At 68.6% G+C, this 112,402-nt stretch carries 113 protein-coding genes and 1 pseudogene (1 of these 114 cut by a window edge); 47 read left to right on the top strand and 67 right to left on the bottom strand.

What is annotated here, in order from left to right; genetic code table 11:
• The first annotated feature begins 514 nt into the window (after positions 1-514).
• The gene (locus tag G6N50_RS01700) at positions 515-1,843 is read left to right on the top strand and encodes a DUF349 domain-containing protein (RefSeq protein ID WP_083096409.1); all 1,329 of its coding nucleotides are present in this window, start codon (positions 515-517) and stop codon (positions 1,841-1,843) included.
• Here G6N50_RS01700 and G6N50_RS01695 read toward each other — a convergent pair.
• The 4 genes from G6N50_RS01695 to recA all read right to left on the bottom strand — a co-directional run bounded on the left by G6N50_RS01695 (position 1,840) and on the right by recA (position 5,590).
• A complete protein-coding gene (locus tag G6N50_RS01695) occupies positions 1,840-2,475 on the bottom strand; it encodes an Rv2732c family membrane protein (protein ID WP_083096411.1) in 636 nt (211 codons plus the stop codon). The two genes, G6N50_RS01700 and G6N50_RS01695, sit on opposite strands and share 4 nt — an antisense overlap.
• Positions 2,463-3,983, bottom strand: a complete 1,521-nt coding sequence (gene miaB, locus G6N50_RS01690) for a tRNA (N6-isopentenyl adenosine(37)-C2)-methylthiotransferase MiaB (protein WP_083096413.1) — start codon at positions 3,981-3,983, stop codon at positions 2,463-2,465. Before miaB ends, G6N50_RS01695 begins: the two co-directional genes overlap by 13 nt.
• Positions 3,984-4,062: 79 nt before the next feature.
• Complete coding sequence (recX, locus tag G6N50_RS01685) at positions 4,063-4,584, bottom strand: recombination regulator RecX (protein ID WP_163650802.1); 522 nt, start codon at positions 4,582-4,584, stop codon at positions 4,063-4,065.
• Positions 4,550-5,590: a recombinase RecA gene (recA, locus tag G6N50_RS01680; RefSeq protein WP_065026859.1), complete on the bottom strand. Its 1,041-nt coding sequence runs from the start codon at positions 5,588-5,590 to the stop codon at positions 4,550-4,552. Before recA ends, recX begins: the two co-directional genes overlap by 35 nt.
• A 178-nt stretch (positions 5,591-5,768) precedes the next feature.
• Between recA and G6N50_RS01675 the strand changes: the two genes are divergently transcribed.
• Positions 5,769-6,419, top strand: a complete 651-nt coding sequence (locus tag G6N50_RS01675) for a (2Fe-2S)-binding protein (RefSeq protein ID WP_083096419.1) — start codon at positions 5,769-5,771, stop codon at positions 6,417-6,419.
• A gap of 13 nt (positions 6,420-6,432) precedes the next feature.
• Here the strand turns inward: G6N50_RS01675 and G6N50_RS01670 are convergent, their stop codons facing one another.
• Genes G6N50_RS01670 through G6N50_RS01660 form a run of 3 tightly spaced genes read right to left on the bottom strand, consistent with a single transcriptional unit; the run spans position 6,433 to position 8,160 of the window.
• Entirely contained in the window at positions 6,433-6,627 is a 195-nt protein-coding gene (locus G6N50_RS01670; RefSeq protein ID WP_408632525.1) for a DUF3046 domain-containing protein, read from the bottom strand.
• A 53-nt stretch (positions 6,628-6,680) separates the two neighbouring features.
• On the bottom strand, positions 6,681-6,953 hold the full coding sequence (locus tag G6N50_RS01665; protein ID WP_083096423.1) for a hypothetical protein: 273 nt from the start codon (positions 6,951-6,953) through the stop codon (positions 6,681-6,683).
• A gap of 40 nt (positions 6,954-6,993) precedes the next feature.
• Positions 6,994-8,160: a glycosyltransferase gene (locus tag G6N50_RS01660; RefSeq protein ID WP_083096425.1), complete on the bottom strand. Its 1,167-nt coding sequence runs from the start codon at positions 8,158-8,160 to the stop codon at positions 6,994-6,996.
• Between the two features lie 50 nt (positions 8,161-8,210).
• Between G6N50_RS01660 and G6N50_RS01655 the strand changes: the two genes are divergently transcribed.
• The gene (locus G6N50_RS01655; protein WP_083096427.1) at positions 8,211-8,642 is read left to right on the top strand and encodes a limonene-1,2-epoxide hydrolase family protein; all 432 of its coding nucleotides are present in this window, start codon (positions 8,211-8,213) and stop codon (positions 8,640-8,642) included.
• A gap of 41 nt (positions 8,643-8,683) precedes the next feature.
• Here the strand turns inward: G6N50_RS01655 and pspM are convergent, their stop codons facing one another.
• From pspM to pgsA, 4 genes are all read right to left on the bottom strand, one after another.
• On the bottom strand, positions 8,684-9,493 hold the full coding sequence (gene pspM, locus G6N50_RS01650; RefSeq protein WP_083096429.1) for a phage shock envelope stress response protein PspM: 810 nt from the start codon (positions 9,491-9,493) through the stop codon (positions 8,684-8,686).
• A 10-nt stretch (positions 9,494-9,503) separates the two neighbouring features.
• The gene (gene pspA, locus G6N50_RS01645) at positions 9,504-10,331 is read right to left on the bottom strand and encodes a phage shock protein PspA (RefSeq protein ID WP_083096431.1); all 828 of its coding nucleotides are present in this window, start codon (positions 10,329-10,331) and stop codon (positions 9,504-9,506) included.
• A gap of 134 nt (positions 10,332-10,465) precedes the next feature.
• Positions 10,466-10,792: a transcriptional regulator ClgR gene (gene clgR / locus G6N50_RS01640; protein ID WP_083096433.1), complete on the bottom strand. Its 327-nt coding sequence runs from the start codon at positions 10,790-10,792 to the stop codon at positions 10,466-10,468.
• A gap of 116 nt (positions 10,793-10,908) precedes the next feature.
• Positions 10,909-11,499, bottom strand: coding sequence for a CDP-diacylglycerol--glycerol-3-phosphate 3-phosphatidyltransferase (gene pgsA / locus G6N50_RS01635; RefSeq protein ID WP_083096435.1), 591 nt, complete (start codon positions 11,497-11,499; stop codon positions 10,909-10,911).
• Positions 11,500-11,537: 38 nt separating this feature from the next.
• Between pgsA and G6N50_RS01630 the strand changes: the two genes are divergently transcribed.
• Positions 11,538-12,071, top strand: coding sequence for an amino-acid N-acetyltransferase (locus G6N50_RS01630; RefSeq protein WP_083096437.1), 534 nt, complete (start codon positions 11,538-11,540; stop codon positions 12,069-12,071).
• Between the two features lie 128 nt (positions 12,072-12,199).
• Here G6N50_RS01630 and G6N50_RS01625 read toward each other — a convergent pair whose 3' ends face one another.
• Entirely contained in the window at positions 12,200-14,704 is a 2,505-nt protein-coding gene (locus G6N50_RS01625; protein ID WP_197748051.1) for an FtsK/SpoIIIE family DNA translocase, read from the bottom strand.
• Between the two features lie 169 nt (positions 14,705-14,873).
• On the opposite strand from G6N50_RS01625, the gene G6N50_RS01620 reads away from it, so the two are divergent.
• The 3 genes from G6N50_RS01620 to G6N50_RS01610 are packed head-to-tail and all read left to right on the top strand — an operon-like array spanning position 14,874 to position 16,896.
• Positions 14,874-15,188, top strand: coding sequence for a putative quinol monooxygenase (locus G6N50_RS01620; protein WP_067839777.1), 315 nt, complete (start codon positions 14,874-14,876; stop codon positions 15,186-15,188).
• Positions 15,188-16,018 (top strand): mycofactocin-coupled SDR family oxidoreductase, encoded by an 831-nt coding sequence (locus tag G6N50_RS01615; protein ID WP_083096438.1) that lies wholly within the window; start codon positions 15,188-15,190, stop codon positions 16,016-16,018. The genes G6N50_RS01620 and G6N50_RS01615 overlap by 1 nt, the downstream gene beginning before the upstream one ends.
• Positions 16,019-16,023: 5 nt before the next feature.
• On the top strand, positions 16,024-16,896 hold the full coding sequence (locus tag G6N50_RS01610) for an SAM-dependent methyltransferase (RefSeq protein ID WP_083096440.1): 873 nt from the start codon (positions 16,024-16,026) through the stop codon (positions 16,894-16,896).
• Positions 16,897-16,963: 67 nt separating this feature from the next.
• Here the strand turns inward: G6N50_RS01610 and G6N50_RS01605 are convergent, their stop codons facing one another.
• From G6N50_RS01605 to G6N50_RS01565, 9 genes are all read right to left on the bottom strand, one after another.
• Positions 16,964-18,640: a ribonuclease J gene (locus tag G6N50_RS01605; protein ID WP_083096441.1), complete on the bottom strand. Its 1,677-nt coding sequence runs from the start codon at positions 18,638-18,640 to the stop codon at positions 16,964-16,966.
• 19 nt (positions 18,641-18,659) lie between these two features.
• Complete coding sequence (gene dapA, locus G6N50_RS01600; protein WP_083096443.1) at positions 18,660-19,562, bottom strand: 4-hydroxy-tetrahydrodipicolinate synthase; 903 nt, start codon at positions 19,560-19,562, stop codon at positions 18,660-18,662.
• Positions 19,563-19,632: 70 nt separating this feature from the next.
• Complete coding sequence (thyX, locus tag G6N50_RS01595; RefSeq protein WP_083096476.1) at positions 19,633-20,385, bottom strand: FAD-dependent thymidylate synthase; 753 nt, start codon at positions 20,383-20,385, stop codon at positions 19,633-19,635.
• Positions 20,386-20,395: 10 nt separating this feature from the next.
• Positions 20,396-21,463, bottom strand: coding sequence for a restriction endonuclease subunit S (locus G6N50_RS01590; protein WP_083096444.1), 1,068 nt, complete (start codon positions 21,461-21,463; stop codon positions 20,396-20,398).
• Positions 21,460-22,866 carry a class I SAM-dependent DNA methyltransferase gene (locus G6N50_RS01585; RefSeq protein WP_083096446.1) on the bottom strand — a complete coding sequence of 469 codons (1,407 nt, stop codon included), beginning with the start codon at positions 22,864-22,866 and terminating at the stop codon, positions 21,460-21,462. The genes G6N50_RS01590 and G6N50_RS01585 overlap by 4 nt, the downstream gene beginning before the upstream one ends.
• Positions 22,866-24,089 carry a winged helix-turn-helix domain-containing protein gene (locus G6N50_RS01580; protein WP_083096447.1) on the bottom strand — a complete coding sequence of 408 codons (1,224 nt, stop codon included), beginning with the start codon at positions 24,087-24,089 and terminating at the stop codon, positions 22,866-22,868. The genes G6N50_RS01585 and G6N50_RS01580 overlap by 1 nt, the downstream gene beginning before the upstream one ends.
• A 36-nt stretch (positions 24,090-24,125) precedes the next feature.
• Entirely contained in the window at positions 24,126-24,815 is a 690-nt protein-coding gene (locus G6N50_RS01575; protein WP_276053177.1) for a cell division protein DivIVA, read from the bottom strand.
• A 111-nt stretch (positions 24,816-24,926) separates the two neighbouring features.
• Positions 24,927-25,460, bottom strand: coding sequence for a dihydrofolate reductase (locus G6N50_RS01570; RefSeq protein ID WP_083096450.1), 534 nt, complete (start codon positions 25,458-25,460; stop codon positions 24,927-24,929).
• A complete protein-coding gene (locus tag G6N50_RS01565; protein ID WP_083096452.1) occupies positions 25,457-26,257 on the bottom strand; it encodes a thymidylate synthase in 801 nt (266 codons plus the stop codon). The genes G6N50_RS01570 and G6N50_RS01565 overlap by 4 nt, the downstream gene beginning before the upstream one ends.
• Before the next feature lie 98 nt (positions 26,258-26,355).
• Between G6N50_RS01565 and G6N50_RS01560 the strand changes: the two genes are divergently transcribed.
• Positions 26,356-27,105 carry a dienelactone hydrolase family protein gene (locus G6N50_RS01560; RefSeq protein ID WP_083096453.1) on the top strand — a complete coding sequence of 250 codons (750 nt, stop codon included), beginning with the start codon at positions 26,356-26,358 and terminating at the stop codon, positions 27,103-27,105.
• On the opposite strand, the gene G6N50_RS01555 is transcribed toward G6N50_RS01560, so the two are convergent.
• From G6N50_RS01555 to G6N50_RS01540, 4 genes are all read right to left on the bottom strand, one after another.
• Entirely contained in the window at positions 27,094-28,308 is a 1,215-nt protein-coding gene (locus G6N50_RS01555) for a glycosyltransferase (protein ID WP_083096455.1), read from the bottom strand. The genes G6N50_RS01560 and G6N50_RS01555 overlap by 12 nt on opposite strands.
• 159 nt (positions 28,309-28,467) lie before the next feature.
• Positions 28,468-29,571 (bottom strand): acyl-CoA dehydrogenase family protein, encoded by a 1,104-nt coding sequence (locus G6N50_RS01550; protein ID WP_083096456.1) that lies wholly within the window; start codon positions 29,569-29,571, stop codon positions 28,468-28,470.
• Positions 29,568-30,758, bottom strand: coding sequence for an acyl-CoA dehydrogenase family protein (locus G6N50_RS01545; protein WP_083096458.1), 1,191 nt, complete (start codon positions 30,756-30,758; stop codon positions 29,568-29,570). The genes G6N50_RS01550 and G6N50_RS01545 overlap by 4 nt, the downstream gene beginning before the upstream one ends.
• Positions 30,755-31,537 (bottom strand): SDR family oxidoreductase, encoded by a 783-nt coding sequence (locus G6N50_RS01540; RefSeq protein ID WP_083096459.1) that lies wholly within the window; start codon positions 31,535-31,537, stop codon positions 30,755-30,757. Before G6N50_RS01540 ends, G6N50_RS01545 begins: the two co-directional genes overlap by 4 nt.
• Before the next feature lie 133 nt (positions 31,538-31,670).
• Between G6N50_RS01540 and G6N50_RS01535 the strand changes: the two genes are divergently transcribed.
• Positions 31,671-32,000, top strand: a complete 330-nt coding sequence (locus tag G6N50_RS01535) for a PE-PGRS family protein (protein ID WP_163650800.1) — start codon at positions 31,671-31,673, stop codon at positions 31,998-32,000.
• 12 nt (positions 32,001-32,012) lie between these two features.
• Here G6N50_RS01535 and G6N50_RS01530 read toward each other — a convergent pair whose 3' ends face one another.
• Both G6N50_RS01530 and G6N50_RS01525 read right to left on the bottom strand, forming a co-directional pair.
• Positions 32,013-35,237: a carboxyl transferase domain-containing protein gene (locus G6N50_RS01530; protein ID WP_083099304.1), complete on the bottom strand. Its 3,225-nt coding sequence runs from the start codon at positions 35,235-35,237 to the stop codon at positions 32,013-32,015.
• Entirely contained in the window at positions 35,234-36,769 is a 1,536-nt protein-coding gene (locus G6N50_RS01525; RefSeq protein WP_179970084.1) for a class I adenylate-forming enzyme family protein, read from the bottom strand. Before G6N50_RS01525 ends, G6N50_RS01530 begins: the two co-directional genes overlap by 4 nt.
• Positions 36,770-36,807: 38 nt before the next feature.
• On the opposite strand from G6N50_RS01525, the gene G6N50_RS01520 reads away from it, so the two are divergent.
• Positions 36,808-37,641: an acyl-CoA thioesterase domain-containing protein gene (locus G6N50_RS01520; protein WP_083099308.1), complete on the top strand. Its 834-nt coding sequence runs from the start codon at positions 36,808-36,810 to the stop codon at positions 37,639-37,641.
• Positions 37,642-37,648: 7 nt separating this feature from the next.
• Here the strand turns inward: G6N50_RS01520 and G6N50_RS01515 are convergent, their stop codons facing one another.
• The 4 genes from G6N50_RS01515 to G6N50_RS01500 form a co-directional block, all read right to left on the bottom strand.
• The gene (locus G6N50_RS01515) at positions 37,649-38,104 is read right to left on the bottom strand and encodes a flavodoxin family protein (RefSeq protein ID WP_083099310.1); all 456 of its coding nucleotides are present in this window, start codon (positions 38,102-38,104) and stop codon (positions 37,649-37,651) included.
• The gene (locus G6N50_RS01510) at positions 38,101-38,568 is read right to left on the bottom strand and encodes a tetratricopeptide repeat protein (RefSeq protein WP_083099313.1); all 468 of its coding nucleotides are present in this window, start codon (positions 38,566-38,568) and stop codon (positions 38,101-38,103) included. The genes G6N50_RS01515 and G6N50_RS01510 overlap by 4 nt, the downstream gene beginning before the upstream one ends.
• A 29-nt stretch (positions 38,569-38,597) precedes the next feature.
• On the bottom strand, positions 38,598-39,335 hold the full coding sequence (gene dapB / locus G6N50_RS01505) for a 4-hydroxy-tetrahydrodipicolinate reductase (RefSeq protein WP_083099393.1): 738 nt from the start codon (positions 39,333-39,335) through the stop codon (positions 38,598-38,600).
• Positions 39,336-39,535: 200 nt separating this feature from the next.
• Positions 39,536-39,745 (bottom strand): dodecin family protein, encoded by a 210-nt coding sequence (locus G6N50_RS01500; protein ID WP_083099316.1) that lies wholly within the window; start codon positions 39,743-39,745, stop codon positions 39,536-39,538.
• 150 nt (positions 39,746-39,895) lie between these two features.
• Between G6N50_RS01500 and G6N50_RS01495 the strand changes: the two genes are divergently transcribed.
• The 3 genes from G6N50_RS01495 to G6N50_RS01485 all read left to right on the top strand — a co-directional run bounded on the left by G6N50_RS01495 (position 39,896) and on the right by G6N50_RS01485 (position 41,209).
• Positions 39,896-40,105 (top strand): hypothetical protein, encoded by a 210-nt coding sequence (locus G6N50_RS01495; protein WP_083099319.1) that lies wholly within the window; start codon positions 39,896-39,898, stop codon positions 40,103-40,105.
• 292 nt (positions 40,106-40,397) lie between these two features.
• Complete coding sequence (locus G6N50_RS01490; protein ID WP_083099322.1) at positions 40,398-40,793, top strand: hypothetical protein; 396 nt, start codon at positions 40,398-40,400, stop codon at positions 40,791-40,793.
• Positions 40,794-40,969: 176 nt separating this feature from the next.
• Positions 40,970-41,209: a hypothetical protein gene (locus G6N50_RS01485; RefSeq protein WP_142275774.1), complete on the top strand. Its 240-nt coding sequence runs from the start codon at positions 40,970-40,972 to the stop codon at positions 41,207-41,209.
• A 422-nt stretch (positions 41,210-41,631) separates the two neighbouring features.
• On the opposite strand, the gene G6N50_RS01480 is transcribed toward G6N50_RS01485, so the two are convergent.
• Together G6N50_RS01480 and G6N50_RS01475 are read right to left on the bottom strand one after the other, a co-directional pair.
• A complete protein-coding gene (locus G6N50_RS01480; protein WP_083099325.1) occupies positions 41,632-42,714 on the bottom strand; it encodes an NAD(P)H-dependent amine dehydrogenase family protein in 1,083 nt (360 codons plus the stop codon).
• A gap of 6 nt (positions 42,715-42,720) precedes the next feature.
• On the bottom strand, positions 42,721-43,731 hold the full coding sequence (locus tag G6N50_RS01475; protein WP_083099328.1) for a Rieske 2Fe-2S domain-containing protein: 1,011 nt from the start codon (positions 43,729-43,731) through the stop codon (positions 42,721-42,723).
• A 192-nt stretch (positions 43,732-43,923) separates the two neighbouring features.
• Between G6N50_RS01475 and G6N50_RS01470 the strand changes: the two genes are divergently transcribed.
• Together G6N50_RS01470 and G6N50_RS01465 are read left to right on the top strand one after the other, a co-directional pair.
• Positions 43,924-44,499, top strand: a complete 576-nt coding sequence (locus G6N50_RS01470; RefSeq protein ID WP_142275775.1) for a TetR/AcrR family transcriptional regulator — start codon at positions 43,924-43,926, stop codon at positions 44,497-44,499.
• Positions 44,499-45,005, top strand: coding sequence for a GNAT family N-acetyltransferase (locus G6N50_RS01465; RefSeq protein ID WP_083099334.1), 507 nt, complete (start codon positions 44,499-44,501; stop codon positions 45,003-45,005). Before G6N50_RS01470 ends, G6N50_RS01465 begins: the two co-directional genes overlap by 1 nt.
• Here the strand turns inward: G6N50_RS01465 and G6N50_RS01460 are convergent.
• The 5 genes from G6N50_RS01460 to G6N50_RS01440 form a co-directional block, all read right to left on the bottom strand.
• Positions 44,992-46,068 (bottom strand): PDR/VanB family oxidoreductase, encoded by a 1,077-nt coding sequence (locus G6N50_RS01460; RefSeq protein ID WP_197748068.1) that lies wholly within the window; start codon positions 46,066-46,068, stop codon positions 44,992-44,994. The two genes, G6N50_RS01465 and G6N50_RS01460, sit on opposite strands and share 14 nt — an antisense overlap.
• 21 nt (positions 46,069-46,089) lie before the next feature.
• On the bottom strand, positions 46,090-47,874 hold the full coding sequence (locus tag G6N50_RS01455) for an SDR family oxidoreductase (RefSeq protein ID WP_179970083.1): 1,785 nt from the start codon (positions 47,872-47,874) through the stop codon (positions 46,090-46,092).
• 4 nt (positions 47,875-47,878) lie between these two features.
• A complete protein-coding gene (locus G6N50_RS01450; RefSeq protein ID WP_083099336.1) occupies positions 47,879-48,787 on the bottom strand; it encodes a metal-dependent hydrolase in 909 nt (302 codons plus the stop codon).
• A gap of 162 nt (positions 48,788-48,949) precedes the next feature.
• On the bottom strand, positions 48,950-50,413 hold the full coding sequence (locus G6N50_RS01445) for a flavin-containing monooxygenase (protein WP_083099339.1): 1,464 nt from the start codon (positions 50,411-50,413) through the stop codon (positions 48,950-48,952).
• Between the two features lie 24 nt (positions 50,414-50,437).
• Positions 50,438-50,899, bottom strand: coding sequence for an SRPBCC family protein (locus tag G6N50_RS01440; RefSeq protein ID WP_083099342.1), 462 nt, complete (start codon positions 50,897-50,899; stop codon positions 50,438-50,440).
• 90 nt (positions 50,900-50,989) lie between these two features.
• Between G6N50_RS01440 and ald the strand changes: the two genes are divergently transcribed.
• The gene (ald, locus tag G6N50_RS01435; RefSeq protein ID WP_083099344.1) at positions 50,990-52,105 is read left to right on the top strand and encodes an alanine dehydrogenase; all 1,116 of its coding nucleotides are present in this window, start codon (positions 50,990-50,992) and stop codon (positions 52,103-52,105) included.
• A gap of 15 nt (positions 52,106-52,120) precedes the next feature.
• Here ald and G6N50_RS01430 read toward each other — a convergent pair whose 3' ends face one another.
• From G6N50_RS01430 to G6N50_RS01410, 5 genes are all read right to left on the bottom strand, one after another.
• A complete protein-coding gene (locus G6N50_RS01430) occupies positions 52,121-53,146 on the bottom strand; it encodes a nitronate monooxygenase (RefSeq protein WP_083099347.1) in 1,026 nt (341 codons plus the stop codon).
• Positions 53,147-53,150: 4 nt separating this feature from the next.
• Positions 53,151-54,533, bottom strand: a complete 1,383-nt coding sequence (locus G6N50_RS01425; RefSeq protein WP_083099400.1) for a M16 family metallopeptidase — start codon at positions 54,531-54,533, stop codon at positions 53,151-53,153.
• Positions 54,511-56,775: a polyribonucleotide nucleotidyltransferase gene (locus G6N50_RS01420; RefSeq protein ID WP_083099349.1), complete on the bottom strand. Its 2,265-nt coding sequence runs from the start codon at positions 56,773-56,775 to the stop codon at positions 54,511-54,513. The genes G6N50_RS01425 and G6N50_RS01420 overlap by 23 nt, the downstream gene beginning before the upstream one ends.
• Before the next feature lie 366 nt (positions 56,776-57,141).
• On the bottom strand, positions 57,142-57,411 hold the full coding sequence (gene rpsO / locus G6N50_RS01415) for a 30S ribosomal protein S15 (RefSeq protein WP_067269087.1): 270 nt from the start codon (positions 57,409-57,411) through the stop codon (positions 57,142-57,144).
• 197 nt (positions 57,412-57,608) lie between these two features.
• Complete coding sequence (locus G6N50_RS01410) at positions 57,609-58,580, bottom strand: bifunctional riboflavin kinase/FAD synthetase (RefSeq protein WP_083099352.1); 972 nt, start codon at positions 58,578-58,580, stop codon at positions 57,609-57,611.
• Between the two features lie 101 nt (positions 58,581-58,681).
• Between G6N50_RS01410 and mntR the strand changes: the two genes are divergently transcribed.
• Complete coding sequence (gene mntR, locus G6N50_RS01405) at positions 58,682-59,374, top strand: manganese-binding transcriptional regulator MntR (protein ID WP_083099355.1); 693 nt, start codon at positions 58,682-58,684, stop codon at positions 59,372-59,374.
• Here mntR and G6N50_RS01400 read toward each other — a convergent pair.
• The 5 genes from G6N50_RS01400 to G6N50_RS01380 all read right to left on the bottom strand — a co-directional run bounded on the left by G6N50_RS01400 (position 59,371) and on the right by G6N50_RS01380 (position 64,497).
• Complete coding sequence (locus G6N50_RS01400) at positions 59,371-60,639, bottom strand: acyl-CoA dehydrogenase family protein (RefSeq protein WP_083099358.1); 1,269 nt, start codon at positions 60,637-60,639, stop codon at positions 59,371-59,373. The genes mntR and G6N50_RS01400 overlap by 4 nt on opposite strands.
• A gap of 7 nt (positions 60,640-60,646) precedes the next feature.
• Positions 60,647-61,849, bottom strand: a complete 1,203-nt coding sequence (locus G6N50_RS01395; RefSeq protein ID WP_083099361.1) for a lipid-transfer protein — start codon at positions 61,847-61,849, stop codon at positions 60,647-60,649.
• Positions 61,850-61,931: 82 nt separating this feature from the next.
• The gene (gene truB, locus G6N50_RS01390; protein WP_083099364.1) at positions 61,932-62,846 is read right to left on the bottom strand and encodes a tRNA pseudouridine(55) synthase TruB; all 915 of its coding nucleotides are present in this window, start codon (positions 62,844-62,846) and stop codon (positions 61,932-61,934) included.
• Entirely contained in the window at positions 62,843-63,523 is a 681-nt protein-coding gene (pptT, locus tag G6N50_RS01385) for a 4'-phosphopantetheinyl transferase PptT (RefSeq protein ID WP_083099367.1), read from the bottom strand. Before pptT ends, truB begins: the two co-directional genes overlap by 4 nt.
• Positions 63,520-64,497: a metallophosphoesterase family protein gene (locus tag G6N50_RS01380; RefSeq protein ID WP_083099370.1), complete on the bottom strand. Its 978-nt coding sequence runs from the start codon at positions 64,495-64,497 to the stop codon at positions 63,520-63,522. The genes pptT and G6N50_RS01380 overlap by 4 nt, the downstream gene beginning before the upstream one ends.
• Before the next feature lie 159 nt (positions 64,498-64,656).
• Here G6N50_RS01380 and G6N50_RS01375 point away from each other — a divergent pair, with 159 nt between their 5' ends.
• Together G6N50_RS01375 and G6N50_RS01370 are read left to right on the top strand one after the other, a co-directional pair.
• Positions 64,657-65,244, top strand: coding sequence for a DUF3558 domain-containing protein (locus tag G6N50_RS01375; RefSeq protein WP_083099373.1), 588 nt, complete (start codon positions 64,657-64,659; stop codon positions 65,242-65,244).
• A 51-nt stretch (positions 65,245-65,295) separates the two neighbouring features.
• Positions 65,296-67,014: a CocE/NonD family hydrolase gene (locus tag G6N50_RS01370; protein ID WP_083099375.1), complete on the top strand. Its 1,719-nt coding sequence runs from the start codon at positions 65,296-65,298 to the stop codon at positions 67,012-67,014.
• Here the strand turns inward: G6N50_RS01370 and G6N50_RS01365 are convergent.
• Together G6N50_RS01365 and G6N50_RS01360 are read right to left on the bottom strand one after the other, a co-directional pair.
• Positions 66,973-67,533 (bottom strand): DUF1802 family protein, encoded by a 561-nt coding sequence (locus G6N50_RS01365; RefSeq protein WP_083099378.1) that lies wholly within the window; start codon positions 67,531-67,533, stop codon positions 66,973-66,975. The genes G6N50_RS01370 and G6N50_RS01365 overlap by 42 nt on opposite strands.
• Complete coding sequence (locus tag G6N50_RS01360) at positions 67,530-67,799, bottom strand: DUF2277 family protein (RefSeq protein ID WP_083099381.1); 270 nt, start codon at positions 67,797-67,799, stop codon at positions 67,530-67,532. Before G6N50_RS01360 ends, G6N50_RS01365 begins: the two co-directional genes overlap by 4 nt.
• Before the next feature lie 102 nt (positions 67,800-67,901).
• Between G6N50_RS01360 and G6N50_RS01355 the strand changes: the two genes are divergently transcribed.
• Both G6N50_RS01355 and G6N50_RS01350 read left to right on the top strand, forming a co-directional pair.
• Complete coding sequence (locus G6N50_RS01355) at positions 67,902-68,651, top strand: enoyl-CoA hydratase (protein WP_067839641.1); 750 nt, start codon at positions 67,902-67,904, stop codon at positions 68,649-68,651.
• A 58-nt stretch (positions 68,652-68,709) separates the two neighbouring features.
• On the top strand, positions 68,710-69,291 hold the full coding sequence (locus G6N50_RS01350; protein ID WP_083099384.1) for a hypothetical protein: 582 nt from the start codon (positions 68,710-68,712) through the stop codon (positions 69,289-69,291).
• 55 nt (positions 69,292-69,346) lie between these two features.
• On the opposite strand, the gene G6N50_RS01345 is transcribed toward G6N50_RS01350, so the two are convergent.
• From G6N50_RS01345 to rimP, 6 genes are all read right to left on the bottom strand, one after another.
• Positions 69,347-70,312, bottom strand: a complete 966-nt coding sequence (locus G6N50_RS01345) for a DHH family phosphoesterase (protein WP_083099387.1) — start codon at positions 70,310-70,312, stop codon at positions 69,347-69,349.
• Positions 70,313-70,328: 16 nt separating this feature from the next.
• A complete protein-coding gene (gene rbfA / locus G6N50_RS01340; protein WP_083099390.1) occupies positions 70,329-70,817 on the bottom strand; it encodes a 30S ribosome-binding factor RbfA in 489 nt (162 codons plus the stop codon).
• A gap of 195 nt (positions 70,818-71,012) precedes the next feature.
• Positions 71,013-73,793 (bottom strand): translation initiation factor IF-2, encoded by a 2,781-nt coding sequence (gene infB, locus G6N50_RS01335; RefSeq protein WP_163650798.1) that lies wholly within the window; start codon positions 73,791-73,793, stop codon positions 71,013-71,015.
• Between the two features lie 75 nt (positions 73,794-73,868).
• A complete protein-coding gene (locus G6N50_RS01330) occupies positions 73,869-74,144 on the bottom strand; it encodes a YlxR family protein (protein ID WP_372509892.1) in 276 nt (91 codons plus the stop codon).
• A 156-nt stretch (positions 74,145-74,300) separates the two neighbouring features.
• Positions 74,301-75,353 carry a transcription termination factor NusA gene (gene nusA, locus G6N50_RS01325; protein ID WP_083098361.1) on the bottom strand — a complete coding sequence of 351 codons (1,053 nt, stop codon included), beginning with the start codon at positions 75,351-75,353 and terminating at the stop codon, positions 74,301-74,303.
• Positions 75,353-75,886 carry a ribosome maturation factor RimP gene (gene rimP / locus G6N50_RS01320; protein WP_083098357.1) on the bottom strand — a complete coding sequence of 178 codons (534 nt, stop codon included), beginning with the start codon at positions 75,884-75,886 and terminating at the stop codon, positions 75,353-75,355. Before rimP ends, nusA begins: the two co-directional genes overlap by 1 nt.
• Before the next feature lie 224 nt (positions 75,887-76,110).
• On the opposite strand from rimP, the gene G6N50_RS01315 reads away from it, so the two are divergent.
• Positions 76,111-76,641 carry a hypothetical protein gene (locus G6N50_RS01315; protein WP_083098354.1) on the top strand — a complete coding sequence of 177 codons (531 nt, stop codon included), beginning with the start codon at positions 76,111-76,113 and terminating at the stop codon, positions 76,639-76,641.
• Complete coding sequence (locus tag G6N50_RS01310; RefSeq protein ID WP_083098351.1) at positions 76,638-77,084, top strand: ferritin-like domain-containing protein; 447 nt, start codon at positions 76,638-76,640, stop codon at positions 77,082-77,084. The genes G6N50_RS01315 and G6N50_RS01310 overlap by 4 nt, the downstream gene beginning before the upstream one ends.
• On the opposite strand, the gene G6N50_RS01305 is transcribed toward G6N50_RS01310, so the two are convergent.
• The 8 genes from G6N50_RS01305 to mqo form a co-directional block, all read right to left on the bottom strand.
• Positions 77,081-78,838, bottom strand: coding sequence for a proline--tRNA ligase (locus G6N50_RS01305; RefSeq protein WP_083098348.1), 1,758 nt, complete (start codon positions 78,836-78,838; stop codon positions 77,081-77,083). The genes G6N50_RS01310 and G6N50_RS01305 overlap by 4 nt on opposite strands.
• A 189-nt stretch (positions 78,839-79,027) precedes the next feature.
• Positions 79,028-80,620, bottom strand: a complete 1,593-nt coding sequence (locus G6N50_RS01300) for an MFS transporter (RefSeq protein WP_083098346.1) — start codon at positions 80,618-80,620, stop codon at positions 79,028-79,030.
• A 33-nt stretch (positions 80,621-80,653) separates the two neighbouring features.
• A complete protein-coding gene (gene cobA, locus G6N50_RS01295) occupies positions 80,654-81,859 on the bottom strand; it encodes a uroporphyrinogen-III C-methyltransferase (protein ID WP_083098343.1) in 1,206 nt (401 codons plus the stop codon).
• Between the two features lie 9 nt (positions 81,860-81,868).
• Positions 81,869-83,266, bottom strand: coding sequence for a cobyrinate a,c-diamide synthase (locus G6N50_RS01290; RefSeq protein WP_163650937.1), 1,398 nt, complete (start codon positions 83,264-83,266; stop codon positions 81,869-81,871).
• A complete protein-coding gene (gene cobO / locus G6N50_RS01285) occupies positions 83,263-83,877 on the bottom strand; it encodes a cob(I)yrinic acid a,c-diamide adenosyltransferase (protein ID WP_083098374.1) in 615 nt (204 codons plus the stop codon). The genes G6N50_RS01290 and cobO overlap by 4 nt, the downstream gene beginning before the upstream one ends.
• 19 nt (positions 83,878-83,896) lie before the next feature.
• Positions 83,897-85,744 (bottom strand): magnesium chelatase subunit D family protein, encoded by a 1,848-nt coding sequence (locus tag G6N50_RS01280; RefSeq protein WP_083098338.1) that lies wholly within the window; start codon positions 85,742-85,744, stop codon positions 83,897-83,899.
• Positions 85,741-86,211 (bottom strand): GNAT family N-acetyltransferase, encoded by a 471-nt coding sequence (locus tag G6N50_RS01275; RefSeq protein WP_067838548.1) that lies wholly within the window; start codon positions 86,209-86,211, stop codon positions 85,741-85,743. The genes G6N50_RS01280 and G6N50_RS01275 overlap by 4 nt, the downstream gene beginning before the upstream one ends.
• Before the next feature lie 127 nt (positions 86,212-86,338).
• Positions 86,339-87,769: a malate dehydrogenase (quinone) gene (mqo, locus tag G6N50_RS01270; RefSeq protein ID WP_232069032.1), complete on the bottom strand. Its 1,431-nt coding sequence runs from the start codon at positions 87,767-87,769 to the stop codon at positions 86,339-86,341.
• Between the two features lie 204 nt (positions 87,770-87,973).
• Between mqo and G6N50_RS01265 the strand changes: the two genes are divergently transcribed.
• The gene (locus G6N50_RS01265; protein ID WP_083098371.1) at positions 87,974-89,014 is read left to right on the top strand and encodes an alpha/beta hydrolase; all 1,041 of its coding nucleotides are present in this window, start codon (positions 87,974-87,976) and stop codon (positions 89,012-89,014) included.
• A 4-nt stretch (positions 89,015-89,018) separates the two neighbouring features.
• Positions 89,019-90,398, top strand: coding sequence for a mycothione reductase (gene mtr / locus G6N50_RS01260; RefSeq protein WP_083098334.1), 1,380 nt, complete (start codon positions 89,019-89,021; stop codon positions 90,396-90,398).
• A 2-nt stretch (positions 90,399-90,400) separates the two neighbouring features.
• Here the strand turns inward: mtr and G6N50_RS01255 are convergent, their stop codons facing one another.
• Complete coding sequence (locus G6N50_RS01255) at positions 90,401-90,892, bottom strand: Fur family transcriptional regulator (RefSeq protein ID WP_232068861.1); 492 nt, start codon at positions 90,890-90,892, stop codon at positions 90,401-90,403.
• A gap of 156 nt (positions 90,893-91,048) precedes the next feature.
• Between G6N50_RS01255 and nicT the strand changes: the two genes are divergently transcribed.
• From nicT to G6N50_RS01150, 22 genes and pseudogenes are all read left to right on the top strand, one after another.
• Positions 91,049-92,161, top strand: coding sequence for a Nickel transporter NicT (gene nicT, locus G6N50_RS01250; RefSeq protein WP_083098330.1), 1,113 nt, complete (start codon positions 91,049-91,051; stop codon positions 92,159-92,161).
• A 102-nt stretch (positions 92,162-92,263) separates the two neighbouring features.
• On the top strand, positions 92,264-92,599 hold the full coding sequence (locus tag G6N50_RS01245) for a hydrogenase maturation nickel metallochaperone HypA (protein ID WP_083098327.1): 336 nt from the start codon (positions 92,264-92,266) through the stop codon (positions 92,597-92,599).
• A gap of 28 nt (positions 92,600-92,627) precedes the next feature.
• The gene (gene hypB, locus G6N50_RS01240; protein ID WP_083098324.1) at positions 92,628-93,419 is read left to right on the top strand and encodes a hydrogenase nickel incorporation protein HypB; all 792 of its coding nucleotides are present in this window, start codon (positions 92,628-92,630) and stop codon (positions 93,417-93,419) included.
• A gap of 259 nt (positions 93,420-93,678) precedes the next feature.
• On the top strand, positions 93,679-94,734 hold the full coding sequence (locus tag G6N50_RS01235; RefSeq protein WP_083098322.1) for an NADH-quinone oxidoreductase subunit B family protein: 1,056 nt from the start codon (positions 93,679-93,681) through the stop codon (positions 94,732-94,734).
• 102 nt (positions 94,735-94,836) lie between these two features.
• On the top strand, positions 94,837-96,636 hold the full coding sequence (locus G6N50_RS01230; protein WP_083098319.1) for a nickel-dependent hydrogenase large subunit: 1,800 nt from the start codon (positions 94,837-94,839) through the stop codon (positions 96,634-96,636).
• A gap of 3 nt (positions 96,637-96,639) precedes the next feature.
• Positions 96,640-97,578 carry a NifU family protein gene (locus G6N50_RS01225; RefSeq protein ID WP_083098316.1) on the top strand — a complete coding sequence of 313 codons (939 nt, stop codon included), beginning with the start codon at positions 96,640-96,642 and terminating at the stop codon, positions 97,576-97,578.
• The gene (locus tag G6N50_RS01220) at positions 97,575-98,219 is read left to right on the top strand and encodes a DUF5947 family protein (RefSeq protein WP_083098313.1); all 645 of its coding nucleotides are present in this window, start codon (positions 97,575-97,577) and stop codon (positions 98,217-98,219) included. Before G6N50_RS01225 ends, G6N50_RS01220 begins: the two co-directional genes overlap by 4 nt.
• On the top strand, positions 98,216-98,878 hold the full coding sequence (locus tag G6N50_RS01215) for a DUF6084 family protein (protein WP_083098310.1): 663 nt from the start codon (positions 98,216-98,218) through the stop codon (positions 98,876-98,878). Before G6N50_RS01220 ends, G6N50_RS01215 begins: the two co-directional genes overlap by 4 nt.
• Positions 98,875-100,231: pseudogene (locus tag G6N50_RS01210) on the top strand (hypothetical protein). Before G6N50_RS01215 ends, G6N50_RS01210 begins: the two are co-directional and overlap by 4 nt.
• Complete coding sequence (locus tag G6N50_RS29985; protein ID WP_372509891.1) at positions 100,219-100,338, top strand: DUF6893 family small protein; 120 nt, start codon at positions 100,219-100,221, stop codon at positions 100,336-100,338. The pseudogene G6N50_RS01210 and the gene G6N50_RS29985 overlap by 13 nt, the downstream one beginning before the upstream one ends.
• Positions 100,339-100,353: 15 nt before the next feature.
• Positions 100,354-100,851 carry a hydrogenase maturation protease gene (locus G6N50_RS01205; RefSeq protein ID WP_083098304.1) on the top strand — a complete coding sequence of 166 codons (498 nt, stop codon included), beginning with the start codon at positions 100,354-100,356 and terminating at the stop codon, positions 100,849-100,851.
• Positions 100,852-100,854: 3 nt separating this feature from the next.
• A complete protein-coding gene (locus G6N50_RS01200) occupies positions 100,855-101,118 on the top strand; it encodes a HypC/HybG/HupF family hydrogenase formation chaperone (protein ID WP_083098301.1) in 264 nt (87 codons plus the stop codon).
• A 1-nt stretch (position 101,119) separates the two neighbouring features.
• Entirely contained in the window at positions 101,120-103,504 is a 2,385-nt protein-coding gene (hypF, locus tag G6N50_RS01195; protein WP_083098298.1) for a carbamoyltransferase HypF, read from the top strand.
• The gene (locus G6N50_RS01190; protein WP_083098295.1) at positions 103,501-104,289 is read left to right on the top strand and encodes a HypC/HybG/HupF family hydrogenase formation chaperone; all 789 of its coding nucleotides are present in this window, start codon (positions 103,501-103,503) and stop codon (positions 104,287-104,289) included. The genes hypF and G6N50_RS01190 overlap by 4 nt, the downstream gene beginning before the upstream one ends.
• The gene (locus G6N50_RS01185; RefSeq protein ID WP_083098292.1) at positions 104,286-104,957 is read left to right on the top strand and encodes a D-sedoheptulose-7-phosphate isomerase; all 672 of its coding nucleotides are present in this window, start codon (positions 104,286-104,288) and stop codon (positions 104,955-104,957) included. Before G6N50_RS01190 ends, G6N50_RS01185 begins: the two co-directional genes overlap by 4 nt.
• Entirely contained in the window at positions 104,954-106,054 is a 1,101-nt protein-coding gene (hypE, locus tag G6N50_RS01180; RefSeq protein WP_083098289.1) for a hydrogenase expression/formation protein HypE, read from the top strand. Before G6N50_RS01185 ends, hypE begins: the two co-directional genes overlap by 4 nt.
• Positions 106,055-106,125: 71 nt before the next feature.
• Complete coding sequence (locus tag G6N50_RS01175; RefSeq protein ID WP_083098286.1) at positions 106,126-106,398, top strand: HypC/HybG/HupF family hydrogenase formation chaperone; 273 nt, start codon at positions 106,126-106,128, stop codon at positions 106,396-106,398.
• Between the two features lie 11 nt (positions 106,399-106,409).
• Complete coding sequence (gene hypD / locus G6N50_RS01170) at positions 106,410-107,561, top strand: hydrogenase formation protein HypD (protein WP_083098283.1); 1,152 nt, start codon at positions 106,410-106,412, stop codon at positions 107,559-107,561.
• Positions 107,562-107,564: 3 nt separating this feature from the next.
• On the top strand, positions 107,565-108,305 hold the full coding sequence (locus tag G6N50_RS01165) for a DUF6390 family protein (RefSeq protein ID WP_264028590.1): 741 nt from the start codon (positions 107,565-107,567) through the stop codon (positions 108,303-108,305).
• 21 nt (positions 108,306-108,326) lie between these two features.
• Positions 108,327-109,460, top strand: a complete 1,134-nt coding sequence (locus G6N50_RS01160; RefSeq protein WP_083098278.1) for an alkaline phosphatase family protein — start codon at positions 108,327-108,329, stop codon at positions 109,458-109,460.
• A gap of 85 nt (positions 109,461-109,545) precedes the next feature.
• Positions 109,546-110,010, top strand: coding sequence for a hypothetical protein (locus tag G6N50_RS01155; RefSeq protein WP_142275712.1), 465 nt, complete (start codon positions 109,546-109,548; stop codon positions 110,008-110,010).
• Between the two features lie 149 nt (positions 110,011-110,159).
• Positions 110,160-111,125 carry a PPE family protein gene (locus G6N50_RS01150; protein WP_083098275.1) on the top strand — a complete coding sequence of 322 codons (966 nt, stop codon included), beginning with the start codon at positions 110,160-110,162 and terminating at the stop codon, positions 111,123-111,125.
• Here the strand turns inward: G6N50_RS01150 and G6N50_RS01145 are convergent.
• Together G6N50_RS01145 and G6N50_RS01140 are read right to left on the bottom strand one after the other, a co-directional pair.
• Positions 111,122-111,901: a 3-oxoacyl-ACP reductase gene (locus G6N50_RS01145; RefSeq protein ID WP_083098271.1), complete on the bottom strand. Its 780-nt coding sequence runs from the start codon at positions 111,899-111,901 to the stop codon at positions 111,122-111,124. The two genes, G6N50_RS01150 and G6N50_RS01145, sit on opposite strands and share 4 nt — an antisense overlap.
• Positions 111,902-111,904: 3 nt before the next feature.
• A protein-coding gene (locus tag G6N50_RS01140; RefSeq protein ID WP_083098268.1) for an aldehyde dehydrogenase family protein crosses the window boundary here: on the bottom strand, positions 111,905-112,402 show its end. It continues 867 nt past the right edge of the window; 498 of the gene's 1,365 nt are visible here — the last part of the coding sequence; its start codon lies beyond the right edge, outside the window; the stop codon is at positions 111,905-111,907.

The following is a 112,402-nucleotide window of genomic DNA, read 5'->3' as shown; positions in this document are numbered from 1 at the left end:
TCAACTACAAATCTATGACGTTGCACACGTTGCCAATAGCGCCGCAGGTAACCGTTCAAGTACTACGGCAGCAACCTATGTAACGCGTGGGATAACTCTAAGAGAAGTACGTAGGTTAGGTGAGGCCGCCGGCTGAGCTCTCGTCGCTGCCAGCCCTTTCAAGCTTCACCCAGCACGCTCGATGGGATCAGCGTCACAAACCCGTCCCGATCGACCGCCGAGCCGTCGGCCGCGTCGACCGATACGGGCCCACCGCGGGCCGGCCGACTCCGACGCGGCGACGCGCCAGCACGCCGGTGCACGTCCGCGCGGACACCGCGACGGCGCCGCCCGGCCGCCGGGCCGGTTGGGAATAGCAAGGTGGCGGAGCAAGCTGCTTGAATACTGTTAAAGCAGCTGTTGGCAGAACCCGGCCCCGGGGCGTCCGGCAGCGGCAGGAGACGGTGCCGCTTCGCGCGGCAGGGGCGCGGGACACGGACCGCGCGGAAGGGCTGGAAAGGGTAGTGACGAGCGCATGACGGCTGACGAGCCTCGCGACGATTCAGCTCGGCCCGCGCCGCGTCCGGGACCGCGTCCCGGTCCCCGGCCGACACCGCGGCCCACCACCGCTCACCCGCTGGTGATGCCGCCGCCCAGCGATCCGCACCAATTCGGGCGCGTGGACGACGACGGCACCGTGTGGCTGGTCAGCGCGGCCGGCGAGCGCATCATCGGCTCCTGGCAGGCCGGCGATCGTGAAGCCGCGTTCGCCCATTTCGGCCGCCGCTTCGATGACCTGGCCACCGAGGTCACGCTCATGGAGGAGCGCCTGACGTCCGGGACCGGTGACGCGCGCAAGATCAAGGCGCACGCGGCCGAACTGGCCGAAACGCTGCCGACGGCCGCCGTGCTGGGCGACGTCGACGCGCTCGCGGGCCGGCTGACCAGCATCGCCGAACACGCCGAGGCGGCCGTCGCCGCGGAGCGCTCCCGGCGCGACGAGCATCGGGCCACCCAGACCGCGCGCAAGGAGGCGCTGGCCGCGGAGGCCGAGGACTTGGCCGCCAACTCGACGCAATGGAAGGCCGCCGGCGACCGCTTCCGCGCGATCCTCGATGAGTGGAAAACGATCAGCGGTGTGGACCGCAAGGTCGACGACGCGTTGTGGAAGCGCTACTCCGCGGCCCGGGAGGCGTTCAACCGGCGGCGGGGAGCCCATTTCGCCGAGTTGGACCGGGAGCGTTCGGGGATCCGCCAAGCCAAGGAAAGCCTGTGCGAGCGGGCAGAAGCGTTGTCCGACTCGACCGACTGGGCCGCGACCAGCGCCGAATTCCGCAAGCTGCTCACCGAGTGGAAGGCGGCCGGGCGGGCGACCAGGGAGGTCGATGACGCCCTGTGGCGGCGTTTCAAGGCGGCCCAGGATGTGTTCTTCACCGCCCGCAACGCGGTGACGGCGGACAAGGACGCGGAGTTCCACTCCAACGCGACCGCCAAGGAGGCGCTGCTCGCCGAGGCGGAGAAGCTGGACACCAGCAACCACGATGCCGCCCGCGCGGCGCTGCGCTCGATCACCGAGAAGTGGGATGCGATCGGCAAGGTCCCGCGCGAGCGGTCCGCCGAGTTGGAGCGCCGGCTGCGCGCGGTCGAGAAGAAGGTGCGCGACGCCGGCGACGCGGGCTGGTCGGACCCGCAGGCGCAGGCCCGGGCCGAGCAGTTTCAGGCCCGCGCTGAGCAATACGAACAGCAGGCTCAGAAGGCCGCGGCGGCGGGCCGGACCAAGGAAGCCGAGGATGCCAGGGCCAACGCCGAGCAGTGGCGGCAGTGGGCGCAGGCGGCTGTCGAGGCCCTGACCCGCAAGCCCTAGCCGGATCCCTTGGCGGCGCCCGGCTCGTCGGGGGTGTCCGGCGCGGGCGGGCCGTCCAGGGCGTCCAGCAGCGTGACCGACTGCTGGGCCGCCGCGACGCGGCGCCGCTGCTCCTCGGCGGCGAGTTGCACGATGGTGCGTGACCAGACCACGCGGGCCCAGTGGTAGGTGAGTGCGAGCACGGTCAGCCAGGCGACGATCAGGCCCCAACCCGGCCCCGGGTGCCCGGCCGAGACGGTCTGGCGCGACCAGATCGCCAGCATGCCCGCGGCGCCCGCAATGGCTGTCCCCGCCAACGCAATCCAGGCCAGCGCCCAGCGCCGCGTCACCAACGCCAGCATCGAGAACCCCACGCCGAACACCAGCGCGAGCCAGGCGAACACCCGCGACGGCAGGGCGACGGCGGCCGCGCCGGCGCCGTGGCTGCCGAACAACACGTCCCAGCCGCGGACCTCGCCGGTGTGCGGCAGGATGAACGACGCCAGCAGCACGAACACCAGGATCGACACGAAGAAGGCCCGTGGGCCGGGATCGATGCCGCGTGCCACCCGGCGTTCGGCGGCCTCAATCTCGGTGCGAAGGGCGCCGAGCTGTACGTCGTCGTTGTTGATCTCTTTTTTCACAGCGCACATCCAAGGGGTTCGGCCGGGCCGGCGGGCGGCCCGACGGCGGGCATGCCAAGACCGATGCCACGCGGGCGCTGCCCGGCGGCCTGGGCATCACCCGCCCGGGTGCGGCGATGCGTGACGATGCCCGCGTCGGCGATGAGGTGGTGGGGTGCGGCCCCGGTGAGCACCGTGGTGACGATGTCCCCGGGCCTGATGTCGCCGGGCCGCACCGCGGCACCGGCGGGCGTGTCGGCGGCGAAGTGCACCAGCCGGCCGTCGCGGGCCCGCCCGGTCATCCGCGCGGTGCGGTTGTCCTTGCGGCCTTCACCCGTGGCCACCAGCAGTTCGACCGTCTGTCCGATCAGGGCCTGATTGCCTTCCAGCGAGATCGACTCCTGCAGTTCGACGAGCCGTTCATAGCGTTCCTGCACAACGGCTTTCGGTATCTGCTCGTCGAGCTCGGCGGCCGGGGTGCCGGGCCGCTTGGAGTACTGGAAGGTGAACGCGGCCGAGAACCGGGCCTGGCGCACCACGTCCAGCGTGGCGGCGAAGTCCTCTTCGGTCTCACCGGGGAATCCGACGATCAGATCGGTGGTGATGGCGGCGTGCGGCATGGCGGCCCGGACCCGGTCGATGATGCCGAGGTAACGCTCGGCGCGGTACGACCGCCGCATCGCGCGCAGCACGCGGTCGGATCCGGATTGCAGCGGCATGTGCAGGGCGGGGCAGACATTGGGCGTCTGCGCCATGGCCTCGATGACGTCGTCGGTGAATTCGGCCGGATGCGGTGAGGTGAACCGCACCCGTTCCAGCCCGTCGATGTCGCCGCAGGCCCGCAGCAGCCGGGCGAAGGCGCCGCGGTCGCGGGGCAGCGCCGGGTCGGCGAAGGACACCCCGTAGGCGTTGACATTCTGGCCCAGCAGCGTGACCTCGAGCACGCCGTCGTCCACCAGCGACCGGACCTCGGCCAGGATGTCGTCCGGACTGCGGTCAACCTCTTTCCCCCGCAGCGACGGAACGATGCAGAACGTACAACTGTTGTTGCACCCGACCGAGATGGAAACCCAAGCGGCATAGGCGGATTCGCGTGCGCTGGGCAGCGACGACGGGAACTCCTGCAGCGCCTCGGCGATTTCCACCTGGGCGACCTTGTTGTGCCTGGCGCGCTCCAGCAGCGCGGGCAGCGACCCGATGTTGTGGGTGCCGAAGATGACGTCGACCCAGGGCGCCTTGCGCAGCAACGCGTCCCGGTCTTTTTGGGCCAGGCAGCCACCGACGGCGATCTGCATCTCGGGATTACCGCGCTTGCGTGGAGCCAGGTGGCTGAGGTTGCCGTACAGCTTGTTGTCGGCGTTCTCCCGGACGGCGCAGGTGTTGAACACCACCACGTCGGCGTCGGTACCCTCGATTGCCCGCTGGTAGCCAGCCGCTTCCAGCAGGCCCGCCAACCGCTCGGAATCGTGCACGTTCATCTGGCAGCCGTAGGTGCGCACCTGGTAGGTACGCACCCCCGAAACGTCTCGGGCCACCATCGAAGTCACGGGGCCATGGTACGGCGACCGGGACCCACCGGATTAACCCGCAGCTAGCAGGCGGTGGCCGCCGGGCGGACTAGACCCGGCGGCGCTCCCGCTCGGCGGCCAACTCGGCGAAAACGACCTCGCACGCCATGTTCTGGCTGTAACCCCGGCGCGCCAGCATCCCCACCAGCCTGCGGGTCACCCGCGCGTCGTCGTCGTTGAGCGTCTCCCGACGCAGCTTGGACCGGACCAACTGCTCCGCCCGGTCCCGCTCGGCGCCGGCGTCGATCCCGGCGAGCGTCGCGGTGATCACGTCGTTGTCGACGCCCCTGGTGTGCAGCTCGGCGGCCAACGCACGCTTGCTTTTCCCGGCGTGCGCCCGGCGGGACTGCACCCACTGCTGGGCGAAGTCGGCGTCGTCGATCAAGCCGACGGCGGCCAGCCGGTCGAGCACCCGCTCACTGACATCGTCCGGATAGCCGCGTTTGGCCAGCCGGCCGTGCAGCTCGGCCCGGGTGCGCGCTCTCGCGGTGAGCAAACGCAGGCACAGCGCGCGCGCCTGCTCCTCGCGGGAGGGCTCAGAAGTCGACGGGGGCGGGCAGGACGTCGTCATCGGTCACGACCGCGCCAATGCCGAGCTTTTCCTTGATCTTCTTCTCGATCTCGTTGGCGACTTCGTCGTTTTCCTTCAGGAAGGTGCGGGCGTTCTCCTTGCCCTGGCCGAGCTGCTCGCCCTCATAGGTGAACCAGGAGCCGGACTTGCGGATGAAGCCCTGCTCCACACCCATGTCGATCAGCGAGCCTTCCCGGCTGACCCCCTGGCCATAGAGGATGTCGAACTCGGCCTGCTTGAAGGGCGGCGCCACCTTGTTCTTGACGATCTTGACCCGGGTGCGGTTACCGACCGCGTTGGTGCCGTCCTTGAGCGTCTCGATCCGGCGCACGTCCATGCGCACCGACGCGTAGAACTTCAGAGCCTTTCCACCCGTGGTGGTTTCGGGACTGCCGAACATCACCCCGATCTTCTCGCGCAGCTGGTTGATGAAGATTGCGGTGGTGCCCGAATTGTTCAGCGCGCCAGTCATTTTCCGCAGGGCCTGGCTCATCAGCCGGGCCTGCAGCCCGACGTGGCTGTCGCCCATCTCGCCTTCGAGCTCGGCGCGCGGCACCAGCGCGGCCACCGAGTCGATGACCAGGATGTCCAGGGCGCCGGAGCGGATCAGCATGTCGGCGATCTCGAGGGCCTGCTCCCCCGTGTCGGGCTGGCTGACCAGCAGGGAATCGGTGTCCACGCCGAGCTTCTTGGCGTACTCCGGGTCCAGGGCGTGCTCGGCGTCGATGAAGGCGGCGACGCCGCCGGCGGCCTGGGCGTTGGCCACCGCGTGCAGGGCGACGGTGGTCTTACCCGAGGATTCCGGGCCGTAGATCTCTACGACCCGGCCGCGGGGCAGCCCGCCGATGCCCAAGGCAACGTCCAGTGCGATGGATCCGGTCGGGATGATCGAGATCGGCTGCCGCGTCTCGTCGCCGAGACGCATCACTGAGCCTTTGCCGTAGCTCTTTTCAATCTGGGCCATCGCCAGTTCGAGAGCCTTCTCGCGGTCGGGGGCTTGCGCCATGGTGTCTCTCCTATAGTCGGTGTTCGTCTGACCGGTATCGGTCGGTTGGCGGTGACACTAGAGAAGGCCACCGACAAGCTGACTGGCCGAACGCCCACCACAGTAGCCGAACAGGTGTTCGATTCAAGTTCGACACGCCGCGAAACGCCAACATCGCGAAAGGCCGGCCCCGAAACAGATGGACATCTCCGCGGAGCTGTCGGAAATATCGTCCTACGGCGGATTCTTCGCGGTGACCGTCGGCGGCGACGCCGCCGGATGGCATCCGGTCGGCCGGTCCTACGACACCGGCTACACCGATCTGATCGACGCCACCCTCGCGCGCTATCGCACGTCGGAGCGCCGGATCGGGGCGTCCCTGGTTCAGCTCGGCCACGCCGCCCGGCTGTGGTCCCCCGTCCTGGCCTGCGTCTTGGGCCACGGCGTCGTCCCGGATCTGACGCACCTGCAGCGGGCCGACGACGGGGCGCGGCTACGGCTGCCCGAGCCCGTCGGAGACCCGGTCGAGCGCGACTCGTCGTTGCCGGAGGCGCTGTACCGGGTCGTCGTGCGGCAGCACATGGAACCGTTCGCGGCCGGATTGCGGGTCAAGGTGGCGCCCGACCTGCTGGCGGGCAACATCGCGTCCGCCCTCGCCGGAACCGCGCGGGCGTTGCTCGCGGTGCGGCCCGACCTACGCGAGCCGATCGTCGCACTCACCGGTTCGCTGCTGAACACTGGCTCGCTCGCCGGCACGATGACCGGCAACGGTCTCGGATTCCGGCGCCGCAGCTGTTGCCTGCTCTACCGAACACCCGCCGGAGCCAGGTGCGGGGACTGCGGGCTGTGACCCGACAACGGGCTCACCACTGATCCCGAGGCACGTCGAAGTCCACACACAACGCCCGCCAGACGTCGCGGGGCTCGATGCCCGCCTCGATAGCTTGGGCGGCCGTGCGTCCGTCGAAGCAGGTCAGCACGTGGTCCACCAGGACCGAGGACCCGTAGGTGGTGCCGAAGCGCAGGACCACCCGTTCGTGAAACTCCGTTAGCCGCACGCCAGCCAACATACCCAGCCCGCATGGATCGGACACCTGAGCGGGCCGCCCGCCTACCGCCAGCTGGCCGGCAGATCGATGATGTGATTGGGGCAGTCCTCTTGAACCGCAATGGACATCACGTCGCGCGCGCGTTGGGCCGACATGGTGGCGCGCAACTGCATGAAGGTGTATTCGGCCGGCGCGAGTCCCTGTTGGGCGGCGGCCGGATCGTCCATCAACTGGCATGCCTGCTGTTCCTCGGGGCTGTCGGCGTGCGCGACGGCCGCACCGGCCAGCGAGCCCGCCAGCACGGCGCCGGCGGCGATTGTCGTCCTGATCCTCATCGGGTGCCTCCCGCCGAAGCATGAGGGCGCGCGCAGCGGATCATCCGGCCACCGCCAGCGCGTCGCGGCACACCCGGACCGGATCGGCGACGTCGGCGATGCCGGCGGCCGCCGCCTGCGCCGCCGCGCGGTAGCCGGGCGACGACAGCACCTCGTTGACCGCGGCCACCAGCGCGTCGCGGGTCAGCGGTCGGATCAGCCGCGCGCTGCCCTGGCGCAGCACCCGGTTGGCGATCTCCCATTGGTCACCGCCGCCGGGCACCACCACCAACGGCACCCCGGCCAGCAGCGTCTTGGCCACCATGCCGTGGCCGCCGCCGCAGATCACCACATCGGCGTGCGCCAACAGCTCGTCCTGACGTCCCAGCCCGACCGCCGCCCACGGCGGCACCGTCAGTTCCGGTCCGTCCAACCGCGACACCAGCAGCCGCGACCCCGCCGGCAGGGTCTCCTGCGGTGTCAAACACCCCAGCGCGACTTCGGCCAGACCTTCGGTCCCGATCAGCGCGGTCGACGGCGCGATGACAACCACCGGCCCGGAACCGGCCGGGACCTCGAGGATCCGATCGGTCGGTTCGAAGTGCAACGGCCCGACCACGACGGCCTCGGCGGGCCAGTCCGGGCGGGGCACTTCCAGCGCGGGCAGCGTCGCGATCAGCCGCCGCAGCGGCCCGGGATCCCGCGCGGACAGGCCGATCTCGACGCGGGAGTTCGCCCGCTGTTGTAAGCCCGCGCGCCAGGACCGCGCCGTCAGCGCGCGCATCGTGGCATCGCGCAGCCGGCCCCGGATGCCGGTGCCCGGCGCCAGGCCACTGCCTATCGGCGGCAATCCTTTCGACGGCAGGTACAGCGGATGCGGGTTGAGTTCGATCCACGGGATGCCCAACAGCTCGGCGGCCATGCCACCGCCGGCGGTGATGACGTCGGACACCACCAGGTCGGGCGCCAGTTCGTGCAGCGCCGGCACGTTGAGCACGGCCATCCGCGCGGCGCGGCGGTGGATCCTGGCCCCTGCGTCGACGTCGTCGTCGGTGGCCGCCAGCCCGTCCAGGGCGACCGCGTCGATGCCGGCGCCGCGGGCGGTCTCGAGCCATTCGGCTCCGGTGAAAAGCGTGGGCTCATCGCCGGCTTCGGCGAAGCGCCGGCACAGCGCGATCGCCGGGAACGAATGCCCGGGATCCGGCCCGGCGACCACGGCGACACGCATCGTGCTTACCCTGCCATAGCGCCCGGTTGCCACGCGCCTACGCTGGCAAGATGACCGAGCTGACTGGGACAACCGTTGCGAACACCCGCACGGTCGAAGGATTCCTGAACGCGCTGCAAGACGCGGATTACGAGGCCGCGGACGCCGCGCTGGCCGACGATCTCGTCTACGAAAACGTCGGCCTGCCCACTATCCATGGCCGGGCCAGGGCCATGAAGCTGTTTCGCCGGATGGAGGGCCGCGCCGCCTTCGAGGTGAAGATCCATCGCATCGCGTCCGACGGCGGCGCGGTGCTCACCGAACGCACCGACGCGCTGATCTTCGGCCCGCTGCGGCTGCAGTTCTGGGTGTGCGGCGTGTTCGAAGTCCACAATGGGCGAATCACGTTGTGGCGGGACTACTTCGACTTCTTCGACATGCTCAAGGCCACCGCACGGGGTCTGGCGGCGCTGGTGGTGCCGTCGCTGAAAGCGACGTTCTAGAGCCACGTTCCAGGGCCGGGGCCGGCGCGGAAACCCTGCAGCTAGCCGGTCCCGCGCAGTCTGCCGAGTTCGTCGAACGCCTGCGCCCAACCGACCAGGCGATCCGTCGCCCCGGCCAGCTCGGCGCGGTAGTGCTGCGACGCGGCCGATCCGTCGCCGTTCGCCGAGGACACCAATTGCGCTGCCGCGGTGACCATCTCGTTGTATTGGCGAACGCCGGCGCTGAGCTGCGCGGTGAACGCGTTGATGGTGGGCACCAGATACGACCGCGATTCCTCGCTCGCCTGCGCCGCCCGCTCCATCGACACCACCTGCGCGGCGGTGGACGCCATGGCCGCCGACGTCCTGGTGGCGGCCGCGGTGACATCGCGGATCTCGGCGGTCGGCAACATCGCACCCCGCTCGATTACGGCCACCAAGGAAGAAAATCCGTCCTCGGAGGCGCCCAGCGCGTACATCGCGGGGCGCGCCGCCGAGCCCGGCGGCGGCAGCCGGCGCACGTTGGTGGTTCGGGGCGCCGGCAGCGGCTCGGACCGCAGCCAGCGATAGCGAAGCAGCAACAACGTCGCCGGGATGGCCATGAAAACCGCTACGCCCCCGGTGATTTCCAGCAACAGCGCGAACCACCCCCAGGCCGCGAGCAGCATCGTCACCGCGGCCCAGAACACACACCCGGCGCTGAAAATCAGGCCCCAGCGCAGTGCGCGGCGACGGCGGCGCAGCTGACGTGCGCGGGGATCCGCGGCCGCGCTGATCCTGCGGGCCACCAGATCGGAAAGGTCGGCTGCTGTCGCCAGTCCCCGGTGCAACAATGCGCGCCACGGACCGGGCTGCGTCGCTTTCACCGACATGACACTCCGGCTACTGACCAAGTGGCTTCTCGCTGACCGGGCCGCCGGCGCCCTTGGCGGGCGCGGGAGTGGCCGGGGTGGTCCCGGCGGCCGGCGTCGCTCCAGTCGGCAGGGCCTCGCCGCGCATCGAGGCGCGGATCTGTTCCAGCCGGGAGTGTCCGGCCATCTGCACCCCGGCCTGCTCGACCTCGAGCATCCTGCCCTGCACCGAACCCTGCGCGAGCTCGGCGGCGCCGATCGCGTTGGCGTAACGTCGCTCGATCTTGTCGCGCACCTCGTCGAGGCTGGGCACGTTGCCCGGGGCGGCGAGATCGCTCATCGACCGCAGCGAGGCGCTCACCTGCTCCTGCATCTTGGCCTGCTCGAGCTGGCTGAGCAGCTTGGTGCGCTCGGCGATCTTCTGCTGCAACACCATGGCGTTCTGTTCGACGGCCTTCTTGGCCTGCCCGGCCGCGCTGAGCGCCTGGTCGTGCAGGGTTTTCAGGTCTTCGACGCTCTGCTCGGCGGTCACCAGCTGGGCGGCGAACGCCTCGGCGGCGTTGTTGTATTCGGTGGCCTTGGCGGCGTCGCCCGACGCGGTGGCCTGGTCGGCCAGCGTCACCGCCTGACGCACGTTGACCTGCAGCTTTTCGATATCGGCGAGCTGACGGTTAAGCCGCATCTCCAGTTGGCGCTGGTTCCCGATGACCTGCGCGGCCTGTTGGGTCAGCGCCTGATGCGTGCGTTGCGCTTCCTCGATGGCCTGCTGGATCTGCACTTTGGGGTCGGCGTGCTCGTCGATCTTGGCGTTGAACAGCGCCGCAAGGTACTTCCACGCCTTGACGAACGGATTGGCCATGAGTTAGCTCCACCTTCGCTTCTTGAGAATCCGGATGGTCCCCGGACGGGCCTGAACGGGCTGTGCGCCTGTGGCTCAATTTAGTGGGTCGGCGCCGATCGCCCTACCCCTTACGCGGGATCGGTCCCCGATGCTCAGGCCAGCGCCAACGACGCCACCGGCGGGATGACGACCTTGATGCTGGTGCCGCTCGCCGCGTCCGCGGGCGCGCCGACGGCGGCCCGCTCCTCGCTGGCCATCCGCTCGCCGGCGTAAGTGAGAACCGACGATAACGGGACGTCCAGCGCATCGCAGATCGCGTTCAGCAGCTCGCTGGAGGGCTCCTTGCGCCCGCGCTCCACCTCGGACAGGTATCCCAGGCTGACCCGCGCCGAATCCGACACTTCGCGCAGCGTCCGGCCTTGTGTCGTGCGGGCCTCGCGCAGCACGTCGCCGATGACCTCGCGCACCAATGGCGGCATCCCGCCCTCCTTCGTCCAGTCGGCCCTGCGCGGCACGAACTCAGCTTGCCTCCGGCAGGTGCTCACTAGGTGAACGCCGCCGGCGGTGGTCTGGTTCCCATTCGGTCTCGGCGGAATCAGCCGGGCGTGCGGCGTACTTCCCGGACGGTCGACACCACGTAGTCGATACCGGTGATCACCGTCAGCACGACCGCGGCGCCCATCACGACGGCGGCGAACACCCGGAACGGCCCGGCCAGCGGCAGCACGAACAATCCGATGGCCAGCACCTGCACGACGGTCTTGAGTTTGCCGCCCCAGCTGGCCGGAATGACGCCACGGCGGATGACGGCCAACCGCAGCACGGTGACCCCGACTTCGCGGGCCAGGATCAGCACGGTGACCCACCACGGCAGCTCACCGAGCATCGAGAGGCCGATCAGCGCCGACCCCACCAGCGTCTTGTCCGCGATCGGGTCGACGAACGCGCCGAATTCGGTCGCCATGCCGTAGTTGCGGGCCAGCAGGCCGTCCAGCCGATCGGTGATGCAGGCGGCCGCGAAGATGACGAAAGCCACCACGCGGAAGCCGGTTTCGTGGCCGTCGCCGGCGAACAGGGCGAGCAGGAAGATCGGCACCAGCACCAGCCGGAGCAGAGTCAGCGTATTGGCGAGATTGGCGATGTTTGCGCGGCCTGCCACCGGACCCGTCTGCGGCTGCCCCGACACCGCAACAGAATAACGGTTGACCAGCGCAGCCGTCCGGGATGTCGATACTGTTACCCGTGACCCAAAGTCCGCAGCGCTATCGGCCGCTGGTTCGGCGCGCGCGAACGTCCGACGTTCCGGCCATCAAGCACCTGGTCGACACCTACGCGGGGAAGATCCTGCTGGAGAAGAACCTCGTGACGCTTTACGAGGCCGTCCAGGAGTTCTGGGTGGCCGAGCACGAGGGTCAGGTGATCGGTTGCGGGGCGCTGCACGTGATGTGGTCCGACCTCGGCGAGGTTCGTACCGTCGCGGTCAACCCGGCGATGACCGGCCACGGCATCGGCCACGCGATCGTGGATCGGCTGCTCGAGGTCGCCCGCGAACTGCAGTTGAAGCGGCTGTTCGTGCTGACGTTCGAAACCGAGTTCTTCGCCCGGCACGGGTTCACCGAGATCGAGGGCACGCCGGTCACCGCCGAGGTGTTCGAGGAGATGTGCCGGTCCTACGACATCGGTGTGGCCGAATTCCTAGACCTCAGCTACGTCAAGCCGAACATTCTGGGCAACTCGCGGATGCTGCTCAGGTTGTAGCGGCGATCGCAAGCGCGGCGCAGCCGGGCGCGGCGGGTCGCCGCCATCGGTTGTAGCGGCTGTGGCGCGCCGAGCGTGAACTCGTGGAGGGATTCGGGCCGTTTTTCGCCCTGAGTTCACGCTCGGCGCTAGTCCTCGGGGTCCCCCCCGTCGGCGTCGCTACCACCACGGATCAACGCTAGCGTGCCGGCCAGCTCGTCGGGCTTGATTAGCACCTCGCGCGCCTTGGACCCCTCCGACGGCCCGACGATGCCGCGAGTCTCCATCAGGTCCATCAGCCGGCCGGCCTTGGCGAATCCGACGCGCAGCTTGCGCTGCAGCATCGACGTGGAGCCGAACTGGCTGGACACCACGAGCTCGACGGCCTGCAGGAACACGTCCATGTCGTCGCCGATGTCCGGGTCGACGTCAGTGCGCTCGCCGGTGGGCTTGGCGGTGGTCACGCCCTCGGTGTACTCGGGTTCGGCCTGGCCCTTGCAGGCGCTGACGACGGCGTGGATCTCCTCGTCGGTGATGAAGGCGCCCTGCAGCCGGATCGGCTTGCCCGCACCCATCGGCAGGAACAGGCCGTCGCCCATGCCGATCAGCTTCTCGGCGCCGGCCTGGTCCAGGATGACGCGGCTGTCGGTCAACGAGGACGTCGCGAACGCCAGCCGGGAGGGCACGTTGGTCTTGATCAGACCGGTGACCACGTCCACCGACGGGCGCTGGGTGGCCAGCACCAGGTGGATGCCGGCGGCGCGGGCCTTCTGGGTGATCCGCACGATGGCGTCCTCGACGTCGCGCGGGGCGGTCATCATCAGGTCGGCCAGCTCGTCGACGATCGCCACGACGTACGGGTAGGGCCGGTATTCGCGCTGGCTGCCCAGCGGCGCGGTGATGGCACCGGATCGGACCTTCTCGTTGAAGTCGTCGATGTGGCGCACCCGGGACGCCTGCATGTCCTGGTAGCGCTGTTCCATCTCCTCGACCAGCCACGCCAGCGCGGCCGCCGCCTTCTTGGGCTGGGTGATGATCGGGGTGATCAGATGCGGAATGCCTTCGTAGGGCGTCAGTTCCACCATCTTCGGGTCGATCAGGATCATCCTGACCTCTTCCGGGGTGGCGCGCGCCAGCAGCGATATCAGCATCGAGTTGACGAAGCTGGACTTACCGGATCCGGTGGAGCCGGCCACCAGCAGGTGCGGCATCTTGGCCAGGTTGGCCGAGATGAAGTCGCCCTCGATGTCCTTGCCGAGCCCGATCACCAGCGGGTGGTGATCGCGCCGGGTGGACGGCGCGGTGAGCACGTCGGCCAGCCGCACCATTTCCCGGTCGGTGTTGGGCACCTCGATGCCCACCGCCGACTTGCCCGGGATCGGGGCCAGCATGCGCACGCTCTCGGTGGCCACCGCGTAGGCGATGTTCTTCTGCAGCGCGGTGATCTTCTCGACCTTGACGCCCGGTCCCAGCTCGACCTCGTACCGGGTGACGGTCGGTCCGCGGGTGCATCCGGTGACGGCGGCGTCCACCTTGAACTGGGTCAGCACCTCGGTGATCGCGTCGGCCATGACGTTGTTGGCGGCGCTGCGCTTCTTGGGCGGATCCCCCGGCACCAGCAGGTTCAGCGAGGGCAGCGTGTAGGGGCCCTCGACGACGCGATCGAGCTGCACGGTGTCGTGCTTGTCCGCCGACCGTCCGCGCTTGCGGCCCCGCGAGGGCTGCACGGCGGGTTCGGGCACGGTGGGAATGTCGTCCTGCAGCGCGGCCTGGGCATCGTCGTCCGGCGACCACGCCGGCGGCTCGTCGTCGGGCACGGAAGGCGCGTCGTCGTAGCGGCTGTCGCGGTCCGCCCCGGCGTCGTCGTCGAATTCGTCGGCGTAGTCGTAGGGCTCATCGTCGTAAACCTCGTCGACGAACCGGGTGTGAAACAGGTTGCGCATCACCAGGGGCACCTCGCGGATGGTGGTGCCGGTCAGCAGCAGCAGCCCGAACATGAAGCCGATGAACAACAGGGGCGCCGCGATCCAGGGGGTGAGCCCGTCCGAGAGCGGCCCGCCGATCGCGAAGCCGATGAAACCGGCCGCGCGGCGGCGCGCTTCGGGGTCTCCCGGCGAACCGGACCACAGGTGACGCAAACCGAGCACCGACAGCGAGATCAGGCTGGCGCCCAGGATCAGCCGGGGGCGCACATCGGGGTTGGGCTCGGTGCGCATCAGCGTCACCGCAACGGCGGCGGTGACGACCGGCAGCGCCAGCACACCCGCGCCGATGAAGGTCCTCAGCAGAGTGTCGACCCACGTGCCGACCGGCCCTGCGGCGTGGAACCACGAGCTCGCCGCGACCACCACGGAAAAGCCCAGCAACAGCAGCGCGATTCCGTCACGGCGATGTCCGGGATCGATGTCGTGGGCCCGCCCGATCGACCGGGCCGCACCGCCGGTCCCGCGGGCGGCCATCATCCAGATGGCGCGCATGGCGCGACCGCAGGTCAGCCCGGCTCCGACCAACGGCGCGTGATCACGCCGCCTGGCGGGCTTGCTGACCTTCTTGCGGGGCGCCGCCGGGCGCGCGCGCCGGGATCCGCTGGCGCGTGACGGGGCCTTTGACCTGCTCGTTCGGCTTCCGGAGCGGGCGACGGTCTTACTGGGCATGACGGCAAGGGTAGTCGCAACGACATCATCTACACCACCCGCCACACTGGTAACGGCCCGGCTTGTCGGGCATGTGCCGAATCGGGGCCCCAAATCGCGTGAGTAGGGTGAGATTCGGTTGCGAGAAGTCGTGCTCGTCCCCATCCGCAGAGCGCCCAGGAGGCCATCAATGCCCGTTGTCGTCGTCGCCACCATGACCGTCAAACCCGAGTCGGTCGACACCGTTCGCGACATCCTCACGCGGGCGGTCGAGGAAGTGCACGACGAGCCGGGCTGCCAGGTGTACTCGCTGCACCAGTCGGGCGAGACCTTCGTCTTCGTCGAGCAGTGGGCCGACGCCGAGGCGCTCAAGGCGCACAGCACGGCGCCGGCGGTCACCAACATGTTCGCCGCGGCCGGCGAGCACCTGGCCGGGGCGCCGGACATCAAGATGCTGCAGCCGGTACCCGCGGGCGACCCGGCCAAAGGGCAGCTGCGGCCCTGATGGCCCGCTCGTCGGAAGGCCCCCTCAAGGGCAAGGTCGCCTTCATCACCGGAGCCGCGCGCGGCCAGGGCCGCGCGCACGCGGTGCGGTTGGCCGCCGACGGCGCGGACATCATCGCCGTCGACCTGTGCGACCAGATCGCCAGCGTCCCCTACTCGCTGGCCACGGCCGACGACCTGGCGGCCACGGTGAAGCTGGTGGAAGACACCGGCGCACGCATCGTGGCCACCCGTGGCGACGTCCGCGACCGCGCATCGCTGTCCGCGGCGTTGCAGGCGGGCCTGGACGAGTTCGGCCGGCTGGACATTGTGGTGGCCAACGCCGGCATCGCTCCCATGCAATCCGGTGACGACGGCTGGCGCGACGTCATCGACGTCAACCTCACCGGCGTCTACCACACCATCAAGGTCGCGATACCCACCATGGTCAAGCAGGGCACCGGCGGCTCGATCGTGTTGATCAGTTCGAGCGCGGGGCTGGCCGGTGTCGGCAGCCCGGACGCCGGGTCGGTGGGCTACGCCGCCGCCAAGCATGGGGTGGTCGGTTTGATGCGGGTATACGCGAATCTGCTTGCCGGGCAGATGATTCGGGTCAATTCGATCCATCCGTCTGGCGTCGAGACGCCGATGATCAACAACGAGTTCACCCGGGAGTGGCTGGCCAAGATGGCCGCCGGGACCGACACGCCGGGGGCCATGGGCAACGCGATGCCGGTGGAGGTGCTGGACGTCGAGGACATCGCCAACGCCGTGGCGTGGCTGGTGTCCGACCAGGCCCGCTACATCACCGGGGTGACCCTGCCGGTCGACGCGGGATTCTTGAACAAGTAGCCGTCATGGCACGAAACCCGGCTGCGCAGACGGTATTTGGCCCGATGGTGCTGGCCGCTGTCGAGCAGAACGAGCCGCCGGGACGCCGCCTGGTCGACGACGACTTCGCCGAGCTCTTCTTGCCCGCCCCGCTGCGGTGGCTCGTCGGCGCGACGCGGTTCGCGCCGGCGCGCCGGCTGATGATCCGGGGCTCGGAGTTCACCGGTCCGGGATTGTGGGCGAATCTGGCCTGCCGCAAGCGTTTCATCGCCGACAAACTCGCCGAGTCGCTCGACGACATCAACGCCGTCGTCATCCTGGGAGCCGGGCTGGACACCCGCGCCTACCAGCTGACCCGGCGGGTCCGCATCCCGGTGTTCGAGGTCGACCTGCCGGTGAACGTCGCGAGGAAGTTCAAGACGGTCCGGCGGGTGCTCGGCGAGCTGCCGCTGTCGGTTCGGTTGGTGGCGTTGAACCTCGAGCACGACGACCTGCTCACCTCGCTCGCCGAACACGGCTATCGCACCGACTACCGGGTGTTCTTCATCTGCGAAGGCGTCACCCAGTACCTCACCGAGGCGACCGTCCGGCGAACACTGGACGGCCTGCGCGCGGCGGCGTCCGGCAGCCGTTTGGTATTCACCTACGTCCGTAGGGATTTCATCGACGGTACGAATCGGTACGGCACCCGCACGCTGTATCGCACCGTGCGCCAGCGGCGGCAACTGTGGCGTTTCGGCCTGCAGCCCGAGGAGGTCGCCGCGTTCCTCGACGAGTACGGCTGGCGGCTGGTGGAGCAGGCCGGTCCCGACGAGCTCGTCCATCGCTACGTCGAGCCCACCGGCCGCAAACTCAAGGCCTCGCAACTGGAGTGGTCGGCCTACGCCGAGAAGATCTAGCGGGGTCAGACCTGATGATGGCGACCCGCTTCGCCCGGCTGGACCGCGCTCGCGATCGCGATCGCCACTACACCTCGATGACGGTCGGCACGATCATCGGCTGCCGGCGGTAGGTTTCGCCCACCCACTTGCCGATGGTGCGCCGCACGCCCTGGGCGATGCGGCCCGGATCGGTGATGTTCTCGGCCAGCAGCGCTTCTAGTTCCGCCTCGACCCTGCGCACCGCGGGCTCGAGCGCCTTGGGATCTTCGGAGAAGCCGCGTGAATGCAGCTGCGGCGGGGCGACCGGACGTCCGGTGCCTCGCGCGACCACCACGGTCACCGCCACGAAACCCGACGACAGAATCAGCCGTTCGCCCAGGGTGATGTCGCCGACGTCGCCGTCGATCAGGCCGTCGACGAACATCTTGCCGACCGGCACCGCGCCGGCGATGGCGGCCTTGCCCGCAACCAGGTCGACGCTCACCCCGTTCTCGGCCAGCAGGATCGACTCCTCCGGCACGCCGGTGCTGGCCGCCAGTTTTGAGTTGGCGCGCAGCATGCGCCACGTCCCGTGCACGGGCATGACGTGGCGCGGCCGAATCCCGTTGTACAGGAACAACAGTTCGCCGGCGTAGGCGTGACCCGAAACATGCACGCGTGCTTGGGCATTGGTGACGACGCGGGCCCCGATCTTGGCGAGCTCGTCGATGACGCCGTAGACCGCCTCCTCGTTGCCCGGGATCAGCGACGACGCCAACACCACCAGGTCACCGGAGGTCAGCGTGATGCTGCGATGCTCCCCGCGCGACATCCGCGACAGCGCCGACATCGGCTCGCCCTGGGTGCCGGTGGTGATCAGCACCACCCGGTCGGCCGGCATCATCTCGGCGGCGCCGATGTCGATCACGTCCGAATCGGCCACCCGCAGGAACCCGAGCTCGCGGGCGATCCCCATGTTGCGCACCATGGATCGGCCGACGAACGAGACGCGCCGGCCCAAAGCGACTGCGGCGTCGATGATTTGCTGCACCCGGTCCACGTTGGAGGCGAAGCACGCAATGATGACGCGGCCGTCGGCGCCGCGGATCAGACGGTGCAGCGTCGGACCGACCTCGCTTTCCGACGGCCCCACGCCGGGGTGCTCGGAATTGGTTGAGTCGCATAGGAACAGGTCCACTCCCGTGTCCCCGAGCCGCGACATGCCGGGCAGGTCGGTGGGGCGGCCGTCCAAGGGAAGCTGGTCGAGCTTGATGTCACCGGTGTGCAAGACCGTTCCCGCACCGGTGTGCACGGCAATGGCCAGCGCGTCGGGGATGGAGTGGTTGACGGCGAAGTATTGGCACTCGAACACGCCGTGGCTGCTCTTCTGGCCCTCGGCCACCTCGACGAACACCGGCTTGAGACGGTGCTCGCGACACTTCGCGGCGACCAGCGCCAAGGTGAACTTCGAACCGACGACCGGGATGTCGGGACGCAGCTTGAGCAGGAACGGGATGCCGCCGATGTGGTCCTCGTGGGCGTGCGTGAGCACCAACGCCTCGATGTCGTCGAGCCGGTCGGAGATGTGGCGCAGATCCGGCAGGATCAGGTCGACCCCGGGCTCGTCGTGGGTGGGGAACATCACCCCGCAGTCGATGATCAACAGCCGGCCCAGGTGCTCGAAAACCGTCATGTTGCGGCCGATTTCACTGATGCCGCCAAGAGCGGTGACCCGCAACCCTCCCGTGGCCAAAGGGCCTGGCGGGGCGAGGTCTACATCCACTTCTCGGAAACTCCTCGGGTCACCGCAGCACCGAGGCCGCACGCATGTCCGCGGCCAACGCGTCGAGTTGCTCTGGCGTTGCGGGCATTTGCGGCAACCGCGGGTCGCCGACGTCGATGCCCTGCAGGCGCAGGCCGGCCTTGGACATCGTCACCCCGCCCAGGCGGGCCATCGCGTCGCACAGAGGGGCGACGGTGGCGTTGATCTTGCGGGCCGTGGCGATGTCCCCGGAGCTGAAGGCGGACAACATTTCCCGCAGCTGTCCCGCCGCCACGTGGGAGATCACGCTGATGAAGCCGATCGCGCCCATCGCCAGCCAGGGCAGGTTCAGCGCGTCGTCGCCGGAGTAGTAGGCGAGGCCGGTCTCGGCGATGATCTGGCCACCGCTGTGCAGGTCGGCCTTCGCGTCCTTGATTCCGACGATGTTGGGGTGGGCGGCCAGCGCACGGATGGTCTCGGGCTGGATCGGTATCACCGAACGGGGCGGGATGTCGTAGAGCAGCACCGGCAACTCGGTCGCGTCGGCAACGGCGGTGAAGTGGGCGATCAGCCCGCTCTGGGGAGGCTTCGAGTAGTACGGCGTGACCACCAGCAGCCCGTGGGCGCCCTCGGCCGCGCAGGCCTTGGCCAGCCGGACGCTGTGGGCGGTGTCATAGGTGCCGGCTCCGGCGATGACGCGGACCCGGTCGCCCACCGCCTCCAGAACCACGCGTAGCAGCTCTCGTTTCTCGTCGTCGGTGGTGGTCGGGGACTCGCCGGTGGTTCCGGAGACCACCAGCCCGTCGCAGCCGGCGTCGACCAGGTGATTGGCCAGTTGTGCGGCCGCGACGGTGTCGACGGAGCCGTCGGCGCCAAACGGTGTGACCATCGCGGTCAGCACGGTTCCCAACCGCGCTGGGGCGTCGAATCCGACCGTGCTCACGGTGTTCAGGTTACCTGGCGGCGGCAAGGTATTTAGCACCCATGTAAGCGCGCGCCGTTGCCACGACGGGTCAGGCTTCGGTCGCCAGCGGGCTGGTCGCGACCTCGGTGCCGTCGGCCAGGGTGGAGATCTCGAAGTCGGCGAATATTGCGGGGGCCACGCCCGCCAGCTGGCGCAGGCATTCGATGGCGAGCCGCCGGATCTCCACGTCGGCGTGCTCGCTGGCGCGCACCGCGATGAAGTGCCGCCACGCCCGGTAGTTGCCGGTCACGACAATGCGGGTCTCGGTCGCGTTGGGCAGCACGGCGCGGGCGGCCTGGCGGGCCTGCTTGCGCCGCAGCAGAGCGCTGGGCTGGTCGGCAAACCTGGCTTCCAGCTTGGTCAGCAGCTCGGTGTAGGTGCCGCGACTGGCGTCGGCGGCCTCGGTGAGGATCTGCTGCAGCTCCGGGTCGTCCTCCATGCCCGGCGGCACGACGACGCGCGAGTCCCGCTCGGGGACGTAGCGCTGCGACAGCTGCGAGTAGGAGAAGTGCCGATGCCGAATCAGCTCGTGGGTGCACGATCGCGAGATGCCGGTGATGTAGAACGACACGCTGGCGTGTTCGAGCACCGAAAAGTGGCCGACGTCGATGATGTGCTTGATGTAGCCGGCGTTGGTCGCGGTCTTGGGATTGGGTTTCGACCAGCTTTGATAACAGGCCCGGCCGGCGAACTCGACCAGCGCGGGGCCGCCGTCGGCGTCGGTGTTCCACGGCACGTCCGGGGGCGCCAAGAACTCGGTCTTGGCGATCAGTTGCACGCGCAGCGGCGCGATCTCGGCCACGGCGCTCACCTTAGCCGGGCGGACCGGAGTCGCCGACCCGCACCTTGCCGGCGACCAGCAACGGCAGCAGCCCGTCCCGGAATCCCGACAGCCGCGCGCTTTCGGTGCGGCGCGCATGACACAGCGCACCCAGACCGCTGAGCGTCCGCGACACCGCCGGGCTCAGCCGGCGGACGTCGGGCACCGCCACATCCAGCAGGTCGCGGGGTTGAATCCGCTGATGGCTGCCCGAGGTTCCCGCGGCCCGCTGCTGCAGGCGCAGCGAGATATCCGGCTGCCGCAGCGCCGACCACAGGGCCGAGGAATCGATGCCGACCGGCCTCAGCACGACGAACTCGGTGCTGGCCACGGCCATGTCCGACGGCAGGCTCGCCACGTTCCAGATCCGTGGGATCCGCGGGTTCAGCTTGGCGAAGAGAACGCACGGCTCGGTCAGCAGCAGCTTGGCGCTGCGCACCGCCGCGGCGTCGACCAGGCGGGGTTTGGCCCCGTCGTCGAACGCCGGAAGGCTGAAGTGGGCGACGCGATCGTCGAACTCGGTCACGTTGCGGGTCACGGTCGACCGGGTCGCCAGGCTCGACAGCCGCACGCGATCCGGCACCGATGCGGCGAGGGCGACCATCAGGCGTTCGGCGGTCTCGATGAGCCGGTCGTTGGCGGCTATCTTGTCGTCGAGGGCGCCCAGCAGTTCGGCGACCCGCCGGCGTTCGTCGGCCGCGACGGTGCACACCGGCACGTCGTTCAGGATCTTCTGGTTGAGCAGGGGCTGGCCCGACCCGGATCGGTGGTCGGCCAGCCGGCAGGTCTGCAGGGCGTAGTACCAATACCGGGTCTCCCGCGGGTCTTTGGCCCGGCACACCAGCGCGTTCTCGGTGACCCAGACATCGGAGTCGCAGTAGCGCAGGCTGCCGCAGTAGGAGCCGACGCGGCCGAGCACGACCAAGGGTCCGCTGGCGTTGTGTTCGGCGGCATAACCGATCGCGCCGTTGGCACCGTAGACGGGAAAGCGCCCGTCGGATGCCCGCGGCGCGCGGCTACCGGTGCTGAAGTCGAGGTGCTCGCCCAGGACGGTCTTCACCGCAGCCGCTCCAGCTGCTCGCGCACCGATTTCTCCGCGCGCGTCGATTCGTCGAGCGCGGCCAGCAGGTCGTCGGTCAATCGCGCGATCTTGTCGCCGACCGGCTCGTCGTCGTCCCGCTCGGTCGGTGCGTCCACATAGCGTCCCGGCGTCAGCGGGTAGCCCGCCGCCCTGATGTCGTCCAGCGGCACGGACCGGCAAAATCCCGGAACGTCTTGGTAAGTAGCGCCTTTGGCGAGGGCCGACGCCGCTCCCGACCACGCGTGATAGGTGTCGCCGATGCGGACGATCTCCTCGCTGGTCAGTGCGCGCTCGGCGCGGTCCACCAGGTGGCCCAGGCCACGCGCGTCGACGAACAGCACCTGGCCCGACCGGTGCCCCTTGTCCATGGCGAAGAACCACACGCACACCGGTATTCCGGTGCTCCGAAAGAGCTGAGCGGGCAATGCGACCATGCACGACACCAGATCCGCATCGACGATCCGGGCCCGGATGTCGCCCTCGCCCATCGCGTTGGACGACATCGAACCGTTGGCCATCACCACACCGGCCTGACCGCCGGGCGCCAGCTTGCACAGGATGTGTTGAATCCAAGCGTAATTCGCGTTGGTTGCGGGGGGAACACCGAAGCGCCAGCGCGGATCGTTCGGGTCACGCGCCCAATCCTTGATGTTGAAGGGCGGGTTGGCCATCACGTAGTCCATCTGCACACCGGCGTGCTGGTCGACGACCAGGGTGTCGGCGCACCGCGCGCCCAGGCCCGCGTCGTCGATGCCGTGCACGGCGAGGTTCATCTTCGCCATTCGCCAGGTCTGCTCCACGCTTTCCTGGCCGTAGACGGTGACTTTCGCGGGATCGCCCTGGTGTTCCGCGATGAACTGCTCGGTCTGCACGAACATCCCGCCCGAGCCGCAGCACGGGTCATACACGCGCCCGCCGGTCGGTTCGAGCACCTCGACGAGAAGCCGCACGACGCTGGGCGGGGTGAAGAATTCGCCGCCCCGCCGCCCTTCCGCGCGAGCGAAATTACCCAGAAAGTACTCGTACACCTCGCCCATCAGGTCCCCGCCCCGGCGGCCGCGATCGCCAAGGCGCGCGCCGTCGAGCACGGTCACCAGCTGGGCAAGGCGGCGCCGATCGAGGTTTTCGTACAGCCGGGGCAGCATCCCGACCAGCGCCGGGTTCGCCGTCATCACGGCATCCATCGCCTCATCTGCCAGCCGACCGAGGTGATCGGAATTCACGTTGTCCGTCAAAGCTTTCCAGTGCGGTTCGGAAACATGCTCGAGGAACACCAAGCCCAGGATCACGTCCTTGTACTGACTGGCCGACAGAGTGCCGCGCAGCTTCTCGGCCGCCTTCCACAGCGTGGCCTTGAGCTCCTTGGACGTCGACGCCGGCATCAGCTGACCCGCTTGGCCGCCGCGCGTAACTCGCCGGACAGATCACCGCGCCCGGCGACGCTGAATCCACCCAGTCCCAGCCAGGACGCCATGGATGCCAGTTCGCCGGCCAGCGCCGCGGCGACGCGGGCCTTGGGCACATCGGGCTCGCCGAACGCACCGAGGACCCGCAGCGAGTTGACGGCCCGGTCGGCCTTGAGGTCGACCCGCGCCACCAGCCGCCCGTCCATGAGCAGCGGCCACACGTAGTAGCCGTAGCGGCGCTGGGCGGCCGGGGTGTAAATCTCTATGCGGTAATGGAATTCGAATAGGCGCTCGACGCGCGGCCGGAAGAAGATCAGCGGGTCGAACGGACACAGCAGCGCGGTGCCGCGGTCCGCGCGGGGGACCGTGCGGCCCGCCCGCAGATAGGCCGGTGCCGACCAGCCGTCGACGTCGACTGGCTCAATGTCACCGGCGGCGACCAGCGCGGCGATCGCGGGCTTGGCCTGCTGGGCCGACAGCCGGAAGTAGTCGCGGAGGTCGGCCTCGGTGCCCACGCCCAGCGCGGTGGCGGCCCGCAGCACCAGTTCGCGGATCGCCTCGTCGTCGTCGACCTCGCGGGCCAGCACGCCGGCCGGCAGTACCCGCTCCACCAGGTCGTAGTGACGAGCGAAGCCGACCCGGGTGGCCGTGGTGAAGACCCCTGACGAGAACAGCGCCTCGGCCACCCACTTGGTGTCGCTGCGGGTGCCCCACCAGCTCCCTCGGGGCCCGCGCGGTTCGGCCTCGAGATGGGCCTCGATCTGTCCGGCGGTGCTGGGCCCGAGCTCGGCGACGGCGGCGACGATCTTGTCGGCAAGTTCCGGGTTTGCCTTGACGATGTGGGTGCCCCATCGGCCGTGCCGGTACTGGCGCATCCGCCAGCGCAATAGCGGCCAGTCCTCGACGGCCATCAGCGCGGCCTCGTGCGCCCAGTATTCGGCCAGCAGCCGCGACGAGCGCGGGCCCCAGGCGGCGCGGTCGAGCACGTCACGCTCATACGGGCCGAGCCGGCTGAATACCGGAGCGTAGTGCGCGCGCACCGCCACCGAGACCGAATCCAGTTGCAGCACTTGGATCCTGGAGATCAGTCGCTTCAGGTGGGCCCGGGTGATCTGGCCACCGGGCCGGGCCTCGCTAAAACCTTGGGCCGCAACGGCTATCCGCCGGGCTTGGGCGGCCGATAGCCTGCGGGTCGACACGGCGCTGAGAATACCGGCCGGGTCCGACGTGCTGCGCTACGACGCTGAACCGGCGCTGACTTTCTCGTCCAGCCGCGCTTTCTCGTCCAACCGCGCCACGGAATCGGTCTCGGGCGCATTCGTTTGTTCCTCGTAGGCCGCCTCGAGAGCTTTCGGAACGTCGCCGAGGTCGCGGTACACGCCCATCAATTGCTCGAGAATCCGGATCCGTTGCCGACTCGCCTCGTCCACGGCCCTTCGGGCCTCGTCACGATCCCGGTCGGCCCGCTCCTTCGCCTCGGCGAGCAGCCGCTCACGCGCCTGCTGGGCGTCTTCGCGCAGGCTGACCAGCTCGGCCTCGAGCTTTTCCTTGGTCTCCTGATACTCGGCTTCCATGGCTTCCCGCTGCGCGGCCATGTCTGACAGCATCTGCTCGCGCTTCCGCTGGGTTTCCTCGGCCTCGGCCTCGGCCGCCGCGATCAGCGCATCCGCTTCGGCCCGCGCCTCGGCCTGCATCTCGGCCACCTCGTCGACCGCGCGGCTGAGCATCTTCGCCATCCGCTGCTGCACGGCGTGCGGCGACGGCGAGGTGTCGGTGAGCGCGGCCACCTCCTTGCGCAGCGCGGCCGTCTGATCGCCGGATTCCTGCAACCGGGCCCGCAGGCTCGACACGTCGTCAAGCAGCAACTGCTGCTTGGTGGCCAGCATCTCGATGTGGGCGTCAACTGCGGCCGCATCGTAGCCCATGAACTTTCGAGAGAACGTCTTCACGGGTTCGGTATTCACTGCCAATTCCCCCTATCTCTCCGAACGCCTGGTTGCCCTGTGCGACCGACCCCCGTGTCCGAGTATGTCAGGTCAGGCGGAGGGCGCGAACGGGAGCGCGGACGCCCGGCGATAGCTGTGGAAGCGATACCGGAAGCCCGAGCGGCTGGCCAGCCACTCCCCCGTTTCACCCACCCACGTGTCGTCCAGCGTCGGCGCCAGCGCGTCGTCGTCATCGCGGCGCAAATCGATTTCGATCTCGGTGACCTCGCAGCGGGTGGCGTACGGCAGCGCCAGCAAATAGACCTGCTCGCCCCCGATGACCCAGACCTCGGGCCCGCCCGCGCCATCGGCGAGGGCGTCCTCCAGGGACCCGACCACCCGCGCCCCCTCGGCGACGAAGCCGGCGTCGCGGGACAGGACGAGGTTGCGGCGGCCCGGCAAGGGCCGCACCTTCGCCGGTAACGAATCCCACGTCCGCCGGCCCATGATCACCGGGTGGCCCATGGTCACCTCTTTGAACCGGGACAGATCTTCCGGCACCTTCCAGGGGATGTCGCCACCGCGCCCGATGACGCCTGAGGTCGACTGGGCCCACACCAGGCCCACGCCCGCCGTACGCGTCATACCGCGACGGGGGCTTTGATCGCCGGGTGCGGGTCGTAATTCTTTACGACAACGTCGTCGTAAGTGTAATGGAAAATCGAATCCCTAGCTCCCAGAACGAGTTCCGGATACGGCCGGGGCTCGCGGCTCAGCTGCAGCCGCACCTGTTCGACATGGTTGTCGTAGATGTGGCAGTCCCCGCCGGTCCACACGAAATCACCGACCGAGAGGCCGGACTGGGCGGCCATCATGTGTGTCAGAAGCGCGTAGCTGGCGATGTTGAACGGCACGCCCAGGAACAGGTCGGCGCTGCGCTGGTAGAGCTGGCAACTCAGCCGCCCGTCGGCCACGTAGAACTGGAAGAACGCGTGACAGGGCGGCAGCGCCATCTGCGGGATTTCGCCGACGTTCCAGGCCGAGACGATGATGCGCCGCGAGTTCGGATCGGTGCGCAGCAGGTCCAGGGCCGCGCTGATCTGATCGACGTGCTCACCCGACGGCGTGGGCCAGGACCGCCACTGCACACCGTAGATTGGCCCGAGATCGCCTGTGCTGCTTGCCCATTCATCCCAGATGGTGACGCCGTGCTCGCGCAGCCAGGCGACGTTGGAATCGCCGCGCAGGAACCAGAGCAATTCGTAGACCACCGACTTCAGGTGCACCTTCTTGGTGGTGAGCAGCGGGAAACCGGCCGACAGGTCATAGCGCAGCTGCTGACCGAACAGGCTGCGGGTCCCGGTGCCGGTGCGGTCGGATTTCGCCGTTCCCCGATCGAGCACCAGGCGGAGCAAGTCCTCGTAGGGCGTCGAGATCGGCACGCGGTCAGCTTAGCGTCGATAGCAAGCGCGGCGTAGCCGGGCGCGGCGGGTCGGCGCCGGTGAATTCGGGGCTCCGCGCGCGGAGTAGAACGGGTGCCATGCCGAACATCATCGACGTCGTCACCACCCCCGATGGCACCTGCACGGTGCACCTGTTCACCCCCGACGGCCCGGAATCCCAAGTCCCGTGGCCCGGTGTGGTCATGTACCCCGACGCCGGCGGCGTGCGCGACACGTTCCAGCAGATGGCGGCCAAGCTGGCCGGTTACGGCTATGCCGTGCTGCTGCCGGATGTCTACTACCGCACCGCCGACTGGGCGCCCTTCGACATGGCGACCGTCTTCGGCGACAAAAAGGAGCGCGGCCGGCTGTTCTCGATGATCGGCAGCGTCACCCCGGACCGCATGGCCGCCGACGCGAGCGCGTTCTTCGACTATCTGGCCGCCCGCCCCGAGGTGGTCGGCGAGCGATTCGGGGTGTGCGGCTACTGCATGGGCGGCCGGACGGCGCTCATCGTGGCCGGCCGGGTGCCCGACCGGGTGGCGGCCGCGGCGTCGTTCCACGGCGGCGGCCTGGTGACCGACACCGAAGACAGCCCGCACCTGCTGGCCGACCGGATCCGCGCCACGGTGTACATCGGCGGCGCCCAGAACGACGCGTCGTTCACCGCCGATCACGCAGAACAGCTCGAGAAGGCGCTGACGGCGGCCGGCGTGCAGCACACCATCGAGTGGTATTCGGCCGGCCACGGATTCGCGGTTCCGGACAACGCGCCCTACGACGCCGCCGCGGCCGAGCGGCATTGGGACGCGATGACGGCGGTGTTCGCCGCAGCGCTACCGCGATAGCGCGTTCACCAGCAGCTTCGCCGCCACCGCGGCGCCGTCGGCGCGGATGGTGGCGGCCACCGCGCTCGCACGCGCGCGGGCCGGTTCGGTCAGCGCCGCCTTGAGCGCCGCCGAGAGCGACTCGGTGCTCGGGGCGGGACCGTCGTGGGCGGCGCCGATGCCCAGGTCTCTCACCCGGCCCGCCCAGTACGGCTGGTCGGCGCCCTGGGGCACCACCACCTGCGGCGCGCCGGCCCGGGCGGCGGCCGTCGTGGTGCCCGCCCCACCGTGGTGCACGACGGCGGCGACCCGCCCGAACAGCGCCTGGTGGTTGACGTCGCCGACGGCGAAGCAGTCGTCCCGGTCGTCGATCGGGGCCAGCCCTGCCCAGCCGCGCGACACCAGGACGCGGCGGCCCTGGGCGCGGACCGCCTCGATGGCCGTCCGGGCGACGTCCGCTGAGGCGCGCATGGGCATGCTGCCGAAACCCACGTAGACCGGCGGTGCGCCGGCCTCGAGGAATGTCACCAACTCGGCCGGCAGCGGGCGTTCGTCGCGCCGCAGCCAGGCGCCCGTCTGGACCACGTCGAGGTCGCCGGGCCGCCACGGGTCCAGGATCGGATCCGTCGCCAGCCACGGGCAGTCGGTCAGCGCGTAGTCGCGCAGGTTGTCCAACGGCGGCAGGCCGAGGGACGCCCGGTGACCGTTGAGCGTCTCGCCGAACAGCTCCTGCATGTGGCGGCCATCGAGTTGCCACAGCACCCGGTTGTCGACCGTGCCCAAAGCGAACGGCCCGTTCGCGTACGCCGGCGGCGGGTGGTGCGGCGACGGCAGGATGGTGGGCTGGTAACTCGCGTAGACGTACGGGATCCCCAGGCTTTCCGATGCCGACCGGGCGGCGGCCGCGGCCGGCGGAAAGCCGGCCACCACCAACGCATCGCAGCCCTGTGCCGCGGCGGCCACGGTGTCGAATTGGGCCGCGATCAACCCGTCCAGGTGCCGGCGCAAGACCTCCTCCGAGGGCGTCGCCCCGGTCTTCATCGCGCGCAGTGAGTCGCCGAAAGGCAGCATCTGCACGCCGACACCGGCCAGCAGCTCAACGAATTCGGCATCCGGCGGCGCGCTCACCCGTGCGTCGATGCCGAGTGTCCGCAACTGCACCGCGAGCGCCGCCAGCGGCTCGACGCCTCCGCGCGAGTCGTACGCCGACAGCAACACTCGCATTCGCCGCTCCCCACCTGCCCGGTCGGCAAACCTTATCGCCGGCGGAGCGCCTTGCAGCGAAGCTCGCGGCGAGATTCGGGCGCCCCGGCCGACTTTCGCCAGCGCACGCGTAAAAAATCACCGCGAGCGAAAGGATGTGATCGCGCGCGCCGCCGAGCGTCAAAACGCCGGCAGGTCCACCAATTCGGCCAGGCGGGCGCGGTGCCGGTAGGCGGTGCCGAATGCCAACTGGTCGCTCTTGGCCCGCTTGAGGTACAGGTGCGCGGGATATTCCCAGGTCATGCCGATGCCGCCGTGCAGCTGTACGCACTCCTCGGCGGCATGCACGGCGACATCGCTGCAGTAGGCCTGGGCGATGGCCGCCGCGGCGTCCGCGTCTTCCCCGCCCCGGGCGCAGGTGTCGGCGGCATAACGGGCCGCGGCCGTCGCGGCACCGACCTCGAACCACAGATCCGCCAACCGGTGCTTGATCGCCTGGTAGGAGCCGATGGTGCGGCCGAACTGCCTGCGTTCCCTGGTGTACTGCAGCGTGGTCTCGAAGCACCATTGGGCGACCCCGAGTTGCTCGGCGGCGAGCAGGGCCGCCCCGGTCCGGATGGCTTCGGTGACCGACTGGTCGCCCGCCCCGGCTCGCGATGACGGCGTTCCCGAAAACGACACGGCAGCAAGGGTTCTGGTCATATCGAGCGCGAGCAACGGTGAAATCCGCACGCCCGCCGCATCGCGGGCTACGGTATGCAACTCGAGCCCGTCCGGGCCGGCGACCGGGACCACCAGCACGTCGGCAACGTCGGCACCGGCCACGCTGGTGACGGTCCCGCTCAGTCCGTCGGCGTCGCCGCCGACGACTGTGATCGGATCGCCCGGCGCGCTCGACAGCGGCACCACCAACGCCGCCGTCAGTTCGCCCTGGGCCAGCGCCGACACGGTCTCGGTGTCCCCGGCCCGCGACAGTGCGATCGTGGCGAGGACCGCGCTGGACAAAAACGGCACCGGTGCCACGGCCCGGCCGATCTCCTCCATGACCACGGCGGCCTCGCGCGCGCTCGCGCCGGCGCCGCCGAGCGACTCCGGAACCAGCAGGCCGGCGACGCCCAGCTCGGCGGCCAGTGTGCGCCACACACCCGAAAAGTTCTGTGGTTCAGGGTCATAGACGCGGGCCACCGATTCGGGCGGGCACCGCTCGGCGAACAGCTGACGGACGCCGGCCCGCAGTGCCTCTTCGGTGTCGGAGTACAGCAGGTCGGCGGTGTGCGCGCTCATCGGGGCAGGTCCTTCCAGGCGACGTCCTTGTCGACGCGATGTTCGCCGGGCAGGCCGAGGATCCGCTCGGCGATGGTGTTGCGCAGGATCTCCGACGTGCCGCCCTCGATCGAGTTGCCGCGCGCCCGCAGGTAGCGGTAGCCCGGCTCGCGACCGACCAGGTCGACCGTCTCGGGCCTGCGCATGGTCCAGTCGTCGTAGAGCAGCCCCGCTTCGCCGTGCAGCTCGATCTCGAAGCCCGAAATCGCTTGTGCCAGCTTGGCGAACGCCACCTTCATGCCGGCACCCTCGGGGCCGGGCTGACCGGTGGCGGCCTGTTGCCGCAGCCGTTCGCCGGCGAGCCGAAGGACCTCCGCCTCCACCCACAGCCGCATCAGCTGGTCGTGCATCGCAGGGTTGCGCAGCGCCGGGTCGTCGCGCCAGGCGTCGGCGACCTTGCCGATGTGACCACCTTCCCGCGGCGCACCCGCGCGGGAACCGATCGCGACCCGCTCGTTGTTGAGGGTGGTGGTCGCGACGCGCCAGCCGCCACCCTCCGGGCCGAGCCGATTCGCATCGGGCACCCAGACGTCGGTGAGGAACACCTCGTTGAATTCCGCCTCGCCGGTGATCTGGCGCAACGGCCGGATCTCGACACCGGGTTGCGTCATGTCGCACAGAAAATAAGTCAGACCATAGTGTTTGGGCACCGTCGGATCGGTCCGCGCGACCAGGATGGCCATCTGCGCGTGCTGCGCCTGCGACGTCCACACCTTTTGCCCGTTGACGATCCAATCGTCGCCGTCGCGGACCGCCCGCGTGGCCACCCCGGCCAGGTCCGATCCCGCGCCGGGTTCGCTGAACAGCTGACAGTAGATCTGCTCGCCGGTGAACAACGGGCGCAGGAACTTTCGCTTCTGCTCGTCGGTGCCGAACGCCGCGATCGTCGGCGCCGCCATGCCCATGCCGATGTAGTTCTTCGGCGTGCCTCCCACCGGCGCACCGGCGGCGGCCAGCTTTGCGTCGACGCGCTCCTGCGCGGTGCGCGGCAGATCCAGTCCGCCGAAACCGCGCGGCAGATGCACCCAGGCCAGGCCCGCATCGTATTGCGCGCCAAGGAAATCCCGCGGGCTGCTGGTCGCCGGATCGTGCTCGTCGAGCAGTGCCTGCACCCGCGCGTCCAGGTCGGCGGTGTCAACGGCGGTCATTGCCCGCCGCCCGGCGCGGACTGGAATCCCTGTGCGGCGCCGAGCAGCAATCCACCGTCGATCACCATGGTCTCGCCAGTGATCCAGCTGGCCGCGTCGGACACCAAAAAGGCGACCGCCGCGGCCACGTCGATCGGCTCCCCGATGCGCCCGAGCGCGATCGACGACGCGAGTGAGTCCTCGTGGTCCTTCCATAGCGCCTCGGCCAGCCGGGTGCGTACTACACCCGGGCATATCGCGTTGACCCTGACGCGGGGCGAAAGTTCCAGTGCCAGTTGCTTGGTGACGTGGATCAGCGCGGCCTTGGTGGCGTTGTACATGCCCATCGCCGGCGATTGGTGAATGCCGCCGATCGAAGCCGTGTTGACGATCGTCCCGCCGTGTTCACCCATCCAGGACTTGACGACGAGCGAGGTCCACAGCAGCGGAGCCCACAGGTTGACGTCGAAGATCTTGGTGAACCGCGCGTGATCCTGGTCGATCAGCTGTCCGTAGGCCGGGTTGGTTCCGGCATTGTTGACCAGGATGTCGATGCCGCCGAATCGCTCCAGCGTGAGCTCGATGCAGCGCCGCGCCGCGTCCTCGTCGACCGCGTGGGCACCGACACCGAGGGCCTGCTTTCCCACCTGGGCGGCGGCCTCGTCGGCTGCCTCCTGCTTACGCGCGGTGAGCACCACATTGGCCCCGGCGGCCGCCAGCTGCTGGGCGATCGCAAGCCCGATTCCACGCGATGCACCGATGATGATCGCGGTGCGGCCGGTCAGATCTTGTGAGGTCATGGATGCGGGCCTTCCGTCGCGGTGAGAGCCACCGCGGGCAGCGGAGACTTCGTTTGCTGTCGAATTTTATTCGCGATGTTTTGGACACATGTGGAGGTGGTATGCCACGCGCATGTTATCGAAATTGACACTCATGAAACCGCTGGTTGTTGCCGGTGCTGTCGCTGCGGCCATCGCCGCCGCCCCCGCCGCCGCCGCTGACATGTATGTCGCCGGACCAGCCGCCAACTCCCCCGCCCCCACCCACATCACCTTCAAAGACGACCCGGGCGGCGGCGGCTGCGACGCCAACGGAAACTGCGGCTCGGGCGGCCAGTTCAACGGTCCCGGCGGCGGCCCGGGCGGCCAGGGCTGCGTCCCGGGCGTCGGCTGCGGCTCCGGCGGACAGAACGCGGGACCGGGTGGCATCCCCGGCGGTACCGGATGTCTGCCCGGCGTCGGTTGCGGTTCCGGCCACGCCTGATCGTCCGACCCGTCAGCCTCCCGAGAGCCTGGTGATCCAGGCCCGGGAGGCTGCCGGGTCGATGACGTCGTCCAGTTCGAACGTGGTGGCGGCACGTAGCGCCTTGCCGTGCTCGTAGGCTTTGGCCACCAAGCGATCAAACAGGCGTTGCCGTTCGGCGGGATCGTCGACGGCGGCCAGCTCCTTGCTGTACCCCAGGCGCACAGCGCCTTCCAGACCCATGCCGCCGATCTCTCCAGTCGGCCAGGCCACGGTGAAGTGGGGCGCGTGGAACGAACCGCCGGCCATCGCCATCGCGCCGAGCCCATAACCCTTGCGCAGGATGATCATTCCCAGCGGCACCGTCAGCCGCGCGCCGAGCACGAACATCCGGCCGAAGCGGCGGACCGCCGCTTCCTTCTCCGCGTCCGGCCCGACCATGAAGCCCGGGGTGTCACACAGCGAGATCACCGGCAGCCCAAACGATTCGCACAGGGCGAGGAAGTCGCCGGTCTTGTCCGCCGCCTCGGCATCGATGGCGCCACCGAGGTGGTGAGTGCTGTTGGCGATCAGCCCGTATGGCACTCCCTCGACGCGCACCAGCGCGGTGACGATCCCCACGCCGTAGTCTCCCCGCAGCTCCAGCACCGAGCCGACGTCGACGATCGCCTCGATCGCACGGTGCACATCGTAGGCGCGTAACCTGTTCTGCGGCACCACATGCCGGGCCAGCCGCGGGTCGGGCGCCGTCCAGTCGCTCAGGGCGCCCTGGAAGTACGACAGGTATTGCTTAGCTAGTGCGACCGCGTGCGCCTCGTCCCGGGCGATAAGGCTGACCACGCCGTTGCGCCGCTGCACCCCGATCGGCCCGATCGCCTCCGGCGGGTAGGCGCCCAGCCCGCCGCCCTCGATCATCGCCGGCCCGCCCATCCCGATGTTGGCGTCCGGTGTCGCGATGATGACGTCGCACACGCCGGCCAGCGCGGCGTTGCCGGCGAAGCAACGCCCCGAGACCACCGACACCAGCGGCACTTCCCCGCTCAGTCCGGCCAGCATCCGGAAGGTCGGGACGTCCAGCCCGGCGGCGCCGCCGACGTCGGTGTCCCCCGGCCGGCCCCCGCCGCCCTCGGCGAACAGCACCACGGGCAACCGTTTTCGCGCGGCCAGATCGAACACCCGGTCGGTCTTGGCGTGGTTGCGCATGCCCTGCGTACCCGCCAGCACGGTGTAGTCGTAGGACACCACGACGGCCTGCGCCGCGGCCCGGCCGAACCGGTCCGCGCCGATGGCGGCCAGGCCGGCGACCAGTCCATCGGCGGGCGTGTTGGCGATCAAGTCCTCTTCCGAGCGACGGCTGCGCTGCGCCGCGATCGCCAGCGCGCCGTATTCGACGAAGCTGCCGGGATCGACGAGATCGTCGATATTCTCCCGCGCGGTGCGGCGATTTTGCTTGTGCCGCTTGGCAACCGCGGCCTCGCGGCCCTCGTCGAGGGTCAGGGAATGCCGGTGCATCACCTCGTCGAGATCGGCCCGCGGTCGGTCGAGATCCGTTGCGGCCAGAACGGACTCGCCGTCACCGGCCGCCGCCGTGCGAACGAAGACCAGCAACGGATCCCCGGTCCCGACCACCTGCCCGGGCGTCACCAGAATCCGGACGGTCCGCAGCGCGTCCGGCGCGACGAGCACGTGCTGCATCTTCATCGCTTCCAGGACCACCAGTTGGCCGCCCGCTGCGTACTCGGCGCCCTCGGGCGCGACCTCGACCACGGTGCCAGCCAGCTGCGCGCGCAGCGCATCCTCGCCCGGATAGAGCTCGACCGCCGCCGTCCGTGGCTCTTGCTGGTGAGACAGCGCCGCCCGGGCCAACTCGGGAAGCCGCTCATCGAGGAAACCGGTGCTCACCCAACCGGACTCGACCCGGTCGTCGGACAACAGCTCGCGCAGGAATTCGATGTTCGTCGAGACGCCCTTGATGCTGAACTCGGCCAAAGCGGTGCGCGCCTTGCGCACCGCCGCCTGCCACGACGACCCGTGCACATGCGCGATGACCTTCGCCAGCAGCGAGTCGTACTGGGGGCTGATCACCAGTCCCGCCCGGCCATAGGTGTCGACGCGCACGCCGGGGCCGCTGGGCGGGGAGAACACCGTGAGCGTGCCCGCGGAGGGCACGACGGCGAAGTCGGGCCCAAAGGTCTCCATGTTGACCCTGAGCTGAATCGCGATGCCGCGGCGCGCGGCCGGCTCGCCGATGACTTCCATGCCGTCGGAGGCGATTCCGGATGCCAGCCCCAGCTGGTAAATGGATGCGCCGCCGGCGATGGCCAGCTGGACGGCCACCAGGTCGAGCCCGGTGGTTTCCTCGGTGACGGTGTGCTCGACCTGGATTCGCGGGTTGACCTCGAGGAAGACGAATTCCTCTCCGGTAACCAGGAATTCGACGGTGGCCAGCCCGCGCAGTCCCACCCGGGCGCACAACCGCACCGCCGCCTGGTGCAGGGCCCGGCGCAGGCCATCCGAAATCCCTTGGGCGGGGCTGATTTCGACCAGCTTCTGATACCGTCGCTGGATGCTGCAGTCGCGGTCGCCGACCGCGTGCGCGTGTGTTTGGTGCCCGGCCGGTGCGGCCACGACCTGGACCTCGATGTGGCGGGCGTCAGTGAGCAGCGCCTCGGCGAACAGCGCGGAATCACCGAAGCCCAGCCGCGCTTCGGCGGCACAGCGCTGGTAGGCCTCGTCGATCTGATCGGCGCTGTGCACCTTGCGCATTCCTCGCCCGCCGCCGCCGGCCAGGGCCTTGATCATGATGGCGCCGTGTGCCGCAAAGAACTCCTTGACGTCCTCGATGCTGCTCGGTCCATCGGTGGCGGGCAGCACCGCAACCCCGGCGGTGATCGCGGCGCCGCGGGCCGCCGTCTTATTGCCGAGCAACTCGATCACCCCGGGGTCGGGACCCACGAAGCTGTGGCCGCCAGCCGCGCAGGCGCGAGCGAATTCGGCGTTCTCGCTGAGGAAGCCGTAACCGGGGTGAACCAGATCGGCGCCGGAGCTTTTGGCCGTTGCCAGCACGGAGGCCTGGTCGAGGTAGGCCCGCGGGCCGGTGCCCGGCAGCCCGATAGCCTCGTCGGCCGCGTGCACATGCGGGCTGTCCGCATCGTCTTCGGCGTAGACCGCGATCGTTCGTATGCCCAATTCGGTTGCGGTGCGGATGATTCGAAGGGCGATCTCGCCGCGGTTGGCGACCAGCAGGCTCGCGCTCATCGCAGCGGCTCGCCCCACCGGACCTGCTCGCGCAGCCTGGCCTTGAGCAGCTTGCCGCCGGCGTTGCGCGGCAGTGCGTCAGCGACCACCGTGACATATTGCGGCACTTTGAAGTCGGCCAGCTGGCTGCGGCAGTGGTCGAGCACCGCCGGCACGTTGATCTCGTCGTCACTGCCGAACAACACCGCACCCACCTTCTCACCCATGACGTCGTCGGGAACGGCCAGCACGCAGGCGTCCGCGACGTGAGGCGCCGCCAGCAGCACGGCCTCCACCTCGACGCTGGAGACGTTCTCGCCACCGCGGTTGATGATGTCCTTGAGCCGATCGACGATGTGCACCCGGCCCGCGTCGTCGACGCGCACCACGTCACCGGTGTGCAGCCAGCCGTCCACGATGGTGGCCGCGGTCACCTCCGGCCGGTTCCAGTACCCGGCGGTCACGTTGGCGCCGCGCACCACCAACTCACCGACGCCTTGCTCGTCGCTACCGAACGGGATCAGACCCAGGTCGACCGACGGCACCGCGTAACCGACGGAGTCGGCGTGCTCGACGGCCTCGCGGTCGGGAAGCACGGTCATCAGCGACGCCGTCTCGGTCATGCCGTAGCCGTTGAACACCGTGGCGTGCGGGAACGCGTCCTTCACCGACCGCACCAGCGATGGGGCGATCGGCGCCCCGCCGTAGCCCACCCAGCGCACGTTCGACACATCGACCGCGGCAAACCCGCTGTACCGCAACAACAGCGAGTAGATCGCCGGGACCGTGACCATGACCGAGATCCGCTCGGCGGTGAGCGCGGCGAGCAACGTGTCCAGGTTGAGTGCGGGCATGATCACCGATGCTCCCCCGAGCCGGGACGCGGCCAGAAGCTGTGTGTTGCAACCGGTCACGTGGAACAGCGGAACCGAGATGAGGGTGCGCATCGCCTCTCCGAGATCCCGCGGCTGCTGCAGACAGCGGATCGCGTTCTCGGTGTTGGTCAGGAATGCCTCGTGCGTGGTGGGCACGCCCTTGGGGTGGCCGGTGGTGCCCGAGGTGTAGAACAGGGCGGCCGTGTCGGCGGCGCCGAGTTGCTCGGTGACGTACGGCCGCCCGTCGGGCAGCGGCGAATCCGGCGCCAGGTCGACCCGCGCGCCGGAGTCGGACAGAACGAATTCGACCTCCGGTTGCGCCGATCGCGTATTGACCGCCACCGCAACGCCACCGGCCATCACGGTGCCCCAGAACGCCAGCGCCCAGTCGATCCCCGCGTGCTTGCGCACCGCCACCCGGTCACCGGGTTGCAGGCCGGCGTCGCGCAGCCCGCCGGCCACCCGTGCGGCGCGGTCCCACAGCTGCCGGTAGGTGAGCCGGCCGGCTCCCAGCTCAACCAGAGCTTCCGCGTCCGGACGGGCGTCGACCTGTTCGGCGAGCATGTCCAGCAGGGTGGCGGGCAGCTCGTCATAGCGCGGGATGCCGTCGCGGCCCTGGGACACGCCGGTCACCGGGAACGGGTTGTGGCCGCGCGGAATTCTAATCACTGGAGGCATGCCCGGTCCTTACTATCCGGTGTCCTATCGTGATAGCGGTGACGATCGAGGATCCCGCCATCATGCCCGAGGCGTTTTTCACTGTAGACGGCGACTCCTATGTTCCGGGCAAGATCACGCAGGGGCCGTGGGGCGCGGCGATGGGCGGCCAGATCGTCGGGGGCCTGTTGGGTTGGGGCATAGAGCAATCCGGCATCGATCCGGACCTGCAGCCCGCCCGCTTCACGGTGGACCTGTTGCGCCCGGCCCTGATGGAGCCGGTGCAGATCCAGACCTCGGTGCAGCGCGAGGGCCGGCGCATCAAGCTGGTCGACGGCAACCTGGTCCAGAACGGCACGGTCGTCGCGCGGGCCAGCGCGCTGTTCCTGCGCCGCGGTGATCATCCCGACGGGCAGGTATGGTCGTCCCCCGCGCAGATGCCGCCGCTCCCGACGTCCTCGGACGGCTTTACGGCGGAGATGCCGTTTCTCATCTGGGGGTACGGCGCCACGTCGGAAGGCAGTCCCGGCATTGCCGCCGGCGAATGGGAACAGACCCACTCCCAGAAGTTCGCCTGGGCCCGGCTGTTTCGCCCGATGGTGCACGGCCACCCGCTCACGCCGTTCACCCGCCTGGCGTTCGTCGGTGACATCACCAGTTCGCTCACCCATTGGGGCACCCGCGGATTGCGCTACATCAACGCCGACTACACCGTCACCGCGACCCGGCTGCCCGACGGCGAATTCCTTGGACTCGCCGCCCAGAGCCACTACGCCACGGCCGGGGTCGCCACCGGCGCCGCGACCCTGTTCGATCGGCACGGACCGCTCGGCACCAGCTCGGCGCTGGCGCTGGCCCAACCGGCCGACGCCTTCAGGCTGACCCACACCTAGGCGGGCGTCACTCCATCAGCTGGGCGGCGACGGTCGCCCCGAGCTCCCAGCACGCTTGTAACTCGTCCTTACCGGGTTTGCCCGAAACCACCACGGTCGCTGCGGCTTTCGTCCACCCCAGCCCGGTGGTGATGGTGTCGACGGCACGCTCGGCACCCTCGGTGCCCTCGTTGCCGTGCAGGTAAAGCCCGAACGGTCGCCCGCGAGTGGAGTCGAGCAGTTGGTAGTAGGCGCAGTCGAACGCGTGCTTGAGCGCGCCCGAGATGTAGCCGAGGTTCGCGGTGCTGCCCAGCAGGTACCCGTCGGCGGCCAGCATCTCCGCCGGCGAGACCGTCAGCGCCGGGCGTCGCAGCACCTCCACGCCCTCGATGTCGGGATCGGTGGCGCCGGAGACCACCGCCTCGAACATCTCGTGGGTGTGCGGCGACGGCGTGTGGTGCACGATCAGCAGCGTCTTGCTCATGGGCGCCTCTGCAGGTCTCGGTGTAAGTCCAAGGCGGTCTTCATGGCCTCGCGGGCGCGGCGGCGATCCCCCGCGTAGTCGTAGGCACGGGCCAGTCGGTACCAGCGCCGCCAATCGTCGGGGTGGTCCTGCACTTCGGTGCGCACCGTGGCGAACAGTTCGTCGGCCGCGTCGCGCTGGATGCGGCCCGACGGCCGGCGCGGCAGCGCGCTGGTGTCCAGTTCCATCCCGTCGGCAGCGATCAGCCGGGCCAGCTTCTGGTGCGCGAATCCGGCGCGCAAGGTGGCGATCATCGCCCACAGCCCGATCACGGGCAGGACCAACACCGCGAGTCCGAGGCCGACGGCGGCGGCGCGTCCGGAGCCGATCATCGCGACGGCCACGCGCCCCAACAGCACGAAGTACACCAACAGCGCGACGCACATGAAGGCGACGAGCAGTTGGGTGCGCAGCGCTTTCGTCATGGCAGATCGAGGGTCATTGCAGGTTCAGCTCATTGCAGATTGAGCAGGGACTCGAGACCCACCGTCAGGCCGGGGCGTTCCTTGATCCGCCGCACCGCCAGCAGCACACCGGGCACGAACGAGGTCCGGTCGATGCTGTCGTGACGGATGGTCAGCGTCTCCCCCTCGGTGCCGAACAGGATCTCCTGATGGGCGACCAGCCCGGCCAGTCGCACCGAGTGCACCGGGATGCCGTCGACGTCGGCGCCGCGCGCGCCCGGCAGGCTGGTGCTGGTGGCATCGGGGTTGGGCGGCAAGCCTTTTCGCGACTCGGCGATCAGCTTCGCGGTGCGCGTCGCGGTGCCCGAGGGCGCGTCGGCCTTGTGCGGATGATGCAGCTCGATCACCTCGGCCGAGTCGAAGAAGGGCGCGGCCTGCTTGGCGAAGTGCATCGACAGCACCGCCCCGATCGCGAAGTTCGGCGCGATCAGCACCGAGGTGTTCGGGCTGTCGGCGAGCCAATCCTGCACCTGCTGCAGCCTCTCGGCGGTGAAGCCGGTGGTCCCCACGACGGCGTGAATTCCGTTGCCGATGACGAACTTCAAGTTGTCCATCACCACGTCGGGGTGGGTGAAGTCGATGACGACCTCGGTATCGCCCTCGGTGAGGAGGCTCAGCGAATCGCCGGCGTCCACTTCGGCGGACAGGCTCAGATCCTCGGCGGCCTGCACACCCGCCACCATCGCCGATCCGACCTTGCCCTTGGCTCCCAGCACTCCTACCCGCATGGCCTTCACCCTAGACGGAGGCGTGAAGCGGGTTTCGGCTCGGCGTTGTCCACAGTCGGGCGCTCATCCACAGGTGGAGGCTTTCGCGTGGCCACGGGCGAGTGGTCCGCCATATTATTCGAACGTGTATGCGATCGAGATTCCGGCTGAGGTGGCCGCCGCCCTGGACGGCAACCAGCAACCGCGGTTCATTGTCGCTGCTATTCCAGGACGAATGTGACCAGCATGTTGACGCGGTAAGCGACAATCCCCCCGTTTTCCACATCCACCACCTGTTCCTTGATCCAAGCCGACCTGACACCACGCAGCGTCTGTTCGGCCCGAGCAATGCCAGTCTTCACCGCATCTTCGAAACTGGTGTCGGACCTCGCGCTGATCTCGGTGACGCGAGCGACGGTGCCTCCTGCCATGATGACCTCCCGGAATCGATGTGGATTGATGACCAGGGACGATGACCATCTAATTGCGGCGCGACCACAGCAGGTAGGGACGAAATGCCCGGTGCTGTGGGTCTTTTGGCCACAGTCTCTACAGCGCACGAACCTCTAGCCTCAAGATTCATGGCAATCGAACCGATTATCGAACGCGACCCCGGCCATAAGTGCCCGATCTGCGGCGACGATACCGAGCTCTACACCATCGGATTAACGCATTGGGACGGCGAGAAGCACCAGATGCAGGTTTCGTCGCCGCCACGGCGGCGGTGTACCAACCTGAAGTGCAAGGGCCACGACGACGGCCTGCACAAATATGACTTCGGCGATCGCTAGCCGGTGCCGATCAAGGTCGGTTCGGGAGGACAGCGTGATCGAAGCGCCTGTTTGCGTGCCGTGAACAAGCCGGTCATCTGCACCGCACGGGAACGTAAGAGCGTTGCATTTGAGCCCGAAGGGATCGCCGCCGAGCGCGAGGGCATTACGGCTGTGCGCGAACATCTTGCGCGTGAGCGAGAGAGGCTCACGGCTAGGCGAGAGAAACTGACCGAAGGAGTGGAGCGCCTGGCGCGCAATCGCGCGTTGCGAGCCACTGTCGCTGATCGCCGTGAAGCGTTGGCGGGAAGTCGTGGGAGCTGAGCACGATGCCGAAAAGGCTAGTGAGCTGGATCGTCGCGCAGAGCAACTTGATCGGCGGGCGGCGGAGCTTGATGAGCGCAAGCGGGCTCTGGCGCGACGGGAGGTCGAGCTGACACGACACGAGTGTTTCGCAGATGAGCGAGAACGGATTGCTTCCGAGCGGGAAAGCATCGCCAACCACCGCGAGCAGGCGGCAAACCAACGAGAAATGCGCGCAGACAAACGCGAGGGGACCGACGCCGAGCGTGAACGCAAGCGACTGCAGCGCGCCGAAGACAGCGAGGAACGCGCACGAGCCAGTGCTGGGCGCGAAGAGGCCGACATCCGTCGTGAAATGGCTGAAAGCGAACGTCATAACACCGATGAGCGATCCCAGCTCCCCTGATGCCACCTAAGCCGACTTCAGGTATGTCTCGTACTGGCACGTGGCCCGCAACCTGTAAAGCCCGCGGCCGAAACGGAAGAACCGATCATTCCCCGTGCGCCGCTAGAGTCAATCCGACTGTCAACCAAAGGCGCCCGCTATGTCTGAGAACGATAACCCCGCCGAGACCGAATGGGGTGATCCCCAATCGCTCGTCGAGGAAGCATCTCGCGCCGGTCAACGAGCGGAGCAAGCGCGGCGAGCAGCGCAGGCAGCCCAGCGATCTGCGGCCGACAGCTTGGTCGCATCCGCAGATGGTCACGACCGAGCTGCCAAGGCATACGAAGAAGCAGCCGGACAGAACGAACATCGTAGGGATGAATATCGGCAACACGCGGCTCAACACCGCAAGTACGCACAAGAAGACCGCTGCATAGCTCAGCGGCTACGGCAAATGGCAGAAAGTGCGGCGATGGACCGCCGTCCCCCTGCGCAGTCGAGCGGTGGGAAATCGTTCACGTAAGTCCGCCGGCGGAGTCAGCGCTCCGGCTCACCGCGCATGAGTTCCTTACCCGTGAACGGCGTTCTGGGCGCGTCAGACGCGCCGCGCCAAACGTCTTTGATATATCGGTGCCAGGTCCGGCGCAACCACTTTTGCTGAACGTATACAACCGATACATCAATTCACATGACCGCGGCCACCCGGCCTGTGACACACTCGGCTATCGGAGCGAGGTGCGTCATCTCGATGAGTGGGCGGTCGGCAGTGCCGGACAAGAAAACCGCTAGCGGCGGCACCGAGTGGATACGCCCCCGCGGCTAGACCGCGGAGCGCGGCAAATAACTCGCCATGACCGGTCTACTTCTTGAACCGCCCGGCGAATCCCCGCAGCGGCAGGTCGGCGCTGGTGATGAGCCCCGGCGGCGCAGCGACCACCGACTTGATCGACGCCAGCGCGGGCATGCCGGTGACGGTCATGCCGATGGAGGCGAAGTTGTCCGGGTTGGACAGGTCGACGCCGGGCTTGGGGAAGATCATGTGCTTGTTGTAGATGCAGGGGTCGCCCTTGATCTGAGTGATGTAGCAGCCCTTGATGTTCCAGCTGGGATCGGTGTGCGGGGTCATCTGCCATTCCAGGTGTGTCTCGACCCGCGGCACGCCGTCGACCATGCCCTGGTACTTGATGTAGTTGCCGCCCAGCGAACCCTTGGGCAGCGTGTACCAGCCCAGGTCGACGTCCTTGGTGCACGCGCCCAGCTCATAGCTGAACTTGACTTCGTCGAGCGGCAGGTCGAAGCAGTCGGCCATCATGTACACACTGTCGGCGAACACGCGGGTGTACTTCTCGAGCTTCGAGGGGATTTCGGGGTCGCCGACCGGCTGGCCGTAACCCACCTCGATCCAGGTGTCCTTGGAATGGTGGCACGACACGTCGACCGATTCGATGGTGGTGACGTTCTCGATGTCGGCGACGTCGGCCGAGCACACCACGCCCAGGATCTGGTTCAGCCCCGGGTTCATCCCGGTGCCGTAGAACGTCGCGCCGCCCTTCTCGCACGCCTCGGCCAACAGCCGGGTCACCGGCTTGCCCGACGGGTGCGGGTGGTTCTTGTCGCGGTGCCAGCCGGTGATCCAGTCGGCGGTGGTGACGATATTGATGCCCGCCTCAAGCACTTTGACGTAGAGGTCCTCGTCGGGGAACACGCCGTGGAACGTCAGCACGTCCGGCTTGGCGGCGATGATCTCCTCGATCGTCCCGGTGAACGCCACCCCGTTGGGCGCCAGGCCGGCGAACTCTCCGGTGTCCTTGCCGACCTTCTCCGGCGAATAGCAGTGCACGCCAATCAGTTCGATGTCCGGCTGGGTGACGATCCGCCTGATCATCTCCGAGCCGACGTTGCCGCTCCCGACCTGAAAGACGCGAACCGGTGCTGTACTCATTGCCTTTTAGCCTTCCTGCGATGCGAACGCGTCGGGATAGAACTGCTTGGCCCACTGGCGAATTGCGGTGAAGCCTTCGTACTCGTCGGTGGCCAGCGCGGGTGGATCCGAATAGCGCTGATGGCACCAGATCTCGATGTCCTGCTCGAACTGGCGGATCACCTCGCGCCCGAATTCGTCGGCCTTGGCTCGAGCTTTTTCGAGGCCCGCGACGGGATCTTTGTGCGGCGTCCGGCCGATGTAGACCATGAAGCGCACGTCGGAGGTGGACTCGTCGACGGGCGTGATCGCCGAGATGGTGCGGTTGTCGATCATGCCCCAGCTCTTGGTCACGGCGATGCCCAGACCGCCGTTGATGGCCTGCACGCCGCTGTTGACGTCCTCGATCTTCTGCCCATCATCGCCCTCGAAGGTGATGGTGAAGTCGACGTAGGACACCGGCTCGGCGAAGTCGTGCCGGGTGAACACGGGCACGATCGGGGTGTTGTGCACGTACTTGAAGTGCGCGAAGTCCACCCCGTTCTCCAGTACGTATTGCGGGTGCAGTTCCAGGGTCTCGCGGTACAGCCGCTGCTGCGGGTAGTAGTCGTCGGCGCTGCTGCCGTCGTCGAACGCGGCGAACACGTCCGGCGCGTCGAAGTAGGGCTCGCGACGGTCCAGGTCGTGCCAGATGTACACCGACGCGTTGCGCTCCACCACCGGGTAGGTGCGAATGCGGCGGCCACGGTTGGGCCGGTCCTGGTACGGGATGCAGACGTTGCGGCCTTCCCGACTCCACTGCCACCCGTGGAACGGGCACTGCAACACCTCGCCGACGACCTTGCCGCCGTACCCCAGGTGCGCGCCCAGGTGCTCGCAGTAGGCGTTCATGACCGTGAGCTCGCCGGATTCGGCGCGCCAGGCGACCATCTCCTGGTCGAAGTACTTCATTTTGTGCACGTCGCCGACGCCGATCTCGTCGGACCAGGCGACCTGGAACCAGCCGGTCGGTTTCATCGACAACGGTGGCTTAGCCATCGAGCCCTGCCATGCTGCCCTCCCTCGCGTACGAATGATAGGCCGCGCCGCAACAAAATCAAAGTACCCTCTATGAAAACCCGTGTCCGGGCCGTCGGCTGTGGATAGGATCGGCGAATGACCCCTCAGAGCGGCGCGCCAGGAGTCGCGGGCCGGCGCCCGAACCGGCGGGGCCATGCGACTCGCGAAAGCATGCTCGAAGCGGCATTGCGCTCGCTGGCCTCCGGCGAGCCGGGCTCGGTGTCGGCCAACCGCATCGCCAAGGACATCGGCGCGACCTGGGGCGCGGTGCAGTATCAGTTCGGCGACACCGACGGGTTCTGGGCCGCGGTCCTGCACCGCACCGCCGAGCGGCGCGCCGCGACGTTCTCCACCCTGTCGGCACCCGTCTCGGCGGAGGCGCCGCTGCGCGAGCGCGTCGGCGCCATCATCGAGACCCTCTACCGTGGCCTGGCGTCGGCGGATTCGCGTGCGATCGAAAATCTGCGGGCCGCGCTGCCGCGTGATCCCGACGAGCTCGAGCGGCTCTACCCGCACACCGCCGCCGAGCTGTTCTCCTGGGGCAAGAGCTGGCTGGAGACCTGCCAGCAGGCGTTCGCCGGTTTGGCCGTCGACCCGGATCGGGTTCGCGAGGTGGCCGCCCTGATCCCCGGCGCGATGCGCGGCCTGGTGTCGGAACGCCAACTCGGGTCCTACGCCGACCTCGACATGGCGCGCCGGGGTCTGACCAACGCGCTGGCCGCCTACCTCGAGCAGTCCCGGCCGTAATGGCCGACGTCACGATCCGCGAGGCCACGCCCACCGATTTCGCTGATGTGGCCGCGATGCACTATCCGGTCTGGCGGCAATCCTGGTCCGGCGTACTGCCCGCGGACGTACTCGACACGCTGACCTCGCCGAAGCGGTGGGCCGTGCTGCTCTATCCGCGCGACCTCGGCCGCCCGGGGTGGCGCATGTGGGTCGCCGAGGCCGGCGGTCAGCTCCTCGGCATGACGATCTTCGGGCCGGACCCGGATGACGCCGAGCGACTCGAACTCGATGCTCTCTACATCGCGCAGGCAAGTCAACGGCATGGCGTCGGCCGCCTGCTGCTCGACAAGGCCCTGACCTCCGAACCCGGCGGTGACGTCGTGTTGTGGTGCGCGGAAGCCAATCGCGTGGCGCGCAGCTTCTATGAGAAGAATGACTTTCGCCTCGACGGCCGCACCCTGGATTGGGAGCCGGCGCCCGGCGTCAAGGTGCCCCACCTGGGCTACCGCCTCACGCGTCGATGACGACTCGCTCACCGACGGCCCGCGAGACACACACCAGCATGCCGTCCTGCATATCTCTCGAGCCCGCCGCGACGCGGCTACGGTGATCCACTTGCCCGGCAAGCACTTTGACCTTACACGTCCCGCAGAATCCCTGCCGGCACGAGTACGGCGTCGTCGGATCCCGATCGAGCATGACGTCCAGTGCGGTCCGATTCGCCGGTATCGCGAGCACCTGCCCCGATCGCGCGAGCTCCAACTCGAACGGAACCCCGTCGACGACGGGCGCCGGGCTGAACCGCTCGTAATGCAGTGGTGCACCGGCATGTTCGTTGCGGGCGATGCGGACGGCCTCGAGCATCGCGCTCGGCCCGCACACGTAGACAGCGGTCGCCGGCCCCGCCCCGGCCAGCAGCTCCGCCACGGTGGCGAAGCGGCCGTGCTCGTCGTCGGCCCACACCGTCACCCGGTCCGGCCCCGCCAACACGACCTCGTCGAGCAGCGGCATGTACTCGCGGCTTCGGCCGGTATAGATTGCGCGCCAATCGATTCCGCGCTGCGCGGCCGCCTGTATCATCGGCAGGATGGGCGTCACCCCGATGCCTCCGATGACGAACAACGCGTCCCGCTCGGCGGTGCCGAGGTAGAACGCGTTGCGCGGACCTTCGAATGAAAGCGTGTCGCCCACGCCGAAAGCCTCATGCATCTCGATCGATCCGCCCCCGCCGTCGGCGATCCGGCGGACGGCGATGCGGTAGTCGGTTCGCCGCCCGGGCGGACCGCACAACGAGTACTGCCGTCGCCGGCCGGAGGGCAACAGGACGTCGATGTGCCCGCCGGGCGTCCAGGACGGGAGCAACCCACCCGCGGGGTCGGCCAGGGTCAACGCGACGACGTCCGGCGCGGCGAGCTCGCGCTTGGTCACTACCGCACTCAGCTTGCGCTGCACCGGCTTCACCCGCGCGGGCGACCACCGCGACACCGCCGCGAAGCCCTCGAACACTGCCCGCACGCCCCACAGCAGCGACCCAAAGCGGTCGTGGTCGCGCCGTCCGTACAGGTCGGCGGGCCTGCTGGCCCACATGCTCTCCGGCACCGAAGCCCCCTACGTCTGCCGAATGTCCAACCGCGCGAACAGCCGGATCATGCCCGGGCTGATGCGCCGCATCGCGTAGCCGATCCGCGACTCCGCGGCGATGGGCAACACGGCCGGACCGGTCCTGACGGCCTTGACGATCGCCTTGGCGGTGGCTTCGGGGGTGAAGTTGCGGCGCCGGTAGGCGGCATCGGCCTTTCCCCGCGCCCGCTCCTGATGCTCCGCGCTCATCCCGGCGTAGATCGTGTTCCTGGCGATGTTGGTGTTGACGAATCCTGGGCACACCGCCGTGACGCTGATGCCCTCGTCGGCGAAGTCGGCCCGCAGGGATTCGCTGAGCGCCAGCACGGCCGCCTTCGTCGTGCTGTAGGCGACCATGGATTTCGACGGCAGGTACGCCGACGCCGACGCCACGTTGATGATGGTTCCGCCCTCGCCGCGCTCGACCATCTGCGCGCCGAACGCCCTGCTGCCCGAGATCACACCGCCGACGTTGACGCCCATGATGTCTTCCCAGTTCGCCGAGCTCGTCTCCAAGAACCGGCCCGCCATCCCGATGCCGGCGTTGTTCACCAGGATGTCGACCACGCCGTGCTCGTTGCGCACTTGCGCCGCGAAGGCGTTCATGGCGCCCTCGTCGCTGACGTCGACCTGGTATACCGCGGCCTCGGCGCAGGCGGCGCGGACGGCGTCGGCGGTTTCGTTGGTGGCGGCCACATCACGGTCGGCGAGCACGATCATGCGGGCGCCGTGCCGGGCCAGCTCCACCGCCGTGGCCCGGCCGATTCCGGCGCCGGCCCCGGTGACCAGCGCGAGTTTGCCGCGCACCTCGCGCCGCTCGCCGCGAACCTCGGCCGGGCCGACGCTGCGCAGCTCGGCCGAGCCTGAGCCGCCGACGTTGCGGTCGACCCACTCGACGGTCAGCCGGGCAATGACATCGGGACGCGACGTCACCACCCAGTGGCCGCCCTCGATCTCAATCACCCTGGCGCCGAACGGAATTGCGCCGGTGAACCGTTGCAGCGCGGGGGTGACGAAGATGTCCCGGCGCGGAACCACGGTCTGGACGGGCACGGTGGTCTCGGGCAGCCGGCGTCCCGGCGCCACCATCGGGGCCGGCATGTTCTGCCGGTACAGGTTGAGCCCGTGCACATAGTCGGTGACCGAACGCAGGGTGTCGTGGCGCTGGCTGCGGGTGCTCGACCGGCCGATGCGTTCCAGGGCCTCAACGACTTTCACGCCGATCCTGGAGCGGAACGACAGTTCCGGCACGATCGGGCACAAGAAGAAGCCGATGTAGCCCGACGAAATGAGCTGCCTGATGACCTGGGCCACGGCCCGCGGCGTGCGAGCCGACCGTATAAATGCGCCGGCATAGTTCAGGTGCGGGCCCGAGATCGAGGTGAAAGATGCGACTTTGCCCATCACCGAGTCGTCGGTGACCGCCGCCCACGCCTGAATCGAGCCCCAGTCGTGGGCCAGCAGGTGCACCCGCCCGACGCCCAAACTGTCGATCACCGCAGCGATGTCGGAGACCAGCTGCGGGAAGAGGTATCCGGATCTCTTTGCGGGGCGGGTGGATTCACCGGCTCCCCGCACGTCGTAGGCCACGACGTTGTAGGGCTGGCCGGCCAGCTCCTGGGCCACGCCGTCCCAGACATGGTGGTTGTCCGGAAAACCGTGAATTGCCAAGATGGTTGGGCGCGCCGGGTCGATGTCGGTGTACCGGTGTACGGCCAGTGTGACGCCGTCGCTGGCGATGATGGTCGAGGTCATGGTCGAGGTCATGGTCATCGGATCAGTGCGAGGCTCGCGCGGCGGGCGAGATGGCCAGGTAGTCGACGGCCAGCCCCACCCCGCCGAGCTGCGAGGGGTGAAAGCCTGGCCGGTAGTAGTCGCCGATCGCCCGGATGAAGCGCAGCGGCCCGGGCACCAAACCGCGGCGCGCCGCGGAGAAGTAGTCCCGCCAGCGCGGCTTGGTGCGCGCCGGCAGCTGGGGATCCAGCGAGTACATGAACCGCACGCCGCGAATCCACAACAGCAGCATGGCGGGCGTCACGACGAGCTGGGCGCGCGCCTGCCGCCAGTAGCCGGCCTGCAGGTGCTTCATGGTGTCGAAGGCCACCGCCTTGTGTTCGACCTCTTCGGCGCCGTGCCAGCGCAGCATGTCCAGCATCACCGGGTCGGTGCCGATCCGGTCGTGGGCCGGCGAGTCGAGGATCCACTCTCCCAGGATGGCGGTGTAGTGCTCGATGGCCGAGACGATGCAAACCTGCTCGAGGAGCCAGCTCTGCCGGCGGCGCGGGCTCCAGCCGGGTCGGGGCCCGAGCAGCTTGTCGAACAGCCACTTGATCTGGCCGGTATAGGGGGTCAGGTCGATGTCGCGCGCGGCGAAGTGGGCGAGCACGTTGGCGTGCGCCTGCGAATGCACGGCCTCCTGGCCGATGAAGCCCTGGACATCCAGCCGCAGCTGGTCGTCTTTGATCAGGGGCAGCGTCTGCTTGAACACCTCGACGAAGAACTCTTCGCCGGCGGGCAGCAGCAGGTGCAGCACGTTGAGGACGTGGGTGGTGAACGGCTCACCGGGCACGTAGTGGAACGGCAGCTGCGCCCAGTCGAAGTTCACATCGCGGGCCTCGAGCACCAGTCGCTCGTGGTCCAGCGAGGCGTCGTGCGGACCCGCCGCTTGGTTATCGACAGTCAGCATCGTGCCCCCTAGCTCGGCGTTTAGCCCTCGATCACACTGTGCGGCGGACGTCGCGCGTCCCAAGTATAGGGACGCGACCCAGATATGCGAAACCGCCGGTACTGGGTTCTTTGGCGGGCGTCCTCAGCCGCTTTCGCCGGCCGGCGTCCTCAACCGCCGTGCTCAACCGGCCGCGACGTACCGCCGCAGGTCGTACTGGCCGGGTTCGGGGTTGGCGAGCATCCGGCGGTGTTCAGCGGGGGTCAGGGGCCACACCTCGGGCACGCCGTCCTTGTTGAGGTACCAGCTGTTGCAGCCGGTGGTCCACACGGTGTCCGGCATCGCGGCGCGGAGCTTCGCGTTGAAACGCTCTGTCGCCGCGGCGGTCGGCTCGATCGTGTCGAATTCGCGGCGGCGCCAGCATTCGATCCAGCCCACGATGTGGTCGGCCTGCGACTCGGCCACGGTCGTCAGCGCGAGGTTTCCCACCGGGCTGTGCGGCCCCAGCATCATGAAGAAGTTGGGAAAACCGGACAGCGCCACGGTTTGGTAGGCCCGGGGCCCGTCGCGCCAGACGTCGTTGGCACGAATGCCGTCCCGGCCGATCAGCTCCATCGGCCGGAAGAACGCGTGCGTGTCGAATCCGGTGGCGAGCACGATGATGTCCACCTCGTGTAGGACGCCGTCGGCGGTGACGATGCCGCGCCGTTCCACATGATCGATGCCCTCCGTGACCAGTTCGACGTCGTCGCGCTGCATCGCCCGGTAGAAACCGTTCGACATCACCAGTCGTTTGCAAGCCGGCGTGTAGTCGGGAGTCAACGCCCGCCGCAACTCGGGGTCGCGGATTTCCCAGAGGCTGGCGCGGCACAGCGCCGCCATGATCTTTCGGCGCAGGCCCGGCTTGGTCAGTCCGACCGCGAAGTAGTCGAATCCGAGGCTGTAGAGGCGGTAGGCCAGCCCATCCAGCCACGGCATCCTTCGTCGGGTAATCGCGGTGAAGCCGCTGTAGCGGGGGTTCGCCAGGCGCAGCACCCATTGCGCGGTCCGCTGGAACAGCGCGACGTGGCCGGCCACCCCGGCCATACCGCACACCAGCTGCACGCCCGTCGACCCGTTGCCGACGACCGCGACGCGCCGGCCTCGAACGTCGACGCTGTGATCCCAGCGCGCCGAATGAAACACGTTGCCGCCGAAGTCATCCAATCCGGCGATCGATGGCATGCGCGGGTGATGCAGCACGCCGGTGGCCGAGATCAGAAAGTCGACCGTCTGTTCCTCTCCGGCGTCGGTACGCAGCACCCAGCGGCCGTCGTCGAACCGCGCGTGGCAGATCTCGGTGCCGAAGCGGATCCGTTCCCGCAACGCGTAACGGTCGGCGATGTCGCGAAAATAGGCCTGGATTTCGCCGCCGGGTGAGAACAGGTGCGACCAGTTGGGGTTCCTGGCGAAGCTGTACTGGTAGACACGCGAGGGGATGTCACAGACCAGACCCGGGTAGGTGTTGTCGCGCCAGGTTCCGCCCACCTCGTCGGCCTTCTCGTAGATGGTGACGTCGGTAATCCCGTTGCGCAGCAAGGCGATTGCGACGCACAGTCCCGACATGCCGGCTCCGATGACGGCTACGGTGGGATCGCGTCGCGTCATGTCGGACTCCGTGGTGTCGTCGGGCTACTCGGTCTCGGCGCGCCGCTTGAGGCGCTGCAGGGTGAGCCGGATGTGCTCGGTGTTGGCGGCCGCCCGATCGCTGACGCCGGTGGCCTTGCCGGCGACCTTGCGGAACCATCCGGGTCTGCGGTCCCAGGTGCTTTCGGTGACCTCGCACCCGCCGTCGGCCGCGACGATGTCGTATTGCCAGCGGGCGATCGGAAGCATCGTGTGGCTGACGTCGAACGCGAAGCGACGGCCCGGTTCCGCGTCGGTGACCGTGCACTTGGTGCTCCAGCGCCGGCTGCCGCTCCTGTTGTGGCCGGTGAACACCGCGCCCGGGCTCACCGCGTCGCCCTTGCGCCACTCCATCGCCACCGCCTCCTCGGCCAGCTCGGCCAGCGTGGGCAGGTCGGTGATGAGCCGGTACACCACGTCGGGCCGGGCGTCGATCCGCACGGTGGCCTTCACGGATGGGTCGGTCATTGGCCGATCATAGCCAGCAAACACCAAGCTTTTGCGCCCCTCGCGAACTTTCTTCACACTTGAACGTGAACCGGCAACCAAGGGGCGATCATGCGAGTCGGCGTACCGACCGAGACCAAGACCAATGAGTTTCGGGTGGCCATCACCCCCGCCGGCGTCGCCGAGCTGACCCGCCGCGGCCATGACGTGCTCGTGCAGGCCGGCGCCGGGGAAGGATCGGCGATCCCCGATGCCGAGTTCAAAGCCGCAGGCGCCCAGCTGGCCGATACGGCCGAACAGGTCTGGGCCGAAGCCGACCTGCTGCTCAAGGTCAAAGAGCCGGTGCCGGCCGAGTATGACCTGTTGCGGCGCAACCAGATCCTGTTCACCTATCTGCATCTGGCCGCGTCGCGCGCGTGCACCGAAGCGCTGTTGGCGTCCGGAACGACGTCGATCGCCTACGAGACGGTGCAAACCGCCGACGGCACACTGCCGTTGCTGGCGCCGATGAGCGAGGTCGCCGGCCGGCTGTCCGCTCAGGTGGGCGCCTATCACCTGATGCGCACCCACGGCGGGCGCGGGGTGCTGATGGGCGGCGTGCCGGGCGTCAAACCCGCCGACGTCGTGGTGATCGGGGCGGGCACGGCCGGCTACAACGCCGCCCGGGTCACGGGCGGCATGGGCGCGACGGTCATGGTCTTCGACGTCAACGTCGCCAAGCTGCGGCTGCTCGACGCCGAGTTCGCCGGCCGCATCGGCACCCGCTACTCGTCGGCGTACGAGCTCGAGGGTGCCGTCAAGCGCGCCGACCTGGTCATCGGTGCGGTGTTGCTGCCCGGCGCCAAGGCGCCCAAATTGATCTCGAATTCCCTTGTCTCACAGATGAAATCGGGTGCGGTGCTGGTCGACATCTCGATCGACCAGGGCGGCTGCCTCGAGGACTCCCGTCCGACCACGCACGATGACCCCACCTTCGCGGTGCACGACACGGTGTTCTACTGCGTGGCGAACATGCCCAGCGCGGTGCCCAAGACGTCGACGGTGGCGCTGACCAACGCGACCATGCCGTACGTGCTGGCGCTGGCCGACCGCGGCTGGCAGGCGGCGTGCCGGTCGGATCATGCTCTGGCCAAAGGCCTTTCGACGCATGACGGCAGGCTGCTGTCCGAACAGGTGGCCACCGACCTCGGCCTGCCGTTCGCCGACCCGGCCGACCTGCTGGGCTGACCGGTGTTCGCGGGGCTAACTGGTTGCCGCGAGACTGGCGATGATGTCGGCCGCGGGCCCCGCGCAGGCATGCTTGAACGACGTCCCGGCCCATAGTGGCATCCCGTTGGGATCATCGATGGCGGCGGCCGCCTCCCGGATCGGTGAGGTCATCTGGTTCACCTCGGGATAGCCCAGCGGCGCGACGTGATCGAGCGTGCGGGTGAAGTCGTTTTCCAGACCGCGCGCGTAGCGACCCGAGAAAGCCCGTGTCACAACGGTGGTGGCGAACAGCGGGTTTTTCAGGGCGACCCGGTACGCCGAGTTGGTGCCCGCCTCGTCGGCGAGCAGTAGCGCGGTGCCGACCTGGGCCGCCACCGCTCCCCTGCGCAGCACGGCCCCGACTTCGTCGGCGGTGCCCAGTCCGCCCGCCGCAATGATCGGGACGTCGTGGGCGTTGCGGATGCGGTCGATCAGCTGGTGCAGCGATTCGCTGGCGGGTTCCATGTCCGGAGCGAAGGTGCCGCGGTGCCCGCCGGCCGCGGGGCCCTGGACCACCAGGCTGTCCGCGCCGGCCGCGACGGCCACCCCGGCCTCGTAGGCCGATGTCACGGTGACCATCACCAGCAGACCCAGCGCGCCCAACCGCCGGATCACGTCGGGCGGTGGCACGCCGAAAGTGAAAGACACCAGCTCGGGCCGCACGTCGGCCACCACCTCAAGCTTCTGTTCCCACTCGTCGTCGTCGCCGTGCTGCGGGTGACCGACCTCCACTTGGTAGTGCTCGGCAATCTCTTCGAGCTCTGCCGCGTAGTAGTGCAGCGCCACCCAGTCGGCGACGCTGGGTTGGGGCACAAACAAGTTCACGCCGAGCGGGCCGGTGGTGGCCTTGCGCGCCGCGGCGATGTCCTCGGCGAACTGCTCGGCGCTGCGATGCCCGCCGGGGACGAAACCGAGCCCGCCCGCATTGGACACCGCCGCGGCCAACGCCGGAGTCCCGGGCCCGCCGGCCATGGGCGCACCCACGATGGGCACCATGATGTCCCAGAAGCCCAGTACCATTCGGCTAACTTACCATCGCCCGAAGTCGTTGGGGCAGTGACCGTTTGGTGGTGTAGGGACCCAGAACCGCGGCACCGTAGCGCTGGTTGAGCAGCCGGCGGGCCACCGCGTTGACCTCCTCGACGGTCACCTGATCGATTTGCTGCAGGGTGTACTCGATGCTGCGGTGTTTGCCGTAGTTGAGCTCGCTCCGACCGAGCCGGCTCATCCGCGAGCTGGAATCCTCCAGACCGAGCACCAGGCCGCCGCGCAGCGATCCCTTGGCGATGCGGCATTCCGACTCGGTGATGCCGTCGCGGGCTACCGAATCGAGCACGTCGCCGGTCACCGCCATCACGTCGGCAAACCGTTCGGGCTGGCAGGCGGCATACACGGACAGCACGCCGCTGTCGGCGAAGACGTCCACCGTCGAGTACACCGAATAGGCCAGCCCGCGCAGCTCTCGAACCTGCTGGAACAACCGGGAGCTCAGGCCGCCGCCCAGCGCGGTGTTGAGCACCGATAGCGCCCAGCGGTGCTCCCAGCCGCGCCCGGGCGTTCGGACGCCCAACGACACGTGAGCCTGCTCGGCGTCCCGGTTGCCCAGCAACAGAGCGGGGCGGCCGCTGACCCGTCCGGCACCCTTGCGCGGCGCGATGGGGTCGCGCCCGCGGACCAGATGCGGCCCAAAGTGCTCGCGCACCAACGCGACCACCTCGTCGTGGTCGACGTTGCCGGCCACCGCCACCACCATCCGCTCCGGCGTGTAGCGCCGGACGTGAAACGAGTGCAGCTGGTTTCGCGTCATCGACGCCACCGACCGTGCGGTGCCGATGACCGGACGGCCCACCGGGTGCTCACCGAAGAGCGCGCTCAGGAACATGTCGCCGAGTGCGTCCTCGGGGTCGTCGTCGCGCATCGCGATCTCTTCGAGGACGACGTCGCGTTCCAGCTCAACATCGTCGGCCGCACAGCGCCCGTTGAGCACCACGTCGGCGACCAGGTCGACGGCCAGCGCCAGATCGCTGTCCAGCACATGCGCGTAGTAACAGGTGTGTTCCTTGGCGGTGAACGCGTTCAGCTCTCCCCCGACGGCGTCCATCGCCTGTGCGATGTCCACCGCGGTGCGGCTGGGGGTCGACTTGAACAGCAGGTGCTCGAGGAAGTGCGCGGCGCCGGCGACAGTGGCACCCTCGTCGCGCGAGCCGACGCCGACCCAGACCCCCACCGATGCGGAACGCACCGAGGGCAGGTACTCGGTGACCACCCGCAGGCCGCCCGGCAGCGTGGTGCGCCGCAGTGCGGCCTGGGGTGCCGATTCCACCTCATCGGCGGTGCTCCGGTGCAGCGCGCCGGCCCGACCGGGACGCGTCCCGGTCGAGGAGTCAGCTGCTCGCCGTCGCGGCATCGGCAGGAGCGGCCGCCGGAGCATCGGCAGGAGCCGAGCTGTCTTCCTCCACCAGAACCAGCGAGATCTTGCCGCGCTTGTCGATGTCGGCGATTTCGACGCGCAGCTTGTCGCCGACGTTCACCACGTCTTCGACCTTGGCGATCCGCTTGCCCCTACCGAGTTTGGAGATGTGCACCAGGCCGTCACGCCCGGGCAGCAGCGACACGAACGCACCGAAGTCCGTTGTCTTGACCACGGTTCCGAGGAACCGCTCGCCGACCGTGGGCAGCTGCGGGTTGGCGATGGCGTTGATCCGGTCGATCGCGGCCTGCGCCGACAGTCCGTCGGTGGCGCCGACGAACACGGTGCCGTCGTCCTCGATGGAGATCTGCGCGCCGGTCTCCTCGGTGATGGCGTTGATCACCTTGCCCTTGGGCCCGATCACCTCACCGATCTTGTCGACCGGAACCTTGATGGTGGTCACCCGCGGCGCGTAGGGGCTCATCTCGTCGGGTGCGTCGATGGCCTCGGCCATGACCTCGAGGATCGTCACGCGCGCATCTTTGGCCTGTGCCAGCGCGCCCGCCAGCACCTGCGACGGGATGCCGTCGAGCTTGGTGTCCAGCTGCAGCGCGGTGACGAAGTCCTTGGTACCGGCGCACTTGAAGTCCATGTCGCCGAACGCGTCCTCGGCGCCCAGGATGTCGGTCAGGGTGACGAAGCGGCGCTCGGTCTTGCCGTCCACCTCCACGTCGTCGGAGACCAGGCCCATCGCGATGCCGGCCACCGGCGCCTTGAGCGGCACACCGGCGTTCAGCAACGACAGGGTGGACGCGCAGACCGAACCCATCGACGTCGAGCCGTTGGAGCCCAGCGCCTCGGACACCTGCCGGATGGCGTACGGGAACTCCTCGACGCCGGGCAGCACCGGAATCAGGGCGCGCTCCGCGAGCGCGCCGTGCCCGATCTCACGCCGCTTGGGCGAACCCACGCGACCGGTCTCGCCGGTGGAGAACGGCGGGAAGTTGTAGTGGTGCATGTATCGCTTGGAGGTTTCCGGTCCCAGCGAGTCGATCTGCTGGGCCATCTTGACCATGTCCAGCGTGGTCACACCCAGGATCTGGGTCTCACCGCGCTGGAACAGCGCGCTGCCGTGCGCCCGCGGCACCACGGCGACCTCGGCCGACAACGCGCGAATGTCGGTGATGCCGCGGCCGTCGATGCGGAAATGGTCGGTGAGGATGCGCTGGCGGACCAGCTTCTTGGTCAGTGACCGGTACGCGGCGCTGACCTCCTTCTCGCGGCCCTCGTAGGTCCCAGAGTCCCCCGTGAGCCGCGCCAGCACCTCGGCCTTGAGCTCGTCGGTGCGCGCGTCGCGCTCGGCCTTGCTGCCGATGGTCAGCGCCTTGGCCAGCTCGTCGGTGGCCACCGAGGCCACCGAGTAGTACACGTCCTCCTGGTAGTCGGGGAACGTCGGGTAGTCAGCGGTCGGCTTGGCGGCCGCCCCGGCCAGCTCCTCCTGCGCGGTGCACAGCGCCGCGATGAACGGCTTGGCGGCCTCAAGTCCTTCGGCCACAACGGTTTCCGTCGGCGCCTGGGCGCCGCCCTCGACGAGCTCGATGACGTTTTCGGTGGCCTCGGCCTCGACCATCATGATGGCGACGTCACCATCGACCTTGCGGCCGGCCACGACCATGTCGAACACGGCCCGCTCGAGCTGCTCGACGGTCGGGAACGCAACCCAGGTGCCGTCGATCAGCGCCACCCGCACGCCCCCGATGGGGCCGGAGAACGGCAGGCCGCTCAGCTGGGTGGAGGCCGACGCGGCGTTGATCGCCAGCACGTCGTACAGGTCGTTGGGGTCCAGGCTCAGGATCGTCACCACGACCTGGATCTCGTTGCGCAGCCCGGAGACGAACGACGGGCGCAGCGGCCGGTCGATGAGCCGGCAGGTCAGGATCGCGTCGGTGGACGGACGGCCCTCCCGGCGGAAGAACGAACCGGGGATGCGACCGGCGGCATACATCCGCTCCTCGACATCGACGGTCAGCGGGAAGAAGTCGAAGTGCTCCTTGGGGCTCTTGCTGGCGGTGGTCGCCGACAACAGCATGTTCTCGTCGTCGAGGTACGCGACCACGGCGCCAGCTGCCTGCTGGGCCAACCGGCCGACCTCGAAACGGATGGTGCGGGTGCCGAAGCTCCCGTTGTCGATAGTGGCGGTCGCCTCGAACACGCCCTCTTCAATTTCAGCGACAGACATAGACGTCCGTACGGCCTCTCTTGTATTCAGCTTTTTCGCGTGGCCACGCGCGAACCGCAGGCCTGACGGCCGCGGGTCACCCGCGGGAGGCGCTGAGTCTGAATACGGCTACGGCCATCGATCGAAGCGGCCGACCTGCCCCAGATCCGGAGAGCCCGGCAGCCACTACCGAAGACCGCCCGATGCAGACTGGCTGCTCCCTCGAACGTGCGTAGTGACACGCTGGAACGGCGCACGCGGATCTGCGTGACCGCACCGTTTGCTCGGGCCGAACCGGCCCAGAACGTCCTTACTCTACACGGGCGACCTCCGCCCGCCATATCGCTCGGAACTTGCGGGGCCGCCAACGCCGCGATGAGGCGTGCGTCAGCGACGCAGGCCCAGCCGCTCGACCAGCGACCGGTACCGCTCGACATCGATCTGCGCGACGTACTTGAGCAGCCGCCGGCGGCGTCCGACCAGCAGCAGCAGCCCGCGCCGCGAGTGGTGGTCGTGCTTGTGCACCTTCAGGTGCTCGGTCAGGTCAGCGATCCGCTTGGTCAGCAGCGCGACCTGCGCCTCGGGGGAACCGGTGTCGGTGCCATGCAGGCCGTAAGTGCCCAGGATTTCTTTTTTCTGCTCGGCTGTCAGCGCCACGAAACTATCTCCATCAATCGGTTCGCGAAAGGTAACTATTGAGGGCGCGGCCACCGCGAACCGCAGCACGCGCCGATGTCGTCCGGGAGTTTAGCAGCCGGAAGGTACCGGACCAGAATCGTCGGACCCGGCTAGGACTACGGCCGATGGTGGCGACCCGCCGTGCCCGGTCACGCCGCGCTTGCGATCACAGCTAGTCAGTCGGTGAGCAGCTGACGCGCCTTGTCGGTGTCCGTGCCCATCGCGTCGATCAGCTCCCTCACCGAATCGAACCTGTGTTGCCCCCGGATGCGCGCGACGAAATCCAGCGCCACGTATTGGCCGTAGAGGTCGGCGGTGGTGTCCAAGACGAAGGCCTCGACGGTGCGCGTGCGCCCGGAGAACGTCGGGTTGGTGCCGACGGACACCGCGGCCTGGTAGCGCTCGCCAGGAACGACGGTGCCCGTCACCGGTCCGTGGCCGAGCAGCGTGAACCAGGCGGCATAGACGCCGTCGGCCGGGATGGCCGAATACATCGGCGGCGCCACGTTGGCGGTCGGGAACCCCAGCTCCATACCCCGCCCCTCGCCCCGGACCACCACGCCCTCGACGCGATGGGGACGGCCCAGGGCCTCCATGGCCGCCACCACGTCACCCGCGTCCACGCAGGACCGGATGTAGGTGGACGAGAACGTGACGGTCTCGTTGCTGTGGTGCTCGGACAGCAGCGACATCGACTCCACGGCGAACCCGAAGCGGTCCCCCGCGCGCCGCAGCGTCTCGACGTTGCCGCTGGCCTTCTTGCCGAAGGTGAAGTTCTCCCCCACCACGACCTCGACCACGTGCAGGTTCTCCACCAGCAGTTCGTGCACGTAGCGCTCCGGCGTGAGTTTCATGAAATCGGTGGTGAACGGCATCACCAGGAAGACGTCGATGCCCAGCTCCTCGACCAGCTCGGCGCGCCGGGTCAGCGTCGTCAACTGCGCGGGATGGCTGCCGGGGTAGACCACTTCCATCGGATGCGGGTCGAACGTCATCAATACCGTCGGGACGTTGCGGGCCCGCGCCGCCTTCACCGCATGCGCGATCAGCTCGGCGTGGCCGCGGTGCACACCATCGAACACACCGATGGTGAGCACACACCTGCCCCAGTCCGTGGGTATCTCGTCTTGGCCGCGCCACCGCTGCACGACCGCAAGCCTACGGCGCCGAGTGGTCCGCCGGGAGGTCCGCATGCGCGAGGGTGTCGAGGAGCACACGATCAGGCTTGGGTTGCCTAAACTTGCTCGATGTGAGGGCTGACGAAGAGCGTGGCGGTATCACCGCGGTCGCCCAGGATTACCTGAAGGTCATCTGGAACGCCCAGGAGTGGTCACTGGAAAAGGTCAGCACCAAGATGCTGGCCGAGAAGATCGGGGTGTCGGCCAGCACGGCCTCGGAGTCCATCCGCAAACTCGCCGAGCAGGGCCTGGTCGATCACGAAAAGTACGGTGCGGTGACGCTGACCGAGGCGGGGCGCCGGGCGGCGCTGGAGATGGTGCGCCGGCATCGGCTGCTGGAGACCTTCCTAGTCAACGAGCTCGGCTACGCCTGGGACGAGGTGCACGACGAGGCCGAGGTGCTCGAGCACGCGGTGTCGGATCGCCTGGTGGCCCGCATCGACGCCAAGCTGGGCTTCCCGCAGCGCGACCCGCACGGTGACCCGATCCCGGCCTCGGACGGGCAGGTGCCCACCCCGCCGGCCCGCCAGCTGTGGGCGTGCGACGACGGCGACACCGGGACGGTGGCGCGCATTTCCGACTCCGACCCCGAGATGCTGCGCTACTTCACGGACGTCGGGATCAACCTCGACTCCCGGCTGCGGGTCCTGACTCGGCGCGAATTCGCCGGCATGATCTCGGTGGCCATCGACTCCGGCGACGGCGCGGAGACGACGGTCGAGCTGGGCAGCCCCGCCGCCCGGGCGATCTGGGTGGTCGCCTAGGTCAGCAGGCCCTTGGCGATGTGGGTGACCTGAACCTCGTTGCTGCCCGCGTAGATCATCAACGACTTGGCGTCGCGGGCCAGCTGCTCCACCCGGTACTCGGCCATGTATCCGTTGCCGCCGAACAGCTGCACGGCCTCCATCGCCACGTCGGTGGCCGCCTCCGACGAGTACAGCTTGATCGCCGACGCCTCGGCCAGGGTCAGCGGTTTGCCGGCCTGCTGGCGTTCGATGGTGTGAAAGACCATGTTCTGCACGTTCATCCGGGCGATCTCCATCTTGGCCAGCTTGAGCTGGATCAGCTGGAATTGCCCAATGTTCTTGCCCCACAACGTCCGGCTCTTGGCGTAGTCCACACACAGCCGGTGGCATTCGTCGATGATGCCCAGCGCCATCATCGCGATCCCGATCCGCTCGGCGGCAAAGTTGGCGCGGGCGCTGTCGCGGCCGTCGCCGTCGCCGGGCTGCTCGCTCTCGCCGAGCAGCCGGTCCGGGCTCAGCCGCACGTTGTCGAAGAACAGTTCGCCGGTCGGCGAGGACATCATGCCCATCTTCTTGAACGGCTTGCCCTGCGTGAGGCCCGGCATGCCCGCGTCGAGCACGAAGACCAGCACCGGCCGGTTCCGCTTGTCTTGTTTGTCCGGGCTCACGTCGCCCTCGTCGAGCTTCGCGTACACGACCAGGACGTCGGCGCAGGGCCCGTTGGTGATGAACGTCTTCTGACCGTTGAGGATGTAGTCCTGCCCGTCGCGCTTGACGTAGGTCTTCATGCCGCCGAACGCATCCGAGCCGGAGTCCGGCTCCGTGATCGCCCACGCCGCAATCTTTTCCAGCGTCATCAGCCCGGGCAGCCAGCGCTCCTTCTGCGCCAGCGTCCCGCGGCTCATGATGGTCGCCGCGCCCAGGCCGAGGCTCACCGAGGCGGTGCTGAGCAGCCCGATGCTGACCCGGGCGATTTCGGACACCAGCACCGCGATCATCGACCCCTGCGCGCCGCCACCGAAACCGCCTGACTCATCAGGCTTTTCGTCGCGCTCTTCGGTCGCGGCGGCGCCGTCCAGCTTGGCCCGCTCGCGGTCCAGCATCTTCTTGACCGACTCGGCGGCCATCACGTCGAGGCCGAACTGGCTGAACAGCTTGCGCGCGATCGGATACGGCGACATTTCGCCGGTCTCCAGTTCGTCGACGTGCGGACGGATCTCCTTGTCGACGAACTGCCGAACGGCGTCCCGGACCATCAGGTCGGTGTCGGACCACTCGATCATGGCGGCCTTAGCGCTCGGCGCGCTGATAGGCGGTGACGACGGCGGCGCCACCCAATCCGATGTTGTGTTGCAGTGCGGCGCTGACGTTGTCGACCTGACGCTTGTCGGCCGTCCCGCGCAGCTGCCAGGTCAGCTCCGCGCACTGCGCCAGCCCGGTCGCACCCAGCGGATGCCCTTTGGAGATCAGGCCGCCGGACGGGTTGACCACCCAGCGCCCGCCGTAGGTGGTGTCGTTGTCGTCGATCAGCTTGGGCGCCTCACCGGGCCCGCACAAGCCGAGGGCCTCGTAGAGCAGCAGTTCGTTGGCGGAGAAGCAGTCGTGCAGTTCGATCACCTGGAAGTCGGCCGGACCGAGCCCAGACTGGTCGTAAACCTGTTGCGCGGCTTGGACATTCATGTCGTAGCCGATGAGGTTTTTCGCGCTGCCGTCGAACGTCGACGCGAAGTCGGTGGTCATCGCCTGACCGACGATCTCCACGGCCTGGCTGGCCAGCCCGTGGCTGTCGACAAAGCTTTCCGAGGCCAGGATGGCCGCGCCCGAGCCGTCCGACGTGGGCGAGCACTGCAGCTTGGTCAGCGGATCGGAAATCATCCGCGCCGCCAGGATGTCGTCGAGCGTGTAGGACTCCTGGAACTGCGCGAAGGGGTTGTTGACCGAGTGCTTGTGGTTCTTGTAGCCGATCTTGGCGAAATGCTCTGCGGTGCTGCCGTATTGCTTCATGTGCTCGCGTCCGGCGGCGCCGAACATCCACGGCGCGACGGGCATCGCGAACTCGTCGATGTCGGCCATCGCCTTGACGTGCTTGGCCATCGGCGATTCGCGGTCCTGGGCGCCGCCGCCCAGCGAGCCGGGCTGCATCTTCTCGAAGCCGAGCGCGATCGCGCAGTCGACGATGCCGCCGCGGATGGCCTGCGCCGCCAGGAAGAGCGCCGTCGAGCCGGTGGAACAGTTGTTGTTGACGTTGACGACCGGGATGCCGGTCATGCCCAGCTCGTAGAGCGCCCGCTGCCCGGACGTCGAATCACCGGCGACGTAGCCGACGTAACCCTGCTGCACCTCGCCGTACTCGATGCCGGCGTCGGCCAGGGCGTTGGTTCCCGACTCCCGGGCCATGTCGGGGTAATCCCAGCCCTCGCGGCGGCCCGGCTTCTCGAACTTCGTCATGCCGACGCCGACGACATAAACCTTGTTGGACGTTGTGCTCGACATTTCAGCCCCTTCCCTAGACCGCCTTGATAACCCAGTGTGCAACCTAGCCCAACCAACCGTTCGGCCGGGGCGGTTACAGCGCTCAGTCCGTTTCGGACTGCAGCGTCGCCGGGCGGATCACCACCACCGACTTGGTGCGCGACCCCTCGTCGCGCAGCAACGCCATCACCCGGCCGTCGGGGTCGCAGGCGGCGTAGACACCGTCGATGCCGGCCGGCGTCAGGGTCCGGCCGTTGCCCGTCGCCTCGGCCTCCTCGGCGGACAGGTCGCGGCGCGGGAAGATCAGCAGGCAGGCCTCGTCCAGGCTGTAACTGAGCCGCGGCCGCTCGGCCAGGTCGTCGAGAAGGTAGGCCTGGTCGAGCCCGAATCGCCCCACCCGGGTGCGACGCAACGCCGTCAGGTGCCCGCCCACCCCCAGGGCCGCGCCGAGATCACGGGCCAGGGCGCGGATGTAGGTTCCCGACGAGCAGTCGACCTCGACATCGACGTCCACGACGTCGTCGCCGGATCGGGACCGGATCTCGCACACCTCGAACCGGTCGATGCGCACCGGGCGGGCCTTGAGCTCGACGGCCTGCCCCTCGCGGGCCAGCCGGTAGGCGCGCCTGCCGTCCACCTTGATGGCGCTGACCGTCGACGGCACCTGTTCGATGTGGCCGCGCAGGCCGCCCACCGCGGATTCGATCTCGTCGCTCGTCAGGTGCCGAGCCGAGACGCTGTGCACCAGTTCGCCCTCGGCGTCGTCAGTGGACGTGCTCTGGCCCAAGCGGATGGTGGCCGTGTACGACTTGGCGGTCGCGGTCAGCAGTCCGAGGATCTTGGTGGCGCGCTCGACGCCGATCACCAGCACGCCGGTGGCCATCGGGTCCAGCGTCCCCGCATGCCCCACCCGGCGGGTGGAAAAGATCCGGCGGCACCGCCCGACCACGTCGTGACTGGTCATCCCGGCCGGCTTGTCGACGACGACTATGCCGGGGCCGCTGGGGCTTTGGCTCATAGCACGATGGCGGTCAACACCAGCCCACGGTCAACCGACCAGCGGCCCCGCAGCTCGATCAGCGGCGGCCCGGACAGCGCTTGCGGATCGATCAGGATCCGCGACAGGAAACCGCCCGTCGCCGCCCCGGGTCCGTCGGCCTCGAACACGATGTGGGCGTCCTCGAAACCCAGCCACCTTTTGGTCAGCGGAAACCAGGCCTTGTACGTTGCCTCCTTGGCGCAGAACAGGATTCGATCCCAATGCAGATCGCCCGACAGGCTGGCCGGGATCTCGGTGCGTTCGGCCGGCAGGCTGATCGCGTTCAGCACGCCGTCGGGCAGCACATCGTGCGGTTCGGCGTCGATGCCCACCGAGCGCACCGCGCCGGTGCGGCCCACCACCGCACCCCGATAGCCGGTGCAGTGGGTGAGGCTGCCCACCACGCCGTCGGGCCAGCAGGGTTCTCCCTTCTCGCCCTTGAGGATCGGCACCGGCGGCAGGCCGAGCTCGCCCAGCGCGATCCGGGCGCAATGCCGGACGGTGATGAACTCGTTGCGGCGCTTGGCAACCGACCTGGCGATCAGCGGCTCCTCTTCGGGCAGCGGCGCAAGATCGGGTGGATCGGAATACACCTCCGAGTAGGCCAGGCCGTCGGTTACCGGCAGCACCGAGGAAACCAGTGTGTCCCCCGTCATCGTGATTGCCGCTGCCGCAACCGTTCCCGGAACTGCGCCGCCTGCCGCGCCATCTCGGGAGTGATCTTGAAGTGACCGCCGAAGTCGTTGAGCTCCCCCGGCGCGTACTGCGGATCCGGCAGCACCTGGCGCAGCCAGCGAGGCGGCTTGCGGCGACGCCACTCCCGCGGATAACCAACCGACACTTCTTCGAAGCGCACGTCGTCATACCAGGTGGTCCGCGGGATGTGCAGGTGACCGTAGACCGAGCAGACGGCGTTGTAGCGGGTGTGCCAGTCGGCGGTCTTGGTGGTTCCGCACCACAGCGAGAATTCGGGGTAGAACAGCGCGTCGCAGGGGTCGCGGACCAACGGGAAGTGGTTCACCAGAACTGTCGGTGTCATCCAGTCCAGCTCTTCGAGGCGGGCCCGGGTGATCTCCAGGCGCTCGCGGCACCACGCCTCGCGGGTGGGGTACGGCTCCGAGGAGAGCAGGAATTCGTCGGTGGCCACCACGTTGCGCTCGCGCGCGATGGTCAGGCCTTCGGCTTTGCTCGTGGCGCCGTCGGGCAAGAAGCTGTAGTCGTAGAGCAGGAACATCGGCACGATCGTCGCCGGACCGCCGCGCTCGTTCCAGACCGGGAACGGATGCTCGGGGGTGAGGACACCCATCTCGTCGCACATGTTGACCAGGTACTCGTAACGCGCCTTGCCGAAGACCTGCACGGGGTCGCGGGTGGTGGTCCACAGCTCGTGGTTGCCCGGCACCCAGATCACCTTGGCGAAGCGCCGTCGCAGCAGGTCAAGCGCCCACCGAATGTCATCGGTGCGTTCGGCGACATCGCCGGCGACGATCAGCCAGTCGTCCGGATGCGACGGATGCAGCGACTCGGTGACCGGCTTGTTGCCGAGATGCCCGGTGTGCAGGTCGGACACCGCCCACAGTGTCGGTTGCCCACTGTTGGTCGATCCCTGCCCCGAGTTATGCCCAGCCACGATTAACCACCCTAACGACCCGACCGCGGCAAGCCCCTTTCGCGGGCGCCATTTCGGCCCGCGAGCGGGTGAGTTAGAACAAGTTCAGGTTTGCCTGTGACGTCGCGCGCGGGACTTGTACACTCCCCCAAAAGACCGCTGAGGCGTCAGGGGGGTGTCGTGTTCGCCAATGTTCGTCTGATGGGAGCGCTGGGTGCGCTGCTCACAGCGGCCATCGGGGGCACGGTGGGCTTGGTGACCGCCCCGGCCACGCCGGGTGGCGACGACCGGTCCGTCGAGCTGCGGTCGACCGCCCAGCCGATGGAAACCACCATGAAGAGCCCGATCGTGGCGACCACCGATCCGCGCCCATTCGACGCGTGCGAGGACATTCCGTTCGATGTCATCCAGCGGCTCGGGCTGGGCTTCTCACCGCCCGAACACGAAGACGGGTTGCGCTGCCACTTCGACGCCGGGAACTATCAGGTGGCCGTCGAGCCGATCATCTGGCGCACCTACGATCAGTCGCTGCCCGCCGACGCCGTCGAGACGACGATCGCGGGTCACCGCGCCGCGCAGTACTGGGTGCTCAAGCCGACCTACCACAACAGCTACTGGTTCTACTCCTGCATGGTCGTGTTCAAGACCAGCTACGGCGTGCTGCAGCAGGCGCTGTACTACTCGACCGTGTACTCCAATCCCGAGGTCGATTGCATGCAGACCAACCTGCAACGCGCCAACGACCTCGCGCCGTATTACAAGTTCTGATTTCGGCCGGGGCGCAGTCGCCGCCGGCCGGCCGGGTCTTAATGTGAGACCGTGAGCACGACCTCGATCCGACCCGCCCAGCCGGCGCTGCACACCCTGCGACACCTGGGCGGCAAGGCCGCCGGCCGGCTGCTCGGTCTCCCGCCGGCGATCACCGACTACACCGTGGAGCGCGTCCGCGTGCCGATGCGCGACGGGGTGCCGCTGGTGGCCGATCACTATGCACCTACCACCGCATCGGCCGTCGGCACCTTGCTGGTCCGCAGCCCCTACGGACGCGCATTCCCCTTCACGCTGATCTTCGGCGCGTTGTACGCGGCGCGCGGCTACCACGTCGTACTGCAAAGCGTGCGCGGGACATTCGGGTCGGGCGGCGTCTTCGAGCCGATGGCCAACGAGGTCGCCGACGGCGCCGACACCGTCGCCTGGCTGCGCGAACAACCATGGTTCACCGGCCGGTTCGCGACCGTCGGAATGTCGTACCTCGGATTCACCCAGTGGGCCCTGTTGCAGGATCCCCCGCCGGAACTGGCCACCGCCGTCATCATGGTCGGACCGCACGATTTCAACGAATCAACTTGGGGAACAGGAACATTCGCTGTCAACGACTTCCTGGGCTGGAGCGACATGGTGGCGCACCAGGAGGACCCGGTGCGGGTCCGGGCCGCCCTGCGCCAGCTCCAGACCCACCGCAGGGTGGCGCGGGCGGCGGCCTCGGTGCCACTGGGCGACGCCGCGCGCGGGCTGCTCGGCACCGGTGCACCGTGGTTCGAATCCTGGGTCGAACACAGCGAACCCGACGATCCGTTCTGGAATGCGTTGCGCTGCACCGAAGCCCTGGACCGCGTGCGGGTGCCGGTGCTGTTGGTGGGCGGCTGGCAGGACATCTTCATCAGGCAGACGCTGCAGCAGTACGCGCATCTGCGCGGCCGGGATATCGACGTCGCGCTCACCGTCGGCCCCTGGACGCACACCCGGTTGCTCACCACGGGGTTTTCCACTTGCGCCCGGGAGGCACTGGATTGGCTGGGCACGCATCTGGGCGGGGCGGCCGTTTCGCGCCGGCCCAGCCGGGTGCGGGTCTATGTCACCGGCGGGGGCTGGCGCAACCTGCCCGACTGGCCGCCCGTCACCACCGAACGCGCGCTGTACCTGCGCCCCGGTGGCTACCTTGGTGAGACCGCGCCCACCCTGAAAGGTTTGCGCCCGGCCACATTTCGTTACGATCCGGCCGATCCGACACCCACCATCGGTGGCCCGTTGCTGTCCTCCAGCGGAGGTTACCGCGACGACAGCCGGCTCGCATCGCGTGACGACGTGCTGGCCTTCACCAGCGCGACACTCACCGAGGATCTGTATGTCTACGGCAGCCCGGTCGTCGAACTCGCCCATGGCGCGGACAACCCGCACGCGGACCTGTTCGTGCGGGTGAGCGAGGTCGACGCCAACGGCCGGTCACGCAATGTCAGCGAGACGTACCGCCGGTTGCGGACCGCGGCAAAACCCAAGTCGGAGAAGATCGTTCGTCTCGACCTCGACGGCATCGCCCACCGCTTCCGGGCCGGCTCACACATCCGGGTGCTGATCGCCGGCAGCTGGTCTCCGCGCTACGCGCACAACCTCGGCTCCGGCGAACCGGTGCTCACCGGCCGGCGGCCGACGCCGGTCACCCACACGGTGCGCTACGGGCGCTCGCGGCTGCGGTTGCCGGTCGGCCCGGCCGAGTTGTCAGCCAACGGCGTCGCGGACCCGGGCGGCGGTCGCGGCTAGCGCCGCTTCGTCGTGAACGGGGTCGGCGCACGGGGCCTGTACCGGCAGTTCCACCCAGCTCTTGCAGCCGCCAAACTCCGGTGTCCGGATCAGGTGCACCGGCTCGGCCAGCGGCATCACCGACACCACCAGCACCGCTAGCTTGTGCTTGGGACGAAAGTCGAGCCGGTCGGCGCGCACCGACTCGGCGGTCCAGATATGCAGGTCCTCGATGGCCGAGAGGCCGTCCGGCCGCTCAACCGGCACCGCCGCAACAACTTTCGCAGCGGCACGGATCACCAGCTCCTCGTCGGTGCTGTCGGCCGCCGCGGGTGTCAGCAGGTCTTGATGCTCGGCGCGCACCCGCTCGGCGTGGCTGTGCGCGACCGTGGGGAACAGCAGGAATTCTTTGGCGGCCAGTTCGAACCGCTTCTCCCCGACGCCGCCCTTGCGCAGCAACACCCGCTGGCGACCGTCCAGCAGGGCGTGCACCGCGGCGCTCCACTCCTTGAGCGCGGGCGTCGTCGTAATGACGCTCATGTCGCACCCGCCATCCGCGCCATCACCTCGGGCCGACGCAACGGCGGGACCGTCCTGGGCGGCTGGCGCCGCGGCGGCAGCTGACCCAGCAACCGCGTCGTCGCCTCGGTGACTTCGGCAACGGCCGCCTCGAAGGCTTCGGCATTGTTCGCCGACAGGTGGGTGATGCCGCTGACCTTGCGCACATACTGCCGGGCCGCCGCCGCGATTTCCTCGGTGGTGGCCGCTGGCTGCAGACCGCGCAGTTCGGTGATATTCCGGCACATCTTTCCCACGATAAGCGCTGCTCGGCGGCGCCGCTTGTCGGCGGCCCGGCGGGCGTAAGGCGGCCAACCGGTCGTTGGGGGCGACTGGCTACGGTGAAACACATGACCGACGAGATCCTGCTGATCGACACCGACGAGCGCGTCCGCACCCTGACCCTCAACCGCCCGCAGTCGCGCAACGCGCTGTCCTCGGCACTGCGGGACCGCTTTTTCTCGGCGCTCGCCGCCGCGGAAACCGACGACGACGTCGACGTCATCATCGTCACCGGCGCCGACCCGGTGTTCTGCGCGGGGCTTGATCTCAAGGAACTGGGTGGCTCCTCGGCGCTTCCGGACATCTCGCCGCGGTGGCCGGCGCTGACCAAGCCGGTGATCGGCGCGATCAACGGGGCCGCGGTGACCGGGGGGCTGGAGCTGGCGCTGTACTGCGACATCCTGATCGCCTCCGAGAACGCCCGGTTCGCCGACACGCACGCCCGGGTGGGCCTGCTGCCCACCTGGGGCCTGAGCGTGCGGTTGCCGCAGAAGGTGGGAGTCGGCCTGGCCCGGCGCATGAGCATGACCGGCGATTACCTGTCCGCCGCCGACGCGCTGCGCGCCGGGCTGGTGACCGAGGTGGTGCCGCACGACCAGCTGCTGGGTGCCGCCCGCGGGGTGGCGGCGTCGATCGTCGGGAACAACCAGGACGCGGTGCGGGCGCTGCTGGCGTCGTATCACCGCATCGACGACGCGCAGACCAGCGCGGGACTGTGGCAGGAGGCGACGGCGGCCCGGCAATTCCGGACCAGCGGCGATGACATCGCCGCCAACCGGGAGGCCGTGCTGCAACGCGGGCGCTCGCAGGTGCGCTGACCGGGCAATTCGCACCGGTTCGTTCCCGCCGGGCCTACCCACGCCATACGATCAGCTGATGCGTGCGGTCGTCGGTGTCACCTTGAGGATGCTCGGCGGCCTGACGCTGGCGACGGCCTCGGCGATCGCGGTGTCCGCGCCGCACGCCGCGGCGCTGCCGCCGCCGGGATTTCCCAACCTCGACGCGTTCACCGCGGTCCCGGCCGACGGCTACGTCAGCACGGGCACGCCGGGAAGCTCGCCGCGGATCAGTTTCTCCGCCGGTCCCGCCCTGGTCTGCGATTTCTACGGCGGCCCGGCGCCCGCGCCGCAGCCGTCGCAGGACATCAAGTGCAAGGGCGACATGCCGGGAATGGATGACGTCCCCATTCCCGGGGGGCGTTCACGACCGGGCGACTGCGTGGTCGGTTCGGTGGATTTCAAGGGACCCGGCTACCAATTGAGCCGCATGTCCTACAGCGGATGCGACGGGAACCAGCCGACGCTGCCGGCCGGCGGCAAATTGCTGGGGTCGGGTCAGAAGTTGACCTACCTCAACGTCACGTGCGCGGTCGGCGCCGATAACCTCGTCGCCTGCCTGGACGCCACCAGTGGCGACCACGGATTCGTCGTGCAGCGCTCGGGAAGCTGGGCGTTCTAGGCGTTCTAGTCCAGATGGTGGCGACCCACTACACCCGCCTCCGCCGCGCTCGCCACTAGTCGAGCGCGGTGCGCAGCGACGCCACCGCGTCATCGATCGAGCCGGTGGTCGAGTAGCCGGCCGCCAGCCGGTGCCCGCCGCCGCCGAACCCGGAGGCGACCGCCGCCAGGTCCACCACGGCCTTGGCCCGCATGGACACCGACCACTGCTGCGGCGCGATCTCCTTGAACACGGCGGCCACCTCGGCCTGCTGCGTGGTGCGCACGATGTCGACGATGCTTTCGACTTCCTCCGCGCGTGAACCGACCCAATCCTGGTTGCCGACAACGGCATACACCAGCCCCCGGCCGCCCGCGGCGTCCGGCAGCAGCTGGGCCGAGGCCAGCACCCGCGACAGCAGCGGCAGCCAGGCGAACGGATGGCTGTCCATCAGGGTTCGGCTGATCGCGGCGTTGTCCACACCGCCGTCGACCAACCGGGCCGCCAGCCGCAGAGCCCGCGCACTGGCCCAGCGGAACGACCCGGTGTCTGTCGTCAGGCCGGCGTAAATGCAGTGCGCGACTTCGGGATCGATGGGCGTGCCCCAGGCGTCGAGAATGTCGGCGATCATCATCGTGGTCGAATCGGCCGACACGTCAACGAAGTTGGCGGTGCCGAACAGGTCATTAGAGGCGTGGTGGTCGACGACCAGCACCTCGTCGGCAGCGACGGCCAAGTCGCTCAACACGCCCAGCCGCTTGACGCTCGGAACGTCAACGGTGACAACCAGATCGACGTCACGGCGCATCGCGTCCGGGCCGACCAGCAACCGGCAGCCGGGCAGCGACGCCAGCGACTCCGGCAGCGTCGCCGGTTCGGCAAAACTGACCTCGACCTGCTTGCCGCACGCGTCCAGCACCAACCCCAGCGCCAGCCCGGCACCGATCGTATCGGCGTCGGGATGCACGTGTGCGATCACCGCGACAGAGCCGGCGTCCGACAGCAACTCGACCGCACCCGCGGCGTCGACGCGCGCCCCCACCCTGGGAGCGCCCAGTTCAGTATTTGTGTTGGTCGTCGTCACCGATACTCCCGTCGAAGCCGAGCTCCGCGCCCGATCCGCCATCCCGGTATGGTTCGGCCTCCCCAGCCGGCGTGGCGCCCGAACGAACCCGCGCCAGATCAGCATCCGCGGCGCGGGCGCGCGCCAGCAACTCGTCCATCCGCTGCACGTTGTCCGACGTGGTGTCACGGGTGAACGTGAGAGTGGGGGTGAACCGCACACCGGTGCCGGCCCCGACCATGGTGCGCAACGCGCCCTTGGCCCGTTCCAGGGCGGCCGCGGCTGCCCCGTAGTCCGGCTCGTCGTTCAGGGTGCGTCCCATCACCGTGTAGAACACCGTCGCATCGTGCAGATCGGCGGTCACCTTCGCGTCGACGATGGTGACCCCCTCCAGCCCGGGATCCTTGATCTCGAACTCGATCGCCGAGGCGACGATCGTGTTGATCCGCTTGGCCAAACGGCGCGCCCGGGCCGGGTCAGCCATATCGATTCACCGCCTCCTCCTCATCACTTTGTTCTGCATCGTCGGCGGTGGTCGATTCACCGCCTCCTCCTCATCACTTTGTTCTGCATCGTCGGCGGTGGTCGATTCACCGCCTCCGCATCAGTTCGTTCTGCCTGGTCGGCGGTGGTCGATTCACCGCCTCCGCATCAGTTCGTTCTGCCTCGGCGGCCGTGGTCAGGTGCGCTCCTTCTGGACCAACTCGTAGGACTCGATGATGTCGCCTTCCTTGAGGTCGGAGTACCCCAGCGTCATACCGCACTCGAAGCCCTCGCGGACCTCGGTCACGTCGTCCTTCTCCCGTCGCAGCGAGGTGATCGAGAGGTTCTCGGTGACCACGATGTTGTCCCGCAGCAACCGCGCCTTGGCGTTGCGGCGCACGATGCCGCTGCTGATCATGCAGCCGGCGATGATCCCGACCTTGGAGGACCGGAAGATCGCCCGGATCTCGGCGCGACCCAGCGTGTTCTCCTCGTAGATCGGCTTGAGCATGCCGCGCAGGGCCTTCTCGATCTCGTCGATCGCCTGGTAGATCACCGAGTAGTAGCGGATCTCCACGCCCTCGCGGTTGGCCAGCTCGGTGGCCTTGCCTTCGGCACGCACGTTGAAGCCGATGATCACCGCGTCCGAGGCCGACGCCAGGTTGACGTTGGTTTCGGTGATGCCACCGACACCGCGGTCGATGACGCGCAGCGCCACCTCGTCGTCGATCTCGATGCCCATCAGGGCCTCTTCCAGCGCCTCGACCGTACCGGCGTTGTCGCCCTTGAGGATCAGGTTCAGCTGGCTGGTTTCCTTCAGCGCCGAGTCCAGGTCCTCCAGGCTGATCCGCTTGCGGGTACGCGCCGCCAGCGCGTTGCGCTTGCGCGCGCTGCGCTTGTCGGCGATCTGACGGGCGATGCGGTCCTCGTCGACCACGAGCAGGTTGTCCCCGGCACCGGGCACCGAGGTGAAACCGATGACCTGCACCGGCCGCGACGGCAGCGCCTCCTCGACGTCGTCGCCGTGCTCGTCGACCATGCGGCGAACCCGGCCGTAGGCGTCGCCCGCCACCACCGAGTCGCCGACGCGCAGCGTGCCGCGCTGCACCAGGACGGTGGCGACCGGTCCGCGACCACGGTCCAGGTGCGCCTCGATCGCCACACCCTGGGCTTCCATGTCGGGGTTGGCCCGCAGGTCCAGGGCCGCGTCAGCGGTCAGCAGCACCGCCTCGAGCAGCTGCTCGATGTTGGTGCCCTGCTTGGCGGAGATGTCGACGAACATGGTGTCGCCACCGAAATCCTCGGCCACCAAACCGTATTCGGTGAGCTGCCCGCGGATCTTGGCCGGGTCGGCACCCTCGACGTCAATCTTGTTGACCGCCACCACAATCGGCACGTCGGCCGCCTGAGCGTGGTTGATGGCCTCCACCGTCTGCGGCATGACGCCGTCATCGGCCGCCACCACCAGGATCGCGATGTCGGTGGCCTTGGCACCACGGGCACGCATGGCGGTGAACGCCTCGTGACCCGGGGTGTCGATGAAGGTGATCGGCCGTTCGACACCGTCGTGCTCGACGGTCACCTGGTAGGCACCGATGTGCTGGGTGATGCCGCCGGCCTCGGCCTCGCGGACGCTGGCATTCCGGATGGTGTCCAGCAGTCGGGTCTTACCGTGGTCGACGTGACCCATCACGGTCACCACCGGCGGCCGGGTCTGCAGGTCTTCCTCGCCGCCCTCGTCCTCGCCGTAGGTCAGATCGAACGACTCCAGCAGCTCGCGGTCCTCGTCCTCGGGGCTGACGACCTGGACGACGTAGTTCATCTCGCTGCCCAGCAGCTCGAGCGTCTCGTCGCCGACCGACTGAGTGGCCGTGACCATCTCGCCGAGGTTGAACAGCGCCTGCACCAGCGAGGCCGGGTTGGCGTTGATCTTGTCGGCGAAGTCGCTCAGCGACGCGCCGCGGGCCAGCCGGATCGTCTCGCCGTTGCCGTGCGGCAACCGCACACCGCCGACGACGGGCGCCTGCATGTTCTCGTATTCGGCGCGTTTCGCCCGCTTCGACTTGCGGCCGCGTCGCGGCGCACCACCGGGACGGCCGAACGCGCCGGCGGCACCGCCGCGCTGGCCCGGACGGCCGCCACCACCGGGGCGGCCACGGAAACCGCCGCCACCCCCGGGCGGGGCGCCGACTCCGCCGCCACCGCCGCCGCGGTAATTGCCGCCGCCGCCGTCACGACCGCCGGGACCGCCGGGACCGCCGGGACGGCCACCGCCCGGACGCGGGGCGCCGGGCCGGGCCGGGCGGCCCTGCCCACCGGCACCACCGGGCCGAGGCGGCATGTTGCCCGGCGAAGCGCCGCCGGGCCGCGGCGCACCCGGCCGGGGCGCTCCGGGACGGGGCGCCTGCGGTCGCGGGATCGGCCGGTCGACGGGTTGCGCCGACGAAAACGGGTTGTTGCCGACGCGCGGGGCGCGGGGCTTGGGCATCGGGCCCGGACGCGGGCCCGGCGTCATGCCGGGGTGCGGCGCCTGGCCGGGCGGCTGACCGGGCGCGGGGGCCTTCGGCTGCCCGGGAGCGGGCGCGGCCGGCTGGGCGGGAGCCGGGCCGGGACGGGCCGGAGCCTCGGTGGGCGGGGCGGCGGAGGCCGGGGGGGCGGCGGGCTTGGCGGGCGTCGCCACCGCTTCGCCGTTGCCGCCCGCGCCGCCGATGGCGTTGTCGAGGGCCTGGTCGAGCGAGCTGCCGTCGGCCTTGGCGGGTGCCTTGGCCTCCCCTCTTGCGGCGGGCTTCGCGGCCGCCTTCTGGGGTGCGGGCTTGCCGCCCCCGAAGGACTCGCGCAGCCGGCGAGCCACCGGCGCTTCAACCGTCGACGATGCGGATTTTACGAATTCGCCCTGTTCATTCAGCCGGGCGAGAACTTGCTTGCTGGTGACACCGAGTTCCTTAGCCAACTCGTGTACGCGGGCCTTACCTGCCACTACATCTCCTGTCTATGAGGCGACAGTCGTGGGGCCGCGCCTCGGGTTTAGCTATGACGCATTGTCATCGGGACTTCACGGTGTGCTCATGTTCTTTGCTACCTGTTCTGTTGCCGGGCGATCGGGCGCACTGAGGAACTCTATGTGCCCGACCACCGCGGATGTGTCCGGTGAACCGGCGATCCGCAGCGCTTTGGTGAAAGCCCGCCGCCGGATTGCCTGTTGCGCGCACTGCGGCTCGGGGTGCAGCCATGCACCCCGCCCCGGCAGGCTATTGCCTGTGTCAACGATCACGGCGAATTCGCCGTTCCCGTCCGGCACAGCCACCACTCGAAGCAGCTCGACGGCCAACTCTCGCTTTCGGCATCCGACACACGTCCGTACGGGTCCACCCGTATGACGGTGCGCCATCGCCGAAGGCTCACGCTGGATCACGGCTAAGTCTAGCGTCACCGAATCGATGCTCAGAACCGCCCGAGGATGTGCCGGGGCGGCCGGCCGCGCCGACTAGCGGTCGTGGGCCATTCCGTGGTTGGCGCCGTGTTCGGACTGGCTCTCCGAAGGCCCCCCGGAACCGGGCGAGTCCCCGCGGATGTCGATGCGCCAGCCGGTGAGCCGGGCGGCCAGCCGCGCGTTCTGGCCCTCCTTGCCGATGGCCAGCGACAGCTGAAAGTCGGGCACCACCACGCGGGCGGCGCGGGCGGCCGCATCGATGATCGACACCGATACCACCTTGGCCGGCGACAGCGCGTTGGCGACGAAGCGGGCTGGGTCCTCGTCGTAGTCGATGATGTCGATCTTCTCGCCGGAGAGCTCGCTCATCACATTGCGGACCCGCTGCCCCATCGGACCGATGCAGGCGCCTTTGGCGTTCAGGCCGGGCAGGTTGGACTTCACCGCGATCTTGGATCGGTGGCCGGCCTCCCGAGCCACGGCGACGATTTCGACCGACCCGTCGGCGATCTCCGGGACTTCCAGGGAGAACAACTTGCGGACCAGGTTGGGGTGGGTCCGGGACAGGGTGATCAGCGGCTCGCGGGCCCCGCGGGTCACCCCGATCACGTAGCACCGCACGCGGTTGCCGTGCTCGTAGCTCTCGCCGGGGACCTGCTCGGCCGCCGGGATCACCCCCTCGGAGGCCTTCGTCTCGGTGCCCATCCGGACCACGACCAGGCCGCGTGCGTTGGCCCGGCTGTCGCGCTGGATCACTCCCGCGACGATCTCCCCCTCACGGGTGGAGAATTCGCCGTAGGTCCGCTCGTTTTCCGCGTCCCGGAAGCGCTGCAGCATGACCTGGCGGGCGGTGGTGGCGGCGATGCGGCCGAAACCCTCGGGGGTGTCGTCCCATTCGCTGATGACGTTGTCGTCTTCGTCGGTCTCCCGGGCCATCACCCGCACGACGCCCGTCTTGCGGTCGATCTCGATCCGCGCGTCGTTCTGGTGACCCTCGGTGTGCCGATAGGCGGTGAGCAACGCGGACTTGATGGTCTCGAGGAGCTCGTTGACCGAGATGCCCCGATCCACCTCGATGGCGTGCAGTGCGGCCATGTCGATGTTCATCAGCGCCGCTCCTCCGTCCTCTTGGCCTGACCCATACTCGCCAGTTCCAGCTCCGCTTGGTTAGGGGGCGAAAACTCCACCTGGACAACAGCTTTGACGATGTCACCGAGCGAGACCTCGCGCACCGCCCAGTCCCGGCCCGCGCGGACCACCAGCGCGACCGAGTCGTCGTTCGTCTCGCCAACCCGACCGGTCAGTGTCGATCCGTCCGAAAGGACGACGTCGACCCTGCGGCCGCGGGCCCGGCGGAAGTGCTTCGCGCTGGTCAGCGGGCGGTCCACGCCGGGCGAGGAGACCTCGAGCACGTACTGGTCCGCAATGGTGTCCACGCCGTCGAGCAATGCCGACGCCGAGCGGGACAGCGCGGCCGCCGTGTCCAGGTCGAGGGAGTTGTCGCCGTCGGCGATCACCATGATCCGCGGTGGGCGGGTCCGGGCGTCGATGACCACGTCTTCGATTTCGAATCCGGCGCGCGCAAACTCTTCACCGAGTAGCTCGATCACCTGCGTCTGCGACGGTAGCCCGGTGGTCACGGCGAGCTCCTCATCTTGAGTTGTCCGGTCATCTGGCGGATGTCGGCGCCCCGATGGTTTCGCAGGCGACTTCCGACGTCCCGGCAGAGGAGCACCCGTGCCGTTGCTGTCGGTGGTTGCCCTCTGCGAGAACCAGCTATCCACGATACGCCAGGAATTGCGGTTGACGGCGTGATCGCGTCCTGGCATCTCGGCCGCCTTCGCGCCGATGGCAGGATGTCCTTGTGCCTAGCGCAGTTCCGTTCGTCAACAGGCGAGACGTCCTCGCCGGTGGTGTGGCTTTGGTCGCGCTCGGGGCGGTGGTCTCCGCCTGCAGCAAGTCCGCGCCCAAGCCCCCGGCCGTCGAGCAACTCCTGGGACCGTTGGATCAGGCCCGCCACGACAGCGCGCTGGCGGGTGCCGCCGCGGCGGCCGTCGGGAACCCTCCGCAGGTCGCCGCCGCGCTGACGGTGGTGGCGAGCCAGCGTGCCGCGCATGCCCGCGCGTTGTCCTCGGAGATTTCGCGCGCGGCCGGCAAGCTCGCCACGTCCCCCACGAGCGAAACGCCGACCCCGAGCCAGGCCGGGCCGGCCGGGCCGCCACCGCCCCCGCCGCCGGTGTCCGACGTGATCGACGCGCTGCGCGCCTCGGCCGACAGCGCGAGTCGCCTGGTGGGCACGGAATCGGGCTACCGGGCGGGGCTGCTCGCCTCGATCGCCGCGTCCTGCACGGCGTCGTACACGGTTGCGCTGGTGCCCGGGGGGCCGTCGATATGACCTCCGGTAAGGACGCCGACAACACGGCCCTGTGCGACGCGCTGGCCATCGAGCATTCGACGATCTACGGCTACGGCATCGTGTCCGCGCTGTCACCGCCCAGCGTGAACGACATGGTGGTGGAGGCCCTCGCCCAACACCGCCAGCGCCGCGACGACGTCATCGCGATGTTGAACGCCCGCAAAGTGACCGCGCCGATCGCCGCGGCCGGCTACCAGCTGCCCATGGTGGTCGGCGGCCCGGCCGACGCCGCGCGGCTGGCCGCGCGGATGGAGAACGACGGCGCGGGGGCCTGGCGCGTGGTCGCCGAGCACGCGGAGACTGGCGCGGACCGCGCGTTCGCCGCGACGGCGTTGGTGCAGAGCGCGGTCATGGCCGCCCGGTGGAGTCGCGTGCTGGGCGCCTGGCCGATCACGACGAGCTTCCCCGGCGGCAACGACTAGCGCTGCTGGTCGCGCAGGGCCGCGGCGATATCGGTGGCCAGCGACGGCCCGGTCGCCAATTCGCGGGTTTGGCCGCCGAAGCGGTCGCGCAGCTCCACCATGCCGTCGGCCCAGCCCCGGCCCACCACGACGATCCAGGGCACGCCGAGCAGCTCGGCGTCCTTGAACTTCACCCCGGGTGAGGCCTGGCGGTCGTCGAGCAGCACCTCGACGCCCAACCGGTCCAGCTCGGCGGCCAGGTCGGTGGCTCCGGTGCGGGCCTCCGCGTCTTTGTTGGCGATCACCAGGTGCACGTCGAACGGCGCGACCGCCGACGGCCAGCGCAACCCGAGCTCGTCGTGGTGTTGTTCGGCGATGACGGCCACCATCCGCGACACCCCGAGGCCGTAGGAGCCCATGGTCAGGCGGACCGGCTTGCCGTCCTCGCCGAGCACATCGACGGTGAAGGCGTCGGTGTACTTGCGGCCCAACTGGAAGATGTGGGCGACCTCGATGCCGCGCGCCGAGACCAGCGGGCCCGCGCCATCCGGTGAGGGGTCACCGTCGCGCACCTCGGCGGCCTCGATGGTGCCGTCGGCCGTGAAATCCCGGCCGGCCACCAGGCCGACGACGTGCCGGCCGGGCTCGTCGGCCCCGGTGATCCATCTGGTGCCGTCCACCACCCGCGGATCGACCAGGTAGCGGACACCGTTGTCCTGCAATGCTTTCGGGCCGATGTATCCCTTCACCAGGAAGGGGTACTTGGCGAAGTCGGCGTCATCGAGCATCGCGTATTCGGCCGGTTCCAGCGCCGCGCCCAGCCTTTTGTCATCGACCTCGCGGTCGCCCGGTAACCCGATGGCCAACAGCTCCCAGTCCCCGCCGGGCTGGCGCACCTTGAGCAGAACGTTCTTCAACGTGTCGGCCGCGGTGACCGTGCGGCCGAGGTTCGCCTGGTTGGCCCAGTCGACCAAAGTGACGATGGTCGGGGTATCGCCGGTGTCGTGCACCACGGCCTCGGGCAGCCCGTCGATGGGTTGGGCCTCCGGGCGGGCGGTGACGACGGCCTCGACGTTGGCCGCGTAGCCGGACTCCAGGCACCGCACGAAGGTGTCCTCACCGACCGCGCTCTCGGCCAGGAACTCCTCGGAGGCGCTGCCGCCCATGGCGCCCGACACCGCGGAGACGATGACGTAACGCACCTGTAGACGCGAGAAGATGCGTTGATAGGCCTCCCGATGCGCGTGATAGGCGGCCTTGAGCCCGGCCTCGTCGATGTCGAACGAATAGGAGTCCTTCATCACGAACTCCCGGACCCGCAGGATCCCGGCGCGGGGCCGGGCCTCGTCGCGGTATTTGTTCTGAATCTGGAACAGCAGGACCGGAAAGTCTTTGTAAGAGCTGTATTCGCCCTTGACCGTCAGGGTGAACAGCTCTTCGTGCGTGGGGCCCAGCAGGTAGTCGTTGCCGCGCCGGTCCTTCAGCCGAAAGACGCCGTCGCCGTACTCGGTCCAGCGGTTGGTCGTCTCGTACGGTGCGCGCGGCAGCAAGGCGGGGAACAAGATCTCTTGCCCGCCAATGGCGTTCATTTCCTCGCGGACGATGCGCTCAATGTTGCGCAGTACCCGCAAGCCCAGCGGCAGCCAGCTGTACAGCCCGGGCGCGACGGGCCGGATGTAGCCGGCCCGGATCAGCAGCTTGTGGCTGGGGACTTCGGCGTCGGCGGGATCGTCGCGCAAGGTGCGCAAGAACAATTGGGACATCCGGGTGATCACAGCGGGCCAGCCTAACTTGTCGGGTAAGCAGCGACGCCAAGCCCAGCGGTGAGCGCAAGGGCCCAGCGGTGAGCGCCAGCGCCAGCGGCCATGCGAGGCTTCAGGATGTTGATATCGCCGGCGCTACCGGATCCGGCGAGCACCACTTGGTCCTTGGCCCGGCACGCGTGCGGAACGAAACCCGGTGAGCTACAGCTCCCCGGCGTCCATCGCTTCCTTGACCTCTTGCGCGTGCGCAACCTGGTCGGGCGTGTAGCCAATCAACAGCGCCGCGCCGCCGACGATGACGGCCACGCCGGCCACCCACAACAGCCCGTACGTGTAGCCGTGGTCCAGCGCGCCCAACTGCGCGTCACTCATGAATTTCACCGGGCCGGTGGTGCCGCCCAGATACAGGGTTCGCGAAGTGATCACCGCCTGGATGACGGCCAGCACTAGCGGCCCACCCAGGCTCTGCAGCATCAGCGTGACCGCCGAGACCGGGCCGATCTGATCGAAGCCCACGCCGGCGATGGCCGACAGCGTCAGGGGAACGACGGCCATGCCGATGCCGATCCCGCCGACCACGATGGGCAGCACCAGGTTGGGGAAGTAGGCGACCCCGCGGTGCATGAACTGCCAGCCGTACAGCATCGCCCAGAACAGCAGGATGCCGCCGCCGATGGTCAGTACCCGCGGCGAGAACCGCGACACCAGCTGCGAGGAAACGCCGAGACCGATTCCCATCGCGATGACGAACGGGATGAAGCCGACACCGGCGCGCAGCGCGCTGTACCCGAGGATGTCCTGCACGTACAGGCCGATGCACACGGTCAGGCTGAACATGAGTCCGCCGGCCAGGAAGATTGCCATGAAGGTGACCAGCCGGTTGCGGTCACGGAACAGGTCGAACGGGACGACGGGATTCTCGGCGGTGCGCTCCACGATGATGAAGGCCAGCGCGGCACCCATCGCGACCACGCCCGATCCGATGGTGGTGATCGACATCCAGCCCTTCTCCGGCCCCATCGAGAAGGCGAACACGGCCGCGGTGCAAGTCAGGGTGGCCAGCATGGCCCCGGTGGCGTCGAGCTTCATCCGCTCGCGGTTGGTCTCGCGCAGCGCGGTGCGGGCCAGGTACATCATCACCAGGCCGATCGGCACGTTCACCAGGAACGCCAGCCGCCACGACACCTCGGTGAGCGCTCCGCCCACCACCAGGCCCATCACCGAGCCGATCGCCGTCATCGCGGCGAATACCGCCGTGGCGAAGTTACGCGCCGGTCCCTTGGGGAAGGTGGTCGCCACCAGAGCCAGGCCGGTCGGCGACGCGATGGCCGACCCGACGCCCTGGGACAGCCGCGCGATGACCATGGTCGCCTCGTCCCAGGCGACCGCGCACAGCACCGACGAGATGGTGAACAGCGCGACACCGACGATGAAGGTGCGTTTGCGCCCGATGGTGTCGCCGAGGCGGCCGCCCAGCAGCATCAGGCCGCCGAAGGTGAGCACGTAGGCGGTGATCACCCAGCTGCGCCCGGCGTCGGACAGGCTGAGCTCGTTTTGGATCTTGGGGAGCGCGACGATGGCGACGGTGCTGTCCATCGTCGCGAGCAGCTGCATACCACCGATGGCGATAACGGCCGCGATGAAGCGTCGAGAGGGCAGCCACGCCGGGTAGTACTTGCTGATGCGCTTGGAGGCGGTCTCCGCCGGGAGCGCAGCGCTCACCGGGGCCGGACGATCGGGGCGCGCCGAGGCCAGTTTCTGCACCGCGCGCTCTGCATCGTTGAGAGCCGTCATAAAGGGTTACCTTACAGTAATCTTAAGAACCGTTTAAAGCCCGAAAGCTGCCACAGCCCCGATCACGATGATCGCGGGAGGTCGGATACCCTCGGCGCGGATCTTTTCGGGCGTGTCGGCGAGGGTGGCCCGCAAAGTGTGTTGGGCTGCGGTCGTTCCATGCTGAACGACCAATACCGGCGTATCCGCAGGTCGACCCCCTCTGAGGAGGGCCTCGGCGAAAAGTTCGATGCGTTCGACGGCCATCAGCAAAACAATCGTGCCTGACATCGCGGCCAGAGCATCCCAATTTACTAACGATTCGGGATGACCGGGTGGGAGATGGCCGCTGACCACCACGAACTCGTGATTTATGGCCCGATGAGTGACGGGAACGCCCGCCAAAGCCGGCACTCCTATGGCACTTGTCACACCTGGCACCACCGTCACCGGGATGCCGGCCTCGACGCACGCCAGCACCTCCTCGTAACCGCGGGCGAACACGAAGGGGTCTCCGCCTTTGAGGCGCACCACGAAGCTGCCGGAGCGGGCGCGCTCGATCATGACGCCGTTGATCGCGTCCTGGGCCATGGCCCTCCCGTAGGGGATCTTGGCGGCATCGATGACTTCGACGTGCGGGGGCAACTCGGCCAGCAGTTCCGGCGGTGCGAGTCGGTCGGCGACCACGACATCGGCCTGGGCCAGCAGGCGGCGGCCGCGCACGGTGATCAGTTCGGGGTCACCGGGGCCGCCGCCGACCAGCGCGACGCCGCCCTTGACGACGTCGGAGCTCACCGGGCTGTCGGGCGTGATGAGCCCGGTCTGCAGCGCCTCGCGGATGGCCGAGCGGATCGCCGCCGACCGTCGGTGCTCGCCGCCGGCCAGGACTCCGACGGACAGCCCCGCGTAGTCGAAAGACGCTGGTGTTACTGCGGTCCCCTCGACGGCGATGTCGGCCCGGACGCAGAAGATGCGGCGGCTTTCGGCCTCGGCGACCACGGCAGCGTTCACCTCGGGGTCATCGGTGGCCGCGATCGCGTACCAGGCTCCGTCGAGGTCGCCGTCGCGGTATGCGCGCAATGCCAGGGTGATTCCCGTCATCGCCTCGACGGACCTGGTGGCGCTGCGGGAGATGACGTGGACGTCGGCGCCGCTGGCGATGAGCAGGGGCAGCCGGCGCTGGGCAACGGTGCCGCCGCCGACCACGACGACCTTTTTGCCGGTCAGCCGCAGCCCAACGAGGTAGGCGCTCTCGGTCACCCGGCAAGCCTAGTGGCGATCGCCGGCGCGGCGGAGCCGGGCGCCCGCGTGTGCGACGAACCGCGCCACGGCCTCCGGCGCGGCGGCCGGATGGGTGTGCAGATACGACGCGTGCACACCGGCGTGCACGGCGCCGTCACGCATGGGGCCGTCGTTGCGGTGCGCGTCGTGGACCTGGTACATCCATGCGGGCTGATAGTCGTCGTTGAATGTGACTGTGGTGCGGTGGAATTCATGCCCCACCGTCCGCTGGCCGGCGGTATACATCGACGAGTCGGCGACGGCGACGGCATCGCGGTACGCCAGGGTCAGGTGCGAGGTGAACCGCGCCTCCCCCGCCAGCACACCGCACATCGGGTGGCCGTCGAGCTCGGAGACCAGATAGATCAGCCCGGCGCACTCGGCGTGGATCGGTGCCCCCGCGGCGGCCAGTTCGTTGATCTGCCGGCGCACGATGTCGTTGGCCGACAGCTCCGCTGTGAACTGTTCGGGAAAGCCGCCGGGCAGCAGCACCGCGTCGGTGCCGTCGGGCAACGCGTCCATGAGCGGATCGAATTCGACGACGTCGGCGCCGGCGGCCGCCAGCAGCTCCGCGTGTTCCGCGTAGCCGAAACTGAACGCCTTCCCGGCCGCCACCGCCACGGTGGCGCTCCCCCCGGGCGTCTGCCCCACTGCCGCAACGGGATCCCAGGGCGGCTGCGCGGCCCGGCCTCCAGCGACCGCGACGACCGCCGCCAAATCGACGTGGCGAGCGACCAAAGCGGTCATCGCCTGGACCGCGAGCCGCGCCCGCTGCCCGTACTCCACCGCGGTGACCAGACCCAAATGCCTTGACGGCAGCTCTAATTCGGCGGTGCGCGGAATGGCGCCCAGCACCGGGACACCGGCCTGCTCGCAGGCCTGCCGCAGCACCTGCTCATGCCGGGCCGACCCGACCTGGTTCAGGATCACGCCGCCGACGCGGGTCGCGGTGTCGAAGGTCGAAAAGCCGTGCAGCAGTGCGGCGATGCTCTGGCCTTGCCCGCGAGCATCGACGACCAGGACGACAGGCGCACCCAGCAGGCCCGCGACGTGGGCGGTCGATCCCGGCGCGGGGGTCGCGGCGGCGGGCCCGATCCGGCCGTCGAACAGCCCCATCACCCCTTCGACCACGGCGATGTCCGCGCCACGCGCGCCGTGGGCGTACAGCGGTCCGATCAGGCCCTCCCCCACCAACACCGGGTCGAGGTTGCGGCCGGGACGCCCGGCGGCCAGACCGTGGTAGCCGGGATCGATGAAGTCCGGGCCGACCTTGAACGGCGCCACGGTGCGCCCCGCCCGCCGCAGGGCACCGATCAAACCCGTTGCCACCGTGGTCTTTCCGCTGCCCGACGCGGGAGCGGCGATGACCACCGCGGGAACACTCACCATTCGATGCCCTTCTGGCCCTTACGCCCGGCGTCCATCGGATGCTTGACCTTGGCCATCTCGGTCACCAGGTCGGCCGCGTCGATCAGGCGCTGCGGGGCGTCGCGCCCGGTGATGACCACGTGCTGGTGACCGGGTCGGGCCGTCAACACCTCCACCACCTCGTCGACGTCGACCCAGCCCCACTTCAGGGGGTAGGTGAACTCGTCCAGCACATAGAAGTCGTGACGGCGATCGGCCAGCCGGCGTGCGATCTCCGCCCAGCCGTCGGCCGCTGCCGCCGCGTGATCAACCTCGTTGCCCGCCTTGCGGGTCCAGGACCAGCCCGCACCCATCTTGTGCCATTCGACGGGTCCGCCGATCTGGTGCTGGTCGTGTACCTGACCCAGCTGGGCGAAGACCGCCTCCTCGCCCACCTTCCACTTGGCACTTTTGACGAACTGGAACACCGCGACCGACAGCCCGGCATTCCAGGCCCGCAACGCCATTCCGAATGCGGCCGTGGACTTTCCCTTGCCGGCGCCGGTGTGCACGGCCAGCACAGGCGTGTGGCGGCGCGCCCGCGTGGTCAGGCCGTCATCGGGGACTTGCAGTGGAACGCCTTGTGGCATCAGCTCTTGTCCTTTCCGCTCAGGCCGCGTCGCGCACCGCACGCGTCAGGGAATCCGCGTGCAGCTGCTCGAGCCGGATGGCCGGAGCGCCGAGCTGGCGGGCGAGTTGCCCGGCGAGGCCCAGCCGTACAAAGGACGTCTCGCAGTCGACGACCACCGCGGCGGCACCTTCGGCGACCAACCGGGCCGCAGCGGTTCTGGTGCGGCCCAACGGATCCGGGCCGGCGGTGGCCCGGCCGTCGGTCAAGACCACCACCAGGGCACGCCGCGCCCGGTCACGCGCCTTCTCCCGCACGATCAGTTCACGCGCGGCCAGCAGGCCTTCGGCCAGTGGGGTCTTGCCGCCGGTATCGAACCGGGCCAATCGCCGTCCGGCGATATGCGCCGACGACGTCGGCGGCAACAACAGCCGCGCCTGGTGTTGACGGAAGGTGATCACCGCAACCTTGTCGCGGCGCTGATAAGCGTCACGCAGCAGGGACAGCGTGGCGCCGCTGACCGCAGCCATACGATCGCGTGCGGCCATCGAACCCGACGCGTCGACGACGAAGATCACCAGGTTGCCTTCGCGCCCCTCGCGCACGGCACGGCGCACATCGTCGGGCCGGGGGCGCAACGGCCCGGCGCCGGCGCGCTCGGCGGCCGTTAGCAGGGTGGCGAACAGGTGCAGTCCGTGCCCTCCGCAACTCGTGTCGTCCGCGTCGGTGGCGGCGATGACGCTGCCGCTGGCGTTGCGGGCCCGCGACCGCCGTCCCGGTGCCCCCTCCCCGACACCCGGGACCCGTAGCGCGCGGGTTTGGAAGGTCTTCGACGGCGGTGCGCTGGGTCTGGTCTTCGGCCGCTGTGGGCCGCCGCTTTCCGATGAGTTCTGTTGTGGTGCATCCTGTTCGGTATCGGTGGACTGACCGCCGCCGGGTGGGTCGGGATCGGGGTCCGCCTCCTGGTCGGACCCCGCCTGCGCCAGGGCTTCGTCCAGCTGGTCGCGGTCGATGCCCGGGTCGTCGAACGGATCGCGGCGGCGCCGGTGCGGCAAGGCCAGCTCGGCGGCCACCCGGATGTCCTCTTCCTCGACGCTGGGCGCGCCGCGCCAAGCGGCGTGCGCGACGGCGGTGCGGGCCACCACCAGGTCGGCGCGCATGCCGTCGACGTCGAACGCCGCACACAGCGCCGCGATGCGCCGTAATTCGTTGTCCGGTAGGGCCACATCATCGACGAGCTCGCGCGCCGCGGCGATGCGCCGGGCCAGCTCGGCATCGGCGTCGGCATAGCGCTCGGCGAAACCGTCCGGGTCGGCCTCGTAGGCCATCCGCTGCCGGATGACCTGCACCCGCACCTCGACGTCGCGCGATGCGTGCACGTCGACGGTGAGCCCGAACCGGTCCAGCAGCTGCGGACGCAGTTCGCCCTCTTCGGGATTCATGGTGCCGATCAACACGAACCGGGCCTCGTGCGAATGCGAGATGCCATCGCGTTCGATGTGCACCCGGCCCATCGCTGCGGCGTCGAGCAGCACATCGACGAGGTGATCGTGCAGCAGGTTGACCTCGTCGACATACAGCACACCACCGTGCGCGCGGGCCAGCAGGCCCGGCGAGAACGCGTGCTCGCCGTCGCGCAGCACCCGCTGCAGGTCCAGCGAGCCGATCACCCGGTCTTCGGTTGCGCCGAGCGGCATTTCGACCAGGCCGGCGTCGCTGCCGGTGGCGTCGGACAGCAACGCCGCAAGGCCGCGCACGGCCGTCGACTTGGCGGTGCCCTTCTCGCCGCGGATGAGCGCGCCGCCGATCTCCGGACGCACGGCGCACAGCAGTAGGGCCAGGCGCAGCCGGTCGTGGCCGACGATCGCGCTGAACGGGTAGGGCTTCACGGCTTCACCGCCAAACCCGAACCGGGCCGCAGCATGGGCACGTGCGGAACGCCGTCGTCAAGGAAATCGTCTCCGTCGCGGACGAATCCGTGCTGGGCGTACATGTCGGCCAGATAGGTCTGCGCGTTGATCCGGCACGGGTAGTCGCCCACCTCGGCCAACGCCGCGCGCAGCAGCCGGGTGGTGTGGCCCTGGCCGCGCGCGGCGCGCTTGGTGCACAACCGCCCGATCCGGAACACCTTCTGGCCCCCGGCGTGCTCCTCCATCAACCGCAGCGTGCAGATCACCTCGCCGTCCGGCGTTTCCAGCCAGAAGTGCCGGGTCTCGGCGAGCAGGTCCCGCCCGTCGAGCTCCGGGTACGGGATCGCCTGTTCGACGACGAACACCTCCACCCTCAACTTGAGTAGCTCGTAAAGCGTCTGGGCATCAAGGTCTTTGGCCCAAATACGTCGCAGTGCTTCACTCAATTGCGGCGCTCCTCCTCATCGCTTCGCTCTGCATCGTCGTCGGCGCGGCTCAATTGCGGCGCTCCTCCTCCGCAAGCGGGAGGTGCCCCCACCTCATGCCTGCGCTTCGCTTCCTCGTCGGTGCCGGTCATGACACGCCCAACCCCAGCACCTTCGTTCCCCATGAAAAAACCTCGTCGTACAGCGCGGGCTCATCCGACAGCGTGGTCCCCAGCGACGGAACCATCTCCTTGAGCGCGGGCAGCCACGATTGAAAGCGGTTGGCAAAGCAGCGTTCCAGTACGCCGAGCATGATCGGCACCGCCGTCGAAGCTCCCGGGGAGCCGCCGAGCAGCCCGGCGATGCTTCCGTCGGCGGCCCCCACCACGGTGGTGTCGAAGTCGAGCACCCCGCCTTTGCGTTTGTCCCGCCGGATCACCTGCACACGCTGGCCGGCCACCGTCAGCTCCCAGTCCGAACCCACCGCGGTGGGGGCGAATTCGCGCAGCACGCGGATCCGATCCGGCCCGGAGAGCCGCAACTGGCCGACCAGATATCTGAGCAGCGTAAGCTGCGTGACGCCCACCCCGAGCAGCGACGCCAGGTTGTCCGGTTTCACCGAGCGGAACAGATCGGTGAAATGCCCGTGTTTCAAGAACTTCGGTGACCAGCCGGCGTACGGGCCGAAAACCAGCCACGGTCTGCCGTTGACGTAGCGCAGGTCCAGATGCAGCGCACCCAGCGGCGGGGCGCCCGGTGCGGGAACGCCGTACACCTTGGCCCGGTGGGCGGCGGTGAGCGCCGGGTTGCGTGCGCGCAGGAACCGGCCGCCGATCGGGAATCCCGCGAAACCCCTGACCTCGCCGATGCCGGACTTCTGCAACAGCGGCAGCGCATCACCGCCGGCCCCGACGAAGACGAATTTGGCGTTCAGACTGCGCTTTTCGCCGGTGCGCCGGTTGCGGATCGACAGCGTCCAGCTGCCGTCGGACTGGCGGGACAGGTTGCGCACCTCGTGGCCGAACAGGACCGCCGCGCCGCCGCGCACGCAGAATCCGATGAGCTGTCGCGACAGGGCACCGAAGTCGACATCGGTGCCATGGGCGGCCCAGTTGAGCGCCGTCGGTTCGGAGAAGTCGCGGTTGGCCGCCATGAACGGTAACCGGCGGGCGAACTCGTCGTGGTCGTCGATCAATTCGATGCCTGCGAACAGCGGATTGGACGCCAGCGCCCGTTGCCGGCGACGCAGATAGTCGACGCGCTGCGCGCCGCGCACGAAGCTCGCGTGCGGGATCGCGGTGAGGAAGCGCCGATCGGTCAGGATGCCGTTCTCGACGGCGTGGGCCCAGAACTGGCGGGTCACCTGGAATTGCTCGTTGATGCGCACCGCTTTGCCGATGTCGATCGAGCCGTCGGGGCGCTGCGGCGTGTAGTTCAGCTCGCACAGCGCCGAATGCCCGGTGCCCGCGTTGTTCCAGGGGCTGCTGCTCTCGGCGGCGACGGCGTCCAGGCGCTCCACGAAAGTCATCGACCAATCCGGCTGCAACCGGCGCAGCAACGCTCCCAGCGTCGCGCTCATGATGCCCGCGCCCACCAGCACGACGTCCGTCCGCGTGGTTCTGGCTAGCGATGACACCGGCGTGTTGGTCCTTCCCTCGACTCGGCCGATCCCCAGGTTATCCCGAGGCAAAGTGGCCGCGAACGACGTGCGGCGCCCCGTGGCCAGCAAAAGCTCTAAGCTGGCCTCGTGACTGGCAGGGTGACCGGCGGAGTGACCGGCTGGGTGCCCGATGTCCTTCCCGGTTATTGGCAGCGCACCCTCGCGCTCGGCCCCGATCCGGCCGGTGAGGGCGACATCGTCGCGACCCTGATCCGACGCGGACCCGAACCGGGACGGCCGGGCCGCGGGGCGGCGCCGGCCGGGCACGCGGTGCTGGCGGTGCACGGCTATACCGACTACTTTTTCCACACCGAGCTCGCCGACCATTTCGCGGCTCGCGGCTTCACCTTCTATGCGCTGGACCTGCACAAGTGCGGCCGGTCGCGGCGCGGCGGCCAGACGCCGCACTTCATCACCGACCTCAGGAACTACGAGACCGAACTCGATCACGCGCTGGCCGTCATCAGGGCGCACACGGCCGACGGCCGGCCCGGCAATCCGGGGAAGGTGCTGATGTACGGGCATTCCGCGGGCGGGCTCATCGTGTCGTTGTGGCTGGACCGATTGCGCCGGCGAAACGCGGCCGCGCACGCCGGCATTGGCGGACTGGTGCTCAACAGCCCGTTTCTGGAGCTGCCCGGCCCGCCCATTTTGCGGCACACGGCGACAGTGGCGCTGATCGCCGGCCTGTCTCGAGTGCGGTCCAAGGGCGTGGCCCGGTCCCCGGGTGAGCGCGGTTACGGCACCACGTTGCACCGCGACTACGGCGGCGAATTCGACTACGACCTGCAGTGGAAACCCGTCGGCGGCTTCCCCATCACCTTTGGCTGGCTGCACGCCGTCCGCCGCGGCCAGGCCCGGCTGCATCGCGGTCTCGACGTCGGCGTGCCGAATCTGATCCTGCGATCGGATCACAGCGTGCACGAAAGCACCGATTCCGCGTCCATGCAGTGCGGTGATGCGGTTCTCGACGTCACCCAGATCGCCCGCTGGGCCGGCTGTGTCGGCAACCGCAGCACCGTGGTTCCGGTGGCCGACGCCAAACACGACGTGTTCTTGTCTCTGCAGGGGCCGCGCAAAACCGCCTATGGGCAGCTGGATCTCTGGCTCGACGGCTACCTGCGCGCCGACAACGACGCCTCGGCATCGCTGCGAAAGGGGTGACGGCTTGGAGACTTACGACGTCGCGATCATCGGAACCGGTTCGGGCAACAGCATTCTCGATGACCGCTTCGCCGAAAAGCGGGTGGCGATCTGCGAACAGGGCACCTTCGGTGGTACGTGCCTGAACGTCGGCTGCATCCCCACCAAGATGTTCGTCTACGCTGCCGAGGTCGCCCAGACCATCCGGGATGCGGCGCGCTTCGGCATCGACGCGCGCATCGACCGGGTGCGCTGGGACGACATCGTCTCGCGCGTCTTCGGGCGCATCGATCCGATCGGGGTCGGCGGTGAGGACTATCGGAGCTCCGCACCCAACATCGACGTGTACAAGCAGCACACCCGGTTCGGTCCCGTGCAGCCCGACGGGCGCTACCTGCTGCGCACCGAGGCCGGCGACGAGTTCACCGCCGACCAGGTGGTGATCGCCGCGGGGGCGCGGGCGGTGGTGCCGCCGGCGATCCTCGAGTGCGGCGCCCGCTACTTCACCAGCGACACGATCATGCGGATCGCCGAGTTACCGGAGCATCTGGTGATCGTCGGGGGCGGTTTCGTGTCGGCCGAATTCGCCCACATCTTCTCCTCGCTGGGCTCGCGGGTGACCCTGGTAGTCCGCGGCTCCGCGTTGCTGCGGCATTGCGATGACGTCCTGTGCAAGCGCTTCACCCGCATCGCCTCGAGCAAATGGGAGCTGCACACCCACCGCAACGTGGTGGGCGCCGAGAACCGCGGTTCGGGCGTCGCGGTGCAACTCGACGACGGCCACACCATCGAGGCCGACGCGCTGCTGGTGGCGACCGGGCGGGTCTCCAACGCCGATCAACTCGACCTCGAGCAGGCCGGTGTCGCCGTCGAGGACGGTCTGGTGGCCGTGGACCAGTTTCAGCGAACCACGGCGCGTGGGGTTTTCGCCCTCGGCGACGTCTCGTCGCCGTATCAGCTCAAGCACGTCGCCAACCACGAGGCGCGCGTCGTGCAGCACAACCTGCTGTGCGACTGGGACGACACCGGCGCGATGGCCGTCACCGACCATCGCTACGTGCCGTCGGCGGTGTTCACCGATCCCCAGATCGCCTGCGTCGGGTTGACCGAAAATGAAGCCATCGCACAGGGTTTCAAGATTTCGACGAAGATCCAGGACTACGGCGACGTCGCTTACGGCTGGGCGATGGAGGACACCACCGGGATCGTGAAGCTCATCGCCGATCGCGGTACCGGGCGCCTGCTGGGTGCGCACATCATGGGCCATCAGGCCTCGTCGATCATTCAGCCGTTGATCCAGGCGATGAGTTTCGGGCTGACCGCGCACCAAATGGCCCGCGGCCAGTACTGGATCCATCCGGCACTGCCCGAGGTGGTGGAGAACGCGCTGCTGGGTCTGCGCTGAGCTCAGCGCCGGCGCGGCCGAGCGTCGGGCTTGCCGTCTTGGCACTGCGGGCACAGGCCGTGCAGCGTCAGCCCGGCGGCCTCCGACAGCGCAAAGGAACTGCCCGCCATCGCGTGTTCGAGCGCCGAACTCAATCGCCGGGCGGGCACTTCGATGATGGTGCCGCACTTGATGCATACCGCGTGGTGATGCGGCGCGGTGGCCAGCCCGTAGGTCGTCACGCCGCCGCTGAGCGTCAGCGCGTGCAGCACGCCCTGATCGACCAGGGTGGTGACCGTGCGGTAGACGGTCGCCACGTCGGGCGCATGGGCACCGGGCGGAATGCAATCCCGTAACCGCTGGTGGATCTCGGCGACCGGCAGGTGACCGTCGACGGGCTCCAGCACGGCCAGCACCTGGATCCGCGACGACATCCGGCGCAGCCCGCGGGCGCGCAAAATTTCGCCGATCCTCTCGGTGACCGACGCATCCGGTGCCGACGGCTTGGGCGTCACCGGTTCAGTGTCGCGCCGCAGCGGCGGGATCGCCAGCCCTCGGCCCGATCGGGGCCCCGCGATCCTGCAACTCGCTTGCATCTGGCGAGCCGGGGAATCTACAGTCATGCCGGTTGCTCTCAGCCCGATACCGCAAGGACGCGCCGGAAGGACCCAGTGGCCAATTCCGAGATCGACTGGCGGCCCTCACGGCCGACCAGGTTTCTTGGCACCCTGACGCGGGCGGAGTGGTGGCGACTGGCAGCGATGCTGGCGGTGATCGTCGCGCTGCACCTGCTGGGCTGGTTCACCATGATCATTTTGGTGGCGCCGGCGCAATACAGCTTGGGCGGCAAGGCTTTTGGCGTCGGTATCGGTTTGACGGCCTACACCCTGGGCATGCGCCACGCTTTCGACGCCGACCATATCGCCGCCATCGACAACACCACCCGCAAGCTGATGAACGACGGGCAGCGCCCGATGGCCGTCGGCTTCTTCTTTTCGCTGGGCCATTCCTCGGTGGTGTTCGGGCTGGCGGTGTTGCTGGCGTGCGGGGTGAAGACGGTCGTCGGCCCGGTCAGCGACGACTCCTCGGCGCTGCACCGCTACACCGGCCTGATCGGGGCCGGCGTCTCGGGCGTGTTCCTCTATGCCATCGCCTTAATCAACGTCATCGTCCTGATCGGCATACTTCGCGTCTTCGCGCGGCTGCGCCGGGGCGAATACGATCCCGAAACCGACGCAGCCGAGCTCGAGCGTCACCTCGACAACCGGGCGCTGATGAGCCGGCTGCTCGGGCGCTTCACCAAGTCGATCACCAAGTCGTGGCACTGCTATCCCGTCGGGTTGCTGTTCGGGCTCGGCTTCGACACCGCCACCGAGATCGCGCTGCTGGTGCTGGCGGGCACCAGCGCCGCGGCCGGGCTGCCCTGGTACGCCATCATGTGCCTGCCGGTGCTGTTCACCGCCGGCATGTGCCTGCTCGACACCATCGACGGCTCGTTCATGAATTTCGCCTACGGCTGGGCCTTTTCCAATCCGGTGCGCAAGATCTACTACAACATCACCATCACCGCGCTGTCGGTGGCGGTCGCGTGGGTGATCGGCAGTATCGAACTCCTCGTCCTGTTCGCCGACCAGTTCGGTTGGCGGGGCGCGTTCTGGCGCTGGATCGGCGGGCTGGACCTCAACGCGATCGGCTACGTGATCGTCGGCATGTTCGTCGTCACGTGGGCGGTGGCCCTGCTCGTCTGGCGCTACGGGCGCATCGAAGACAAGTGGACGTCGTAAGCCGAAACGGCTAGAGGCCGACGCTGACCGCCGTTCGGGTGTAGAACAGTGCTCATGGGCTCCCTGGCTCGCGCCCTGCCCGCGGATCGCAGGTGATCGGCGATGCACGAGCTGTCGCTGTGCGAAGCGATCGCCGGTGTCGTCAAGAATCACGCCGACGGCCGGCACGTCGACGTGGTGCGGGTGCGGGTCGGTGCCCTTCGTCAGGTGGTGCCGGAGTCGCTGTCCTTCTGCTGGACACTGGTCCGCGACGCCGAGGACATGCCGGACGCCGAACTGGAACTCGAGTGCGTCGGCGCCGAAGTCAGGTGCCGCGCCTGCGGTGGGCAATCGGAAATCACCTCGCCGTGGTCGATCTGGTGTCCGCAATGCGACAGTTCGGACGTCGAGGTGCTGCGCGGCAACGAATTCTTGGTGACGTCCCTGGATGTCTCGTGAAAGAGATGTCTCGTGAAAGGCGTTGATGATGGGTAGATTTCATCGGCACGACGACGGAACCGTGCACGCCCACGAGCACGATCACCCTCCGCACGAGCACGAGCACGAGCACGAGCACGGGCACGGCGATCACAGCAGCTATCAGACCGGCAGTCAGCGCATCGACGTGCTAGAGGCGATCTTCGCCGAGAACGATCTGCTCGCCGACGCCAATCGGGCGGCGTTCGAGAGCAACGGCGTGCGCACCCTCAACCTGATGAGCTCTCCGGGATCGGGCAAGACCACCATCCTGCAGGCCACGCTCGACGAACTCGCCGGCGAGCTGGCGATCGGGGTGATCGAGGGCGACATCGCCACCGACCTGGACGCGGCCAAGCTCAGCGGCCGGGGCGCCCAGGTGTCACTGCTCAACACCAGCAATGGGTTTGGCGGCGAGTGCCATCTCGATGCTCCGATGGTCAACCGCGCACTGCCCGGACTCGACCTTTCCGCACTGAACCTGGTGGTCATCGAGAACGTCGGCAACCTGGTCTGCCCGGCGGAGTTCGACGTCGGCGAGCACGCCAAGGCCATGGTGTATTCGGTGACCGAGGGCGAGGACAAGCCCCTGAAGTATCCGGTGATGTTCCGGTCGGTGGATGTGGTGCTGCTGAACAAGATTGACCTGGTGCCGCACCTCGACGTGGACGTCGACACGTACATCGCGCACGTGCGCAAGGTCAATTCGGCGGCGACGATTCTGCCGCTGAGCGCCCGCACCGGGGACGGCATGGGCGCTTGGTTCGGCTGGCTGCGGCGCTTCGCCGCGGAGGGGGCCTGAACGGCGCGCGACGCGGACCCCCCTCCTGCGAAGCATTTGCAAGACGGCCACCGCGGCGGTGGTCGGGCCGGACGCGGCGAATCACCCAGGCGCTACATGCGTTTTCGATGCTATACAACACGTGACTACTAGCGAGTAACGGCGAACCGTTGACAACGCACGATAGCGGGAGTAGACCCAAAAAATAGCGCTGCGCAAGTGGGCCGACGGTCGACTCCGGCGGCGCAGGAGCCCCAGCCCGGCTCCGGAAAGCTGCAGCATGCCAACAGAAGCAGCAGTCAAGGCAGAACAAACATTGATCCATGTTCTATGGATTAACGCGGGCCTAAGTTGTGACGGTGATTCGGTGGCGTTGACTGCCGCCACCCAACCCAGCGTCGAGGAGATCGCCCTGGGAGCCCTGCCCGGACTCCCCCAGGTCGCCGTGCACTGGCCCCTGATCGACTTCGAATGCGGACCCAACGGAGGGGCAGACGACTTCTTGGAGTGGTTCTTCAGAGCGGACCGCGGCGAGTTGGAACCCTTTGTGCTCGTGGTCGAAGGATCGATCCCGAACGAGAAGATCAAAAACGAGGGGTACTGGTGCGGGTTCGGCAACGACCCGGCCACCGGCCAGCCGATGACCACCAGCGAGTGGCTCGACCGGCTGGCGCCCAAGGCCACCGCGATCGTGGCGGTCGGGACCTGCGCCACCTACGGGGGCATCCACGCGATGGCCGGCAATCCGACCGGGGCGATGGGAGTGCCCGACTATCTGGGCTGGGATTGGAAGAGCAAGGCGGGCATTCCGATCGTGTGCGTTCCCGGCTGCCCGATCCAGCCGGACAACCTCTCGGAGACTTTGACCTACCTGCTCTATATGGCGACCGGTCAGGCGCCGATGATCCCGCTCGACGACGCGCTGCGCCCCCAGTGGTTGTTCGGCGCCACCGTGCACGAGGGGTGCGACCGGGCCGGCTACTACGAGCAGGGCGACTTCGCCACCGAGTACGGTTCACCGAAATGCATTGTCAAACTTGGCTGTTGGGGGCCGGTCGTGAAGTGCAACGTGCCCAAGCGGGGGTGGATCAACGGTGTCGGGGGTTGCCCCAACGTCGGTGGCATCTGCATTGGCTGCACCATGCCCGGGTTCCCCGACAAATTCATGCCGTTCATGGACGAACCGCCGGGCGGCAAGATCTCGAGCACCGCGTCGGGTTTGTACGGATCCGTGATTCGCAGTCTGAGGGGTATCACGGAACGCACCCTCGACAAAGAGCCGCGGTGGCGCCACAACGGCGACAAACTCACCACCGGAGCGCGCCGCACCTGGTAGGTCACCTACCGGGTGGGCGCGCTCCTTCCTCCAGTTCCAGACGAAGAGCCGTCGCCGCATCAGCCAACGCGGACAGCAGCCACAGCGGGAAGAAGTAGCGCGATGACAACCATCATTCCTGAACCCACCCACGCCACACGGGAACCCGGCCAACTGGTCGACATGGCCTGGGATCCCATCACCAGGATCGTGGGCAGCCTGGGCATCTACACCAAGATCGACTTCGAGAACAAAGAGGTCGTCGAGTGCCACAGCACCTCGTCGATCTTCCGAGGCTACTCGATCTTCATGAAGGGCAAGGATCCTCGCGACGCCCATTTCATCACCAGCCGCATCTGCGGCATCTGCGGCGACAACCACGCCACCTGCTCGTGCTACGCGCAGAACATGGCCTATGGGGTCAAGCCTCCGCATCTGGGCGAGTGGATCGTCAACCTCGGTGAGGCAGCGGAATACATGTTCGACCACAACATCTTCCAGGAGAACCTGGTCGGCGTGGACTTCTGCGAGAAGATGGTCGCCGAGACCAACCCGAGTGTGCTCTCGCTGGCCGAGAAGACACCGGCACCGCATGCGGACGCGCACGGGTACAAGACGATCGCGGACATCATGCGTTCGCTCAACCCGTTCTCCGGTGAGTTCTATCGCGAAGCGCTCGTGGTCAGCCGGTGGACACGAGAGATGTTCTGCCTCATGGAGGGCCGGCACGTGCACCCCTCGACGCTGTACCCCGGCGGGGTCGGCACCGTCGCGACCATCCAGCTGATGACCGACTACATGACCCGGCTGATGCGCTACGTCGAATTCATGAAAAAAGTCGTGCCCATGCACGACGACCTGTTCGACTTCTTCTACACCGCACTGCCCGGTTACGAGAACGTCGGGCTGCGCCGCACCCTGCTGGGCTGCTGGGGCTCCTTCCAGGACCCCGAGGTGTGCAACTTCGAATACAAGGACATGGAGCGCTGGGGTAACGCGATGTTCGTCACCCCGGGCGTGGTGGTCGACGGCAAGCTGGTCACCCACTCACTGGTGGACATCAACCTCGGCATCCGAATCCTTTTGGGCAGTTCGTATTACGACGACTGGACCGATCAGGAGATGTTCGTCAAGACCGATCCGCTGGGTAACGCGGTGGACCGGCGCCACCCGTGGAACCAGCACACCAACCCGCACCCGCAGAAGCGCGACATGGACGGGGGCAAATACAGCTGGGTGATGTCGCCGCGCTGGTTCGACGGTAAGGACCACCTGGCCCTGGACACCGGCGGCGGGCCGCTGGCCCGGCTGTGGTCGACGGCGCTGGCCGGCCTGGTCGACATCGGCTACGTCAAGGCGACCGGCACCAGCGTGAAGATCAATCTGCCCAAGACGGCCCTGAAGGGGCCCGTCGAGTTGGAGTGGCAGATCCCCAAATACGGCAGCAACACGATCGAACGCGACCGGGCGCGCACCTACTTCCAAGCCTACGCCGCGGCCTGCGCGCTGCATTTCGCCGAAAAGGCCCTGGAGGAGATCCGCGCCGGGCGCACCAAGACGTGGGAGAAGTTCGAGGTGCCCGACCAGGCCATCGGATGCGGCTTCACCGAGGCGGTGCGCGGCGTGCTCAGCCACCACCTGGTGATTCGGGACGGCAAGATCGCCAACTATCACCCGTACCCGCCCACGCCGTGGAATGCCAACCCGCGCGACAGTTTTGGCACACCGGGCCCGTATGAGGATGCGGTGCAGGGCCAACCGATTTTCGAGGAGAACAGCCGGGAGAACTTCAAGGGCATCGACGTCATGCGCACGGTGCGCAGCTTCGATCCGTGCCTGCCCTGCGGTGTGCACATGTACCTGGGAAAGGGCAAGTCCCTGGACAGACTGCACACGCCGACCCAGTCACCCGTCGGGGAGTGACACATGGCGGATCGCCCGGACAAGGCCCTCGAAACTCGTCCAGAAACTCCAGACAGAGAAGCGCAGTGGCGTGAGGCGGGCGATCGGATTCAGACCTTGCTGGACTCCTGTGCAGCAGGCGGATCCGCCGCCTATGACCGTGCGCAGCAACTGGTTCGCGAGGTCGTCGCACTGTACGGCGCCGGACTGGAGCGGATCATGCGGATGGCCGGCGATGCCGGTCCCGGCGGGAACCTAGCCGAGCGGCTGGCCACCGACGACCTGGTGGCCAGCCTGCTCCTGGTCCACGGCCTGCATCCGCACGACGTGCACCGCAGGGTCTCCGACGCGCTGGATCGGGTGCGGCCCTATCTGGGTTCGCACGGCGGAGACGTCGACCTGCTCGAGGTCGTCCCGGGTGGAGGCCCGGACGAGTTCACCGTGCGGCTGGCGTTCACCGGCAGCTGTAAGAGCTGCCCGTCCTCGGCGGTGACGCTGGAGCTGGCCGTGCAGGACGCGGTCCGCGCGGCCGCACCGGAGATCACTTCGATCGAGGTGGTCACGGCGGCGGTGGTGCAAGCCGCCGCCGTGATCCCGGCCGAATCGCTGATGGCGCACGTGAAGTCGAATGGGCACGCCGCCGGCTGGCACCCGGTGCCCGCGGTGGGCGACCTGGCGCCCGGCGAGGTGGCGGGCTTCCTGGTGTCAGACATCCCGCTGCTGGTGTGCCGAGTCGGCGACCTGCCGCTGGCGTACCGCGACCATTGCCCGGTGTGCGATGACTCGCTGGCGGGTGCACACCTGCGCGAGACGCACTTGGGCTGCCCGCGCTGCGGCACGCAGTTCGACGTCGTGCACGCCGGTGCCGGCCCGAACGGAACCCATCTCGAGCCGCTGCCCCTGCTGCTTCGCGATGGGGTGCCGTCGGTGGCGCTGGGCGAACCGATGGGGGCGTCGGCATGAGCACTCCTTTCGACGTGCTCAGCCGGATTCGGAGCAACCGGGCGGCCCCGGCACCGGCGGGCGAACGTTGTGAGATGTGCGCGGAGCCGATCGCCGACGAGCATCAGCACGTGGTGAATGTGGCCGGCCGCCAGCTCATGTGCGTCTGCCGCGCCTGTTATCTGCTGTTCACCGACTCGGCAGCCGACCTGCGCTACCGCGCGGTGCCGGACCGGTACCTGTCGTTTCCAGACTTCGCGCTGGATCGCCTGGTGTGGGAGGCGCTGCAGATTCCGGTCGGCGTCGCCTTCTTCTTCACCAACTCCGCTCTCGGACACACCGTCGCGTTCTATCCCGGGCCGGCCGGGGCGACCGAATCCGAACTGGATATGGACGTGTGGGACACCATCCGCGGCGCCGACCCGCGGGTCGGCCTGCTGGCCGACGACGTGGAGGCGTTGCTCGTCCGGGTCGCCGACGGCCGCCAGGAAGGCGAATTGGCCGAGCCGCAAACCTATCTGGTGCCGATCGACGCCTGCTACGAATTCGTCGGGCGCCTGCGCCTGCTGTGGCACGGCTTCGACGGCGGCCAGCAGGCACGCGAATTCATCGACGGCTTCTTCGACCGGCTCGCCGCCCGCGCGGTGAGGGCACCGCGATGAACGGCCCGCCGATGAACGTGGATTTCGCGGTTCGCGACGTGACGGCCGAGCCGTACACCGTCAGCCCGCTGCTGACCGCCCGCATCGACGTCACCAGCAGCGGCGAAGAGCCGGTGCATGCCATCGCCCTGCGCTGCCAGGTCCGGATCGAGCCGCTGCGCCGGTCCTACTCCGACGACGAAGCGGCCGGGCTGATGGACCTGTTCGGCGGCCGTGAGCGCTGGGCGAGCACCCAACGCACCTTTCTCTGGCAGCATTGCGCCGCGATGGTGCCGGGATTCACCGGCAGCAGCACCACCGCGGCGCTGCCCATGGATTGCACCTACGATTTCGAGGTCGCCGCCGCCAAATATCTGCACGCGCTGCGCGGTGGCACGGTGCCGCTGCAGTTCTTGTTCAGCGGAACGATTTTCGTCAACTCCGAGCGCGGCTTCTCGGTTCAGCAGGTGTCGTGGGACTGCGAAGACCGCTACGACATGCCGGTGACGGTCTGGCGCGACCTGATCGCGCAGCACTATCCCAACAGCGGTTGGATCCGGCTGAGCCACGAGACCATCGCGGAACTGGCCGGATACAAATCGGCGCACGGCATGCTCGACTTCGATCATACGATCACCTCGTTGCTGGACGCCGCCGTGGATCGGGAGGTGACGCGATGACATCGAGCTGGGATCGGGCCCGCGCCGTCGCCGACGCCGTGCTCTACGAGGGATACCTGCTCTACCCGTATCGAGGGACGTCGAGCAAGAACCAATCACGTTGGCAGTTTGGAGTTTTGGGTCCACCGGGGGCCGCCGCAGCCGGGCTCGGCGAGGACGACACGCTGTCCGCGGAGTTCGTGGTCGACGGCGCACCGGCGGTGACACTGGTGGTGCGTTTTCTGCAGTTGCAGCACCGGCGGGCCGAGCGGACAACGGGCGATGGCGACTTCGAGCCCGTCGACGAGTTGAGGACCCCCGCCGGGTCGTGGCTGACCTGGGACGAAGCGGTGGAGTGTGAAAGGTCCTTCGGCCCTATCGCGCTCGACGGCCGGCAACGGACGCTGTCGGTGGCGGCGGACGCGTCGAGCGACGTCGAATACCTAGACGGCGGACGCCTGGTGCGCCAACGGCAGGAGGTGTGGGGCGCGATGACCGTCGCCAGCGAGCCCGACGGCGACCTTCAGCGGGTTTCGGTGCGAATCAGCAACGCCGGCGCGCCCGCCCGCGACAAGGAGGACGCCATCGCACGATCGATGATCGGCACGCACATCATTGCCGAAGTGATTGGCGGCCAGTTCATTTCGTTGCTGGAGCCGCCGCAGGCGGCGACCGAAGCGGTGTCGAAGTGCCGCCAGCAGCGCTGCTTCCCGGTGCTGGCCGGCCCGCCGGGCGCCAACGACATGCTGCTGATCTCACCGATCATCCTCTACGACCACCCCGAGGTCGCCGAGCAGAGCGACACCGCCCTGTACGACTGCACGGAGATCGACGAGATCCTCACACTGCGCGTCATGACCATGACGGACGAAGAGAAGGCGCAGGCCCGGGCGACCGACCCGCGGGCCGCACGCATCATCGACGAATGTGACGCCATGTCACCCGAGGCGATGGCCCGGCTGCACGGCGTGCTGCGCGATCCGCACTCGCTCGGGGCGTCCGCCGGCCTGGTGCCCGAGATTCCCGCCGGGGTGGATTGGTGGGATCCATTGGCCGACAACGCCGTCCGGCCCGAAATCGACGCCGTCCTGGTGAATGGGGTCCGGATAGCGCGGGGCAGCAAGGTCCGATTGCGGCCACGGCGCAACGCAGACGCGCAGGACATCTTCGTCGCCGACAAGACCGCCCGCGTCACGTCGGTGCACGAGGATGTCGAGGGCAACAAGCACGTCGGCGTCGTTGTCGATGAGGACCCGGCTGCGGACCTGCACGACTGGTACGGCCGCTACCTGTACTTCTCCCCCGACGAAATCGAGCCGCTGCAATCGCAGCACAGCAAAAGCCCCTGAAAGGAGTTCACCATGGAAATCCTAGGTTGGATCTTCATCGCCATCATCGCGCTGGTGGCCGCGGTCGCGCTGGCACTCGGCGTGGTATCCGTGCCGGATGCGCGCCGCTATCTCAAGTTGAGGCGGATGTAACCGACGGGTACCACCATGACAGCGCGCATCCTGGTGGCCGGGATAGGCAACATCTTCCTGGGGGACGACGGGTTCGGCTCCGAAGTGGTCCGTAACGCCGAACTGCCCCCAGATGATCCGACGGTCCAGGTCATCGACTACGGGATCAGGGGCATGCACCTGGCCTATGACCTGCTCGAGGAGTGGGCCGCGCTGGTTCTTGTCGACGCCGTGCCCAGCCAGGGCCATCCCGGCACATTGCACGTCTTTCAGGCCGACCACGATTCGTCACCCGAGAACAACGGCCTGGACGGTCACAGCATGGATCCTGCCGCGGTGTTCGCCAGCCTGCGCGCGCTGGGCGGCCATCCGCCCTACACCGTGGTCGTCGGTTGCGAGGCGGGCAGCATCGAGGAGGGCATCGGCCTGACCGAACCGGTCGCGCAGGCAGTTCCCCGCGCGGCGCGGGCGGTCGAAGAGATCGTCGCGGCGTTGCACGGGGCGACACCTGCGGTGACCGAAAAGGAGGACTGAGCCATGTGTTTGGGCATACCCGGGCGGATCATCGGAATGTTGGACGGTTTCGAGGGGCAGCTCGCATTGGCTGACGTCACCGGCGAACAGCGCAAGGTCAACGTCGGCATGTTGCCGGAGGAGACGTTCGCACCGGGCGACTGGGTGATCATTCACATGGGCTTCGTCGTGGAGAAGACGGATCAGGCCGGGGCCGAACAGGCCATGGCCGGCCTGGAGCTGATGGGCCGGGGCCGCACCGACACCGCTTCCTCGGAGGCGGGTTGACATGACCAAAGTGGCCGAATCCCCCCCGCTGTTGCGGGTCGGCTCCGCTGAAACCCCGGTGCGGCAGCGCATCACGGTCACCGGCGTGGTCCAGGGGGTCGGCTTCCGTCCGTTCGTGCATCGGATCGCGACCGAGCTGGGGCTGGCCGGATTCGTCGGTAACGACTCGGGTGCGGTTTTTCTCGAGGTGCAGGGCCGGCCCGCCCGGGTCGCGGAGTTCGGCCGACGGCTGCGCGCCGAGGCGCCGCCCCTGGCGCGGATCACCGGGGTCCGCGTCGCAGACGTCACGGCCGAGCCCGGCTTACCAACCGAATTCTCGATCGCGGCAAGCCAATTCGCCGCGGGCACCACCACCCCGATCCCGCCCGACGTCGCGGTGTGCGACGACTGCGTCGCCGAACTGTTCGACCCGCTCAACCGGCGTTACCGGCACCCGTTCGTGACCTGCACCAACTGCGGGCCGCGGTTCACCATCATCACGGCATTGCCCTACGACCGGCCCGCCACCACGATGTCGGCGTTCGCGATGTGTGCGCGCTGCGCCGACGAATATCACAATCCGGCGAATCGCCGCTTCCACGCGCAGCCGATCGCCTGCCCGGACTGCGGGCCGAGCCTGTGGTTCGGATCGCCGGCCGGGCGGGTGAACGGCTCGGATGGGGCACTGGCCGCCGCCCAGGCCGCGCTGGCGACCGGCGCGGTGGTGGCCATCAAGGGAATCGGCGGCTACCACTTGGCCTGCGCCGTCGATGCCGCGACAGCGGTTGCCACCCTGCGGGCACGGAAAGCGCGCGGCGCCAAACCGTTTGCCATGCTGGTGCGCAATCTCGACGTGGCGCGCCGCTACGCCCACGTCGACGACACCGAGGCCGCGGTGCTGTCCGGTCCGGCCCGTCCGATCGTCTTGCTGCGCCGGCGCGCCGACGCGCCGGTCGCCGACGCCGTCGCGCCCGGCAGCCCGCTGCTGGGGCTGATGCTGCCGTACTCCCCCATCCATCACCTGCTGCTGGCACCGATACCCGGCAGCGCCGGGCCGATACCCGACGCGCTGGTCCTCACCAGCGCCAACCGCTCCGACGAGCCCATCTGCTTCACCGATGAAGATGCCGCGCAACGACTTCCGACGCTGTGTGACGCGGTCCTCGACCACGACCGGGGAATCCATGTGCCGTGCGACGACTCGGTGGTGCGCGTGGTCCGGGACGACCAAGGTGCGCACGAACTGCCGATTCGCCGGTCCCGCGGGTATGCGCCGCTGCCGGTCGACTTGAGCCTTGGGTGGCCCGCCCCCGCCGTGCTCGCCGTGGGCGGCGAACTGAAGAACACGTTCTGCCTCACCGACGGCGGCCGGGCCTACCTGTCCGGCCACATCGGCGACATGGCCACCTGGGAGACGCTGCGCGCATTCGAGCGTGCGGTGACCCAGCTCAGCGAGATCCGCGGCCGGCCGGTCCGATTGGCCGCCGACCTGCATCCGGGCTATCACACTCGAAGCTGGGCCGAGCGCCACGCGCACGAGCGCCCGCTGGACCTGGTCCAGCACCACCACGCCCATGTGGTGTCGCTGCTGGCCGAACACGGGCGCATCGGCGAACCCGTCATCGGGGTCTCCTTCGACGGCACCGGTTACGGCTGCGACGAAACCATCTGGGGCGGCGAGATCCTCGCCCTCGGAACCCGAAGCCACCGTTTCGTTCGGGCCGGTCACCTGTTGGCGGTGCCGCTGCCCGGCGGCGACGCGGCGGTGCGCAACCCGTGGCGGATGGCGCTGTCCCAGTTGTGGACAGCCGACATCGACTGGACCCCCGACCTGGCGCCGGTGGCCGCCGCGACGGCCGACGAACTGCGGCTCACCCGTTCGCAATTGGAGACCGGGGCGGGCTGCATGCCGTGTTCGAGCGTTGGCCGCCTGTTCGACGCCGTCGCGTCCCTGCTCGGGGTGCGGCACCGCATCGACTACGAGGGGCAGGCCGCGATCGAGCTCGAGGCGCTGGCGCAGTCGGCCGGTGGGACGGGCACGCTGCCGTCGCTGCCGCTGGCGGTGCGTCCCGACGGGGTGATCGATCCGGCTCCGATGGTGCAGACCATGGTCTCGGCGGTGCACGCCGGGACACCGCCGGCGTTGCTGGCCGCGGCTTTTCACCAGGCGGTCGCCGTCGCGGTCGCCGAGGCGGTCACCCAGGTGGCGGGCGGCACCACCCTGGTGGGCCTCACCGGCGGGGTGTTCCAGAACATCCTGTTGCTCGACGCCTGCCGTACCCGACTGCAGCAGAACGGTTTTGAGGTGCTCACCCATCACATCGTGCCGCCGAACGACGGCGGGCTGGCCCTGGGCCAGGCCGCGGTCTCGGCGCTGATCGCGCAGGAGGAGGGGTTGACGCGATGATCACCACCGCCATCGATCGCGGGCTGAGCGCCGAACTGGCCGAAGACCTGGCCGCCACCGCACTGACGCTGGCCAAGCGATTCGCGGCGGGCGCCACCATGTGGTCCATCGCGCCGTCCTGGGAACCCCATGCGCTGCACATCGCGGTCGAATTCGTCCATCCGGTGATCATGGGCAAGCGGGCCCTGCCGGCCGTAGCGCTGACCGGACCGGATCTGGTGGACCTGGTGCGGGTATCGGTGCGACCCGGCGACATCGTGGTCGCGATCGCGGGAGCGGACCACGCTCAGGTGCGATCGGTGATGCGGCGCGCCCCGGCCTGGGGGGCCACCACGATCTGGATCGGCAGCGGCGATCCACCCGCGGCCGCGATGGCCGATCACGTGCTCTGGCTAGACGATCCCGATCCGCGCGTGTCCGCCACCGGCGGCTTCGTGCTGTTCTACCACCTGCTGTGGGAGCTGACCCATGTGTGCTTCGAGCATCCCGGGCTGCTCAAACCCCAGCGCTGCGACGACGAGGTGTGTGTGACGTGCAGCGACGAAGGCCGGCTGGGCGAAGTGGTGAGCGCCGCGGCCGACGGCCAGGCACGGGTGCGCACCGCCCGGGGAGTCGAGGGCGTCATCACCACTCTCCTCGACCCGGTGGCGCCCGGCGAGCTGGTGCTGGTGCACGCCGGCATGGCAATCAGCCGCGTCGGCGACGACGACGATGCCGGCGTAGCCGAGATCCGAGCAGCGGGGCCATCAGACCGCGACGACGAAGAGCGAGAAGGTGTTTCATGAGTCCTACCGACGAGCCCACCAACTTCTTGTACCCGTTCATCGACGCCGAGGAAGACGACCCTTCCGCGTTGCTCGCCGACCTGGCCACGTCCGCACAAGCCAAAGCGTCCGAAAGCCTGGCACTGCGGCGTTCCACGCTGGAAGGCAACGCCGACCTGCTGGCGACGGCCGCCGCCGAGATGGCTCGCCGATTCGCCGCCGGCGGACGGATGTTCACCTTCGGCAACGGCGGCAGCTGCACCGACTGCACCACGCTGGCGGGATTGTTCGCGCGGCCACCCCTGGGCAAGCCGCTGCCGGCGTGGTCGTTGACCGCCGACCAGGCGATCCTGACCGCGCTGGGCAACGACGTCGGGTTCGAGCTGGTGTTCGCCCGGCAGCTGATCGCCCGCGCGCAGGACGGGGACATCGCGATCGCGATGTCGACCAGCGGCAATTCGCCCAACCTGCTGACCGCGCTCGCCGAGGCACGCCGGCGCGGCCTGTACACCATCGGTTTCGCCGGCTACGACGGGGGCGCGTTCGCGAACAACCCAGACGTGAACGCCTGCTTCATCGTTCGTTCGCAGAGCGTGCACCGGATTCAGGAATCGCAAGCGCTGCTCGGCTATCAATTGTGGCTGACGGTTCACGAACGACTCGGTGATCAAGATTTGGGGGCCGCATGAACAAGTACCTTTCGTCGGGGCCGCGGTTCGGCGAAGGCGACGTGATCGAACGGATCGAGTCGTTTCGCCGGCGGCGCCCCCGGCTGCTCGACGACCACGTGACCCTGGCGCACGGCGCGGGCGGCAAGGCGTCGGCCGCACTGGTGGACGCGGTATTCGTGGAGGCGTTTCGTAACCCGCTGCTGGAGTCGCTGGGCGACAGCGCCGTCCTGCCCCTGCCCAGCGGCGAACGGGTGGCGCTGTCGACGGATTCGTTTGTGGTGCAACCCCGCCGGTTTCCCGGCGGATCCATCGGTGAACTCGCCATCCACGGCACCTGCAACGACCTGGCGGTGGCCGGCGCCGTGCCGTCCTGGATCTCGGCGGCGTTCGTGCTCGAAGAGGGTTTCCCCATCGCCGAATTGAAGGAGATCGTCGCCGACATGGCCGCCGCGGCCGCGGCCGCCGGTGTGCAGGTCGTCACCGGCGACACCAAGGTGGTGCCCAGGGGCGCGGCCGACGGCCTGTTCATCACCACCGCCGGGACCGGCGTCATCCCCGCGGGCCGCGCGTTGTCGGCGCAGTCGGTGCGCGCCGGAGACAGGGTGTTGCTGTCGGGGTCGATGGGTGATCACGGCATGGCGGTGATGCTGGCCAGGGGCGACCTGGCGATCGAGGCCGATATCGTCTCCGACACCGCATCGGTGAGCCCGTTGGTGGAGTTGCTGATGGCCGCCGCCCCGTCCACCCGATGGATGCGTGACGCGACGCGGGGCGGCGTGGGCACGGTGTGCAACGAGTTGGCTCAGGCCTGCGGCCTGGGAGTGTTGCTGCACGAGGAGCGACTCCCGGTGGCGCCCATGGTAAATGGCGCCTGCGAACTGCTCGGTATCGACCCGCTCTACGTCGCCAACGAGGGCAAGTTGGTCGCCGTCGTCGACCCGCAGGAGGCTCAGGCCGGGCTGGACGCGTTGCATTCGCATCCGCTGGGCGCCGACGCTGCCGACGTCGGGGAAATCGTCACCGAACCCGCCGAAAGCGTGGTGCTGCGAACAGGATTCGGCGGAACACGGATTGTCGACATGCTCGTCGGCGACCCGCTGCCGCGGATCTGCTAGGGCGTGGCGATCGCAAGCGCGGCGTAAGCCGGGCGCGGCGGGTCGCCACCAGAAAGGAAGGGAGGCCTCAGATGTGTCTTGGAATTCCGGGCAGGATCGTCGAAATGACCGATCCTGCAAATTATTTAGCGAAGGTGGACGTCAGTGGCGTCCAGCGCACGATCAGCATTCGGCTGCTGGACGACGACATGCCCGAACCCGACGACTGGGTGCTGGTGCACGTCGGGTTCGCGATGGCCAAGATCGACGAGACCGAGGCGTTGCTCACCCTGGCGGCGATCAAGAAGCTCGGTGACGCCTACGCCACCGAAATGCAAGCCTTCGACTCTTCAGCCATCGTCTAGAGGGGGCGCACATGAAATTCGTCGATGAGTTCCGCGATCCCGCCGCGGCGCGCAAGCTGCTGGGCGCCATCGAGCACCTGGCCGGAGACCCCGCTTCCCGACGAGGCGAGACCTTCAAGTTCATGGAGGTGTGCGGCGGACACACGCACACCATTTACCGGCACGGCATCGAGCATCTGCTGCCCGACAACGTCGAACTGGTGCACGGCCCCGGCTGCCCGGTCTGCGTGATCCCGATGGGCCGCATCGACGACGCGATGTGGCTGGCCGGCCAGCCCGACGTGATCTTCACCTGCTTCGGCGACATGATGCGGGTGCCCGGTTCGCACGGCAGCCTGCTGGACGCCAAAGCCCGCGGGGCCGACGTGCGGTTCGTCTACTCGCCGCTGGACGCTTTGAAGATCGCGGTCGACAACCCCGACAAGCAGGTGGTGTTCTTCGCCATCGGTTTCGAGACGACCGCACCGTCGACCGCGGTGACGCTGGTGCGGGCGCGCGACCTGGGCCTGCCCAACTTCAGCGTCTTCTGCAACCACGTCACCATCGTGCCGCCGATCAGGGCCATCCTGGAATCACCGGACCTGCGGCTGTCGGGGTTCATCGGGCCCGGGCACGTGTCCACCGTGGTGGGCAACCGCCCCTACCGGTTCGTACCGGAGGTGTACCGAAAGCCGTTGGTGGTAGCCGGTTTTGAGCCACTCGACATCCTGGCCTCGGTCGCGATGCTGCTGCGTCAGATCCGCGAGGGCCGCTGCGAAGTGGAGAACCAGTACAAGCGCGTGGTACCCGAGCACGGCAACCCCGCCGCTTTGGCGTTGATGGGCAAGGTGTTCGCGCTGCGTCCGCACTTCGAATGGCGCGGGCTGGGCTTCATCTCGCAAAGCGCCCTACGGCTGCACGACGACTTCGCCGAGTTCGACGCCGAGCTGCGGTACGCGATGCCCGGCGTGCGGGTCGCCGACCCGAAGGCCTGTCAGTGCGGTGAGGTGCTCAAGGGCGTGCTCAAGCCCTGGGAATGCAAGGTTTTCGGCACCGCCTGCACCCCCGAGACCCCGATCGGGACGTGCATGGTGTCGCCGGAAGGGGCCTGCGCGGCCTACTACAATTTCGGCCGCATGCACCGTGACGCCGTCAAGCTCGTGGGCCAGGCGGGGCGGGGGTGACCCTTGGCCGATCCGGGTGCCCGCGGTGCAGAGATGTTCGCCCGCTACGCCTACGCGCCCAACGCGCTCGGCTATTGCGGTCCGCCGTTGGGCGCCACCCTGCGTGACGGGTCGGTCGCCGACGTGCGCCGGGCGGCGACGACGTTCTCCGGCGCGTGGCCCTATCTGCGGGTGCTGTCGCGGCTGACGGGCATCGACGACCCGCTGGATTACCGGCTGGTCGAAGCGTATTGGCTAGGCGGGGGCGTCGCCGCCGGCCTGGACCCGCAGGAATTCTTCGACGCGCTGCTGGCGATCATCGGCGCGCAGGCAAGCCACTATTGGTCGCACCTCACCGCGGATCTGGTGTGCGAGGCCGCCGGCAACCACTGCTTTCACGTGTTCGGGGTATATCCGTGGACGCGGTTTCTGGGTAGGGGTACCGACGAGCAGCCGCTGAGCGTGCTGGACAACTGCCGAATCACCTCGGGCACAGTGCTTTCCCGTGATTCCGACCGCGTCGAGGTGTTGTGTCGAAGGCTGGCCTGGGACGGTCAGGCACTCACGCTGTCGAAACCGTCGGCACGCGTGCTCGAGGTGTGGGCCGACGGCTACAGCGCGGTGCCCGACGTGGCCGCCGGCGACGTGGTGGCGATGCACTGGGGCCGGTTGTGCGGCCGTCTGTCGCCGGCGCAGCTTTGTGCGCTGACCGACAGTACGGATCGGCAGCTGGCGGTGACCGGCCGCCGACTGGCGCGCGTCTGACTTCGCCGCCAGACTGACCCCGTGTCCGGTTCTCTGTGCGACGTGCTGCCCGCCGCGGCCGCCCTGCTCGGGGTCCCGGATGCCTTGGAGGAGCCGGACTCGCTGGCGGTGGCCGACTGGGTCGGCGCCGACCGGATCGACCGGGTGCTGGTGGTGCTGGTGGACGGATTGGGCTGGCACCTGCTGCCGCAGCTGGCCGGCAGCGCGCCGCTGCTCGCATCGGTGCTGGCCGGTGGCACCGGCCGGCTGACCCGGCTGGACTGCACATTCCCGTCGACCACACCGACCAGCCTGGTATCGCTGGCCACCGGCGCGCCGCCGGGCGAGCACGGGATTCTCGGGTTCACGCTCAGGGTGCCCGGCACCGACCGGGTGCTCAACCACGTCCGGTGGCGCGATGATCCGTCCGCCGCCCTGTGGCAGCCGGTGCCGACCTGGTTCGAGCGGCTCAAAGACATGGGCGTGAGCGCTCGCGCGGTGCTGCCGGCGCTGTTCATCGGCAGCGGACTGACCGAGGCCGCGTACCGCGGCGCCGAATTTCACCCGGCCAACCCCGCCGACGACTACGCGTCGCTGGTGGCCGAGCAGCTGCGCGCGGCGCCCGGGCTGGTGTACGCCTACACCGCGGAGCTGGACACCGCCGCCCACGTCTTCGGCATCGGCTCAGAGCAGTGGCATACCGCGGCGACCAACGTCGATGCGCTGCTGTCCCGCCTGCTCGAGGCGCTGCCGGTGAACGCGGCGGTGCTGGTCACCGCCGACCACGGCGGCCTCAATGTCCCACCCGACGCGCGGGTCGACCTCGATGCCGACCCCCGGCTGGGCGAGGGGATCCGGGTGGTCGCCGGCGAGCCGCGGGTGCGGTACCTGCACACCGAGCCCGGCGCCGCCGCCGACGTGCAAGCCGTGTGGGGCGAGCTGCTGGACGGCCGCGCCACGGTGTACAGCCGCGAGCAGGCGGTGGCCACCGGCATGTTCGGGCCGGTCGCCGCGCAACACCTGGGGCGGCTCGGCGACGTGGTGGTCGTCTGCTCGGGCGACACCGCGGTGCTGGCCAGCGCGCATGAACCCCCGGAAACGTCCCGCCTGGTCGGGTTTCACGGCGGACCCACCCCGGCGGAGATGGCGATTCCGCTCCTCGTTTACCGGTCTTAGCTGCGCAAATACACACCGGATTCGGACCGAGTTCACAGCTCGCTGGAACCGTTCACCGATCTTCGCGCGGTACATTCGGTTCACTGTGACATCCCGGGGCGTTGGCGGCACTCGACGATGGCAGCCGGCCATCGCGGTGGTTGCGGCCCTTGGCATATTCGTCGCGCTGATCGTCGGGTCGGCGTCGCGGCCCATTCTCGCCGCGGCGGCGCCGCCGGAGCCGGCGGCGTGGACTGCGGGGACCGCCGACATCGGTGCGCACGCCGGCCCGATGCCCGGCCGCCCCTCCGCCGTCAGCCAACCCAGCCCGGCCGCTTCGCCGTCGCTGGTACCGGCGAACAAGACGAATCAGAAGCCGTTCCGCCACGCCTGGTCGACGAAGGAACGGCCCCTGACGTGGAACCGCCTGTCGCCCCACTCGGTGCTGGCGCCCGTGCCGTCGTCGTTCAGCCCGCCAGGGTGTGCGCCCGGTGGAGCCCAATCGCGTGCGCCCACAGCCGTTATCGCCGACCGAGATATCCTCGCCCGGCTCTGCGTCGCCCGCCGCTGACCGGGGCGCCGGGGCCGCGCGTGTCCTGCCGACTTGCTTTCCGCGACACGTAAGCGCTCAACGGCTTGTAACCCCCGTGTCTATCTCTGGGAAGAAGACCTCATGTTTTCGGGCATCACTCAAACCGCCACAGTAAGGCGGAGGCTGTAATGGATTTCGCGACGCTACCTCCGGAAATCAACTCCAGGCTGATGTATTCGGGCCCCGGCCAGGGCTCGATGATGCAGGCCGCCGCGGCGTGGGAAACGTTGGCCGCGCGGCTGCGCACCGCCGCCGCCGACTACCGGGCGGTGATCGCACAGCTGGCGGCAGACGGCGAAGACCCGGCGCCGGCCGCACTCACCGAAGCCGCGGCTTGCTACGTCGACTGGCTCGACGCTGTCGCGGCCCGAAGCGAGCACGCTGCCACCCAACTCAAGGCGGCGGCCGGCGCGCACCAGACGGCCTTCGCCGCGACGGTGCCGCCGCCGGAGGTCGCCGGCAACCGCAGGCGGCGAACGTCGTTGGTGTCGGCAAATTGTCTGGCTCAACGGAGCACGGAGATCGCCGACGTCGATGCCGAATACGACGCGATGTGGTGCCACAACGCCGACGCGATGTACGCCTACGCCGAGGCCGCGGCCAGCTCCGTGCCGATGGCTCCCTTCCCCGCCCCGCCCGGCAATCCCGTTGTGAACGGACGTAATTGGGCCCTGCAGTCCGCGCCGGATGTCATATCGGCCGGCTGCGACGTGATGTCGGCGATACCCGGCGCCCTCACCCGGCTGTCGTCGTCGCCGCTTACAACGATCGACGCGTCCCTGTCCAGCGTCACCTCGTCGCTGTCGAAGCTGAATTCGGTGACCGCACCGTCGGATTTCGCGATCGGCCACCTGAACTCCATGAACAAGAGGGCGGCCCTGCAGTCGCTGTATCCCAAGCCGGCTATCGGCAACGGCGTGAACGCCGGCTTCGGCCGCGTCGCACCGGTCGGCGCGCTGTCGGTTCCGCGCACCTGGGCGGCGGCCGCACCCATGATGCAGCGGTCGCAGGCGGACCGGGCCGGCGAGCCCGTCCGGCTGGTCGCGGTCAGCGAACCGCCCGGCTCGCATCCGGCCGACAAGTACGGCGGTTAAAGCGGGGTGACGTAAGCCGCGCTGATGCCGCCGTCGACCATGAACGTCGACGCGGTGATGAACGACGCGTCGTCGCTGGCCAAAAACGCCACCGCCGAAGCGATTTCGTCGGGATCGGCGAACCGGCCCGCCGGGACGTGCACCAGCCGGCGAGCAGCCCGCTGAGGGTCTTTGGCGAAAAGGTCCTGCAGCAGCGGGGTATTGACCGGCCCCGGACACAGCGCGTTCACGCGAATGCCCTGCCGGGCGAACTGCACGCCCAGCTCGCGCGACATGGCCAGCACCCCACCCTTGGAGGCGGTGTAGGAGATCTGCGACGTCGCCGACCCCAGGACGGCGACGAACGACGCCGTGTTGATGATCGAACCCCGCCGCGCGGGCACCATGTGCCGCAACGCCGCCCGGCAGCACAGGTACACCGACTTCAGATTGACGTCTTGAACGCGTTGCCACGCCGGCAGTTCGGTGTTTTCGATGAGGTCGTCGTCGGGCGGTGAGATGCCGGCGTTGTTGAACGCGATGTCGATGCGTCCGTGCGCCTGCACCGCGGCATCGAACAACGCGTCGACCGCGGCCTCGTCGGACACATCGGTGGGCACGAACAACCCGGACAGTTCGTCGGCCGCCGCGCCACCCGCGTCGCCGTCGATGTCGCCCACCACGATGGTGGCGCCCTCCGCATGCATCCGCCGAGCCGCCGCCAGCCCGATGCCGCCGCCCGCGCCGGTGACGACGGCCACCCGGCCCGCCAATCGTTGGGTGAGATCGACCGCCACCGCCTAGTCCTCTCCGATCGCGATGAACACGTTCTTGGTCTCGGTGAAGTGCAACGGCGCATCCGGACCCAGTTCACGGCCCAGCCCCGACTGTTTGAAACCGCCGAACGGGGTGCTGTAACGAACCGACGAGTGCGAATTCACGGACAGATTGCCGGCTTCGACCGCGCGGGACACACGCAGGGCCCGGGACAGGTCGTCGGTCCAGATCGATCCGGAGAGCCCGTAGCTGGTGTCGTTGGCCAGCGCGACGGCGTCGTGCTCGTCGTCGAAGGCCAGCACCGTGACGACCGGGCCGAAGATCTCGTCGGTGACGCAGGGATCGGTGCGCTGCGGAGTCAAAACCGTTGGTGGGAACCAGAATCCGGGGCCGGACGGCGCCGTGCCGCGAAACGCGACGGGGGCGTCGTCGGGCACGTACGACGCCACCTTGTCGCGGTGCGCGGCCGACACCAGCGGACCCATCTCGGTGTCCCGCGATGCCGGGTCGCCGACGACGAC

It is taken from the genome of Mycobacterium mantenii (assembly GCF_010731775.1).
GTDB lineage: Bacteria > Actinomycetota > Actinomycetes > Mycobacteriales > Mycobacteriaceae > Mycobacterium > Mycobacterium mantenii.
The sequence above is the reverse complement of the archived record's forward strand: the minus strand, read 5'-3'. Positions and strand labels throughout refer to the sequence as shown.

What these genes read in the sequence shown, in the direction of transcription:
- G6N50_RS29985 (WP_372509891.1), top strand. Translation starts at nt 100,219, where the DNA reads ATGGAAATCCTAGGTTGGATCTTCATCGCCATCATCGCGCTGGTGGCC.
- G6N50_RS01350 (WP_083099384.1), top strand. Translation starts at nt 68,710, where the DNA reads ATGCGTGCGGTCGTCGGTGTCACCTTGAGGATGCTCGGCGGCCTGACG.
- G6N50_RS01465 (WP_083099334.1), top strand. Translation starts at nt 44,499, where the DNA reads ATGGCCGACGTCACGATCCGCGAGGCCACGCCCACCGATTTCGCTGAT.
- G6N50_RS01440 (WP_083099342.1), bottom strand. Translation starts at nt 50,899, where the DNA reads ATGACCGACCCATCCGTGAAGGCCACCGTGCGGATCGACGCCCGGCCC.
- G6N50_RS01560 (WP_083096453.1), top strand. Translation starts at nt 26,356, where the DNA reads ATGCCGAACATCATCGACGTCGTCACCACCCCCGATGGCACCTGCACG.
- hypD (WP_083098283.1), top strand. Translation starts at nt 106,410, where the DNA reads ATGAAATTCGTCGATGAGTTCCGCGATCCCGCCGCGGCGCGCAAGCTG.
- G6N50_RS01555 (WP_083096455.1), bottom strand. Translation starts at nt 28,308, where the DNA reads ATGCGAGTGTTGCTGTCGGCGTACGACTCGCGCGGAGGCGTCGAGCCG.
- G6N50_RS01365 (WP_083099378.1), bottom strand. Translation starts at nt 67,533, where the DNA reads ATGAGCGTCATTACGACGACGCCCGCGCTCAAGGAGTGGAGCGCCGCG.
- G6N50_RS01205 (WP_083098304.1), top strand. Translation starts at nt 100,354, where the DNA reads ATGACAGCGCGCATCCTGGTGGCCGGGATAGGCAACATCTTCCTGGGG.
- pptT (WP_083099367.1), bottom strand. Translation starts at nt 63,523, where the DNA reads ATGACGGGGGACACACTGGTTTCCTCGGTGCTGCCGGTAACCGACGGC.
- dapB (WP_083099393.1), bottom strand. Translation starts at nt 39,335, where the DNA reads ATGCGGGTAGGAGTGCTGGGAGCCAAGGGCAAGGTCGGATCGGCGATG.
- G6N50_RS01445 (WP_083099339.1), bottom strand. Translation starts at nt 50,413, where the DNA reads ATGACGCGACGCGATCCCACCGTAGCCGTCATCGGAGCCGGCATGTCG.
- G6N50_RS01220 (WP_083098313.1), top strand. Translation starts at nt 97,575, where the DNA reads ATGAGCACTCCTTTCGACGTGCTCAGCCGGATTCGGAGCAACCGGGCG.
- G6N50_RS01400 (WP_083099358.1), bottom strand. Translation starts at nt 60,639, where the DNA reads ATGATCGAGTGGTCCGACACCGACCTGATGGTCCGGGACGCCGTTCGG.
- G6N50_RS01215 (WP_083098310.1), top strand. Translation starts at nt 98,216, where the DNA reads ATGAACGGCCCGCCGATGAACGTGGATTTCGCGGTTCGCGACGTGACG.
- G6N50_RS01460 (WP_197748068.1), bottom strand. Translation starts at nt 46,068, where the DNA reads ATGTGGGCCAGCAGGCCCGCCGACCTGTACGGACGGCGCGACCACGAC.
- G6N50_RS01450 (WP_083099336.1), bottom strand. Translation starts at nt 48,787, where the DNA reads ATGCTGACTGTCGATAACCAAGCGGCGGGTCCGCACGACGCCTCGCTG.
- mqo (WP_232069032.1), bottom strand. Translation starts at nt 87,769, where the DNA reads ATGAGCGCGACGCTGGGAGCGTTGCTGCGCCGGTTGCAGCCGGATTGG.
- G6N50_RS01545 (WP_083096458.1), bottom strand. Translation starts at nt 30,758, where the DNA reads ATGACCGCCGTTGACACCGCCGACCTGGACGCGCGGGTGCAGGCACTG.
- G6N50_RS01700 (WP_083096409.1), top strand. Translation starts at nt 515, where the DNA reads ATGACGGCTGACGAGCCTCGCGACGATTCAGCTCGGCCCGCGCCGCGT.
- G6N50_RS01185 (WP_083098292.1), top strand. Translation starts at nt 104,286, where the DNA reads ATGAGTCCTACCGACGAGCCCACCAACTTCTTGTACCCGTTCATCGAC.
- G6N50_RS01525 (WP_179970084.1), bottom strand. Translation starts at nt 36,769, where the DNA reads ATGCCTCCAGTGATTAGAATTCCGCGCGGCCACAACCCGTTCCCGGTG.
- G6N50_RS01660 (WP_083096425.1), bottom strand. Translation starts at nt 8,160, where the DNA reads ATGCGTGTCGCCGTGGTCGCCGGGCCGGATCCCGGGCATTCGTTCCCG.
- G6N50_RS01235 (WP_083098322.1), top strand. Translation starts at nt 93,679, where the DNA reads ATGCCAACAGAAGCAGCAGTCAAGGCAGAACAAACATTGATCCATGTT.
- recX (WP_163650802.1), bottom strand. Translation starts at nt 4,584, where the DNA reads ATGACGACGTCCTGCCCGCCCCCGTCGACTTCTGAGCCCTCCCGCGAG.
- ald (WP_083099344.1), top strand. Translation starts at nt 50,990, where the DNA reads ATGCGAGTCGGCGTACCGACCGAGACCAAGACCAATGAGTTTCGGGTG.
- G6N50_RS01655 (WP_083096427.1), top strand. Translation starts at nt 8,211, where the DNA reads ATGACCGAGCTGACTGGGACAACCGTTGCGAACACCCGCACGGTCGAA.
- G6N50_RS01430 (WP_083099347.1), bottom strand. Translation starts at nt 53,146, where the DNA reads ATGGTACTGGGCTTCTGGGACATCATGGTGCCCATCGTGGGTGCGCCC.
- G6N50_RS01610 (WP_083096440.1), top strand. Translation starts at nt 16,024, where the DNA reads ATGGCACGAAACCCGGCTGCGCAGACGGTATTTGGCCCGATGGTGCTG.
- recA (WP_065026859.1), bottom strand. Translation starts at nt 5,590, where the DNA reads ATGGCGCAAGCCCCCGACCGCGAGAAGGCTCTCGAACTGGCGATGGCC.
- G6N50_RS01455 (WP_179970083.1), bottom strand. Translation starts at nt 47,874, where the DNA reads ATGACCATGACCTCGACCATGACCTCGACCATCATCGCCAGCGACGGC.
- G6N50_RS01675 (WP_083096419.1), top strand. Translation starts at nt 5,769, where the DNA reads ATGGACATCTCCGCGGAGCTGTCGGAAATATCGTCCTACGGCGGATTC.
- G6N50_RS01630 (WP_083096437.1), top strand. Translation starts at nt 11,538, where the DNA reads ATGTCGATACTGTTACCCGTGACCCAAAGTCCGCAGCGCTATCGGCCG.
- G6N50_RS01570 (WP_083096450.1), bottom strand. Translation starts at nt 25,460, where the DNA reads ATGACGCGTACGGCGGGCGTGGGCCTGGTGTGGGCCCAGTCGACCTCA.
- G6N50_RS01190 (WP_083098295.1), top strand. Translation starts at nt 103,501, where the DNA reads ATGATCACCACCGCCATCGATCGCGGGCTGAGCGCCGAACTGGCCGAA.
- G6N50_RS01395 (WP_083099361.1), bottom strand. Translation starts at nt 61,849, where the DNA reads ATGTCGAGCACAACGTCCAACAAGGTTTATGTCGTCGGCGTCGGCATG.
- G6N50_RS01300 (WP_083098346.1), bottom strand. Translation starts at nt 80,620, where the DNA reads ATGACGGCTCTCAACGATGCAGAGCGCGCGGTGCAGAAACTGGCCTCG.
- hypF (WP_083098298.1), top strand. Translation starts at nt 101,120, where the DNA reads ATGACCAAAGTGGCCGAATCCCCCCCGCTGTTGCGGGTCGGCTCCGCT.
- G6N50_RS01575 (WP_276053177.1), bottom strand. Translation starts at nt 24,815, where the DNA reads ATGGGCTACGATGCGGCCGCAGTTGACGCCCACATCGAGATGCTGGCC.
- pspA (WP_083096431.1), bottom strand. Translation starts at nt 10,331, where the DNA reads ATGGCCAATCCGTTCGTCAAGGCGTGGAAGTACCTTGCGGCGCTGTTC.
- clgR (WP_083096433.1), bottom strand. Translation starts at nt 10,792, where the DNA reads ATGCCGCCATTGGTGCGCGAGGTCATCGGCGACGTGCTGCGCGAGGCC.
- G6N50_RS01615 (WP_083096438.1), top strand. Translation starts at nt 15,188, where the DNA reads ATGGCCCGCTCGTCGGAAGGCCCCCTCAAGGGCAAGGTCGCCTTCATC.
- G6N50_RS01475 (WP_083099328.1), bottom strand. Translation starts at nt 43,731, where the DNA reads ATGGCTAAGCCACCGTTGTCGATGAAACCGACCGGCTGGTTCCAGGTC.
- truB (WP_083099364.1), bottom strand. Translation starts at nt 62,846, where the DNA reads ATGAGCCAAAGCCCCAGCGGCCCCGGCATAGTCGTCGTCGACAAGCCG.
- G6N50_RS01200 (WP_083098301.1), top strand. Translation starts at nt 100,855, where the DNA reads ATGTGTTTGGGCATACCCGGGCGGATCATCGGAATGTTGGACGGTTTC.
- hypB (WP_083098324.1), top strand. Translation starts at nt 92,628, where the DNA reads ATGGGTAGATTTCATCGGCACGACGACGGAACCGTGCACGCCCACGAG.
- G6N50_RS01310 (WP_083098351.1), top strand. Translation starts at nt 76,638, where the DNA reads ATGACCTCCGGTAAGGACGCCGACAACACGGCCCTGTGCGACGCGCTG.
- G6N50_RS01230 (WP_083098319.1), top strand. Translation starts at nt 94,837, where the DNA reads ATGACAACCATCATTCCTGAACCCACCCACGCCACACGGGAACCCGGC.
- G6N50_RS01620 (WP_067839777.1), top strand. Translation starts at nt 14,874, where the DNA reads ATGCCCGTTGTCGTCGTCGCCACCATGACCGTCAAACCCGAGTCGGTC.
- G6N50_RS01535 (WP_163650800.1), top strand. Translation starts at nt 31,671, where the DNA reads ATGAAACCGCTGGTTGTTGCCGGTGCTGTCGCTGCGGCCATCGCCGCC.
- nusA (WP_083098361.1), bottom strand. Translation starts at nt 75,353, where the DNA reads ATGAACATCGACATGGCCGCACTGCACGCCATCGAGGTGGATCGGGGC.
- G6N50_RS01515 (WP_083099310.1), bottom strand. Translation starts at nt 38,104, where the DNA reads ATGAGCAAGACGCTGCTGATCGTGCACCACACGCCGTCGCCGCACACC.
- G6N50_RS01150 (WP_083098275.1), top strand. Translation starts at nt 110,160, where the DNA reads ATGGATTTCGCGACGCTACCTCCGGAAATCAACTCCAGGCTGATGTAT.
- G6N50_RS01585 (WP_083096446.1), bottom strand. Translation starts at nt 22,866, where the DNA reads ATGCCGGCGTCGACGTCCAAGGAGCTCAAGGCCACGCTGTGGAAGGCG.
- G6N50_RS01470 (WP_142275775.1), top strand. Translation starts at nt 43,924, where the DNA reads ATGCTCGAAGCGGCATTGCGCTCGCTGGCCTCCGGCGAGCCGGGCTCG.
- G6N50_RS01625 (WP_197748051.1), bottom strand. Translation starts at nt 14,704, where the DNA reads ATGCCCAGTAAGACCGTCGCCCGCTCCGGAAGCCGAACGAGCAGGTCA.
- G6N50_RS01225 (WP_083098316.1), top strand. Translation starts at nt 96,640, where the DNA reads ATGGCGGATCGCCCGGACAAGGCCCTCGAAACTCGTCCAGAAACTCCA.
- G6N50_RS01355 (WP_067839641.1), top strand. Translation starts at nt 67,902, where the DNA reads ATGACCGACGAGATCCTGCTGATCGACACCGACGAGCGCGTCCGCACC.
- G6N50_RS01425 (WP_083099400.1), bottom strand. Translation starts at nt 54,533, where the DNA reads ATGCCGCGACGGCGAGCAGCTGACTCCTCGACCGGGACGCGTCCCGGT.
- G6N50_RS01360 (WP_083099381.1), bottom strand. Translation starts at nt 67,799, where the DNA reads ATGTGCCGGAATATCACCGAACTGCGCGGTCTGCAGCCAGCGGCCACC.
- G6N50_RS01175 (WP_083098286.1), top strand. Translation starts at nt 106,126, where the DNA reads ATGTGTCTTGGAATTCCGGGCAGGATCGTCGAAATGACCGATCCTGCA.
- rbfA (WP_083099390.1), bottom strand. Translation starts at nt 70,817, where the DNA reads ATGGCTGACCCGGCCCGGGCGCGCCGTTTGGCCAAGCGGATCAACACG.
- G6N50_RS01480 (WP_083099325.1), bottom strand. Translation starts at nt 42,714, where the DNA reads ATGAGTACAGCACCGGTTCGCGTCTTTCAGGTCGGGAGCGGCAACGTC.
- hypE (WP_083098289.1), top strand. Translation starts at nt 104,954, where the DNA reads ATGAACAAGTACCTTTCGTCGGGGCCGCGGTTCGGCGAAGGCGACGTG.
- G6N50_RS01695 (WP_083096411.1), bottom strand. Translation starts at nt 2,475, where the DNA reads ATGTGCGCTGTGAAAAAAGAGATCAACAACGACGACGTACAGCTCGGC.
- G6N50_RS01510 (WP_083099313.1), bottom strand. Translation starts at nt 38,568, where the DNA reads ATGACGAAAGCGCTGCGCACCCAACTGCTCGTCGCCTTCATGTGCGTC.
- cobO (WP_083098374.1), bottom strand. Translation starts at nt 83,877, where the DNA reads ATGCCACAAGGCGTTCCACTGCAAGTCCCCGATGACGGCCTGACCACG.
- miaB (WP_083096413.1), bottom strand. Translation starts at nt 3,983, where the DNA reads ATGGTGGCCCGAGACGTTTCGGGGGTGCGTACCTACCAGGTGCGCACC.
- G6N50_RS01540 (WP_083096459.1), bottom strand. Translation starts at nt 31,537, where the DNA reads ATGACCTCACAAGATCTGACCGGCCGCACCGCGATCATCATCGGTGCA.
- G6N50_RS01420 (WP_083099349.1), bottom strand. Translation starts at nt 56,775, where the DNA reads ATGTCTGTCGCTGAAATTGAAGAGGGCGTGTTCGAGGCGACCGCCACT.
- G6N50_RS01550 (WP_083096456.1), bottom strand. Translation starts at nt 29,571, where the DNA reads ATGAGCGCGCACACCGCCGACCTGCTGTACTCCGACACCGAAGAGGCA.
- G6N50_RS01665 (WP_083096423.1), bottom strand. Translation starts at nt 6,953, where the DNA reads ATGAGGATCAGGACGACAATCGCCGCCGGCGCCGTGCTGGCGGGCTCG.
- G6N50_RS01495 (WP_083099319.1), top strand. Translation starts at nt 39,896, where the DNA reads ATGGCAATCGAACCGATTATCGAACGCGACCCCGGCCATAAGTGCCCG.
- pspM (WP_083096429.1), bottom strand. Translation starts at nt 9,493, where the DNA reads ATGTCGGTGAAAGCGACGCAGCCCGGTCCGTGGCGCGCATTGTTGCAC.
- G6N50_RS01530 (WP_083099304.1), bottom strand. Translation starts at nt 35,237, where the DNA reads ATGAGCGCGAGCCTGCTGGTCGCCAACCGCGGCGAGATCGCCCTTCGA.
- G6N50_RS01245 (WP_083098327.1), top strand. Translation starts at nt 92,264, where the DNA reads ATGCACGAGCTGTCGCTGTGCGAAGCGATCGCCGGTGTCGTCAAGAAT.
- G6N50_RS01500 (WP_083099316.1), bottom strand. Translation starts at nt 39,745, where the DNA reads ATGGCAGGAGGCACCGTCGCTCGCGTCACCGAGATCAGCGCGAGGTCC.